The organism is Burkholderia sp. PU8-34 (assembly GCF_053427725.1).
Genome location: NZ_JBSAXC010000011.1, coordinates 1 through 111,501, shown reverse-complemented (window position 1 = coordinate 111,501; position 111,501 = coordinate 1). Strand labels below are relative to the sequence as shown.

The following is a 111,501-nucleotide window of genomic DNA, read 5'->3' as shown; positions in this document are numbered from 1 at the left end:
CGACCTCTCATTGGCTGCGCTGGAGCGCGTACTCGGCAATCCGGACGACTATGCGAGCCTCGTCGTCGCAACCATCCGTCACCGAATGGCGCTGCTCGCCGAAGGATCGGTGCTGGCGATCCGTGTCTCGGCGGCCGACTTCCCCGACGCCAGCGCACTGGAGAAGATCGAGACAGGATCGCATGTCGAACTCGTTGCCGATCCTGCGTTGCAGGAAGGCGCCTGCCTCATCGATCTGCAGCTCGGCAGGATCGACGCAAGCATATCGCGCCAGCACGAGCGGATCGCGCGCCTGTTGAACGAGGGGCATCACCATGACTGACGCCCGAACCGATCACGCGATCCTCAACACCCTGCGCCATTTCGATCCCGTTACGCAGCTCGGCCGAGTCACGCGCATCATGCCGACGTTTCTCGAAGCCGACGGCCCCGGCGTGCCGATCGGCTCGCTGTGTGCAATCGGATCGAATGCGTCAAGACCGCTGTTCGCGGAAGTCACGCGCGCGGAACGCGGCCGGGTCACCCTTGCGCCCTACCAGCACACCACGTCGATCCGCGTTGGCGATGTCGTTCATGCCGTCCACGCCGATGCCACATTCACTGTCGGTGACAACTACCTCGGCCGCGTGATCGATCCGCTCGGGCGCCCGCTTGATGGCGGTCAGGGCATCGCAGCATTCGAGCGCTGGCCGCTCGCCGGGCGGGAAACACCACCGCTCGACCGCATGTCGCCTACCGTTCCGCTGAGAACGGGTATCCGCGCCATCGACACGCTGTTGACACTTGGTATCGGCCAACGCGTTGGAGTATTTGCCGGAAGCGGCGTGGGTAAAACGACGCTGCTTTCAGCACTTGCCCGACACGTCGAAGCCGACGTTTGCATATTGTGTCTCGTCGGTGAACGCGGTCGCGAAGCAGAGGAGTTCTGGCAGCGTTCCCTGTCGGACACCACACGCGCGCGCTCGTTGATGGTCGTGGCCACGTCGGACCAGCCGGCCATTCTGCGCGTGCGCAGCGTGCTCGCGGCACTGGCCCATGCCGAATACTTCCGGGCGCAGGGACGGCATGTCCTGCTCTTGCTCGACTCCATCACCCGCTACGGGCTCGCGCTTCGCGAAATCGGCCTCGCCGCCGGCGAGCCGCCGACCGTGCGCGCCTATACGCCGAGTGTGTTCGCTGCATTACCCAAGGTCGTCGAACGTTGCGGCGCGCTTCGCGGCAGCGGGGCAATCACCGCATTGATGACCGTACTCGCGGAAACCGACGAAATCGACGATCCGATGGCGGAAACCATGCGGGCCTTGCTCGACGGCCACATCGTGCTGACACGCGCGCTCGCCGAGCAAGGCCACTTTCCGGCGATCGAAGTCACGCGCAGTGTCAGCCGCGTGATGCAGCATGTCGCGTCGGACTCGGAGCGTGCGCTTGCGTCAAGGGCGCTCGCCGGTCTGTCGCTGTACGAAACGTCTCGCACGCTGATCGAAGCGGGCCTGTACGTATCCGGAAGCAACCTGGCGCTTGACGACGCGCTGCGCGTTCGGAACAACCTCATTACATTTCTTCGACAGGATGTCGCCGACGCCGTCGAGCGTGACGAAGCGCTTGCATCGCTGGCTCATCTGCTGGGGGATGCCGCATGACGACACGTTGCCGTCTCGGCAATGCTCGTGCTATCGCCGGACTTCGTGTGCTGCTGCGTCAACGCGCATTGGCGGACGTCGCACGCGCGCAGGCTTTGCTCGATGCCGAACGCGAACGCGCATCACATGCCGTTGCCGCACGCGACGCGCATTTCGCGGAGTGGCGCGACGCCGCCAGTTCAGCGGGCCAGCTATCGCCGGCGCTGCTTGCGAACTTTGCGGGCGCGCTCGCTGCACTCACTTCCGAATGCGAGAAAGCACGCATTCAGTTGCTTCGGCAGCAAACGGAGTTCGACGCATGCCGGACACGGTTCAAGCAAGGCGACCGGCTCGCGGAGCTCGCAAGCAAGCATGTCGCCGACGCCAAAGGCCGGCACCGCCGGGCGCTTGACGAGCGCCGCATGGCCGAACTCGACATCCGATCCGCATGCTCGACGGAGGATCGATGAAAGTCGACATACAAACGATTTCGGCTGCCAATCCGTTCGGCGATGCGCTCGCGTTCGCCAGGCCGGAATCGGCCAATGCGTTCGGACAGCTTTTGCGCTCGATGGAACGGGAAATGTGGAACGGCGCATCGCAAGCCGAACGGGACAGCCGCGAACCCGGGTTACCTGGCAGTCGCCCACACCATTCATCGGTGCAACGAATGCGGCCGATTAATGACGATGCGCTCCCCGCGCCCGCCAATCAGCCCGAGTTCCGCGCATGCATCGATCCGTCCGCCGACAGCGGCCGCGTTCGTGCCGCCGCCGAGACGTCGCATGCACCAATCACCGGACTACATTCGCGCGTGCCGCTCGGGACGTCGCCTGCCTCGCCAGCGACTGCGATCGCGATGCAGCCGTGCGAACGGAGAAGCCATCAGGCTCCGCCCCCCCGGCTTGTTTTCGGTGAATCCGGGGCTGAGCCGTCCGCCTGTCTCGCCGATCGATCGGCATCTTATCGGCAACCGACTGCCGACGCACCGTTTCGTCTCACCGTCTCCGACGGAGAGAGCGGAATCGCGATCGCACTCCGTACCCGGCTCGCCAGCCACGAAGACCTCGATGCACTCGATCTGCACGCCCGACAGGCACTACGTCGATACGGCATTCGTTCCGCAACGCTTCTGGTCAACGGCGTCAACCGCAACCTGACGATTTCTGGAGAACATTCCCATGGCGATTAACCCGGTAGGCGCTTCATCCGATCTCGGCAACCGGATCGATTCGATCGGTCTCGATATGCAGTCGCTGCTTCAGATCATCCTGACGCAGCTCACCTATCAGGATCCGCTGAAGCCCGTCGACAATTTCGAGTTCGTGTCGCAGCTCGCACAGTTCACGTCGCTGGAGCAAACACGCCAGATGACCGACAAGATCGACAACCTGCTCTCCGTGCAATCCGCCACGCAAACACTTGGGCTGCTCGGACGCAACGTGGATGTGCAAACCGATACGGCTCTGCTGAGCGGCGTCGTGAAGAGCGTGTCGTTCAAGGACGCACAACCGCAACTCACGATCGAAACGGCCAATGGTCAATTCCTGACCAAGGCGACCGTGCCCCAGATCGTGTCCGTCCGATAACCCCCCGGTTCAGGAGAACGTCTTGCTTGAAAGCATCTATATCGGGATGAGCGGTCTGACGGCCTACTCGAAGGGATTGCAGACCATCAGCAACAACGTCGCGAATCTGAACACAGCCGGGTTCAAGACGTCGACCCCGCAGTTCGCCGACCTCTATTACGGGCGGCAATTCGCCCAGAACGCCCCCGGCAAATCGAACACGATGTATTTCGGCAGTGGCGTCGAATATGGCTACGCATCACTGAACTTCACGCAGGGCGACCTGCGTTCGAGCGGCGGTCAGCTCGATCTGGCCATCCAGGGCGAAGGCTTCCTCACGTTGCTCGATGGCCAGAACGTTCGCTATGCCCGAACCGGACAATTCGCCGTGCAGGACGATGGCACCATCCGCGACAAGGCCACGGGCCTGCAACTTGCGGCGCTCACGTCATCGGGTAGCCTGGCCGGCCTGTCCGTCTCAGGAAAGCAATTCAGCCCGCCCCAGCCGACGACCGCTGTACAGTTTTCCGACAACCTGTCGACCGGCTCGACCAGCTTCTCGATTCCGAATGTCGACGTCTACGATGCCAATGGCGGCCTGCATAGCCTCAAGATCGATTTCTCGCCAGATTCGAGCGTCATCCCCGGCCGCTGGAAGGTCGCTGTCACCGACGAAAACGGCATTCCCGTTCAGGAAAGCGCGTTGCAGTTCATCGGCGGAATCGTCGAGCCGGGTCGCGACAAGATCGACGTGACGCTGCGCCCTGCCCATGCGCCGGCCCTCACCGTCACGCTCGATTTCTCGAGCGGTGTGACGAGTTTCTCCGCAGGCAGTACATCGACGTTGCGCGCGGCCTCCAAGGACGGCTACCCGGCCGGCACGTTGGCGTCGCTAAGCATCGGTCAGAACGGTTCGCTGGCGATCGGATATTCGAACGGCCAGACCGACACGCTCGGCGCCGTCACGCTGGCCAGTTTCGCAAATCCGCAGCAGTTGGTCCAGATGGGTAATGGCCTGTTCGATGGCGCGCACGCGGCCGCACCCAGTTATCGGGCAAGCAACGGCCCCGGAGTCGGCACCCTCCTTTCAGGCGCGACCGAGGCTTCCAACGTCGATCTCTCATCCGAGTTCGGACAGCTCATCCTGATCCAGCGAGGCTATCAGGCGTCGTCTCAGGTGATCAGCGCCGCCAATGAAATGATCATGCAGCTTTTCCAGATGCGAGGACAGGGATGAGCGCACAGCCCGTCGCATGGCGCCCCGAAAGCGATCGGGATCTGATCGAGGCGCGCGCCTGGCTCAATGGCGCGCTGACCCAATGGCAAACGCGTTGGTTCGCCACGGCGGTATTCGCTATCGACAGCATCGTTCGCATACCGATCGGAACGCCTCTTCCGGACCATGACGGATACGTCCACCATACGCAGGCCGACGGCATTCGATTTACGCTGTCGCCCGACGCTGATCGGCTGCTGATCGAAGCAGCCTATGTGATCGACCATCGAACATTCCGTTCGCCGGGTTGCCACGACGCGCTGACGTCCATCGCTGCAAGGATGATCGACGAACTGGTCGACCTGCTTCGGTCGGCATCCGATGCGTTGTCGCATCCCACGGTCGACCGTTCGATCCACGCACCGGGCGAATCGGCTTCGCCGTCGTTCAGGTATGGCTCCGTCGAAATGCACATCGTATCGACGAACGGTTCGCGTCTGGCCAACGTCGTCTGCGACATCAGCCGGATTTGGGCGTTTGCCGATGCCGCCGGCAAGCTGGACAAAACGTCGGCGCTCGACAAAACGTCCGCGCCGCTGCGTGTCGCACTCGACGACAGTCCGATTGCGCTATCAGTCCTGCTTGGCCGGTGCCGCCTGTCTGCGTCCGACCTCGCATCGATCGCCGTCGGGGACGTCATCCCGCTCGATCAAGCGCTGGACGCGCCCGTCACCCTGGCGATCGACGGCATCTCGACGCCCGTCGGCGCCGGCACGCCAGGTCGTACCGGCGCTTCCCTGTCCTTCCAATTGACATCGTTCTCGCTGCCTTCCACTTCATGACGACACATACGCTCCCCCAACATTCGACGGTCACGCGTGTAACGCTGCCCGAACACCATCCCGAGCCCCTCGAAAACGAGGCTGGCCGTCCGGCGCTCGACCTGCTTGACAACGTCAAGGTCGACATCGACGTTCGCCTGGGCCGCGCCAGCATGACCGTCAAGGACATGCTGGCGCTTCAGGCCGGCGCCGTAATCGAACTCGATCGATCAGTCGGCGAATCCGTCGAGGTCTTGTTGAATGGCAAGCTGATCGCACAAGGAGAAATCGTCGCTGTTGATGGGCGTTTCGGCGTTCGAATCCTCAACATCGCGCCGCCCCAGTGATGAACCAATCCTCTTCATCCTGGTTGACGCCCGCGTCCAGCGTCGTTGCCGCACGCTATCCCGATATCGATTGGGGCCATGTCGCGACCGCGACGCTGTTTTGCATCGGGCTGAGCATCGTGGCAATCCTCATGCTGCGCAAACGCCTGTCGCGCGGATCGACATCCGGCTCCACGTCGACGCCGCGCATACGTGTCGTCGAACATGCACGCCTTGCGCCGCGGGCAACCCTGCATCTCGTCGAGTACGACCAGCGTGTCGTCATGCTGGTCACGGATGCCGCCGGCGTACGCGTGCTGGATGCGCACGATCGCCACGATCCGGATCGTTGACATGCAGCGACGCACTCTTCCCTATTGGGGATGCGCCGGACTGGCCTTGCTTTCCTGTTTCAGCGCCGGCATTGCGCATGCCGCTACCGACGCAAGCATCGTCGTTCCTCTCTCGCTGTCGACCGCTTCGGATCTGGCACGAGCCGGGCAAGGAACGTCCGAAGCCGTACGCATCGCAACGTTGCTCACTGTGCTGAGCGTCGGGCCCGCGCTCGTGGTGTCGATGACGGCGTTTATCCGGATTGCCATCGTGCTTTCCATGATTCGCCATGCGTTCGGCATGCCCGAAACACCGCCCACCCCGGTATTGATCAGCCTCGCCCTGTTCCTGACGATATTCGCGATGCTGCCGACGCTTCAGACCATCAATCACGACGCTCTGCAACCGTTCATGAACGGCCAGATCGATCTGAAATCGGCCATCGACCACAGCAGCGGACCGATTCGCGACTTCATGCTACGACAGGTTCGCGAGGACGAACTGCGCTTGATGTACGAGTTGTCGCATCAACCGCTACCGGAAACGCCGGTCGACGTGAGTCTGTTGCAGTTGACGCCCGCATTCATCCTCAATGAATTGCGCGTGGCATTCCAGATCGGCTTCGTGATTCTGCTGCCTTTCCTTTTGATCGATCTCGTCGTATCGAGTGTCTTGCTGTCGCTCGGGATGCTGATGGTGCCGCCGGCGACGATTTCTCTGCCGCTCAAGGTGCTGATGTTCGTGCTGGTGGACGGATGGGGTTTGATCCTGCGTGGCGTTCTGGGCAGCTTCAAATGACCTTTCCCGATCCGGCCGGCATGCCGACGACGAATCATCCGCGCGCATCTGGCACACAACAGCTATGGGACACGTTTCTGCAGGACCGAAGCCCCGTGTCCCGAGAACGACTGTTTGACTGCTACTTGCCGTATGCGACGGCATTGGCGGGCCAGCTGTATCGAAACCGTCGCTATGGCGATGTCGAGTTCAAGGACTACGTTCAGTTCGCGTGTATCGGACTCCTTGAATCAATCGATCGTTTCGACGTAGCCAGAGGCGTCGAGTTCGAAACGTTTTCGACTCGACGGATTACGGGCAGCGTGCTGGATGGCGTTGTTCGGTTAAGCGACGGACAGGAGCAGGTTGCGCTGCGCACGAAAATCCGACGTGAGCGACTTGAGTCGCTGAATGAAGCAACCGGTACGCAAGCCATCGACATATTCCACGCACTCGCGTCGTTGACGATGGGGCTCGCTATTGGCTTCATCCTGGATGAGACCGGGATGGTCGACCGTTCGTCAGGCAAGACGCCAGTCCATTCCGATCACGCTTATCAGGCGCTCGCGTGGCGCCAGACCAAGGCACGATTGAGCGACGCCATTGCGCGGTTGCCGGACAGAGAACGCAAGATCGTGCAACACCACTATTTTCACGGTCTGACCTTCGATCAGATCGGTAGGATCCTCGACCTAACCAAGGGACGCGTGTCGCAGATGCATCGCGCAGCGCTGGCAAAACTGCGCGGCGACATTGGAGCGATTGGCGACCTCTATCTCGTTACATGACTCAAATGACCCAGGAACAGAACGCGGCATATCAGTGCTCGGACAGCGAAATGGTCAACATCTTGCAGACCGTTCAGAATTCCGACCTCAATGCGTTGCGAGCATTGGACGCATGGCCGGCCGACCCACGTCTACGCCTGCTGCGAGGTGCGACATACGCCGGCCGACAAGACTATGTCCATGCGAAGGCCGATTTTGTCGCGGCACTCGATCTTGCCCCCGACTATTCAGTCGCCCGCTTCATGCTTGGTTTTTTGGAACTGACGAACGGAGAGCCCGAACTCGCGTTGCAAGTCTGGGCCCCTCTCCATACGCTGCCGGCCGGCGACACGTTGCGAGCCTTTGCCTCCGGTCTGAGCAGTTTGACTCTCGATCACTTCGACGATGCCATTCTGGAGCTGCGACAAGGACTCGCGTCAAACAAGCAGTATCCGCTAATCAATCGATACATCGCCGCCGTGGTCGAGAAGCTCGACAACGATTTCCCGAATGCAGAAGACTCGACTGTTCTTGCATTCGCGCAGACCGTTCAGAACCCCGCTACGTCGTCTCGATCATAAGCTCCGTGAACACCATGGTTACTGGCCCCATACTTGATCAAATCAATCAAATCCTTCATCAGGAGCTTGCGAAGAAATCGAGGCGACCTGCTGCGGGAGGATTGGCCGGGTTGACGATTACCGGCCAATCAAAGCAACAAAATCATCGATCCGCCGATCCCCACGCCGTTCTTCGAAGTCGAATCGGCAGATTGATCGCGTCCGGCACGAACGATACACCGGTCCTGATACGGGCCGCCGTCGAGTTCCTGCTGCAGCGAGAGTTTGGTGACCAACTCGCCAGCACGGCGTCGTTTCAGGAGATGACTGATTTCGTAACGCGAGCTCTCCTTGAAGATTCGCAATCCAAAGCTGCCGCGATCGAAATGGTGGGGAGGTAACAATCGCGACCTGGCTGCCATCGCGGTGGAACGAACCGGATCTGACGCGCTACTGGCCGACGGGCGATGGTCAGGCTAGCGCGAGACGGCGGCTTTGACTTGAACGACAGGACATTTTTGCGGCCCACACTTCCAGACAAGTCTTATTTACCGCCACGAAGATTGCTGTTCAAATGGCTGCCCTCACGTCGATCGGCGCCATGCCGTCGCATCGGCATTACCGATCGGGAGTACAACCGGCGTACACACGCCCAAATCATCAATGAAACACCCGCAAAATTGCTCATGAAGAAGATTCTGATTGCCGCCACCATTCCGTTCGTCCTGCTCACCAGTTCCCACGCGATCGCGGGCAAGCGCAATTGCGCGGCACGGATCGCGGCGATCCAGGCACAGATCGACAATGCGAAGCGATATGGCAATACGCATAAGGCGATCGGCAAGCAGGCTGCGCTCGCGCATGTCGAAGCGAATTGCTCGGGAACAGGCCAATATGCCAGCACCGAACGCAAGCTGCGGGACAAGCAGCGCAGCGTGCGCAGCGCACAGGATGACGTGCGTCAGGCAGAGGAACGCCTGCGTGAAGCCCAGGCGTCGGGCGATGCGAAGGAGATCGCGAAGGCGCAGCGGAAACTCGCCAAGAAGCAGAACGAGCTGCGTGACAAGACGAGCGACCTGCGCGAAGTGGAAGCCGATCTCGGCACGCTGAAGCGCTGACACCGTCCGCTCCCGCTGGCCAGACGTGCAGCAGCCACACCAGCAGCACCGATAGCGGCACGACCGGCCCGAGCGTCAACAGCAGCATCGCGCGCGACGTCACGTGCCGCGCGATCACGATTGACCGCCCGCGGCCGCGCTCCTAAACTGACCTCCCTTTCACGCCACACCGGCGAAAAGGGTTCCCATGATCGACTTCACCACCCTCGCGCTGTTCTCGGGCGCGTGCGTCGCGCTGACCGCCACGCCGGGCCCCGACATGCTGCTGATCGCGTCGCGCAGCGTGAGCCAGGGCCGCCGCGCCGGGTTCGCGACGCTGGCCGGCATTCAGGCCGGCACCTACTGTCATGCACTCGCCGCCGCGCTCGGCCTGTCGCAGCTGTTCGTCGCCGTGCCGACCGCGTACGACATCGTGCGCTTCGCCGGCGCCGCCTACCTGCTCTATCTCGCGTGGAAGACGTTCCGGTCGAATCCGACAGGGCTGTCGCCGGTCGCGTCGATCCGGCGCCACTCCACCGCGGCAATCTTTCGCCAGGGACTGACGACGAACCTCCTCAATCCGAAAATGGCGCTGTTCGTGCTCGCGCTGTTCCCGCAGTTCATCCGGCCGCAAAACGGTTCGATCACCGTGCAGATGCTCGTGCTTGCGACGGTGCTCAACGCGATCGGCCTCGTGGTCAACGATGCAGTGATCCTGTCCGCGAGCAAGCTGAGCCGCAAGTTCAGCGAACGCAAGCGAGCGTCGAAACTGCCACAATACCTGCTCGGTTCGGTGTTCGTCGGGCTCGCCGCGCGGCTCGCGGCCGCCGGCCGGAACTGAGCGCATGTACCCGCCCGTCGCCGTCGTTCACCCGCCATCTTGCGGCGCGCGCGCCGGCGCCGTTCACCGATCCGCGCCCAGCGACACGCGCAGCCGCTCCATCAACCGCGTGTAGAGCCGTCGCACGTCGGCGGCGTCCACGATGCCCGCGCCGGAGAACCGTTCGTTCCAGGCCGGGTTCCACGCATAGGCGCCATGCTGCATCCGGTCACCATCCGGCGCCTGGATCAGCGAGCGGATCCGCGCATCCCGGCCGGCGCCCGTATGCATCTCGAACAGCGCATGGATGTACGCGTGGTACGCGTCGTACACGTCGTCTTCGAACAGGTAGCGGTAGATGTGGAAAGTCCGGTCGAGGTCGCGCTTCGCGCGGATCACGTCGTCCGGCGAAATGTCCTTCCAGTGCCCGATCCACGTGTAGAAACACAGCAGCTCGTTGAGCAGCGGCGCGACGGTGTCATAGAGCGCGAGCCGCTTTTCGATCAGCTTCTGGTTGGTCCACTGCACGAGTTCGAGCTGCTTCAACCGGCGGCTGATGAACCAGCCGAAGCCGGCCACCGACAGCGGCATCAGGATGTCGATGGCGAGCTTGAAGACCTCCAGCGAATTCCACGGACTGTTGATGGCTTGCATGGGTGCCCAACACGGAAAACATCATGGGATCGAGATGCGCGACTCAACGGTGTGCCGGCCGGCCGCCTCGCGCGAACGCGCGGGCCGGCGCGATTCGGCCGTTAGTTGCAGGACAGGTGGCCGAGTCATCACGCATGCAGTCAGCATACCGGTTGATTGTCTCCAGTCTGTGACCGTTCGTCCAATGTCCGTCTGCGGCGCGTGGCCAATGCCGCAGGCCGGCGAACATGATTCCTGGCATCGCGTTGCGCGGGGGCAGGCATCGGCGGCATCACCAACCCACTGCGCGGTCAAGCGCGCGCGCGACACACGCCGCCGACGCGCGCTACGTCGGTAGCGCCGACGTCAGCTTGACCTTCTGCATCGGGATGTCGGTCTTCACGCTCTGCACACCCGGGATGCGCGTCAGGTATTCCATCTGGAAGCGTCGGTAGTCGTCAATGTCGGCCGCGACGACGCGCAGCAGGAAATCGCAGTCGCCTGCCATCAGGTGGCATTCGACGACTTCCGGCATCTGCTGGACGGCCTCCGCGAAGCGGTTCACCGATTCCGCATCCTGCCCCTTCAGCCACACGCGCGTGAAGATCGTCAGCCCCTTGCCGACCTTCGCGGGATTCAGCACGGCCACGTATTTCTCGATCACGCCGGCCTCCTCGAGGAGCCGCACGCGCCGCAGGCACGGCGACGGCGACAGCCCGACCTCGTGCGCGAGCTCCACATTCTGCATGCGACCGTCGCGCTGGAGCGCGCTCAGGATCCGGCGATCGATGGCGTCAAGTTTCATTTGGCATCCGATTCCAAGAAATTCTCAAATCATGAGTTCGATGCCAAATTCTCTGAAATTCATAGCCACAACGCAACCCGATTCGAGTCAAAAAAGCAGACAATCCTCCTCCCCCGAAGGAGGAGTAATGAGCAGTAGCGTTTCAACATCGACCGGGCTGCGCGAGCGGCCTGCCTTTATCGCCGAGATGGGCCGCGGGATGCGCGCGGCGCTGCCCGTCATGCTGGGTTTCATTCCATTCGCGCTGGTGCTGGGTGCGCAAGCGACCCAGAAGGGACTGAGCGTCCTCGAAGTGCCGCTGATGACGGGCCTCAATTTCGGCGGCGGCTCCGAATTCGCGGCGATCCATCTGTGGACGTCGCCGCCGCACATCGCGCTGATCGTCGCGATGTCGTTCCTCGTGAATTCGCGCCACATCCTGATGGGCGCCGCGTTCGCGCCGTACGTCCGGCGCCTGCCGCGCCGGCGCGCGTTCGCGGCGCTGTTCTTCATGTGCGACGAGAGCTGGGCGATGTCGCTCGCCGACGCGCGGCAGCGGTCGGCCGATCACATCAGCGTCGCGTACTACGCAGGCGTGGCCGCCGGCCTTTATTCGACATGGGTGTCGATGACCACGCTCGGCGCGGCGCTCGGGCCGACGATCGGCAACGTCGAGCAGTACGGCTTCGACATGGCGTTCACGGCGGTCTTCCTCGTGCTGCTGCGGGGGATGTGGAAAGGCGTGCGCGCGAGCCGGCCGTGGTTCGTGAGCCTCGTCGTCGCGGCCGCCACGCATCTGGCCGTGCCCGGCGCGTGGTACGTCGCGGCGGGCGCCTGCGCGGGGCTGATCTCCGCGTTGCTGCTGGAGCCGCGCGATGATGCCTGATCTCCAGACCGTCGCCACGATCGTGCTGATGGCGTCGACCACATATCTGTCGCGAATCCTCGGCTACGTGATGCTGCGCAATCGCACGCTGAGCCCGCGGATGACGGCCGTGATGGAAAACGTGCCCGGCTGCGTGCTGATCTCGGTGATCGCGCCGGCGTTCGTATCGAGCCGCCCCGCCGATCTGCTCGCGCTCGCGATCACGCTGCTCGCGGCCACCCGGCTATCGATCCTGCCGACCGTGACGATCGGTGTCGTCGCGGCAGGGGTGTTGCGGCATCTGATCGGCTGAAGGCTGCCGCCTGGGGTCTGTCTACATGCGGAACGTCATTCTTCTTCCGCATCGGGCAGATCCACCAGCGCCTCGCGTTTCCCGGCCACGTACAGGCGCTTGCCGATGCGCGGGTAATCGCACACGTCGTGTTCGAGCCGCTGCCCGGCAACGAGGAGCACGAGCGGCACGTCGCCCGTGTTCACCAGCGTGTGCGCATCGCCGCCGCGCGGGAACCCGAGGAAATCGCCCGGCCCGACTGCGTAGTCGCACTCGCCGATCGTCGCGGTGCCGTTTCCCGACAGCACATACACGCACTCCTCTTCGTAATGGTGCCGGTGGTATTCGGCCGACCCGTGCCCCGGCATCAGCGTGACCTGCAACACGCCCAACTGCGTGAGCCCGGTCAGGTCGCCCAGGTGTTTCTTGAGACGGACCGCATCGCCGTTCAGCCCATGGACCGAGCGATCGGGCTCCATGTTCGCGATATCGGCGGCTTTCAACAGTTCACGACGGGTGTTCGACATGGTTGTGCTCGCAACGATGACTGCGTGGATTGAAGAACATGCCTGCTCGGGATGCCGCGGCGGGCGCGAAGGCCGTTAGTTGCAATGCGGTGCGGCAGGCAGGCGCTCGCTCACGAACGCCGCCCCGCCGCCGGGCTTCAGCCCGCGTACCGCTGGCGCAACTCGACCAGCAATGCGACGAGCCGCTCGACATGCTCGTCGCCGGTTCGCCATGACGACACGCTGATCCGGAATGCCGGCCGCCCCTGCCACAAAGTTGCGCCAAACCACACGTCGCCGGATGCCTGTGCGGCCTCGCGAATCGCGACAGTATGCGCGTCGGTGTCGGCGCGCACCAGTACCTGATTGAGCACGACGCGGTTCAGCACGTCGTAGCCGGCAATCGCGTCGCGCAATGTGGCGCCGCCCTCGGCGGTCTGTAGCCGAGCAGCGCGGGCCCGGCGGCTCGCCACACGCGCCGCCCGGCATGCGGATCACATCTGCACGACGTCGAGCAGCACCTTCTTGCCGCTCTTGTACGTGAACACCGAGATCGCGCCGTGCTTCAGGTCGCCCTGCGGCGTGAAGCTCGTCTCGCCGATCACGCCGCGATAGTCGGTGGCCGGCATCGCGGCCAGCACCTTCGCGGCGGACGTCGAGTTCGCGCGCTTCATCGCGTCGACGATGATGTAGACGGCGTCGTACGAGAACGGCGCATAGACCTGCAGCGGTTGATGGAAGCGCGCCTCGTAGCGTTTCGCGAACGCCGCCCCGCCCGGCATCTTCTCGAGCGCGATGCCCGCTTCGGAGCACACGATGTTGTCGGATGCCGCGCCCGCGAGCTTCGGCAGGTCGGTCGAGCACACGCCGTCGCCGCCGAGGATCTTCGCGCGCAGGCCGAGCTGCCGCGCCTGCTTCGCGAGCGGCCCGCCCGTCGCATCCATGCCGCCGTACATGATCGCATCCGGATTCTCGCCCTTGATCTTCGTGAGGATCGCGCGGAAATCGATCGCCTTGTCGTTCGTCGCGTCGCGCGACACGACCTTCACGCCGGCGGCCTTCGCCGCCTTCTCGAACTCGGTCGCGAGCCCCTGCCCGTAGGCGGTCGCGTCGTCGATCACGGCGACCGTCCTGATCCCCATGCTCTTCGCGGCATAGGCGGCGAGCGCCGGCCCCTGCTGCGCATCGGTCGCGACGACCCGGTACGTCGTCTTGAAGCCCTGCTGCGTGTACATCGGGTTGGTTGCCGCCTGCGAGATCTGCACGATGCCCCCATCACGGTACACGCGCGACGCCGGGATCGACGTGCCCGAGTTGTGATGGCCGACGACGCCCACCACCTTGTCGTCGACGAGCCGCTGCGCGACCTGCGTCGCGGTGCGCGGATCGCCGGCGTCGTCTTGCGGATCGAGCTGCAGCATCACTTTCTTGCCATCGATCACGAGGCCTTTCGCGTTGATTTCCTCGACGGCCAGCCGCGCGCCGTTCTCGCTGTCCTTGCCGAGGTGCGCGATTGCGCCGGTCAGCGGCGCGACGTGGCCGATGCGCACGATTTCGTCCGCGTGCGCGGACAGCGCGCAGGCCATCGCGACGGCTGCGGCCAGTGCTGTCTTGTGAAGTCGGGTCATGTCTGTCTCCTGATGGGTTATGTCGTTCGTGCGGGGTTCGTGTGGGGCGAGCCGTCAATGCCGAAGTGCCGCGAGCATCGCGCGGCCTGCGGCGTCAGGCGCCGTGCCCGCCTCGCTGCCCGTCGCGACGCCGAACAGGTTCTTCGGATCGCGCGGCGTCGGGATCAGGTCGAGTTCGATGCCGATGTCGCGTTCGCGCGCGGCCGCATTCAGATAGCGCAGCGCCGAAAAATCCTCGAGGGCGAAGCCGACCGAGTCGAACACCGTCACCTGTGCATCGGATTCGCGGCCGCACTGCGCGCCGGACACGATCTGCGCGAACTCGACCACCGGAAAATCCGCGGGCATCTGCTGGAGATCGCCTTCGATGCGCGTCTGCGGCTCGAATTCCACGACCACGCGCGCGCGCCGCAGCACGTCCGCGTGCAGCTCGGTCTTGCCCGGGCAGTCGCCGCCCACCGCATTCACGTGCATGCCGTCCTCGATCATGTCGGGCGTCAGGATCGTTGCGTTCGTCTTGTCGGCGGTGACGGTCGTCACGATGTCCGCGCCGCGCACCGCGTCGGCCGCCGACGCGCAGCGGATCACGCGCAGGCCCGCGAACGGCGCGAGGTTGCGCACGAGCTTGTCGGTCGCCGCCGGATCGATGTCGAACACGCGCAGCTCGTCGATGCCGAGCATCTCGTGAAACGCGACCGCCTGGAACTCGCTCTGCGCGCCGTTGCCGATCAGCGCCATCGAACGCGCGTCGCTGCGCGCGAGAAAGCGCGCGACCAGCGCGGACGTCGCGGCCGTGCGGATCGCCGTCGTCAGCGTCATTTCGCTCAGCAGCAGCGGATAGCCGGTGTCGACGTCCGCGAGCACGCCGAACGCCATCACCGTCAGCAGGTCGGCCTTCGTGTTCTTCGGATGCCCGTTCACATACTTGAACGCATACAGCCGGGCGTCGGACGTCGGCATCAGCTCGATCACGCCGTCGGTCGAATGGCTGGCGACGCGCGCGGTCTTCTCGAACGTCTCCCAGCGGCGGTAATCCTGCTCGATGTACGAAGCCATCGTCGTCAGGATCTGCGTGATCCCGATTTCGTCGACGAGCTTCGACACGCTCGTCACATCCAGATATCGCGTCATGCTAGTTGCTCCATGAGTGGCGGCGGGCCGCCATTGAAACGTTCAGCGTGGCACGCTCATGCGCGGCCTTCGAAGCCCAGCAGCACGTTGACCGCATTGATGCCGATCTCGTCGACCATGTAGCCGCCTTCCATCACGAACAGTGTCGGCAGGTTCAGGCGCGCGAGCGCCTCGCCGATCCGCAGGTAGTCCTGCGAGCGCAGGCGGAAGTGGCTGATCGGGTCGTGCTCGAACGTGTCGACGCCGAGCGACACGACGAGCACGTCGGGCGCATGTGCGGCGATCGCCGCTGCAGCACGGCCGAGCGCTTCGTCATACGTGTTCCACAGCGTGCCCTTCGGCAGCGGCAGGTTCAGGTTGTAGCCTTCTCCCGCGCCCGTGCCGCGCTCGTCCGCGTGACCCGAGAAGTACGGATACGACACCGACGGCTCGCCGTGTATCGACACGAACAGCACGTCCGAGCGGTCGTAGAAGATGTCCTGCGTGCCGTTGCCGTGGTGGAAGTCGACGTCGAGCACGGCCACGCGTGCCGCGCCGCGTGTGATCGCATGCTGCGCCGCGATCGCCGCGTTGTTCAGGTAGCAGTAGCCGCCCATGTATTCACGGCCCGCATGGTGGCCGGGCGGACGGCACAGCGCGAACGCCGCGCGCGTGCCGTGCGTACCGAGCGTACCGTTGGCCAGCAGGTCGGCGCCCGTCAGCGCCGAGTTCGCGCTCGCGCTCACCGCGTCCCACGTGCCGGCGTTGATCGGCGCGCCCGCGTCCATCGCGAAGAAGCCGAGCTTGCCGTCGATGAATGCGGGCGGCGTCGCGGCGGCCGGCATCGCGCGCACCGGCCACACGAGCGGCAGCGCCTGGCAGGTGCGGCCAGTCGCGGCCCACTCGTCCCACGCACCCGCGAGGAAATCGACGTAGCGCCGGCTGTGCGCGCCCGCATAGCACGCGCGGTCGAAAGTTTGCGGCGCGATCACGTCGCCGAGGCCGGTGGCCCTGACTTGCGCGAGCACCGTTTCGGCACGCTGGGGATTCTCGAACGAATCGGTGATGGCGCCGTCCTTCAGTTCGACGCCGCGATGCAGGCGATGATCGCTGCTGTAGATCGTGAGCATGGTTGACCGTTGCGAAGAGGGTGAGCAACAGTTTATTGGCGAGGAGCGGCAATAGCTTTGCTTTCCGCGCGTGGGTTCCGTACACTTTTGTACAAACTGTCTACAGGACGTCGGAAATGAGCAAAAATCGCCCGGCAATTGACATGGACGGCGTCGATCGCGCGATGCTGCGCCTGCTGCAGGAAGACGGCGCGCTGTCGAACGCGACGCTCGGCGAGAAGCTGTCGCTGAGCGTGACGCCCTGCTGGCGGCGCCGCAAGCGCCTCGAGGACGAAGGCGTGATCACCGGCTATCAGGCGAACCTCGACCGGCGCGCGCTCGGCATGAACGTGTTCGCGTTCGTGCTCGTCACGTTCAACATGCATTCGGACAAGGCGTGCGACCAGTTCGAAACGGTGATCCGGCGTCACGACGAAGTGCTGTCGTGCCACAAGATCACCGGCGCCGCCGATTACATGCTGCAGGTCGTCGCGGCCGATCTCGACGCGTATGCCGAGTTCGTCGAGCGCGTGCTCAGGAAGCAGGCCGGCATCTCGTCGATTCAGTCGAGCCTCGCGCTGCGCGAGGTGAAGTTCTCGTCGCGCGTGCCGGTGCCGGATGAGTGAGCGGGTCGCGGCGCAATGCCGCGACGTTCTGACTTCTGCATGCGGAGTGTCGCGCGTTGCCGATCCACCCGCGCACCGGCACGTCTGCAACCCGCCGAAATCCCCCCGTTGTCCGGCGCCGACCGAGCCCATTCCGGAAACCCGGACACCCGAAAAACCCCACAAAAACAACGGAAAAATTCGCGCGCAACACGACGATTGAATTCGGGTATATTACGCGCCCCTTGCCACCCGCCCCCCGACGAACGCGTCGCGCACCGCATGCCGGTGCGCCGCCGCCAGCCTCGTCCGCACACGCTTGCCGCAAGGGCCCGCGCGCGTTTTGCGCGGCCCGGCAAGCACATCACGGGGCGCGCATCCGAAACCGATCGGAAGGTGTCCTTCGGATCGGTTTCGCATCGGCACGAACGCGTTTCGCGACCGTATTTCCGGAATCCCGGAAATGCGATCCGGATTCCCGGATGCCGATCCGGCATCGTCCGGAACGGGCGCGCGCCGGCCGACGAAGCCGTGCGTCGGGCGGTGTGGCAGACCTGATGTGACCAAGCTGAAAAGGGTAGTGCTTTGATAAAAACGTTACGGGTAATGCTGTCCGGGCTCGCGCTGTGCGTAGCCGCGTCTTCCGCGCACGCGGACGACACGAAGAAGGTCGACGTCCTGCTGGTGGGCGGCGGCATCATGAGTTCGACGCTCGGCGTCTGGCTGCACGAGCTGCAGCCGGACTGGTCGATGACGATGGTCGAGCGCCTCGACGGCGTCGCGCAGGAAAGCTCGAACGGCTGGAACAACGCCGGCACCGGCCACTCGGCACTCGCCGAGCTCAACTACACGCCCGAGAAGCCCGACGGCACGGTCAGCATCTCGAAGGCGATCGAGATCAACGAGTCGTTCCAGATCTCGCGCCAGTTCTGGGCGTGGCAGGTCAAGCAGGGCGTGCTGAAGAACCCGCACTCGTTCATCAACTCGACGCCGCACATGAGCTTCGTGTGGGGCGACGACAACGTCCGCTTCCTCAAGAAGCGCTACGACGCGTTGCAGGCGAGCCCGCTGTTCCGCGGCATGCAGTATTCGGAAGACTACGACCAGATCAAGCAGTGGGTGCCACTGATGATGGAAGGCCGCGACCGCAAGCAGAAGGTCGCCGCCACCTGGACGCCGATCGGCACCGACGTGAACTTCGGCGAGATCACGCGCCAGTTCGTCGGCTACCTGCAGCACCAGCCGGGCTTCACGCTGTCGCTGTCGAGCGAGGTGCGCGGCATCACGCGCAACGCCGACGGTACGTGGCACGTGTCGTGGGTCAAGCTGCACTCGAATGAAGCGCCGCAGTCCGTCGACGCGAAGTTCGTGTTCATCGGCGCGGGCGGTGGTGCGCTGCACCTGCTGCAGGCGTCGGGCATCCCCGAGGCGAAGGACTACGGCGCGTTCCCGGTCGGCGGCTCGTTCCTCGTGACCGACAACCCGGAAATCGTCAAGCAGCATCTGGCGAAGGCGTACGGCAAGGCGTCGGTCGGCTCGCCGCCGATGTCGGTGCCGCACCTCGACACGCGGATCATCGACGGCAAGAAGATCATCCTGTTCGGACCGTTCGCGACGTTCTCGACCAAGTTCCTGAAGAACGGCTCGTACGTCGACCTGCTGACCAGCACGAACACGCATAACGTGATGCCGATGATGCGCGTGGGCGTGGACGAGTTTCCGCTCGTCGAGTACCTCGCCGGCCAGCTGATGCTGTCCGACGACGACCGCTTCAACGCGCTGAAGGAATACTTCCCGAACGCGAAGAAGGAAGACTGGCGCCTGTGGCAGGCCGGCCAGCGCGTGCAGATCATCAAGCGCGACCCCGTGAAGGGCGGCGTGCTGAAGCTCGGCACCGAGATCGTCAGCGCGAAGGACGGCAGCATCGCGGGCCTGCTCGGCGCGTCGCCGGGCGCGTCGACGGCCGCGCCGATCATGCTGAGCCTGCTGCAGAAGGTGTTCAAGGACAAGGTCGCGACGCCCGAATGGCAGCAGAAGATCCGCCAGATCGTGCCGAGCTACGGCACGAAGCTGAACGACAGCCCGGCGAAGGTCTATGAAGAGTGGACTTATACGAGCGACGTGCTGCAGCTCTCTGCGCCGCCGAAGATCGACATGACCGCGCCCGCACAGCCGGGCGCCGCCGCTGCATCGGCCAAATCGGTCAACCCGGCCCAGCCGGCCAAGGCGGCAGCCGACATGGCGCTGTGATGCGCTGAAAGGCGCCGTATCTGACGATACGGATGAAACGGCCGTCCTGACGTGGATCGTCCCCCCAGTCAGCGGGCAGTCCGCATCGGGCGGCCGTGTTTCGTTTCGCGCCGCGATGCAGCCGTGCCGGCCGGGACCACCAGGCAAGTCGGGGGCAGTCAGGGCCGGGCGGCCGTTTATCGTTTTGCCGCGCCCGCCGCGAGACCTCGGTAACGCCACCGCGATGCCGGCGTAATGCCGCCGTAACGCCGCTGCAATACCGCTGCAACATCACCCGCAATACCACCCGCATTACCGCCGCAACACTCCCTCAATACCTCCTCAACACCTCCTCAATACCGCCGACACAACCGCCGTATCCGCTAGAATTGCGCCACGCGCGTTTCTGCGATCGCGCCCCGATCCATCCGCCACCCCGACGAACCATCACGCGAACGGCCGCACCGCGCCCCGCCCTTTCACGCGGACGCCGCGCGCGAAGGCCACGCAACACCAGCGCCCGCGCCCGATGCGCCGGCGCGCACAACCGAATTCAGCTGGAGAAAGACCGTGTTTACCTGCCGAAACCAGAGCTGCGGCACGCAGTGGGAAGAATCCGACGTCGTCATCAAGGACGAAGGCCAGGGGCTGCTGTTCCGCTGCCCGCTGTGCGGCGCGCGCAATTATCTCGAACGCTTCGAAGGCGACGACGGCACGGTCGTCTACGAACAGATGGAAGGCCGGCCCTACCTCGGAGACCTGTCCTGACATGACTCAACCGACCGCCACGCCGTTCAGCGCGCTGCCGCTGACGCCCGCCACGCTCGCGAATCTCGCGCAGCTCGGCTATACCGACATGACGCCGATCCAGGCCGCGAGCCTGCCGATCGCGCTGGCCGGCCAGGACCTGATCGCGCAAGCGAAGACCGGCAGCGGCAAGACGGCCGCGTTCTCGCTCGCGCTGCTCGCGCGCCTCGACGCGCGCCGCTTCGACGTGCAGGCGATGGTGCTGTGCCCGACGCGCGAACTGGCCGACCAGGTCGCGCAGGAAGTCCGCCGCCTCGCGCGCGCCGAGGAAAACGTCAAGGTGCTGACGCTGTGCGGCGGCACGCCGATGCGCCCGCAGACGCAGAGCCTCGAGCACGGCGCGCATATCGTCGTCGGCACGCCGGGCCGCATCATGGATCACCTCGACCGCGGCACGCTCCAGCTCGACGCGCTGAACACGCTCGTGCTCGACGAAGCGGACCGGATGCTCGACATGGGCTTCTTCGACGATATCGCGAAGGTCGCGCGGCAATGCCCGCCGACGCGCCAGACGCTGCTGTTCTCCGCGACCTACCCGGACGGCATCGCGAAGCTAAGCCAGCAGTTCCTGCGCAACCCGAAGGAAGTGAAGCTCGAGGAGCGCCACGACGACAGCAAGATCCGCCAGCGCTTCTACGAAGTGACCGAAGACGAGCGGCTGCACGCGGTCGGCCTGCTGCTGAACCACTATCGCCCGGTCAGCACGATCGCGTTCTGCAACACGAAGCAGCAATGCCGCGACCTGCTCGACGTGCTGCACGCGCAGGGCTTCCACGCGCTCGCGCTGCACGGCGAGCTCGAACAGCGCGAACGCGACCAGGTGCTGATCCAGTTCGCGAACCGCAGCTGCTCGGTGCTCGTTGCGACCGACGTCGCCGCGCGCGGCCTCGACATCGCGCAGCTCGAAGCGGTGATCAACGTCGACGTGACGCCCGACCCCGAAGTGCACGTGCACCGCATCGGCCGCACGGGCCGCGCGGATCAGGAAGGCTGGGCGCTGAGCCTCGCGAGCATGGACGAGATGGGGCGCGTCGGCGGCATCGAGCAGGCGCAGAAGCGCGATGTCGAATGGCATCCGCTCGCCGAGCTGAAGGCCGACAGCAACGAGCCGCTGCTGCCGCCGATGGAAACGCTGCAGATTCTCGGCGGCCGCAAGGACAAGATCCGTCCCGGCGACGTGCTCGGCGCGCTGACCGGCGACGCGGGCTTCAGCGGCGCGCAGATCGGCAAGATCAACGTGACCGAGTTCTCGACGTATGTCGCGATCGAGCGCGGGGTCGCGCGCGATGCGCTGCGCAAGCTCAATGCCGGCAAGATCAAGGGCAAGCGCGTGAAGGTTCGCTTGATGGACGAGTGATGCTGTGGCGCGCCGCGTGGTGACGCTCAAGCATCACTCACGCGGCGCGCTCGCCGAGCATCTCCAGATACCGCCCGATCGCCCCCCACTCCCCGCCGATCCGGCTGATCGCGACCAGTTCCGATTTCGGGCCGCGTCCCGCCAGCTTCCGATAGACCACGTTCGGCGCCGCGATCCGGCTCAGCGGCGCCGGCGCGAGCGCCAGCCCGAGGCCCGCGGCCGTCAGCGCCAGCACGGACAGCGTGCTGCTCACCTTGTGCGCGATGCGCGGCTCCTTTCCCAGTACCTGACGCAGGATCGTCAGCTGGCCCACGTCGTCGCCGTCGGCCGCATAGAGGATGAACGGCTCGTCGGCGAGCACGGCCGCCGACAGCGAGCGCCGGCTCGCGAGCGGATGCCGGCTGTTCATCACCACCTCCCAGGTCCAGCTGCCGACCGGCCGCACCGCGAGCTTCGCATCGAATTCGACGCCGAACGCCGGACAATAGCCGATGTCGAGACGGTCCGCGAGAATCGCGTCCTGCTGCGCGGCCGGCGCCATCTCGCGCAGCTCCAGCGCGACGTTCGGCCACGCGGCATGGAACGCGAGCAGATCGTCGGACAGGCGCCCCGCCGCGACCGCATTGCCGACGAAGCCGATCCGCACGACGCCGGTCTCGCCGCGCGCCGCGCGCTGGACCACGCGCTTCGTCCGCTCCGCCTGCTCGATCGTGCGCCGTGCCTCGACCAGCAGCAGCCGGCCGGCGTCCGTCAGCGCGACCTTGCGCGTGCTGCGCACGAACAGCGCGGTGCCCAGCTCCTCTTCGAGCGCCCGAATCTGCACGCTCAATGCCGGCTGCACGATGTGCAGCCGCTCGGCCGCGCGGCCGAAGTGCCCCTCTTCGGCGACCGCGACGAAGTAGCGCAAATGACGAAGGTCCATACGGATCGATTGATCACTCAAAACAATCAATCTTGAAATTTAATCTATTGGATCGAAAATTCAAGCCCGCGCATGCTGGTGGTCAAACGCAGCCCCGCGTCACTTCACAGGAGTCCGACCATGACCGCCCGCAATCGAATCGATGTTCATCAACATGTCGTGCCCCCGTTCTGGGCCGACGCGCTGCCGGCGCACGGCGGCGATCCGTCCGGATGGGGCATGCCCGTGTGGAACCCCGAACTTGCGCGCGACTTCATGGATTCGCTGCAGATCCAGACCGGCGTGCTGTCGCTGACGGCGCCGGGCGTGCAGGGCTGGAACGGCCAGGCGAAGCTCGACATGGCGCGGAAGGTGAATGAATATGCGGCCGGCCTCGTCGCGAAATGGCCGACCCGCTTCGGCCATTTCGCAACGCTGCCGCTGCCGGACGCCGATGGCGCGCTGGCCGAGATCGGCCACGCGTTCGACGTGCTGAACGCGGACGGAGTCGTGCTGCTCAGCAACTACGGCGGCGTCTATCTCGGCGATCCGGCCTTCGAACCTGTGTGGGCGGAGCTCGATCGCCGCCACGCGGTGGTCTTCATCCACCCCGCGAAGCCTGCGATCGACGGATTGCCGGGGATGCCCGGCCCGCTCCTCGACTATCCGTTCGACACGACGCGCGCGGCGCTCCAGCTCGTGCTCAACGGCGTGATCGCGCGGCACCCGAACGTGCGCATCATCCTGTCGCACGCGGGCGGCTTCCTGCCGTATGCGGCATACCGGTTCGCGGAAATCGCGCCTGGCGTGCGCGACGACGTTCCGCCTCGTGACGGGCTGCTCGACCTGATGCGGACGTTCTACTTCGATACCGCGTTGTCGTCTCCGTCGGCGCTGCCGAGCCTCACTGCATTCGCGAAACCCGGCCACGTGCTGTACGGAAGCGATTTCCCGTACGCGCCAACGGCCGTCAGCACGTCGTTCACCGCCGCACAGGATGCCTATGACGCGCTGGGCGCGGACCAGCATGCGTCGATCAACCACGGCAACGCGCTTGCTCTGTTCCCGCGACTTTCGGGTCAGGCGCGATAACGCATCGTGTCACGCCCCCGCCGGATCGGCGGGGCGGTCTCATTCCACCGCTCCGCCGCCGCTCCCCCGTCGACTCACCGCCGTCAGAACGGTATGACGGCCTTCGCCCACACGGCCTCTCCGGCCGGCCGGTTGCGCACGAAGAACTCCTTCACGACACGCGCTTCCAGGCTGATCTTGCTGAACTGATAGCGGAACCCCGGCCCGATCGCGAGCACCTGTCCGCGAAAACCATCACCCGCGACGGGCTGCCCGTTCTGCATGTCGTCCGTCGTCTGCTTGACGAAGTAGCCCGACAACCCGACGCGCACCTTCGGCGTGACCGCATAGCTCGCCGAATAATCGAAGTGGAACAGGTTCCCCGAGTGATAGTGCGTGTCGTTGTTCGGCGAATTGAAGCTGTACGTGATCTTCGCGGACACCTCGACCTTGTCGTTCGGCAGCCACGACACACCGAGCACCGGCCGCGCGGTGTAGAAATTCTTGCCGGTGTTCATCGACGCATGCGCGTCGTACTGGCCGGTCGGAAACACGAACTCGACCGCGGCGACGGTGCGCAGCGCGCCCGAGCCCCACGCGATCAGCGCCGGGCTGACGATCAGGTCGCCAAGATTGGTGCGGTCGAACGACGCGCCGCCCGCGTCGAGCGTCAGGTGCTCCATCGGCAGCACCGCATACGCACCGTAGCGCCCGCCGAGCAGCGACAGGTTCGACATCCAGACCACGCGCGGAATGAACACGTCCGCATCGAGCTTGAAGCCCGGCACCGAGCCGTTGCCGTGCGAATCGTTGAACCGCGACGCATGGTAGTGCGTGTAGTACAGGAGGCCATACAGGCCGGCCGGCGGCAGCGCGCCCGCGAAGAACGCCTCGGCACCCTCGCCGATCGTGTCGCCGCCGCCCTCCGTCGCCCACGCGCCGGTGCTCAGCGTGATGCCCGCGCATGCGGCGAGCGAGACCAACCCGAATGCAGCATTCCGTTTCATCGACGTCTCCAATATTCGTTCTACTGAATTGATTTTTTATGTTTCTGCTTTGTCCATCGCCTGCACGGTCGTCACGCACGCGGCTGACCGGTGCGTGACGACTACGCGCGCTACTCGCTGAAGTGATCGATCACGAGCCGGTTGAAGCGCGCCGCGTGCTCGATCTGCGTCCAGTGCCCGCACCGGCCGAACACGTGCAGTTGCGCGTTCGGCAGCAGTTCGAGCAGCTTCAGCGAGCTCGCGAGCGGAATCACGCGATCCTCACGCCCGTGGACGATCAGCGTGTCGTGCGGCAACGCGCACAGCTTCGCGTCGTCGCTCGCGAGCGCATCGACCCAGCGCTGCCGCGGCGCGGGAAACATGTCCGCGAATGCTTCCTGGTAGCCGGGCCGCACGCTCGCGTCGTAGCGCAGCTTCGCGAGTTCGTCGTTCACGAGCGTGCGGTCGAACGCGAAGATGTCGAGCAGCGCGCGCATGTTCGCGATCGACGGCGTATAGCCCCACACCGCGTCGAGCCCTTCGGTCAGCTCAAAGCGCGTGCCCGCCGCGCCCATCAGCACGAGCCGGCCGACGCGCTCGGGCGCCCGGATCGCGAGCGCAAGCGCCAGTGCGCCGCCGAACGAATTGCCGACCACGTGCGCGCGCTGGACGCCAAGCGCGTCGAGCAGGCCGAGCGCGTGGTCGACCCAGTGTTCCATCGAATACCGGTACCCGGCCGGCCGTTCGGTCTCGCCGAAGCCGGCCATGTCGGGCGCGATCACGCGGAACTGCCGCGCGAGCGCGGGCATCGTGAGCCGCCAGTTCGCATAGGCCGTCACGCCCGGCCCCGAGCCGTGGATCAGCAGCACGGGCGGCCCGTCGCCGAGGTCGTGATAGTTCGTTTCGATACCGCCGGCCGCGATCCGGCGGCCGATTTCAGGGTTGGTCGACATGACGCTCTCCAATCGATTCCTGTCGTGTGCGGTGCGCATCAGCGCCCGCGCTTCTTCGCGCTCTGCCCGCCGATGCCGAAGTGCGCCTTCGGCATCTCGGTGATGATCACGCGCACCGATTCGACGGGTGCGTCGAGCGAGCGGTGGATGGCGTCCGTCACTTCCGCGATCAGGCGTTCCTTTTTCTCGTCGTCGCGGCCTTCCAGGATGTACAGATGAGCTACCGGCACGTTTCGCCTCCTTGTCAGATGAAACGCAGGCCGACCGACCCGATGTCCTGCACGCGCAGCGTCACGCTGTCGCCGGCCTCGACGGCCACCGCCTCCGTGATGCCGCCCGACAGGATCACGCTGCCTGCGGGAATCGATTCGCCGCGCGCGCCGAGATGGTTCGCGAGCATCGCGATCGCGGCGGCCGGATGCCCGAGCACGGCCGCACCCGCGCCGACCGCAACCGGCTGCCCGTTCTTCTCGAGCACGACGCCGAGCGTGCGCAGGTCGACGCCGTCCACCGCGAGCGGCCGGCCGCCGACGACGAAGCGCGCGGCCGACGTGTTGTCGGCCACCACGCTCTTCAGGTCGAACTTGAAATCGCGGTAGCGGCTGTCGATCACCTCGATGCCGGCGACGACAAAATCCGTCGCGGCGAGCACCGCGCCGATATGACAGCCGGGGCCCTTCAGCTCGGCCTTCGTGACGAACGCGATCTCCGGCTCGACCTTCGGATGGATCAGCGCGGCCGTGTCGCATTCGCCGCCGTCGGGCAGCGCGTAGGTATCCGTCAGGAAGCCGAACACGGGCGTATCGACGCCCATCTGGCGCATCTTCGCGTGCGACGTCAGGCCGGCCTTGTAGCCGACGATCCGCGCACCGCGAGTCAGTTGCCGGCGGCGGATCGCGTCCTGGATCGCGTACGCGTCGTCCCAGTCCATCTCCGGATGCGCGTCGGTGATCTTCGGCGTGTCGCGCGCGTCGCGCACGCAGTCGTCGAGATGCGTCGCCAGCGTGTCGACGATGTCGGTCGTGAGATTCATGCGGCCTCCTGCTTCGCGTGCGCCGCGCGCGCCTTCGCGAGCGTCAGCGCGGTGTCTTCGATCATGTCTTCCTGCCCGCCCACCATCCCGCGCCGGCCGAGCTCGACGAGGATGTCGCGCGCGGGTATGCCGTACTTCTCGCCGGCGCGCTTCGCGAACAGCAGGAACGAGCCATACACGCCCGCATAGCCGAGCGTCAGCGCGTCGCGGTCGATGCGGATCGGGAAGTCCATCATCGGCACGACGAGATCCTCGGCGACGTCCTGGATCTTCCACACGTCGACACCGGTCTCGATTCCCATCCGCTCGCACACCGCGACGAACACCTCGAGCGGCGTGTTGCCCGCGCCGGCACCGAGGCCCGCCGCCGCGCCGTCGATCCGGTTCGCGCCGGCCTCGATCGCCGCGATCGAGTTCGCGACGCCCATCGCGAGATTGTGGTGGCCGTGGAAGCCCAGTTCGGTGTCGGGCTGCAGCGCGTCGCGCACGGCGCGCAGACGCGCCGTCACGTCGTCGGGCAGCATGTAGCCGGCCGAATCGGTGATGTAGATGCAGTTCGCGCCGTACGACTCCATCAGCTTCGCCTGCTTGACGAGCCCTTCGGGGCTGTTCATGTGGCTCATCATCAGGAAGCCGACGGTATCCATGTCGAGCTTTCGCGCCATCGCGATGTGCTGCTCCGACACGTCGGCCTCGGTGCAGTGCGTCGCGACGCGGATCGTGTGCACGCCGAGCGCATGCGCCTCCTTCAGGTGATCGACGGTGCCGATCCCCGGCAGCAGCAGCGCGGACACCTTCGCGCGCTTCAGCAGCGGGATCACCGCGCCGAGGTATTCGGCGTCGGTGTGCGCCGGAAAGCCGTAGTTGACCGACGAGCCGCCGAGGCCGTCGCCGTGCGTGACCTCGATCAGCGGCACGCCGGCCGCGTCGAGTCCGCTCGCGATCGCGCGCATCTGGTCGAGCGTCATCTGATGACGCTTCGGGTGCATGCCGTCACGCAGCGTCATGTCGTGGACGGTGATTCGTTTGCCTTTGAGATTCATTGCCGTTTCCTTGTTCGTCCGATCGTGGGATATGCGCGCCAGCGTCAGGCCACGGCCTGCGCGGCCGGCGTCGGCACGAGGCGGCCTGCCAGCATTTCCTCGGCGAACATCTCGGCCGTGCGCGCGGCGGCGGCCGTCATGATGTCGAGGTTGCCCGCGTATTTCGGCAGGTAGTCGCCGAGCCCTTCGACCTCGAGGTACACCGACACGCGGCGGCCGTCGAACACCGGGCCGTTGACGAGCCGGTAGCCGGGCACGTAGCGCTGCACGTCGGCGATCATCGCGTGCACCGATTCGACGATGCGCGCCTGGTCGGGCTCGTCTTCGGTCAGGCAGTGCACGGTGTCGCGCATGATCAGCGGCGGCTCGGCCGGGTTGATCACGATGATCGCCTTGCCTTGCTTCGCGCCGCCGACCTGCGCGACGGCCGCGGCCGTGGTGCGCGTGAACTCGTCGATGTTCTTGCGCGTGCCGGGGCCGACCGAGCGCGACGACACGGTCGCGACGATCTCGCCGTACGCGACCGGCTGCACGCGCGAGATCGCGCGCACCATCGGGATCGTCGCCTGGCCGCCGCAGGTGACCATGTTCACGTTCATCTCGCCGCTGCCGATGTGGTCAAGCAGGTTGACCGGCGGCACGCAGTACGGGCCGATCGCGGCCGGCGTCAGGTCGATCATCAGCACGCCGAGCGCGTTGAGCTTGCGGCTGTTCTCCGCATGAACGTATGCGCTCGTCGCATCGAACGCGATCTGCACGTTGTCGGCCTGCACATGCGGCACGAGACCGTCGACCCCGTCCGCGGTGGTCTTCAGCCCGAGTTCGCGCGCGCGCTTCAGGCCGTCGGAATCGGGATCGATGCCGACCATCCAGACAGGTTCGAGCACGGGGCTGCGCATGAGTTTGGCGAGCAGGTCGGTGCCGATATTGCCGGGGCCGATCAGCGCACAACGGATTTTCCGGGTCATGGGGATGTCCTTGTCTGCCAGTGAATGAATGGGGGCGCTCACGCGAACCGCACCGAACATGCGCCGATCCCGCCGATCGACACGCGGAAGTTGTCGCCGGGCCCGACCGGCGCCATCGCGGCCAGCGCGCCGGACAGGATCACCTCGCCGGCCTTCAGCGGAATGCCGAGCCGGCCGAGCGTATTGGCGAGCCACGCGACGGCGTTGACCGGCGAGCCGAGCGCGGCCGCGCCGGCGCCCGTGCCGATCACGTCGCCGTTCTTCTCGAGCACCATCCCGCAGGTCGCGAGATCGACGCTGCGCGTGCTCACCGCCTTGTCGCCGAGCACGAACACGCCGCACGACGCGTTGTCCGCGACGGTGTCGCCAATCTTGATCTTCCAGTCGCGGATCCGCGAATCGACGATCTCGAAGCACGGCATCACGCATTCGGTCGCGGCAAGCACCATCGCGTTCGTCACACCCGGGCCGATCAGGTCGCGCTTCAGCACGAATGCGATCTCGCCCTCCGCCTTCGGCTGGATCAGCGTGTCGAGCGGGATGCACTCGCCTTCGCCGAACACCATGCCCGACAGCAGGTAGCCGAAGTCGGGCTGGTACACGCCGAGCATGTCCATCACGGCCTTCGACGTGACGCCGATCTTCTTTCCGATCACGGTTTCCCCGGCGTCCAGGCGGCGCTGCACGAAACGCTGCTGGATCCGGTACGCGTCGTCGACCGACAAGTCCTCGTGCTGCGACGTCAGCGGCGCAATAGGCGTACGCGACGTCATCGCGTCGTATAGCTTGTCGCCGAGCGTGGTAATCAATGTGGAGTCCATATGTGTCATCCGGTCAGTAACGTGGTGTCAGAGCTTGATGCAGACGTTGCGGAGTTCCGTGTAGAACTCGAGCGAATGCACGCCGCCTTCGCGGCCGATGCCCGATTGCTTCGCGCCGCCGAATGCCGTGCGCAGGTCGCGCAGGAACCACGAGTTGACCCACGCGAGGCCGACGTCGATCGACGCGGCGACGCGATGCGCGCGCGACAGGTTGCTCGTCCAGATCGCGGTCGCGAGGCCATACGCGTTCGCGTTCGCGCGGCCGATCACCTCGGCTTCGGAGTCGAACGGCATCACGAGCGTGCACGGCCCGAAGATCTCCTCGCGGGCGATCGGCGAATCGTCGCCGAGGCCCGTCCAGATCGTCGGCTGCACCCATGCGCCGTCGCGCAGGTCGGCCGGCATGTCGGGCACGCCGCCGCCGGTCACGACGGTCGCGCCGAGTTCGGCCGCCTGGCGGTAGTACGACAGCACCTTGTTGCGATGTTCCTGGCTGATCAGCGGCCCGATGCTGGTCGTGCCGGCTTCCGGGCGGCCCGGCTGCAGCCGCTCCGCGCCGGCCTTCAGCGCGGCGACGAAGCGCTCGAACAGCGGACGCTCGACGTACACGCGCTCGGTGCCGAGACACACCTGCCCCGCATTCGCGAAGCACGAGCGCAGCGTGCCTTCGACGGCCGCGTCGAAATCGCAGTCGGCGAACACGATCGCCGCGTTCTTGCCGCCCATCTCGAGGCTGACGGGCCGCGCGCCATCGGCGGCCGCCTTCATGATCGCCGCGCCGGTGCGCGTCTCGCCGGTGAACGTGATCGCGTTCACGCCCGGGTGCGTCGTCAGGAATTCGCCGGCCGAACCGGGCCCAAAGCCGTGCACGACGTTGTAGACGCCGCGCGGCACGCCGGCCGCGTTCATCACGTCGCCGAGCAGCGCGGCCGTTTGCGGCGTCTCTTCCGACGGCTTTACGACCACCGTGTTGCCGCACGCGAGCGCGGGCCCGACCTTCCACGTCATCAGCAGCAGCGGCAGGTTCCACGGGCACACCACGCCGACGACGCCGACCGGCCGGCGGATCGCGTAGTTGAGCGCGCCCGCGCCGTCCGGCGTCGCCATCTCGAAGGTTTCGCCGGGCACGTTCTTCACGACGTCGGCGAACACCTTGAAGTTCGCGGCGCCGCGCGGGATGTCGAGATGGCGCGCGAGGCTCATCGGCTTGCCGGTGTCGGCCACTTCCGCTTCGAGGAAATCGTCGAAGCGGCGCTCGATGCCGTCGGCCACTGCGTAAAGCAGGTCGACGCGCTGCGCGACCGTCAGGCCGCCCCACGGGCCCGACAGCGCGGCGCGCGCCGCGTGCACGGCCGCGTCGACGTCGGCGCGGCCGGCTTCGGCGACGCGCGCGATCAGCGCGTTGTCGAGCGGCGAGCGCTTGTCGAACCAGCGCTCGCCGGCGCGGTATTCGCCGTCGATGAAATGGCGGACGAGCCGCACGTCCGGCTGCCCGCCGGCGGGGCCGCGAGTCGCGGCGGTCGTTTCTGTGTCGTACATGTTGAGGTCTGCCGATAGTCGTGATTCAGTTCAGTCGTAAAGAAGGCGCGCGTCGCCGTGCGCCGCCCGTCACGGCGCAGCGAAGCCGGCCGCATCGAGGCCCGCTCGCGCGCAGCTTTCGTCCTGCGCCTCGCTGCCGCCCGACACGCCGATCCCGCCGATCAGCCGGCCGTCCTCGACGATCGGCAAGCCGCCGCCGAACGCGACGAAGCGCGCACGCAATACGAGCCCCTGCTGCACGGCGGCCGAATGTTCGGCGAGCGCGTCGTGCCAGCGGCCGGTCGGCAAGCCGAAGCTCGCCGCCGTGTACGCCTTGTCGATCGCGATATCGATCGAATGCAGCGGCGCGCCGGGCATCCGTACGAACGCGGCGAGCAGCCCGGCCGCGTCGACGATCGCGACGTTCACGCGCACGCCGAGGCGCTCGGCGGCCTCGGCCGCTGCTTGCGCGGCGCGTGACGCCGCGGGCCAGTCGATCACGCGCGTGTCGACGCTCTGCATGGTCGGGTTCCGGGCCATGACGCTTCGCTCCTTGTCGATCAGGTGTAGACGGTCGTGAACGCTTCGTTCAGCTCGCCGGAGTGGAAGAAGATCGCGCGGCCGAGCTCGTCCTCGGTCCACGTCGTGACCGGACGATCGGGCTGCGCGAGATAGCCGAGGCCCGCGAACGTCTCGTTGCGGTTGCCGCTCGGATCGAAGAAGTAGATGGTCGTGCCGCGCGTGATGCCGTGCCGCGTCGGCGCGACGTCGATCTTCACCTTGTTCTTCGCCATCACGTCGGCCGACTTCAGCACGTCGGCCCAGTCGTCGAGGAAGAACGCGATGTGATGAAGCCCGTTGCGCGGGCCGCCGACGAACGCGATGTCGTGCGGCGTCGTGCTGCGGAACATCCACGTCGCGGCCTGGATCGTATTGCCGGGGCCGACCATCACCTGCTCTGCCAGATGGAAATCGAGGCACGCGGCCATGAAGCGCGTGTTCTCCTCGACTCGGTTTACGCCCGTCTCCGGGTTCAGCTCGCACATCAGCAGGCAATGGTCGAGCCAGTGCACGGCCGAGCCCGGGACGTCGTCGGGCCACGGGTCGGGGTTCAGCGAGCCGACCGCGGTGCCGACCTGCTCCTTCTGCGCGTACAGGCGCAGCTCATGCCCGCTCGGCAGCAGGAAGCGCAACTGACGGCCGACCGACGGCAGCGCGCCTTCCGGCAGCATCTCGGTCGCGATCCCGTACGCTTCGATGCGCTGCTGCAGCGTGTCGAGATCGTCATCGTGCTCGACCTTGTACGCGGCATGCTTGAGCCCCGCCTGATCGGACGGGCTGAGGATCAGCGAATACTTGTCCCATTCGTCCCAGCACTTCAGGTACACGTTGCCGGCCGCGTCGCGCATCGTCTCCTGCAGCCCGAGCACGCGTATGTAGTGACGCAGCGCCGCGTCCATGTCCATCACCTTCAGGTTGACATGGCCAATACGCATCACACCCATGATGTGTCTCCTCCAGATTCACTTGTTGAAATTCGTTGCCGCCGCGCAAGCCGATCCGCAGAAGAACGGCTTCTTCAGGCGGCCAGCCACTTCCAGCTCGACGTCGCCGTCCGCCGCCACGCGGCAGGCGAGCGTGTAGCCGTCTCCCTCCTCGTCGGCGCTCACATGTGCGCGGCTGACCGGCCCGAGCCTGCGCACCGTGCCGCGCAGCACGCGCACCTTGCAGACGCCGCAGCCGCCGTTCAGGCAGCCGACCGGAATGCCGCGCCGGCCGAGCTTCGCCATTCCGGCGAGCAGCGATTCGCCGGCCGCGCACGCATAGCGCTCGTCGGTCTGCACGATCGTCACCATCGCCTTCGCGCTGCCCGCGTCCATGTCACACCCGGCGGAACAGCGGGCTGCGGGTCTGCTGCGCATCCGCGGCCGAGATGAACTTCTCGTGGTAGATGTCGCGCTCGAACAGGCGCCCCTGCATCAGCGCGGTGATGCACGCGTCGATCATCGCGGGCGGTCCGCACAGGTACGCCTGATGCCCGGAGAAGTCGCCATCGAAATGCGCTTTCGCGACGTCGTGCACGAAGCCCTGCGCGATGGCGCCGCCCGAGTCCGCCGCGCCGTCGGACAGCGCGGGCACGTACGTGAAGTTCGGATGGCGTTCGGCAAGCGCGCGGAATTCGTCGTGGTAATAGAGTTCGCTCGCATTGCGCTGGCCGTAGACCAGCGTGATCGGCGCGGTGACGCCGCTCGCGAGCAGGTCGACGATCATCGAGCGCGGGCTCGACAACCCCGAGCCGCCGGCCATGAAGATCATCGGCAGCGCGGCCGAGCGGCGCACGAAGAAGCGGCCGTATGGACCCGCCAGGCGCACGCGGTCGCCGACCGCGAGCTGCTCGTGCAAGTAGCACGTGCCGAGCCCGCCCGGCACCTGGCGCACGTTGAGTTCGATCTCGCCGGTGGCCGCGACGTCGGCCGGCGCGTTCGCGATCGAGAACGCGCGGCTCTGCCCGAGCCCGGGAATCTCGAACTGCACGTACTGGCCCGCCTGGAAATGCATCGGCTGCGACAGCTTCAGGCGGATCACCTTGATGGTCGGCGTGAGTTGCTCGATGCGCGTGACGTCGGCCGCGAAATCCTTGACCGGGATGATCTCCGCATCGGGATCCTCGTCGACGTCCGCCTCGATCACGGTGTCGGCCTGCAGCGTCGCGCAGCACGCGAGCGCCTTGCCCTCCTCGCGCTCGAAATCCATCAGCGCGAACGGGTTCGCGTCGCCGACATCGGTCTCGCCGTCGAGCACCGCGACCTTGCAGGTGCCGCACAGGCCGTGACAGCACGCGTGCGGAATGTAGATGCCCTGGCGCAGCGCCGCGTCGAGCATCGTCTGCCCTTCCTCGACCTCGATCGTGACGCCCAGCGGCTCAATGGTAAGTTGGTGGCTCATGATGATGTGCCCATGTTCCGGAATGCCGGCCGCGCGAAGGCGGCCGCCATTCGTGCTGTGACGGTCAGAAGCTCGCGCCGCCGAGGCCGTCGAGGCCCGGCGTGCGGAAACTGATCAGGTCCTTGTGGCCGAGGCCGTTGCCGGCCAGGCTCTTCGACGCGTCCGGCGTCCACGGCTCGCCGGAGCGGAACCACTCGACGCGATCCCAGTCGATCTTCGCGAAGTCCGGGTGGTAGCCGTAGACGGGCGGCAGCACGTCCTTCGCGAGCGCGCCGAACGGCAGGTCGGGCGGCAGCGGCAGGCAGAACGGCGCCGGGAACATCAGGTGGTCTTCCCAGCACACGTAAAGGAGCGGCGCGGGGACCTTGTCCACCGTGTCCTTCACCGGGAAGTCGTAGGGTTTGAGCGCAACGATCGCCATGGTTGTCTCCTGCGGGTCAGTTGCTCGTGGCCTGGCCACGCCATGCCGCGAAGTTCTTCTGGTCTTCCGAGCCTTCGAAATCGAGGTTGTCGCGGCCCATGCCCACCTCGTAGTAGTCGAGCACCGCGGCGAGCGGGTCGAAACCATCGGCAGTCGGATCCGTATCGGGCGGGAAGCAGTTGCCCTGGTAGATCTGGTGCACCGGCAGCCACGCCTGCACGTACTTCTGCGGCTCGTGATCGAAGATCTCCTTGCAGTGGTCGCTGCAGAAGTGGAACTTGTCGCCGAGGTACGTCGATTCGCGCGCGCCGATCTTTCGCGGGTTGCCGGGCTCGGTGAACAGCATCGGGATCTGGCAGGTCTGGCACAGCATCGGCAGCGTCTTCATGTAGAAGCGGTTGCCGGCCTTTGCCTGCTCGCCCCAGTGCTCGAAGCGCGGCCGGTAGTAACGGTCGAACGAGTCCGGATACTTCGCGGCGAGCCACGCCATCTCGTCTTCGGTCGGCACCCACGTATGGAACGCCGACGCCGCGTTGAAGCCGTAGAACGTCGACCACGCCTGGTGGCTGATGTGGTCCTTGCCTTCGCATGCGTCCTGCCAGCCCTTCGGCTCGCGAATCCCGTAGCGCGCGAGATCCCTGAACAGCGCGCCGCCGTTCTGCTCCGCGTACATTTCCCACGATTCGCGCCAGCTCATCACGCGCTTCGGCTGCATGTAGTCCATCATCATCGCGACGAGCGTCAGCAGCCGGTAGCCGCGCCAGAACCACTTGTCGATCCAGCGCTGCACGATCGGCACGTTGCCGGGGTCCTGCTCGAGCAGGAACTTGATGCACTCGATGCCGAGCGTCATGTGGCGCGACTCGTCCGACTGCGCGGAGAAACCGAACGTGACGGTCGACATGTCGCCGTTGTACGCGGCGCCCGACATGAACGGCACGAACAGCAGGTTCGTCAGCACGTATTCGAACGAGAAGCTCACCGCGGTCAGAAACTCGAACGGCCCCGACGAATACGCATCCTCGAAGAACGACTTCGGCACCGACAGGTACCACACGCGATCGAACCAGTGGTTCGAGTGATGAAACCCGTTGAAGAACTTGTTGTACGTCGACATCGCGTGCGTTTCGGTCTGGTAGTGCCGCAACTCGTCGATCGACTGCATCTGGCACGCGACGCGTGCGCCTTCGCCGGTGAAGTGACGGCCCACGTGCGCGAAGCCGCGGTGCGCGAGGTATTCGAGCGGCGTCACGCCCTGGACGAACAGCTTCAGCGCGTTGATGTAGCGCGCGTCGGTCACGCCGAGGAACGCGTTGTTCTGCGTGAACGCGTCGATCACCGCGTACAGCTTCTTTTCCTTTTCGCCCTGGTATTTCCAGTACGCGTCCATCGTCAGGCGGAACGGGTCGACCCACTTGTCCCAGTCGTGGATCTTGATGCCCTCGTAGCGGTCGTACGGGAAGACCTTGTCCATCGGCTGGTAGGTCGTCTCCCAGCCGAGGCCGCGCGTCATCGCCGCGTAGCGGTCCTTCAGGCCGAGCTTTTTCTTGAGCGTTGGCGTGTCCATTCGTGTCTCCGGTATTGTCGGGTGCGCGTTGCGCGGCGTTCAGTGCGCCCAGCTCAGCGTGAACTGGTCGTCGTCTTCGTCGATGTGGCCGGACAGCGTGATCAGGTTCACCTGAAGCTGCTGCAGGTCGAAGCGCGCGCCGGTCAGTTCCTCGATCGTTTCGCGACGGATCGTCAGTTGGTCCGGCGCATCGATCTTGACCATGCCGGGCGATTCGACGACGACTGCGCGCGGGTTGTCCGCGACGATCGCCTCGACGATCGGTCTGGACTCCTCATTGGCCTGAAAGGCGATGAATACATTGGACATGCGTGTTTCCTCAGTGAGAGATGATCGTCCGGCGTCGGGTCAGAGCGCGATGCCGAGCTTCGCGACGCGTGCGTGGAACTGCTCGCGCACTTCGTCGAGCGCCGCGCGCCCGGCGTCCTGCAGCGCGCGTTCCGCAACCGGCGCGAGCGCGTCGTTCGCCCGCGCCGACCAGTCGCGCGTCCAGCGTGCGAGCAGCGCGCGGTTGTCGTCCGATTCGGCGGCCATCGTCTTCGCGACCGCGTCGATCCAGCGGTTCGACTCCGCGTGCCATTCGGGCATGAACGCGGTCAGCATCGCGACGGCCGAGCCGCCTGCCAGCGCGATCCGTTCGTCGACGAAGCGGTCGTAGACGAGCGGATACAGCAGGCCGTCGAGCGCGAGGTTCTGCGCGACGAACAGCTCGACCGGATCGGCGACGACCAGCGTGTCCTCGATATAGCGGCGCAGCGGCTGCCAGGCGGCGTCGGCGAGCCACGCGGCCTTCGCCGCGTCGAGCACGTCGGGCTCGGCCATCGCGAGCGCGAGACGCGTCAGGTATTGCGCGACGCCGAGGTTGTCCATCGCATGAAACATCGCCGGCGCGGTGAACGCGGTGCCGTAGCCGAGCGCGCAGATCTGCGCATTGTTCATGTTTGCGCCCCACGCGGCGTGGCGCAGCGGCACCAGCACGTCGAGCGCGTGGCGCGCGACGTCGTCCGGCATCAGGCCGATCATCCGGCGCGACTCGACGAACTCGAAGTTCGATTCCATCGTGTCCTGCTGGCGCGCGCGGGCCGTCACCCACGACGCGTAGTAGAACTGGCGCGGATCCTTCAGCGCATACCAGCTCGCCAACCGGATCGCCGTGCGCGACGCGTCGAAGATCTCGTGATCGGGGTCCCAGGTCGGCCGGTAATGGAAGTTCGCCTGGGGCTGCGCGCCCATCATTCCTTCCTGGTACCGCGTCGCCGTCCTGTCGCCGCCGATGTGCTGCGCGACGTGCGCGAAGGTGTGCCGGAGCGGCTTGATGTCGACTGTCTTCAGCTCGATGGTCACTTCATGCTCCTTGAGTTCTTGGGTTTGCTTCGTCGTCCAGCCGCGTCACGCGCTGTTCCGCACAGAACGCATCGAACGCGGCAGCGGGCAACGTCAGCTCGACGAACATGTCAGGCGCGCCGCCGACCGACAGCTCGAATTCGACGAATCCGCGCCCGTTGGTGCCGGTCACCCGGACGCACTTGCGGCCCGGGTCGAGCGGGGGGTGATCGTTTGTGATTGGGTCCATGATCGGTGTCGCCTCCATGCCCGTACTTCAATGCACCAACCGTGCCACATCAGGCCTGGCTCTCGAAAAATCTCGATAATTCAGGGAAAGCCCTGAGACATAATTCGAAATCGGCACGCACAATACCGCGCACAATACCGGTTAACCAGAATGGAAACCGCCGCCGGAATCTCGCGCCAAGCTGTTGATCTGACGGGCGTTTTCATCATTTCATCAACTCGGCGAAGCGGCTTTGATGAAATGGTGAAACCCTCGGACGCGTCCGACCGGCGGTCACGCATATTTGGAAATCACGAAAAATCTCGACGGAGGAGACATGACGCGGCCCAGCCTGCCCCCGCTACCGACGGACGCCGACCTGCGGCGGCTGATTCACTTTTCGGCCAGCGACGGCCGCATCTGGCTCGCCGGACAGCGGATGGTGCTGCTCCACGCGGGCGCGCTCGCGACGCTGCGCCAGGAGCTGATGGAAAGCGTCGGGCCCGCGCAGACGCGCCGCTTCTTCACGCGCGTCGGCTTCGCGGCCGGCGAGCGCGATGCGGCGCTCGCGCGCGAGATCCGCGCGAACGCATCGTTCTTCGACATGTTCCATGTCGGGCCGCAGCTCCATATGCTCGAAGGCGCGGTGCAGGTCACGCCGCTGCGCTTCGACGCCGATCCGGAAACCGGCGCGTTCTATTGCGAATACCGCTGGGAACATTCGTGGGAAGCCGACGTGCACCGGCGCACGTTCGGCCCGCAGCCGGAACCCGTGTGCTGGATGCTGATCGGCTATGCGACCGGCTATACGAGCGCGTTCATCGGCCGCACGATCCTGTTCAAGGAAACGACCTGCGTCGGCATGAACGACGCGCATTGCACGATCGTCGGCAAGCCTGCCGACGAATGGCCGGACGCGGAAGAGATCTCGTCGTGGTTCAAGGCCGACTCGTTGATCAACACGATCCGCGATCTGCAGACCGAGGTCGAATCGCTGCGCCTCGAGATCGCGCCCGACGCCGACCGCACGCAGCTCGTCGGCCGGTCCGACGCGTTCATGGCGGCCTATGCGCTGCTGGAAACGGCCGCGCCGACCAAGGTCGCCGTGCTGCTGACGGGCGAAACCGGCGTCGGCAAGGAGCGCTTCGCGCGGGCGCTGCACAACCTGAGCCCGCGCGCCGCGAAGCCGTTCGTCGCGATCAACTGCGCGGCGATTCCGCACGCGCTGATCGAATCCGAGCTGTTCGGCGCCGAGAAAGGCGCATTTACGGGTTCGCAGGCCGCGCGCGCCGGGCGCTTCGAGCGCGCGAACGGCGGCACGCTGTTCCTCGACGAGATCGGCGAGCTGCCGCTCGACGTGCAGGCGAAGCTGCTGCGCGTGCTGCAGGAAGGCGAAGTCGAGCGGCTCGGCGCCACCGAGAGCCGCAAGGTCGACGTGCGGATCGTCGCCGCGACCAACCGCGATCTCGAGCAGGCGGTGCGCGACGGCAGCTTCCGCGCGGATCTCTATTACCGGATCAACGTCTACCCGGTGCTGATCCCGCCGCTGCGCGAGCGCCAGGACGACATCCCGCTGCTCGCCGACACGATGCTCGAGCGCTTCGCGTCGCTGCACGGCAAACCGGCGCCGACGCTGACCGACTACGCGTACGACGCGCTGCGCGGCTACCGGTGGCCCGGCAACGTGCGCGAGCTCGAGAACCTGATCGAGCGCGCGGTGATCCTCGCGCGGCCGAACCGCGCGGTCGACGCGAAGGACCTGTTTCCCGGGCTTGGCCTGCCGGGCGGCGCGACCGTCGATCGCGCCGGCCAGATCCGGCCTGCGTCCACCGTGCAGATCGACTGCCGGGCGATTCTCGACCAGCTGCAGGGGTGTGGCGGCGGGCTCGACGGGCTCGAACGGGCGCTGCTGCAGGAGGCCGTCGATCGCTCGAACGGCAACCTGTCGGCCGCCGCGCGGCTGCTCGGCCTGACGCGCGCGCAGCTCAGCTATCGCCTCACCCGCAATCAGGATCAGGAGGATGCCTGATGAACACCATCCTGCCCGCCCATTCACCAGGCAATGCGCTGCCTGACGACACACCGGCCGCGTCCATCGACATGCCTGCCGACGCACCTTCCGACACGGTTGCCGACGACATGGCCGGCCCGCACGCGCGCACGCTCGGCGAGCATGCGTACCACCAGCTCCGGCAGCACATCATCGAAGGGCACTACCCGCCGGGCGCGAAGCTGCGCGTCGAGCACCTGAAGGACGTGTATGGCGTCGGCGCGGGCACGCTGCGCGAGGCGCTCACGCGGCTCGTCAGCGACGCGCTGGTTGTCGCCGAAGGCCAGCGCGGGTTTCGCGTCACGCCGATGTCGGTCGCCGACCTCGAGGCGATCACGCGGCTGCGGCTGCATATCGAGGTCGATGCGCTGCGCGAATCGGTGCGGCACGGCGATGCGGGATGGGAGCAGCGCGTGCGGCACAGCTTCGAGATGCTGTCCGCGTGGGAGCAACCGGTGTCGATCGAGCACCGCGCCGCATGGGAAGCGTGCAATCGCCGCTTCCACGAGGCGCTGATTTCGGCGGCCGCGTCGCCGTGGACCTATCTGGTGCTGCGCATGCTGTCGCAACAGAGCGAACGCTACCGGCGCGTGTGCATCGGCCTCGACGATTCGAAGCGCGACGTGCATGCGGAACACACGTGCATCTTCGACGCGGCGATGCGCCGCGCCGATGCGCGCGCGGCGCTCGCGCTCGAGGATCACATCAGCACGACGCTGGCGGTCGTCAGGAACGCGCCACCGGGGACGTTGCCGTTCGCATGAAGCGGCTGGCCGCGCCGCCCCTATACCAACTCCGCGACCCAATCGATGAACACCCTGAGCCGCGGCGACAGGTGCCCGCGATGCGGATACAGCACCGACAGCGGCAGCGCGGGCGGACGATGCCGCGTGAGGATCTCGGCCAGCGTGCCGCTGCGCAGTTGCGCTGCCACGTGATACCGCGGCACCTGGATGATCCCGAGCCCCGCCTCGCAGGCAGCCACGTATGCATCGCCGTTGTTGACCGACACGGCCGCCGGCAGCTCGCGCGCTTCCGTGCGGCCGTCGGCGCTGAACTCGAGCGGCACGCGCTTGCCGCTCGACGCCGACACGTACGCGACTTCGCGGTGCCGCGCGAGGTCGGCGAGGTTGCGCGGCTTGCCGTGTTCTGCCAGATAGGCGGTGCTTGCGCAGGTCACCTGCGCAAGCACGCCGACCCGCCGCGCAACCAGCGACGAATCGGTCAGCTCGCCGATCCTCACCACGCAATCGATGCTCTCGCGTGCGAGATCGGCGCGCCGGTCGCCGATGCTGAGGTCGAGCGCGACCTGCGGATAGCGCGCGAAGAACCCGGGCAGCGCCGGAATCACGACGAGCCGCGCGAACGAGCTCGACAGGTCGACCTTCAGCGTGCCCTGCGGATGCCGCGCCGCATGCGAGAACGACGCCTCGGCCTCGTCGATCCCGTCGAGGATGTCGATGCAGCGCTGGTAATAGGCGGCACCGTCGAGGGTCGGGCTCACGTGCCGCGTCGTGCGCGCGAGGAGCCGCGCGCCGAGATGCGCCTCGAGCTGCTTCATGATCTGCGTCGCCGACGCGCGCTGCATCCCGAGCTGCTGCGCAGCGCGCGTGAAGCTGCCCGAATCGACGATGCACGTGAACAGCCGCATGGCCAGCAGTCGGTCCATTTCGTCACCCGGACTGTTTATGAAAAATAAACAGTGTTGATATCGATGGACGAATTGTCAATTCAGGCGTCTGCCCCGAGAATGTCGGCACGCTCCACTGCCCGCGACACCCGGTTCGAAACCGGAACGAAACCTGCGCAACACCGGCACGCCAGCCGGCCGCGGCCCGTGTGTCCCAGGCGCCGGATCCGGCCCCGCGCGTTGCACCTCGCATTGTGTCCCGCGTTGCACCCCGCATTGCATCCGTTTTCCCGACGATGACTGAACTGACTCCCCAGGCGAGCGCGCCGCGCGCGCTCCTCAGCGACTGGTCCGTATCGACCGTCACCGCCGGCTTCCTCGCCGTGCTGATCTCGTACGCGGGCCCGCTCGCGATCTTCTTCCAGGCCGCGCAGGCCGCGCATGCATCGAACGCGATGGTCACGTCGTGGGTGTGGGCGATTTCGATCGGCGCGGCGGTATCGGGGTTCTACGCGAGCTGGAAGCTGAAGGTGCCCGTCGTGACCGCATGGTCGGCGCCCGGCACCGCGCTGCTCGTCGGACTTTTTCCGCAGTTGACGCTCAACCAGGCGGTCGGCGCGTACATCACCGCGGCGCTGATCATCCTGCTGATTGGCGTGAGCGGCTACTTCGACAAGCTCGTGCGCCACATTCCGCGCGGCATCGCGTGCGGGATGATGGCCGGCATCCTGCTGCCGTTCGGCACGCACGCATTCACCGCGGCGACGACGAAGCCCGCGCTGGCGTTCGGGATGATCGCCGCATACGTGCTGTTCAAGCGTCTGGTGCCGCGCTACAGCATCGTGCTCGTGCTGCTGACGGGTGCGGCGCTCGCCGGCCTGCTCGGGATGACGCATCTCGGCGACGTGGCCGTGCACGTCGCGCAGCCGGTGTTCATCCGGCCCGAATGGACGCTTGGCACCACGCTGAGCCTCGCGCTGCCGCTCGTCGTCGTCAGCCTGACCGGGCAGTTCCTGCCCGGGATGACGATCCTGCGCGTGTCCGGCTATCACACGCCGGCGCGCCCGATCATCACGGCGACGAGCGTGATGTCGCTCGTCGTCGCGTGCTTCGGCGGGATCACGATCGTGATCGCGGCGATCACCGCGGCGATCTGCACCGGCAAGGATTCGCACGAGGATCCCGACAAGCGCTACATCGCCGGGCTCGCGAACGGCGCGTTCTACCTGATCGGCGGGATCTTCGCGAGCACGATCGTCGCGGTGTTCCTCGCGCTGCCGAAGGAATTCGTTGCCGTCCTCGCGGGGCTCGCGCTGATCGGCGCGATCAGCTCGAACGTGCTCGGCATCTTCGAGGACGAACAGCATCGCGAAGCGTCGGTCATCACGTTTCTCGCGACGGCATCGGGCATGACGTGGCTCGGGCTCGGCTCCGCGTTCTGGGGGATCGTGATCGGGTCGCTGTCGTATGCGGCGCTGAGCAGGTTCAAGCGGTAGCCGTGCGGCCCGGGCGACCGGGCGGCACCGCTATCGACACCCGCGCCGTCGAGGACTAGAACATCTGCCGCAGGCCAACCGCCACGCCGACGTTGTTGGTGCGGCCGATCTTGTCCACGTTGCCGGTAGCGCGGTTGGTCACGCCCGGGTAGTCGGCGGCAAATGCGCCGTTGCCGCGCGCGAAATCCGCCGTGCCATACACTTCCGTGTGCTTCGAAAGCGAATACTCGGCAAGCACCGTCGCGGAGTAGTTGATGCCCGAGCCGAGCGTGCCGTCGAGGCGTTCCGCATTGCGCGCATGACCGTAATAGCCGGCCACCGTGATCAGCAGCGGGGCCGTGGCCTGCCAGTTCGCGCCCACATAGAGCGTGTCGTCGATGCGGTTCGGGCTGCTGCCGCCGAGCGTCGGCGCACCGGCCTGCTGCATGTTGAAATCCGTCGTGCCCGTCTTGTCCTGGCCGTGCAGCCAGCCGGCGAGCAGACGGACGGACTGCGTGACCTGATATGCGCCGCTCACGTGCAGGAAGTTGATCTTCGCGCCGTTGACCGCGCTGCCGTTCAGCGACGACACCGAGGTCTGCGTGAAGCCCGCGTTGATCGATGCGGGGCCGTGCGCATACGTCACTTCCACGCCATACGTGCTGTCGAGGCCCATCGCGCCGGCATGGTTGCCGAAACCGTAGATCGCGTCGATGCTCAGGCCGTTGTACGAGAACTGGTACTTGACCGAGTTCGGCACGGTCAGGAAATTGCCGATGCCGTTGTACATCCAGCTGTCCTGCCAGTAGTCGCCGACCGTCATCGGGTCGAAGATGTCGCCCATCGTGTCGTACAGCGGTGCGTACTGGTTGCCGAACGTCAGCGTGCCGTACTGGTTGCTCGACAGGCCGACATACGACTGCCGGCTGAACAGCGTGTTCGCCACATGCAGTTTCCCGTCGCCGAGCTCGAAGCCGTTCTCGAGGCGGAAGATCGCCGACAGGCCGCCGCCCAGATCTTCGCTGCCGCGCAGGCCCCAGCGGCTGTGGGTTTCCGGACCGACCGTCATGCCGATCAAGTCCTTGCCGTCCGGGCCGGCGTTTGTCTGATAGCGGATCGCCGTATCGACGAGCCCGTACAGCGTCACGGAACTCTGTGCGAATGCGGACGATGCCGCGATGGCGAACAACGCGCCGATGCCACTGGAAATGACGACCTTCTTCATATGACTTGCCTCCCCGAACGATTGATTTGTCGCGCAGCTCGACGGCCTTTCGGCCGGACGATCGAGACTGCGGTCGGGAGCATAGTCGGTCATTTTTCTGGCACATATTGCCCGATCTGGATTGGTCCATTCCAGATTCAGCAAGAGTGGCGCGGCGGTGCAGGACCTGGTCGTGTCGTGTCGTGTCGTGTCGTGTCGTGTCGTGTCGTGTCGTGTCGTGTCGTGCCGTGTCGTGTCGTGTCGTGTCGTGTCGTGCGTGCCGTGCGTGCCGTGCGTGCCGTGCCGTGTCGTGTCCGCATCGGTCGACGACGCCTGCGAAGCGGCGCGCACCGACGCGTCACGGTTCTCGCCGCATCGCCCGCTGCACCTTCTCCACCAGCGCCGCCAGCGCGTCCGCCGGCTCGGTCGTGCCGAAACGCCGCTCGGTCGCTCCCGCATCGACGTCAATATGGCCGGCGTTGTGCGCGTCGTAGAGATCGGTGATCAGGCGCGCGTGCAGCTCGCTGAGACCGGCGCGCAGCAGAGTCGGGGTCCATGCGTCGCGCGGCAGTTCGCGCGCGACGATCGTGCGGCCGGCCGCTTCGCCGAGCGCGGCGGCGATGTCGGCCACGCTGACGCGACGCGGCCCTTCGACGCTGACGACACGCTGCCCGCCTGCGTGCGCGTCATCGAGCAGCAGTTCCGCAGCCACGCCGCCGACGTCCGGCGCCGAGACCGCCGGAAACAGCTTGCCGACCGGATGATGGAGGCTCGGCAACATGCCGGTTGCGAGCGCGGCCGGCAGCATCCTCGCCCAGTTCTGCAGGTGCTCGGCCGAGCGCAGCAGCGTGAGCCGCGTGGCGATCGGCTTGAACCGTTCTTCGAGATCGTGAAAGAGGCGCGTGATCCCTGTGTTCGACGCTAGCTCCGCGCCGTAATCCGACAGAGCCAGCAGCACGGGCGGCGGATTCTCCGCCAGCGCCGTGGCCGCTGCGTCGATCATGCGCCGCATCGTCGTCGCGGGATCCGCATCGGCGACGGGCACCGGGCACAGCATCTGCACGGCGTGCGCGCCGTCGATCGCCGCCGCGACCGAACGCGCGTCGGTCAGGTCGGCGAGCACGACGTCGCAGCCGAGGTGTTCGAGCCGTTCGCGATGACGCGCGTCGCGCAAGACCGCGCGCACGGGATGGCCTGCGTTGCGCAACGCGGCGGCGGTGGCCTGGCCGACGTTGCCGGATGCACCGAAGATCACGAACACGATGGGCTCCCGTTGGATCGATGTGAGGGTGATTATCGGCACACGACAGCGGCGTGGCGCGCACGCCCGGATGAAACGAGCAGGCGAGGATGACGCGATCAACAGCATCGCTGCGGGACGGATGCGGTGCGCATGCATGTCGCGTGACGCCCCGCGCGAGATCCTGCGTGATACAGGTGACGCGTCGCGATCGGCCGTTCCGGCAGGCCGCCTCAAAAACGCGCTATTCAGGCAACCGGAACGCGCCGGTCATCGTCAGCCATAATCGACGCCGCATGCGCCGCATGAGCGGCCGACTGCGCGGCCGACCGCGCGATTTCGCCCGGCGTCGCGCCGAGCATGCGGTTCATCCAGTTCGCCATGTGGCTCGCGTGCGCGAACCCCGCTTCCAGCGCGACCTGGCTGATGCTGAGCCGGCCCTCGAGCAGCAGCGCCTTCGCGCGCTCGACGCGGCGCTGCACGATGTACTGATGCACGGGCATGCCGAGCGTTTCGCGAAACAGCACCTTGAAATGCGGCACGCTGATCGCCGCGAGCGCGGCGAGTTCCGACAGCGTCAGACGCTGGTCGAGATGGTTCTCGATGTAGTCGATCACGCGGGCTGCCGTCTTCGGCGCGAGCGCGTGCCGCCGGCCGCGGAATGACGGCGCGGCGTCGACGAGCCGCACGATCAGCGCGGTGCACAGGCTTTCCGCGTACAGCGGATCCGATGCGTCGTCCGCTTCCAGTTCGGCGGCCAGTGCCCACGCGATGTGCTGCAGGCGCGGGTCGCGAACCTGCATGCGCCGGTGGATCTGCGCCTGCGACGGCTTCAGTTCGAGCTGGTCGAACGTCGCGCGCGCGAACGCGTCGCTGAACGTAATGCGCAGGATCCGGCAGTCGGATTCGTCGGTCCATCGGCCCGGCATGCCAGCCGGGATCACATCGGCGTCGCCGTGCGCCTGGATGCGCGTGTAGCGCTGGCCGTCGCACACGCAGTCCGCGCGGGTCGGCGCGCCGACATGCACGCCGACCCGGTGATCGTCGGCCGCCGGGATCCGGTAGGTGCCCGCCCGAATGCCGAGCAGCGCCGCGCTGAAGCCTTGCCAGCCGAGCTTTGCGCTGGAGCGCAGGCTGACCGGAACGGCAATCTCCGGGCGCGCGGCCAGAGTCGCATCGTTCATCGCATCCTCTCTCAAGTCGCGAATCGAATGCGCATTGTGCCGCCATTCCGGCGCGCACGCTCGTCGCCGGACGGGCCGCGGCCGGCCATGCGAAAAGGATCATCCGTTTCTGTTCGCGGCGATCCTTGCGTGCGCGCAGGCACGCGCACCGGCCGTTAGGATCGGCGCATCCCGCCTCCATCGGAGATTGCCATGCTCCATTGCTGTTCGCGGCGCACGGTGTTCGATACGCCGCCGCCATCCGTGTCGTCGCGCTCTCGAACGAAAGCCGGTTCCCGCAGCGCCGGCACCCTCTTTGCCGCGCTCGTCACGCTAATGCTCGACCTCTTCGGCTGGCATCGCGTCGAGCGGTTGCTCGCGTCGATTCCCGACAGCAATGACGACTTCGGGATCGTCTGACCGACGGAAGCCGAGCGACGCGCCAGCCGCTGCCCGCCGTCACAACCCGTTCACGCCAACGACGGTCTGGCGCCCGGCCTCGTGCAGCGAACGGTTAGAGGCCGCCCGCCGATTTCTTGCGTCCCGCAAACTCATGCGCCGGCGCCACGCGCCGCGCGCGGCGCTGCGTCACGGCCGCCGCAGCCGGCGCGTCGAACCGCTCCATCTTGAGGCACCGCCCCGCCGCCCATTCGGCTTCGAGCGTCGCGCGGATCCCCTGCAGTTCCGCGCGCTGTGCGTCGAGCTTCGCGCGCAGTTCGTCGATCTCGCGCAGCCGCTCGTCGAGACGCGCCAGCAGGCCCTCCTTCGAGAAGGCGCTCATTTCCTCGGCAACGGCGCGCATCTCGTCGAGCGAAAACCCGAGCCGCTGCGCGAGCAGGATCATCTGCAGCCGCTCGACCGCCTCCTCGTCATAGATCCGGTAGCCGTTCTGCCCCCGGCCGGCCGGCGGCAACAGCCCGCTTTGTTCGTAAAAGCGGATCGCGGACGTGGTCATGCCGGTCCGGGCGGCCAGTTCTCCGATTTTCATGGTGCTTGACCTTCAAGTCGACTTGAAACTTAGTATAGGCCCATCCCGTGCACCGAACAGGTCTTGCGATGACAACGCCGCTATTCACCCCGCTCAAGCTGCCCAACGGCGGCACCCTGCCCAACCGCATCGCGAAGGCCGCGATGGAAGAAAACCTGGCCGCCCCCGGCCAATTGCCCGGCGAAGCGTTGCGGCGCCTGTATGCCGCTTGGGGCGCGGGCGGCGCCGGCCTGCTGATCACCGGGAACGTGATGATCGACGGCCGCGCGCTGACGGGCCCGGGCGGCGTCGTGCTGGAGCGGAATACGCCGCTCGAGCCGTTCCGTGCGTGGGCGGACACCGCGCGCCGCCACGGCGCGCGCGTCTGGATGCAGATCAACCATCCCGGACGGCAGGTGATGGCCGCGATGGGCCGCGACGGCTGGGCGCCCTCCGCCGTGCCGCTCGATCTCGGCAAGCACAGCAAGCTGTTCGCGGCGCCGCGCGAGATGACGGAAGCCGAAATCCGCGAGGTGATCAGGCGCTTTGCCGACACGGCTGCGGCGGCGAAGGCGGCCGGTTTCGACGGCGTGCAGATTCACGCGGCGCACGGCTACCTGCTCTCGCAGTTCCTGTCGCCGCTGACCAACCGCCGTCAGGACGCGTGGGGTGGCTCGCTGGAGAACCGGTCGCGGCTGCTGCTGTCGGTCGTGCGCGCGGTACGCGAGCGCGTCGGCGCCAAATTCAGCGTCGGCGTCAAGCTCAATTCCGCGGACTTCCAGCGTGGCGGGTTTTCCGAGGACGACGCGAAGCAGATCGTGCTGTGGCTCAACGATGAAGCCGTCGATCTCGTCGAACTGTCCGGCGGCAGCTACGAGAGCCCGGCGATGCAGGGCCGCACCGCGGACGGCCGCACGCTCGCGCGCGAAGCGTATTTCCTGACGTTCGCGCGGGACATCGCCGCGATCGCCACGATGCCGGTGATGACGACAGGCGGCATCCGGCGGCAGTCGGTCGCCGAAAAAGTGGTCGCCGAAGGCGTCGCGGTGGTCGGCATGGCGACCGCGCTCGCATGCATCCCGGACCTGCCGAATCGCTGGCGCGACGGCCAGGCGGTCGATGCACCCGGCGTCCACGTCCAGTGGCGCGACAAGGGGATGGCCGGACTGGCGACGATGGCGCTCATCAAGCGCCGCCTGCGCGCGATCGCGGCGGGCCGCCGCCCCGCGCGCCACTACTCGCCGGTGCTGACGCTGGTGCTCGACCAGCTTCGCATGCGCAAGCTGACGCGGCGGTATCGGCAGTGGAGCCCGGCGAGCGCGTGACGCGGAGCCGGTTCCATCAAGCTGACGCAGACGGCGCTCGATGTCGGAAGCGGTCGAAACGCGACTGCCTGGCAGCCCCGCCGACCGCACGACGCGGAACCGGATCCGACCTGCTCGCAGACTGCCTCGACGCGATCGGGCGGACGCGCTGACCGGCGCGCGTCATCAGCGCCCGTGTCGCGGCCGCGCGAAGCGCGGTACTCACGGTGCAGGACACCCGCGGTTTCCGGCGATCTCGCTATGCAGGCCACGCCGGCCAACGAGACCGCACGCTCACGCGGATCTCGCAGGCCGACCTGCCAGTGGCTCGTGCTGACGCCGATCCGGATCGGCGCCGGGCCGCCGCATCACTTGCGCCGCCGCTCATGCGCCGCAGCGCTCGCGCCGTCGATCACCGGGGCGCCCTGCTTGATGAGGAAATCGCGGAACAGCGCGGTTACTTGCGAGATCCGCCGGTCGGCGAGCGTCACCACGTACCACTCCCGTTCGATCGGGTTGCCGGGAAACGGCACCTGTTCCAGCAGCCCCATCCGCAGTTCGAGCGCACACGCATGCAGCGACAGGAACGCGACGCCGAGGCCGGCCTCGGCCATCTGCTTGATCGCCTCGTTGCTCGACAGTTCGGAACCCACATGAAACCGGTATCCCGATGACTTGAACAGGCTCTCGACGGTCGAGCGCGTGCCGGCGCCGCGCTCGCGCACCAGCAGGTGCGCGGATTCGAGATCCTTCAGCGCGACGCGCTTGCGCTGCGTCAGCGGATGGCCAGGTGCCGCGACGAACACCATCGGATGCTTCGCGAACTCGACCGCATGCGTGCGCAGCTCCTTCGGCGCGCTGCCCATCACCGCGAGATCGATTTCATGCGTCGCGAGCATCCGGATGATGTCGTCGCGGTTGCCAACCTTGAAGTACGTCTTCACATGCGGGCGCGTCGCCGTGAATTTGACGAGCAGCGGCGGAATCAGATACTCGGCCGTCGTGATCGCGCCGATCCGCAACGTGCCGCCGAGATCGCCCGTCAGCGCCGCCACTTCGTCGCCCGCCTCGCTCCACAGATGCAGGATCTCGCGCGCATAGCGGGCGACGATCTCGCCGCCCGCCGTGAGCTGCACGCCGCGCCCCACCCGCTGCAGCAACGCGGCGCCGACGGCCTCCTCGAGCAGGCGGATCTGCAGCGACACGGCCGGCTGCGTCAGGTTCAGCTCCTCCGCCGCCCGCGACACGCTGCCGAGCCGCGCGATCATGTCCAGCGCCTTCAGCTGCCGGAACGTCGCCGTCTTACCTATTAGTGAATACATATGAGTCGCCTATAAACATTAAATTGTTTTAGCGGAATCGAAACTATATCGTCGTATCTCGAAATCTGTCATCTGCCGCAAACAGCCTGGAGAACAAGCATGATCGATAACCAGCTCACCCCTGCCACGGATCGCGCGACGCGCGTGCCGTGCATCGTGATCGTCGGCGGTGGCGCCGGCGGCCTGCAACTGGCGACGCGCCTCGGCGACACCGTCGGGCGACGCGGCCTGGCGGAGATCGTGCTGGTCGATCGTTCGCCGACGCACTTCTGGAAGCCGTTGCTGCACGAAGCCGCGTCCGGCCATCGCGACCCGGCATCGCACACGATCGAATACGCGGCGCAGGCCAAGCGCCACGGCTTCCGGTTCGTGCAGGGCGAGCTGCAGCGCGTCGACCGCACGCGGCACACCGCGACGATCGCTGCCGTACTCGACGCGGACGGCGCGGAAATCCTGCCGCAGCGCGACGTGCACTACGACGACCTCGTGCTGGCGGTCGGCAGCGTGACGAACTTCTTCAATGTGCCGGGCGCGGCGCGCCACGCGCTGCCGCTCGAAAACGTCGAGCAGGCCGAAGATTTCCGTCGCAAGTTCCTCGCCGCGTGCACGAAGGCCAACCACTTCGCAGAACAGCATCCCGCGCAGCGCCGGCAGCCGGTCTGCATCAACGTGATCGGCGCCGGCGCGACCGGCGTGGAGCTCGCGGCGGCGCTCAGGCACGCGAGCAACCAGCTGACGACGTACCGGTTCAAGGCGCTGGCGCCGGACCGCGACGTGCGCATCCGGCTGATCGAGGGCGGCCCGCGCGTGCTGCCGGTGCTCGACGAGCGTCTGTCCGCGCGCATGCAGGACCAGCTTGGGGAACTGCACGTCGACGTGCTGACCGGCACGCGCGTCGCGGAAGTCGCGCATGACGCGGTCGTGACCGCAACCGGCGAGCGTCTCGCGAGCGACATCACGATCTGGGCCGCGGGCGTCGCGGGGCCCGCGTTCCTGCGGCAGATCGGCGACATCGCGCTGAATGCGTCGAACCAGGTGATCGTCACCGGCACGCTGCAGACGCCGGACGATCCGCACGTGTTCGCCTTCGGCGATTGCGCGGCATGCCCGTCGGCCGGCGCGCGCGGTGTGCTGCCGCCGCGGGCGCAGGTTGCGTACCAGCAGGCCGTGTATCTCGGCCACGCGTTCGCGCGGCGCCTCGCCGGCAAGCCGGTCGACAGCTTCACGTTCCGCGATGCGGGCACCGTCGTGTCGCTCGGCCAGGCGGGCGCGGTGTTCCAGGCGGAACTCGGCGTGCGCTCGCGTTCGCTGATCGTCGACGGGCTCGCCGCGATCGGGCTGTACAAGTTCCTGTACCGCAAGCACCTGTTCAGCGTGTACGGCGCGAAGCGCACGCTGCTGCAGTCGCTGAGCCACTGGCTGCAAAGCCGCAACCAGCCTTCGATCAAGCTGCATTGACGATCGGGAGACGACGGAACGCGTATCGGGCACCGGGTGTCCGATACGCGTTTCGAGCGTTTCGAGCGTTTCGAGCGTTTCGAGCGTTTCGAGCGTTTCGAGCGTTTCGAGCGTTTCGAGCGTTTCGTGAACACGGTCGACGCGATCGTTGCACTCGACGAAACACCATTTTGGTGCGCATCCTTGCCCGGCGTTCCAATCACGCACAGCAATCGTGCGCTCGCGCCGCTGCACGAACGGATGCGAACGAACGTATTAGCGCAAACTTATGTGTCGGATAAAAAGATTAATTGGTTCTGTATTCCATTTAAAAGATAAGGTGTGGCATTCCCGTCAGCGAACGGATCGTCACGTTTCTGCAGAGGAGCACCATCGTGGTCATCGAAGCCATCGTTACACGATTCGACGCAGCGTTTGAACAGATCGAAGCGACACCGGACTCGCGGGAATCGCGGCATCAGCGCGACGCGATCATCGAGTGGCTCGACAGTGCGTCGGCCGAAGGCTACCGCCTCGGCCTCGTGACGACCTTGCCCGCGTCGCGCCTCAGCGCGATGTTCGAAGGCCAGTTCGGGCTCGCGAACCTCGACCGCTTCTCGGTTGTCGTCACCGACGCGCATCAGCCGTCCATCGCCGCGAGCCAGCACCCGTTCGACGTTGCGCTGCATGCGCTCGGCGTGCCGCGCGAATGCGCGGCGGCCGTCGCGAGCAGCGAGCCCGAGCGCCGCGAGGCCGAAGACTACGGGATGTCGCGCTGCGTGCGGATCGCCGACGTCGCGCGTTCCGCAGCGCCGCTGGGCCACTGCTGACGCAGCGCGCGTCACTTCACGCCGGCGCGGGGAAGCGCACCGGCGTGCGCGATCGGCCACCGTTCGGCCCGCCCATCGACCTGTACCGACCATCGACAACGCAGCGCTCATCCTGCGATGCGCGCATCCCCGCGGGCACGTCACGCCGCGCGCGCGGCGTCCGTCGTCAGCACGATCTTGCCGATGTGCGCGCCTGAATCCATCAGCGCATGCGCTTCGCGCGCGTCGTCGAGCGCGAAGGTCCGGAAGATCAGCGGCTTCACCGCGCCGCTGCGGATGTGCGGCCACACCGACCGTTCGAGATCCTCGATCAGCTGCGCCTTCTCCTCGTGCGTGCGCGAGCGCAGCGTCGAGCCGATGTGCATCAGGCGCTTCGCCAGCATCGGAAACAGGTCGAGGTCCTTCGCCGGCCCATTGATTACGCCGATCTGAACGATGCGGCCGTTCATCGCTGCGGCCGCGTAATTGCGCGCGACGTAATCGCCGGCGACGATATCGACGATCACGTCGACGCCGCGCCCGTCCGTCGCGCGCGTCACCGCGTCGACGAAATCCTCGCCCCGGTAATTGACCGCCACGTCCGCGCCGAGCGCGATGCTCGCGTCGCGCTGTGCGTCGGAGCTGATCGTCGTGATGATCTTCGCTGCGCCGAACGCCTTCGCGAGCATCGTCGCCGTGGTGCCGATCCCGGACGCGCCGCCGTGGATCAGCACGCTGTCGCCCGCTGCAAATCTGCCGCGCTGGAACAGGTTCAGCCACACCGTCAGGAACGTCTCGGGCATCGCGGCTGCTTCGATCATCGATAATCCTTCAGGAATCGCAAGCGTATTGCTTTCGTGCGCGGCCGCATATTCCGCGTAGCCGCCGCCCGGGATCAGCGCGCAAACGCGATCGCCGATCGCGAACCGCGTGACGTCGCGCCCGAGTGCGACGACTTCGCCCGCGACCTCGAGGCCCGGAATGTCCGATGCGCCGGGGGGCGGATCGTAGACACCCTTGCGTTGCAGCACATCGGGGCCGTTCACGCCGGCCGCGTGCACGCGGATCAGCACCTCGTCGGCGGCCGGCACGGGAACCGGCCGCGTCGCCGGCACGAGCACGTCGGGGCCGCCTGGCCGTGCGATCTCGATTGCGGCCATCGCCGCGGGAAGGGTTTGCGTGAGCTTTGACACGGCTTGATCCTTTTCAACAGGCCGGATGCGCTGCGACTCCAGGCAACTCGCCGGAGCGCCGCATCGGTTACGGAAAAGTGTAGGGATGCCACCCGCGCTTGACACGCAGCGATTTGCCGAACGTATGATGCAAATTTGCATCATGCTGCAGGCCCCCTGACTCACGGTCTTGCCAGCGGAATGCATCTGTCAGGCACTGTCGAAACAGCACTTGCAAAGGTAGGGCCACATGAACTGGGACGACGCGCGCATCTTCGTCGCGCTCCATCGGGAAAAGACCCTGCGTGCCGCCGCACGCGCGCTCGACATCGACCAGGCGACGGTCGGCCGCCGCCTAGCCGCGCTCGAGCATGCACTCGGCGCGACGCTGTTCCTGCGCACGTCGAAGGGCTACGAGCTGACGCCCGTCGGCCGGATCGCGATCCGCGCGGCCGAGGCGATGGAGCTGTCCGCGCACGATCTCGTGCGCCATACGCAAGGCGTCGACAAGCGGCTCGCCGGTGAAGTGAAGGTCACGACGACGGACGCGCTCGCGCTCGAATTCGTGATGCCCGCGATCGAGCACCTGCACGCGAAGCATCCGGACGTGTCGGTGATGCTCGACACATCAACGCAGATCCTCAATCTCGCGAAGCGCGACGCCGACATCGCGATCCGCACCGTGAAGCCCGCGAACCCCGATCTGCTCGCGCGCCGTCTCGCGCAATGGGAAGTCGGGCTGTTCGCGTCGCCCGACTATCTGCGGCGGCGTGGCGAGCCGGTGCCGGGCGAGCAATTCGCCGGCCACGATCTCGCCGTCTACCAGCCGCACATCGCCGCGGCCCGCGCCCCCGCGTTTGTCGGCGAACCGCTGACGCACGGCCGCATCGTCGCGCGCCTGAACGCGAACCTGACGCTGCGCGCGGCGCTCAAGGCGGGGCTCGGCATCGGCCAGTTGCCGGTACCGATGGGCGAACGCGACGGGCTCGTGCGGATCTGGCCCGATCGCTCGGGCGACGTTTCGTATGACATATGGCTCGTCACGCACCAGGACCTGCGCCACACCGCGCGCATCCGCGTGACGATCGACGCAATCGTGTCCGCGTTCGGCGGCTGAGCGCCGCGCGGCGCCGCGGCCGAAACCCGGGTCGGAAACCGTCGAAAGATAGATTGACTATGATTGTCCATACATCTATCGCCCTTTTCGAGGGGATCCAAATGGCTGCCATGGAACCCGGGGCAACGCCCCTCTCCGACGAGGAGGCGCGGCGCCAGTTGCGGCGCGCCGTCATCGCCAGCACGGTCGGCACGACGATCGAGTGGTACGACTTCTTTCTCTACAGCACCGTGACCGGCCTGGTCTTTGCGAAGCTGTACTTCCCTCAATCTCACCCGCTGGTCGGAACGCTGCAGGCGTTCCTGATCTATGCGGTCGGCTTCGTCGCGCGGCCGGTCGGTGCCGCGATCTTCGGCCACTACGGCGATCGCATCGGACGCAAGGCGACGCTGATCGTCACGCTGCTGCTGATGGGGCTCGCGACGTTCGCCGTCGCGTTCGTGCCGACCTATGCGGTGATCGGCATCTGGGGCGCGGTCGCGCTCACGGTGCTGCGCTTCATCCAGGGTGTCGGCGTCGGCGGCGAATGGGGCGGCTCGGTGCTGATGTCGATGGAGTGGGCGCGCACCAACGCGCATCGCGGCTTCGTCGCGTCGTGGCCGCAGTTCGGCGTGCCGGCCGGGCTGTTCCTCGCGAACCTCGTCGTGCTGGCCGTCAGCTGGCTGGCCGGCAGCAGTTTCCTCACGTGGGGCTGGCGCGTGCCGTTCCTCCTCAGCATCGTGCTGGTCGCGATCGGCCTGTACATCCGGCTGAACATCCTCGAGACGCCGATCTTCGCGAAGCTCCTCGCCGAGAACCGAATCGAGCGGACGCCAATGCTCGAAGTGCTGCGCCGCCAGCCGAAGGACATCCTGCTGTCGGCGTTCGCGCGCATGGCCGAACAGGCGCCGTTCTACATCTACACCGCGTTCGTGTTCACCTACGGCGTCACGGCACTCGGCGCGTCGCGCAACCTGCTGCTCGCCGCGGTGCTTGCTGCATCGGTCGTGGAATTCTTCACGATCCCGCTGTTCGGCCACATGTCCGACCTGATCGGGCGACGGCGGATGTATGTCACCGGTGCCATCGCCGCCGGCCTGTTCGGCTTCGTCTACTTCGCGATGGTCGATACGAAGATCACGGCGTGGATCTTCGTGGCGATCGTGCTGTCGCTGGTGCCGCATTCGATGATGTACGGGCCGCAGGCCGCGCTGATCGCGGAATCCTTCACGGGGCGCCTGCGCTACAGCGGCGCGTCGCTCGGCTACCAGCTCGCGTCGGTGATCGCCGGCGGCCCTGCGCCGCTGATCGCGACCGCGCTGTTCGCCTACTACCGCACGGGCTACGCGATCGCGATCTACGTGGCGGTGTGCGCAGTGTTCAGCGTGGTCTCGGCAGCCATGCTCGGCGATTACACGAACAAGGACATTTCGCGGGAATACGACGACATGCGGGGGATCGGCGACCACGGGCATGCGCCGCCGGTGACCTGATACGGTTGCCGGGCGAGATGCGGCGCGCGTCGGCACTGACATCGGCATCGGCACCGGCATCGGCATCGGCATCGGCATCGGCATCGGCATCGGCACGGGCACGGGCATCGGCTTCGGCTTCGGCTTCGGCTTCGGCTTCGGCTTCGGCTTCGGCTTCGGCTTCGGCTTCGGCTTCGGCACCGGCTTCGGCACCGGCACCGGCACCGGCACCGGCATCGCGGCGGGCCGGGCTAGGCTGCGCTGGGCCGCGCGATCGTGCCACCCTACGCGAGCCGGCAGGCGATCGGGTGCGGCCCGCGTTGTGTCCGCGCTTTCGGCGAGGTACATTCGCCGCAGCGCCGCAGCGCCGCAGCGCCGCAGCGCCGCAGCGCGGCTGCGCGGTGCGTGACGCAGCGCAGATCTGCATCCTGCCCCGATTGCATCGCATCGCGCGGCGCAACCGCGAAATTCGCCGAGGTACGTCCGCATGTCGCCCCGCCCTGCCCCCGCTTCGAGCCTGCACGACGCATCCGCGACATTGCGTTTCGAGCGGGCCACGTCGGAGCACGCGACCCGCGATGCCAGGGAATGGTCGGACCTGCTCCAGGCCGCCTATTTCCCGCTCGACGTCAGGGTCGCGCCGGACTTCCGCACGGGCCAGATCGAGCGCGTCGACGTCGGCGGCATCCGGGCGTGCTCGCTGCGTTGCGACCCGATGATCGCCGAGCGGCGTCAGTCGCTGCGCGCCGCCGACGCGCAGGAGTTCTACGTCATCGAAATTCCGCGCCAGGAGCCCGTTCACGTGCGGCAACGGGGCCGCGAGAATCCGGTGCTGCCCGGCGACTTCTCGATCGTCAACGGCGCGGAGCCCTACCTGTTCGCCACCTACCGGCCGAACGTCGTCCAGACGCTGCGCATTCCTTGCCGCCCGTTGCGCCAGCGGCTGCCTGGCCTCGACGACTGGCTCGCGCGAACCTGCTCCGGCACGCAGCCGTGTACGCCGCTGTTCCTCGACTTCGCGGCCTCGTACGTCAGGCACGCGCATGCACTGTCGCCCGATGCACAGGGCCGGATCGAGCAGCATCTGCTCGACCTGCTGGTGATGGCGCTGACGGGGGCCGGCGCGGACGGCAGCGAATCGTCGGTACGCGGCGCACATCGCCAGCGGGCGTTGCGCTACATCGAGGAGGCGTTCAGCCACGCGGCGCTGCAGCCGGCCGATGTCGCACAGGCGATCGGCGTATCGGAGCGCTATCTTCAGAAGATTCTGTCCGACAAGCAGGAAACCGTCACCGCCCTGATCCGGAAACGCCGGATCCTCGAAGCGAAGCGCCTGCTCGCGAGCCGGCGGCAGAACGGCCTGACCGTTACCCAGATCGCGCTCATGGTCGGCTTTTCCGATTCCGCGCACTTCAGCCGCGTGTTCCGGCGCGAAACGGGCTGCCCGCCGGTTCAATACCGCGACGCCATCACGTCCTAGCGCCGGCGCACAGGCCGCCGCCATCCAACATTTTGGGCGCGGGCGGTCAAGATCGTTTTTTTTCCGCTTTGTAGAGTCACGTCATGGAGCACGCCCGCGGTGCGCGAGCGGCGGGTGCGCGCGATCCCTCCTCCCGCATGACGATCCGGGCCCGCCGATGCGCCCCGCGATCGCGCGCCCCGCACGACTGAAAGGAATGCCTCATGTTCGCCCTGCCTCACGACGCGACGCGATCGCTGACCCAACGCATCGTCGATCATTTCCACACGCTGATTGCAGATGGCAAGCTTCAGTCCGGCATGAAGGTGCCGTCGATCCGCGGCTTCGCGGAATCGCATGGCGTCAGCATCTCGACGGTCGTCGATGCGTACGACCGCCTGGTCGCCGAAGGCTGCCTCGTGCCGCGGCAGAACGCGGGCTTTTTCGTCCGCAGCTTCCAGCACGCCGCCTATCTGGCGCCGGACGCCTCGGCGCGCGACGGCAATTCGTTCGACTCGCTGTGGATGCTGAACCGGATCTGGCAAAGCCACGGCGCCGAAATCAATCCCGGTTGCGGATGGATGCCGCCGCACTGGCTGGACGAAGAGGGCTTGCGGCGCACGATGCGCAACATGGCCGGTCAGGCGACCCGTTCGCTTGGCGGATACGGCATGCCGAAAGGCTATCTGCCGTTGCGGTGGAAAATCTCCGACTGGCTCAACCAGCAGGAAATCTATTGCCGGCCGGACCAGCTGCTGATGACGCACGGCGCAGCCCACGCGCTGAGCCTGCTGATCCAGCACCTGATCAAGCCGGGCGACACGGTGTTCGTCGATTCGCCCGGCTACAGCCTGCTGTTCGCTCACCTGAAGCGGCTCGGCGTGCACATCGTCGGCATCCCGCTCACGCCCGCCGGCCCCGATCTCGCCGCCTTTGCCCGCCTGCTCGTGGAGCACGCGCCGAAAGCCTATTTCACGAATCCGCGCCTGCACAATCCGACCGGCATCTCCTGCTCGGCCGCGACCGCGCACAAGATCCTGCAGCTGGCGTCGCGGCATGACTTCCTGATCGTCGAGGATGACGTCTGCGCGGATCTCGACGCCACGTCGCGGCGCCCGATCGCCAGCATGGATCAGCTCGAGCGAGTGATCTACGTCGGCAGCTTCTCGAAGACCGTCTCGCCAAGCCTGCGCGTCGGCTACATCGCAGCGCATCCCGACCTGATCGAGGATCTCACCCAGCTGAAAATGGCAACCGGGCTGACGAGTTCCGAGATCGGCGAGCGCTTCGTCTACCAGGTGCTGACCGACGGGCGCCATCGCAAGCACCTGAAAGCGCTGCGCGACCACCTGTCCGCCGCGCAGGCCCACGCGCGGCGCCGCCTCGTGCAGGCCGGGATGGTGCTGTTCAGCGACGCGCCGGAAGGGATGTTCATCTGGGCTCGCCATCCGCGGCACGACGACGCGCGAACGCTGTCGAGCCGAGCGCTCGACAGCGACATCTATCTCGCACCGGGTCACCTGTTCACGCATGACGAGGAAACGACGCCATGGCTGCGCTTCAACGTCGGATTCTGCGCGCGCGACGCACTGTTTGATTTCCTCGCCGCCGCCTGACCTGCCGGCCGCGCGGGCGGCCGTTCGCCAGGCGTGCATGCATCAGAACTGATGCGTGATGCCGACGCGGCTCACCACCTGACGCGTCGTGCCGGACGGATTGAAGCCGGCGATCTGCGCCACCGGCGCATCGCCGGACGCATGCTGGGCTGCCGCCATCGCGTAAACCGACGTGCGCTTCGACAGCGCGTATTGCGCGATCACGTTCAGCTGCTGATACCTCGGCGACTTGCCGCTTGCATCGTCGTGCCCCGCCGTGAACGTGAAGCCCCCGCCCAGCAGCAGCGCACTGGTCGCGCGGTACGTCGCCGATACCTCGTAGTTCTGGAAGCTCAGGTTGCCGCCGCCGGCCTTCGGCCGGAACACCGTATTCGAGAAGTCCGCCGACAGCTTGAACGCGCCGGCCGTATAGGCCGCGCCCGCTGCGATGACGCTCTGGCTGCGCGCAGCCGCGAGCGCGTCGCCGTACACGGCGTTCGCAAAGCCGCCGCCGGACGCGTAGCCGGCCACCGCGGTCGCCGGATCGTTGACGCGCAGATAGCCGACACCCGCACTGAACGCACCGCCGCCGTAAGCGAGCGCCGCGCTGAACGTCGAGTCGGTCGAGAACTGGCCGGCCTGTCCACCCGGCGAATAGTGCCCCTCGAACGTAAAACCGGCGACCGTCGGGCTCACGTACTTGATCGCGTTCGGCACCGAGAACCCGTTGTCGAGATTGTCCATGTCGTTCGGATGCGCGAAGTACCAGCCGCCGTACTGGCCGTTCAGCGTAAACGGCTCGAGCAGGTCGACGTTCGCGTCCCACTGGCGCCCGAAGGTCAGCGTGCCGAGCCGGTCGGACGCCACGCCGACATATGCGTTGCGCGAGAACGCGAGGCCGCCTGCCGTTCCGGTCGCCGCATCGAAGCCGCTCTCCAGCCGGAACACGGCGCGCACACCGCCGCCGAGATCCTCCGTGCCAAGCAGGCCCCACCGGCTGCCGAGCGGCACGCCGCTCTGCATCTGGACCAGCTTGCCGCTGCGCCCCGGGATTGCACGGCCGTTCGCGGCGTCCGCAACATTGTTTGCGTAGTCGACCCCCAGGTCGACGATGCCGTAAAGCGTGACGACGCTCTGCGCGCACGCGGCGCCGGCCGACATCAATGCGAGCGACATGCCCGCTGCTGCGAGTTTCTTCATGGTTTTCCTCCTGGTCGTTGAATCGATGGCGCGCGGTGCGCCGAATGCTCAGCACGCGATGTCGCGGACGAACGCGCGCCGGCCCGCGACCGACAGCGCGACGCGGTAGATCAGCGCGGCACTGATGGCGGCAACTGGCGACGAGAACGTGGCGACCGTCCCGCCCGCCTCGAGCAGCGCGATGCCGAGCGCAGAAGCGGCGAACCAGGCGGTCAGGCCGCAGGGATTGAATGCGACGACGCGGTCGGCACGGTACTCGACGGCAGTGCCGAACAGCGCGCCGTAGTGCGGGGAGACGACATGCGTGACCGCAATGGCCACCCAGGCGACGACGAAGATGCCCTGATACGACAGCGCCTGAAGGACGAAGCCGAACACGTTGGTCAGCATCAGGCCGTACACGATCGCCCCTGCAACGATCGACCAGACGAACTTCGGCCAGCGCAGCCCGAATGCCGCCGCGAAGAACGCATGCATGTTCGTCGACGCGAGATAGAAGTTCGCGGTGTTGATGCGCGTCTGGCTGACCCATACGAACAGCAGGCCCGCAAAACCCATCAGCTTCAGCAGTGCGAGCACGACCGATACTTCGCTGAGCGCGCCCGATGCTGCGACCGTGCTCGCGAGAAAGATGCCCGCCACTCCGTTGACGATGAACGTGAACGCGTAGAACACCCAGCCGAAATTGACGTTCGCGTGGTAGCGCGTGTCGGCAGGGCGGCCGAAACGCGCGTAGTCCCACGTGTACATCATCAGGATCCATACGCCCATGAATGCGGTGAAGCAGTTCCACCAGCCGTGGGCGGGCGCTCCGCCGGCCGGCCCGAGGTGCAGCCACGCCGACAGGCCGGCGCCGCCCGACAGCGCGGCGACGATCGCCGCCACGAGACCGACCAGGTAGAACGGCAGCAGCACGCCGTTGAACTTGTCGAGCCAGTTCTGCACGCTGCCGAACACCAGCAGCACGCTGTAGGTCACGACGACCAGGTAGGCCATGTGCAGCGACACCGCGGGGAAATAGGCGTTGATCGCGATCGCGATCACCGAGCCTTCGAACAGCGCGTAGTAGATCGCCGTCGCGAAGAAGATCAGCGTCGCGAGGCTCGCGCCGGCGCTGCCGAATACGATCCGCGAGAACAGTGCCACCGACAGCCCGCTGGAAATCGCATAGCGCACGATCACCCGGTTGACGACGCTGTAGACCGACACCGACAGCACGAGCCCGATCAACGCATTCACCGTGCCGAAGTTGATGGCCAGCGTCGCCGACACGACCAGCCAGAACATCGCACTGCAGATGGCCCACCACGCCATCGTCAACGCCCCCTTCGGCATGCGCGCGTCGACGGGCACGGCGGTCGCCGCATAGCCGGGGTCCGGCGCATCTTCATGAGCTTTCAGTTCCATACGTTATCCGAATCAAATTGGATAAAAAAAGATCCGTGTGTATCGAATGCCTCGCGACGGCCGGATCTCCTTCCGCTCCGCTGCGGGCCGGATCGGCATGCCGGCCCGGCCCGCGCGGAATCACGTCAGTGCGCCCCCGCCATGTCGGTCAGCACGTACACGCCGGTTTCGTCGAGACGGGCGTGCCACTGCGGCGGCAGGACGATCGACGTCGTCACTTCCTCGATCACGGCCGGCCCCTCGACGACGTCGTCCGCACCGAGGCGCGTGCCGTCGTAGACCGGCGACGAGAAGGTCTCGATGTCCTGCCCGTTGCCGAAGATCATGTCGCGGCGCGATTTCAGCGCGGTTTCGATCGCGCCGTTGCCGCGCGGGACCGTCTGCGGCGGCGGCTGATCGAGCAGCCCGTACACGGTGCTTTCGATGTTCACGATTTCGACCGGGCTGTCCGGCTCGGCATACGTGTACAGCGCCTTGTGACGATCGTCGAACATTTTCCGGATCGCGCCGATCGTGCCGGCGTCGACGGGCATCGAGCCGATCGTCACCGAGCATTCATGCACCTGGCCGCAGTAGCGCATGTCGAGCTGCCGCTCGATGCGAATCCGCTCGCGCGCGAACCCCTCCTTTTCCAGCGCCGCGATGGCCTCCGCTTCGAGCCGGTCGAATTGCTGCTGGACGCGGCCGAGCGGCGCATGTTCGTCGATCCGCATCGGGCATGCGGCCATGTAGTTGTACTTGACGTCCGACAGCAGTTGCCCGAACGCGCACAATCCCGACGCGAGCTTCGGCACGAGCACCGTCCGCACGCCGATCTCGCGCGCCAGCGCGGCGATGTGCAGCGACGTCGCGCCGCCGGCCGCGATCAGCACGAAATCGCGCGGATCGTAGCCGCGCTCGATCGACACGCGCCGGATCCCGTTGATCATGTTGACGTTGACGATGTTGTAGATGCCGTACGCCGCCTTGCCGACGCACAACCCGAGCGGCGCGGCGATGTCCGTCTCGATGGCCCGGCGCGACGCGTCGCCGTCGATCCTGACCCGCCCGCCCAGCAGCGACACAGGGTTCAGGTAGCCGAGCGTGACGTTTGCATCCGTGACGGTCGGCGCCGTTCCACCCCGCATGTAGCACGCGGGCCCGGGCGACGCGCCCGCGCTCTGCGGCCCGACCTTCAGCAGTCCCATCGGGTCGATCCACGCGATCGACCCGCCGCCGGCGCCGAGCGTCTCCACCTGGATCATCGGCGTGCCGATGCGGTAACGCAGGAAATCGATGTCCTTGTTGACGTTCGTCACGCCGTCCTTGGTCAGCGTGATATCGAACGACGTGCCGCCCATGTCGACCGTGATCAGGTTCCGGTAGCCGAACGGCTTCGCGACGAAGCGCGCCGCCTGCGGTGCGGACGCCGGGCCCGAGTTGATCGCGTTCACGGCACGGGACGCCATCGCCTTCGGCGACGCCATCCCGCCGTTCGACTGGTAAAAGCGCACCGGCGAAGTCACGCCGTTATCGACGTAGAAATGCTCGATGCGGTTCACGTACCGTGCGAGCACGGGCCCGAGGTAGGCGTTCACGACGGTCGTCGACGTACGCGTGTACTCGCGCATCTGCGGGAACACTTCGAGGCCGACCGATACATAGACGTCCGGCAGCATCTCGCGGACGATCTCCGCCGCGCGCCGCTCGTGCACGCCGTTCGCCACCGACCAGAGGAACGAGACCGCGACGGCCTCCACGCGTTGCGCGCGGAACAGCTCGCACGCGTCGCGCACGTCCTCCTCGTTCAGCGGCGTATGGACGGTGCCGTCCGCGAGCACGCGTTCGCGCACGGGCCGGCGCAGATGCCGCTCGACCAGCATCGTCGCGGACGGGTAGCGGGCATCGTAGCGATGCCCTTCTTCCTTGTGCCCGAGACGGATCTCGAGCGAGTCCTCGTGCCCGGCCGTGCAGATCAGCCCGGTCTTCACGCCCTTGTGCTGGATCAGCGCGTTCAGCGCAACGGTCGTGCCGTTCACGCACAGGTCGAGGTTCGACAGCACCTCGTGCACCGGCTTGCCGAGCGCTTCGGCAATCTGCCCGAGGCCGTCGGCGATCGCGCGCGTGCCGTCCTCCGGCGTCGAGGTCGCCTTGAAAAGCCGCATCTGGCCGTCGCCGTCTGCCAGCACGAAGTCGGTGAAGGTGCCGCCCGCGTCCACGCCGAGCCGATATTGCTTGCTGTTCATTGTCTTTCCTCAGTGGTGGTTCGATGACGGACGGGCCGCGCGCAGCGCGTCGGTCGCGGCGCGATTCACGCGCAGGGTTTCGGGATCGAGCACGACGCCGTATTCCGCGCGGGCGGCATCGATCGACACGATGCCGTTCAGCACGTCGGCGCGCACGCGCTCCGGATCGCGCCGCAGCGGCTCGCCCCAGCCGCCTCCGCCGGGGTTGTAGGTCGCGAGCGAATAGCCGTCGCGCACCGTCATGACCGCGTTGTCGCGATGCGTTTCGATCACCTTGCCGTGCCGCTTCAGTTCGACGCGCCCGAGCTTGCGTTCGGGCTGCGCGCTCACCGCGCCGTTCGCGCCGATCGCGGGCAGCTTGCGTCCTTCCCCGAAGCTGACGACGGTCATCTCGTGCCCGATCGGCTCGACCTCCCACACCGTGCCGCTGCCGCCGCGGAATTCGCCCGCGCCCGCGCTGTCGGTCACGAGGCCGTAGCGATGGATCAGGATCGGATACGAGTACTCGAGCGTCTCGATATCGCCCGAGTAGAGCGCGCCGAAGCAGCACTGCGGGCCGCATGCATGCCAGCCGTCCATGTATGCCGTCGCGCCCGCTCCCGAAACGAGCGACGCGAGCACCATCGTCACGTACTCGTCGCCGGTGCGCTGGTCGTGCCCCGCGATGTTGACGCCGCTCGAATGGCCCCACGAGCCGACTGCGCGTTCGCCTTGTGCCTGCTCCAGTGCCAGACGCACCGCGTCGGCGAGGGTTTCCATCGGCGTCGTCGTGCAGTTCACGTGCGGCGCCGGCTCGCTGGCGTTGCACAATGTGCCCTTCGGCCCGAGATCGACGCTGACGCAGCGATAAAGCCCTTCGTTGTACGGCGGATCGAGCTGCGCGAACATCATGAGGCCGAGATACACCCCCGAAATCGAGTTGCCTTCGTACGAATTGATGAAGTACGGAATCTGCGGCGGGCTGTCGATCGCGATGTGGCAATGGTCGGCATCGATCCGCACCGTCGCCTTGATCTCGATCTCGCCGAAGCCGTGGCCCGAATCTTCCAGCGTCGCGCTCGCTTCGTACGTGCCGTCCGGCACCGCACGAATGATCTGCCGCATGTGCCGGTCGGCCATGTCCATCAGCTCGTCGATGCAAGCGCACACGGTGTCGCGGCCGTACTTGTCCAGCAGCGCGATCAGGTTGCGGGCGCCGACGTTGACTGCACCGAGCTGCGCCTTCAGATCGCCCTCCTGGTCCCGCCGCGACCGCATGTTGCTCAGCATGAAGTTCACGACGTCGTAGCGCTCGATGCCTTTGTCCCACAGCTTGACGGGCGGAATGCGCAGGCCTTCCGCATAGATCTCGCGCGCATCGGGGTTGTAGCCCGCGGGAACGGGGCCGCCGATGTCCGTGACGTGTCCCTTGCAGACGGTCCAGAACACCAGCTCGCCGTCATGAAACACGGGCTTGTACATGCAGCAGTCGACGATATGGCTGCCCTTGTAGACGGGGTCGTTGTGATAGATCACGTCGCCGTCGTGAATATCGTCGCCGAAGAAGCGCGCGACTTCCTTCATCGCGGGAATCAGCCCGCCGAGATGGATCGGAATGTCCTGGCCTTGCAGGATCATCTCGGGACGGCCGTTGAATATCGCGTTGCTGTAATCGTGCGCGACGTTGAACACGCTCGATCGCGCGGTCTTCTCCAGCGTCATCGTCATCTCGCGCTGCGTCGTCTCCAGCACGCCGCGCACGACCGCCAATGTAATCGGATCGACATCTCGTGACATTTCGTTCTCCAGTGGTTCCGCTTGAAGCGTCAGGGTCGAACGGCCTCTGGCCGGATTCGATGTCACGCAGGTTAAGAACGCCAAAATAGGCCAACAATGCACAGCCGGCGACGAGCGCGGTGCGTGCTGTGCTGCCCGCGCGCACCGTACACGCGGCTCGCCGGTCCGGCGCGTCCCCTGTACGGGGCGCGCGAGCAATACAGTGCAATACGCATGGAGCGTCATGCGAGGCACCGGTATCATCAAGCGCAGCATGTCGCGCGCCGCCGGCAGGCAGCCCCTGCGCCGCGCGCGTTCACTCCGAACCGGCCACCGATCCTTCGCCATGGACCTGAAGCAACTTCGCTACTTCGTCACGCTCGCGGAGCAACTGCACTTCGGCGCCGCAGCCGAGACGCTGGGCATCGCACCGTCCGCGCTGAGCATGCAGATCCAGGCGCTCGAACGCGAACTGGGCGTCCGGCTGCTCAACCGCACGAAGCGCTCGGTGTCGCTGTGCGCGGCCGGGATGCTGTTTCTCGAGGAGGCGAAGCGAACGCTTTCCGCGGCGGAAAATGCGCGGCGCGTCGCGATGATGGCCGGGCGCGGGCAGATCGGCGCACTGGAGATCGGCTACGTGGCGTCCGCAGCCTTTGCAGGCATCGTCCAGCGCCTGCTGTCGCGGCACGGCGAGCGCTATCCCGAGGTCAGCGCGCGGCTGCATCTGCTCGACAGCCCGGCGCAGATCCAGTCCCTGCAGCAGCGCGAACTCGATGCGTGCATCGTGCGCACCGCCGCCGGACACCCTGACGAAACCGACCGGATACGCCTGCTGAGCGAAAAACTGGTGGTCGCGCTGCCGGCCGGCCATCCGCTCGCGGCAAGGCAGGCGCTACGGGCGGCGGATCTCGCGCACGAGAAGTTCACCGCGCCGCAATTCGGCAAGGACGTGGGTTTTGCCCGCCATCTGCTCGCGATCGGCCGCGTGGCGGGCTTCGTCCCGAACATCGAGTATCCGACCCGGGACTTCATCACGGCACTCGTGCATGTCGGCGCGGGGCATGGCGTCGCCGTCGTGCCGGCGAGCATCGGCGGCATGCAGTTGCCCGGCGTCGCGTTCCGGGCACTGACGGACATCGAGGACGACGCAGCCCTGTATCTGGTGTTCAGGCGCAACGATTCGTCGCCGTTCGTGTCTTCCCTGCGCGAAATCGCGCTGGAGCTTGGCGGAGCGCGCGTCGACTGAACGCGAGGGTCGACAGGGAGGTTCGTGGCATCGACCGCGTTCGCGATATGCCGGCCGATTTCGATCGATACGATCGCGGCCGGCGACAGGGCATCGCGCGCCGCGCGTCACACCGGCGAAAATTCGCCGCGAATGCGCATCAGCTCGCGATGCAGGTTCACGTTTTTCTCGAACGGTGCGCGGCCGTGCAGCCAGAACAGGTTGTTCAGCATCACGAGATCGCCGGCGGGCAGCGGGATCGCGGCCGTCCCGCGCGACGTCTCCATCGCGTCCGACAGCGCCTGCAGGTATTGCGCGTGCTCGATCGACTCCGGGCACGCGAACTGGTCGATGAAACAGATGCCCGGCTTGCCGTCGACCGGGAAGAAGGTCCTGCGCTGGACCTCCTGCGCGACGTTCTTGCTCGGCGGCGCCTTGTACGTGAACTTGTACGACGCAAGCGGGTGCGTGCTGAATTCGTGCAGGCGCTCCCAGTCGTCCAGATGCAGCAGCCGGGATTCGCCGCCGATCGCGTCGCGTTCGCTGAATTTCATCATCTGCAGCCAGTCGGTCGGTTCGTCGACGAAGGTTCCGTCGGTATGCAGCGTGAACAGGCGATACGCCTGACGCAGGTACGAATCGCTGTCGTCCGTATGCTTGACGACGAAGCGCGCGTAGTAGGTGCCGGACATCGCGTCGTGATTCGCCGGACCGGCGAGATGCGCGATCGCCGTGCCGAACTTCACGTAGTCTTCCTCGCTGTCGGTCGTGCGTTGCACGCCGACGGTAAAGCTGCCCGACGTGCGGTCGCGAAGAATGCCACGCACCGTTTCCCGAAAACCGGCACCGACGAGCGACTCCAGCTTGCCCGCGAGCACGAATCGCATGTAGGGCACATACGCGAGATTCTGGCTGTCGACGTGCCGGGTTTCGTCGAAGAATCGTTCAAGGACATCCCGGTCGATATCGATCTGTCGGATGCGTGCGTGATGCGGATTGCGCCCGACCGAAAAACGCGCCGGCGCGCGATCATCCGTCGCAGTCCGAACCGATTGGATGTGGGTGGCATGCATGTCGTTCTCCTTTGACCATCGAATGAGAACGATTGTATTAAGCCGCCCGATCGCGCCTCAACAACGGATCCGCGCGATTTAATTCAGAAAATCTGAATTGTCCGGGCGGCACACCGCCATGCCGGTGCCTGTCACTCGCTCGCCGGCACGCGCGACACGACGCGCTTGAGCACCCAGCGGATCGACGAACCGTCTGCCGGCGGCTGCGCGGCCTTGTATTCGTCGATCTCGAGCACGTAGAGGAAGCCCGGCTGGAAATCGAACCCTTCGATGCCCGCGTACCAGAAGCTCCAGTCCGCGTCCGGCCGATCCTTCACCCGCAGGCATTCCATCGGCGCGACGCCGACGCAGCGCGCCTTCTGCGGCGCGACGTAGATCGTTTTCGCGACCGGCTGGCCGCCGGCCTGCTGCGCGCTCGACGCCGGCAGGTTACCCCCATTCGTTTCGCACGCAGCGAGCACGGCCAAGCTCGCGAACCCCGCCGTCAGCATCCATGCCCGAACCGTTCGCTTCATCCAGAGACTCCCTTGCATTTTGAAAGAGACGTGTGACCGCCTGCGTGCTCGCAGGTTCCGTGCGCCGGAGGCGGCACGTTCGCAAGCGCCCCATGCTACGGCAGCCGGCGCTTGCGTGTCGCGTGAATCAGCAACCCGGCCTCCTTTGTCCCGAACGGAACGGGACGACCGGATTCGCCCCCGTCTCCGCGACGCCGGCCGCAAACAAAAAGAGCCTGGAAACTCGCGCTTCCAGGCCGGAGACCATCAACGATGATGATGGAGGAGACAACGTCCTCTCGATGCGCTGCCGCGGCCCTGTCCGCGGCAGCGCGCAACGGGTTTCGTCAGATCGCCCAGCCGCCGAGGTAGAACACGACGAGCACGGCCGCAATGGCCACCGTGCCGACGTTGAGCTTGCGGAATTCGCCGCTGGCGATGCGCCCGATCACGAGCGTCGAGAAGCCGAGCATGATGCCCGTCACGATGTTCGCGGTCAGCACGATGAACACGGCGCACACGAGGCCCGACATCGCGTCGACCATGTCGTCCATGTGCAGCTTGCTCACGCTGCTCAGCATCAGCAGGCCGACGTACATCAGCGCGGGCGCGGTCGCATAAGACGGCACGAGCGCCGCGAGCGGCGACAGGAACATCACGACGAGGAACAGCAGGCCGACCACCGCGGCGGCAAGGCCCGTCTTCGCGCCCGCGGCCACGCCGACGCTCGATTCGATGTAGGCCGCCGCCGGCGCGCCGCCGAGGAAGCCGGAGAAGATCGAGCTGACCGAATCCGCGGTCAGCGCGCGGCCGCCGTTGATGATGCGGCCGTTCTCGTCGAGCAGGCCCGCCTGCCCCGCGACGGCGCGAATCGTGCCGGTCGCGTCGAACACGGCGGTCATCACGAGCGCGAGCACGCTCGGCAGCACGGCCACCGACAGTGCGCCCTTGATGTCCATCGCACCGATCAGCGATGCATGCCCCGGCGCACTCAGCGACGGCAGCGCGAACACGCCGTGGTACTTCACGTCCGGGTCGAACGCGAGGCCGAACACGGAGATCGCGATCACGACGAGCAGGATCCCGCCCGGCACGCGGCGCCGTTCGAGCCCGAAGATCGCCGCGAGGCCGATCACCGACATGATCACCGGCAGCGCGGTGATGTGGCCGAGCGACACCGGCAGGCCGGCGCCCGGGTTCTTGACCACGAGGCCGACGTCGTTCGACGCGATCAGCAGCAGGAACAGGCCGATGCCGATCCCCGTGCCGTGCGCGACGCCCGTCGGCAGGTTGCGCAGGATCCACGAGCGCACGCCGGTGACGGAGATGCCGGTGAACACGAGCCCCATCAGGAACACCGCGCCGAGCGCGACCGCCGGAGGCAGGCCCTTGCCGAGCACGAGGCCGAAGGCGGTGAACGCGGTCAGCGAGATCGCGCAGCCGATCGCGATCGGCAGCTTCGCCCACAGGCCCATCAGCAGCGAGCCGAACGCCGTCGTCAGGCAGACGGCGACGAATACCGCGCTCGTGTCGAACCCGGCTTTGCCGAACATGCCGGGCACGACGAACACCGAATAGACCATCGCCAGGAATGTGGTGATACCCGCGACGACTTCCCTGCGCTGCGTGCTGCCGCGCAGGGAAATCCCGAAATATCGATCGATGGCGCCCTTGGCACCGAAGTCCGCCTCCGCGCCGACGCCGGCGACCGGCTGCACCGGGGTATCACTCATGAGCTTGCTCCTTTATCAGCATGCTGAAACAGCCGCGTCGGGCCGTCGTCAGGTTTGTCTCGTCTCTAGATAGGTTTGGCAACGTCGTGGTGACGGGCGAGCCGCGATGCGTCTCGTCGGTCCAGAATCGTGGGCTGCCTTGTCTTGTGCGAAGGTCTGTGCGATTCAACGTGCTTGGTAGCGGCCGCTGCGTATCGGCCCCGCCATCTGAACTTTGCCGAAGCGAAGGGTAGGCGAACAGAACATCACGTCCTATCGGGCGACGAGCATGCAGCGCATGTCATAGCGCTTATATCGGCTTGAAACGGGGGTTTTCGCGTCGTGAACCGCGTGTATACGCCTAGTTCGGTTTCGTTAAGACGACTATTCGAGTGCCGGATCGGGCGACGCGAATTCGGCCGTGACGGCGGCGGCGGTTTGCAACGTCCTTGCGATTTCCGTGCTATTGCGCGCGGCGCCGCGCGATCGGGCGCGCCGGGCCGGACCTGGCCACTTCGGCCGATTTTGCCAAAGGTAGGAGGTTAACGCCCGGGGCGGCGAAATCAAAACGGCCAGGCGTCGTCGGTGCGGCTGCGACTGCGGCGACTGCGGCGACTGCGGTGGCGCCTGCTGCTGCGGCAGCAGCGGCGGCGGCGGCGGCGGCGGCGGCGACTGCGACTGCGACTGCGACTGCGACCGCGGCTGCGGCCGCTGCCAGGCGGGGCCGGCACGGCGCGGCCCCGTCCGTCGCCATTTAACGCTTCCTAGTAGACGTCCGGAACGTACATGTCTTCCGGCACCGGATGGCGGATGTAGTCTTCGTGGTGCACGCGATCGGGCAGCACGACCGCCGAATGGTCGACGTCGTGATACGGCACCTGCCCCAGCAGATGCCGGATGCAGTTGAGGCGGGCCGTCTTCTTGTCGTCGGCCCGCACGACCCACCAGCGCGATTCCGGGATGTGCGACCGCTCGAGCATCACTTCCTTCGCCTGCGTGTACGCTTCCCAGCGCCGGCGGCTCTCGAGATCCATCGGGCTCAGCTTCCACTGTTTCAGCGGATCGTCGATGCGGCTCTGGAAACGCAGCTCCTGTTCGTCGTCCGACACCGAGAACCAGTACTTGACGATCTGGATGCCGCTTCTCACGAGCATTTTTTCGAACTCGGGCACCGACCGGAAGAACTCCTCGTATTCGTCGTCGGTGCAGAATCCCATCACGCGCTCGACGCCGGCGCGGTTATACCAGCTCCGGTCGAACAGCACGATTTCGCCGGCGGCCGGAAGATGGGCCACATAGCGTTGGAAATACCATTGCGTGCGTTCGCGCGTCGTCGGGGCGGGCAGCGCCGCCACGCGGCACACGCGAGGGTTCAGCCGCTGCGTGATGCGCTTGATGACCCCGCCCTTGCCCGCCGCATCCCGGCCCTCGAAAATCACGACCAGCCGGTGGCCGGAATTCACCACCCAGTCCTGCAGCTTCACCAGCTCCCCCTGCAAGCGCAGCAGCTCGCGGAAGTAGCGCTGGCGTTCCGCGCGCCGGTCGCCGTCGGCTGCGGTGCCGGTTTCGAATCGCCGGTCGTCGAGTTCCAGCTCGAATTCCTCGTCCAGACTGTCGATCAGCTCCGCTTGCATGCGCTGATAGCGATCCAGGTCGGGATCGGCGTCGTGGGTCGGAAGCGCTTCTTTCATGGGAGTCCCCGTATTGCCATTGGATAAGCGTGCGCCGGAAACCGGCACACGCGAGATCGGTGCACCGCCGGTGCGATCCGGCAGTGCGAGCTGATCGATCGGCGCGCGTTGCGCAACGGCGGGCGTCGCTCGGGCGAAGGCCCGCATCGCCGGTCGAACAGGCCACAGACATGCGGCAATGATGCAACGAAACAGCGCTCGAAACATCCCGTCGCGCAAGCGCGGCCGCCGGCTGCGGCCAGCCCTTTCGAGCCGGCGCATCCGCGCAATGCGGGCCAATCGTCCGACCACCTGCGCTTTTCCCGTGCGATTCCTGCGTGTTCGGCGAATGAAACGATCAGGCTTCGACATCGGCAAGACTGAAGATCTCGGTCTTGTCGTTGTACGAGAAGACCTCGCCGTAACGGCCCCAGTCGATCACCGCATCGAGCGTTTCCTCGGCAACGTCGTCGGACAGGAAATCCTCCAGCTCCTGCTCGAAACGCACGCGCGGCGCGCGATGGCCCGGCCGCTCGTCGAGCACCTTCCTGATCCGCGCGGCGAGCGGCACGTGCTTCAGCAGATGGTCCGCGAACATCAGCTTGCGCTCCTGCGTGCCGAACTCGGCGAACACGCGCCCCGGCGGCGTCAGGAATACATCGCCTTCCCGCACGTCCGCGAAGCCGAGATACTGCAGCACTTCGGCGATCGGGAACAGGTCGTCGACCTCGAGATGCAGCGTGCGCGCGATTTCCGGCATGTCCGCGCGGCCGTGGTACGGCGCCATCACAAGCGTCTCGATCAGGCCGGCCATCAGGTTGGTCGACACCCGCGGCAGCCAGCTGCCGAGCTCGAGCCCCTTCTTCGTCGCCTCGCCGGTCTGGCGCGTGGTCATCTTTGCGTAGATATCGTCGACCAGCTTGCGGAATGCCGGGTCGAGACGGTTGCGCGGGTGCTTGAACGGCACCTTGATCTCGGCGATCACGCGCCCCGGGTTCGACGACAGCACGAGGATCCGGTCGCACATGAACACCGCTTCCTCGATGTTGTGCGTGACGATCAGCACCGACTTGATCGGCATGCGGCCCTGCGTCCACAGGTCGAGCAGGTCGGTACGCAGCGTCTCGGCGGTCAGCACGTCGAGCGCCGAGAACGGCTCGTCCATCAGCAGGATCGTCGGATCGACGACGAGCGCGCGCGCGAAGCCGACGCGCTGGCGCATGCCGCCCGACAGCTCGCGCGGATACGCGTTCTCGAAGCCGTCGAGACCGATCAGGTCGATTGCCGCGAGCGCACGTTCGCGCCGCCGGTTTGCGTCGACGCCGAGCGCCTCGAGGCCGGCTTCCACGTTCTGCAGCACGGTGAGCCACGGGAACAGCGCGAAGGTCTGGAACACCATCGCGACGCCTTCGGCCGGGCCGCGCAGCGGCTTGCCGAGATAGCTCACCTCGCCGCCCGTCGGCTCGATCAGGCCGGCGATGATCCGCAGCAGCGTCGACTTGCCCGAGCCGGAACGGCCGAGCAGCCCGACGATCTCGCCTTCGCGCAGCGACAGGTTCGCGCCGTCGAGCACGAGCAGTTCGCCCTGCGTCTTGTTGAAGCCGCGGCTGACGTCGTCGACGCGCAGGATCTCGTCGCCGAGCTTCGGGGGAGCCGGCTGCGTCTGGGTGGGGGCGCTGACAGTATTCGGGTTTTGCATCGCGTTTTGCTCTTGATAAGGCTCTCGATCGCGCACTCGATCGAGCGTTGAATCAGGGTCAGTCGACTCGCAGCTTCGACTCGGCATACGCATACAGCGGGCGCCACAGCACGCGGTTGAACAAGGTCACGAACAGGGACATCACGGCGATGCCGAGGATGATCTTCGGGAAGTCGCCGGCGGCCGTCGTCTGCGCGATATACGCGCCGAGGCCGTGCGCGGTGACCTTGGTATCGCCCCACTGCACGGCTTCGGACACGATGCTCGCGTTCCACGCGCCGCCCGACGCGGTGATCGCACCCGTCACGTAATACGGGAAGATGCCCGGCAGCATCGCCTGGCGCCACCATTGCCGGCCGCGGATGCGGAAGTTGGCGGTCACTTCCTTGTAGTCGTTCGGATACGCGGTTGCGCCGGCGATCACGTTGAACAGGATGTACCACTGCGTGCCGAGCACGATCAGCGGCGACAGCCAGAAGTCCGCGTTCAGGTGGAATTTCACGATCACGATGACGAACACCGGGAACAGCAGGTTCGCCGGGAACGCGGCCAGGAACTGTGCAAGCGGTTGCACCTTCTCCGCCAGCGCGGGGCGCAGCCCGATCAGCACGCCGATCGGCACCCAGATCACCGACGCGACCGCAATCAGCACCGTAACGCGGACCAGCGTGATCAGCCCGAGCACGAACACGTGCCCGACTTCGTCGAGCGTGACGCCGGTGCGCACGTAGGCGACCACGCGCCAGACGACGTACACGGTCAGCAGGATCACCGCGATGCCCCAGACGATATCGCCGACACGCGACGCCTTCTCGCGTTGCGCGCCCGCCCATCCGCCGCCCCCGAGCGCCGGCATGCGCATCGGTGCGCGCGCGGCCCGCGACAGCATCCATCCCATCGGCACGAGCGCGCGGTGGATCAGTTGCGTGCGGCGCAACACGTCGAGCAGCCACGACTCGGGCGCGTCGCCCGAGCTCGTGTTTTCCATCCGGAACTTGTCGGCCCACGCGACGAGCGGGCGGAACAGCAGCTGGTCGTAAGCGAGGATCACGACCGTCATCGCGAGGATCACCCAGCCGACCGCGCCGAGGTTCTTGTCGGAGATCGCCTGCGCGAGATACGCGCCGATGCCCGGCAGCGTGATCGTGTTGTTGCCGACCGTGATCGCCTCGGACGCGACGACGAAGAACCAGCCGCCCGACATCGACATCATCATGTTCCAGATCAGGCCCGGCATCGAGAACGGCACCTCGAGCTTCCAGAAACGCTGCCAGCCGGTCAGGTGGAAACCGCGCGACACCTCGCCGAGGTCGCGCGGCACCGTGCGCAGCGACTGGTAGAAGCTGAACGTCATGTTCCACGCCTGACTCGTGAAGATCGCGAAGATCGCGGCCAGCTCGGCGCCGAGCACGCGGCCCGGGAACAGCGCGAGGAAGAACGTGACCGTAAACGAGATGTAGCCGAGCACCGGCACCGACTGCAGGATGTCGAGAATCGGCACGAGCACCATGCCGGCCCGGCGGCTCTTCGCGGCGAGCGTGCCGTACACGAGCGTGAAGACAAGCGACGCGATCATCGCGGCGAGCATCCGCAGCGTCGTGCGCAGCGCATATTCGGGCAGGTTCGACGGATCGAGCGAGATCGCCTGGGTCTTCAGCGTCGAAATCGGGGCCAGCGTTTGATGGAAGCCGATCGCCGCCATCGCGATCAGGCAGACGATCAGCGGAAAGGCGATGAAGTCCCAGCGGTTGGGCAGGACGCGCCACGCCGACGCATTCGCGGTGCGACTCGGGTCAAAGCTGAAATCCATCAGGGACGTTCTCCGTCGAGAGAGTTTGAGCAGGCCGGCCGCATGCGGCGACAACCGGCCGCGCCCGGCCTTGCCCGGTATTCATGCACCGCTTCATTGTCCGTGTCGGCGACGCGGAACCCGCGCGGCGCGGTGCCGGCGGCGGCGTTCCGGCCGGCGCTGCGCGTCACGGCGTCCGGTGCTGTGACCGGCGGACGGCAGCCCGGGCCTGCGTCGTCAGAACACCCGGTGCAGCAGCCAGTACAGGCACGCCGACAACGCGATCGACGCCGGCAGCGTCAGCACCCACGCGAGCACCAGATTGCGCACCGTGCTCCAGCGCAGGCCCGAGCCGTTGGCCGTCATCGTGCCGGCCACGCCGGACGTCAGCACGTGGGTCGTCGACACCGGCAGCCCATAGGCGTCCGCCATGCCGATCGTCAGCATCGCGACCGCCTCGGCCGACGCGCCCTGGCCGTAGGTCAGGTGCGACTTGCCGATTTTCTCGCCGACGGTCACGACGATGCGCTTCCAGCCGACCATCGTGCCGAGGCCCAGCGCGATGGCCACCGCAACCTTCACCCAGGTCGGGATGAACTTGGTCGCATGGTCCAGTTGCTTCCTGAATGCGTCGATGACGCCCGCGTCCTCGGCGGAGAACGCCGGCGCCTTCGCCTTCTCCATCAGCCGGATTGCCTCGGAGGCCACGTACATGTCGTTGCGCACGTTGCCGACCTGGTTTTGCGGCACCGCGGAAATCGAGCCCGATACGCCCACCTGTCCGGCGATCCCGTCGACCAGCTCGCGCAGCGCGGGCAGCGTCGCCGGCGTCATCTGGCGGGTGCGCACATACGTCTCGACTTCGCCGCGCGCGTCGGCGGGGCGGGCCTGCGAGTCGTCGTATTTCGCGAGCGTCGCCGACGCATGGCGCGCCACAGCGACGAACGTGCCGGTCTGCTCGGTCGTGACGGCCTTGTTGAGCGCGTAGGCGGTCGGCATCACGCCGATCAGGATCAGCATGATGAGACCCATGCCCTTTTGCCCGTCGTTCGAGCCGTGGGCAAACGACACGCCGGTGCAGGTCAGGATCAGCAGCGCGCGAATCCAGAACGGCGGCGGCGTGTTCTTCTTGGGTTCCTCGTAGAGCGCCGGCACGCGCACGACCGCCTTCAGGATCAGCAACAGCAGCGCGGACAGCAGGAAACCGATGATCGGCGAGAACAGCAGCGCCTTGCCGACGCCCATCGCCTGGTTCCAGTCGACGCCGCTCGTGCCGGACGGGCCGCTGAGGAACTGGTTCATCAGTCCGACCCCGATGATCGAGCCGACGAGCGTGTGCGAGCTCGACGACGGCAGGCCGAAATACCAGGTCGCGAGGTTCCACACGACCGCCGCGATCAGCAGCGCGAACACCATCGCGAAGCCGGCGCCGCTGCCGACCTGCAGGATCAGCTCGACGGGCAGCAGCTGCAGGATGCCGAACGCCACGGCGCCGCTCGACGTCAGCACGCCGAGGAAATTCCATGCGCCCGACCAGATGACCGCCAGGTGCGGCGCGAGCGAGCGCGTATAGATCACGGTTGCGACCGCGTTGGCCGTGTCGTGGAACCCGTTCACGAACTCGAAACCGAGCGCGATCACGAGTGCGATGCCGAGCAGGAAGTAAGGAAACGCAGAACGCTCGACAACCGTGTCGAGATCCGATGCGAGCTGGGTAATGACGAAGATTGCGCCTGCGACGAGGAGGATCAGGAAGACGGCAAAGCCAAGGTTGCGTATACGGCTGCCGGACACGCTGACTTGCGCGGCGAACGGATCGGACATGGTCGAATTGACAAGGAATCTGGCACGGAACGAAGACTATACGACTCGCCTGTGACCGTCACGTTAATTCGCATCAAAAAAAAATGATGGAGTATTTCGCCATTATTAATACCCGACGTTTCATTCCGCAGGATCTGCGCAAAATACTTTCATTAACCTTTCGCGCGTTGCGTTTCGCGCATGACCCATGCCGATTCATGCATACGGCCTGCCGACATCAACTTGCACTGCAGCATGAAAACCTGAGCATTCTCACGTGTTCAGACGATAAGTCGCTGTCAGCGGCCAAAGCCCGCCTGCGTAATACGAAGCAATAAAAACAATCGCTTGAATTCGGTCATTCATTTCATCCGAATACCCGGTCAAATCGAATATACCGCGCACATGTTTCGGCAATGGCAATTGCCGTCATTGACGGATATGAAACACCGCCGCCCGCGCATCGCGGCCATGGCGACACGACACCCATTTACGCCCTGAATGACCCGGCGCTGCCCGGCAGGACAACGCCACGGTCCCGAACCGATGACGCGTCCCGCGCGACCACCCCGGGCTGGCGTTAAAATCCGCCGCCTGGGCACCCACGGCGAGCGCGCGTTTTGACGGAATTCGAGCAGGGCTTCATCCTCACCCGCCACTGGCGGGACACCGCGGCCGGCGTCGAAATCGAGTTCTGGCTGGCAACCGAACACGGTCCGCGCCGGGTGCGGCTGCGTCCGCAGGAAGCGGTCGCGTTCGTCCCGGCCGAGCAGCGCGAAGCGGCCGCGCGCGAGCTGGCCGGCGAGACCGGCACCGAACTGCGCCCGCTCGCGCTGCACGACTTCCGGCAGCGCCCGGTCGCCGGCCTCTATTGCCGGCGCTACCGCCATCTGTCCGCGCTGCACAAGCGCCTGGCTCGCGCCGGCGTCGACGTCTACGAAGCCGACGTGCAGCCGCCCGACCGCTACACGATGGAACGCTTCATTACCGCGCCGGTGCGGTTTCGCGGCGTGCCGGCCGGCGACGGCGCGCTGGCCGACGGCGAGCTGAAGGCGGAGGCCGACTACCGCCCCGCGCTGCGCTGCGTGTCGCTCGACATCGAGACCAGCGCGCGCGGCGAGCTGTACTCGATCGCACTGGAAGGCTGCGGGCAGCGGCAGGTATTCATGCTCGGCCCGGCCAACGGCGACGCCCGCGACATCGATTTCCGGTTCGACTACTGCGACGACCGGCCCGCGCTGCTCGCGCGGCTGAACGACTGGTTCGCGCAGCACGACCCGGACGTGATCATCGGCTGGAACCTGATCCAGTTCGACCTGCGCGTGCTGCACGCGCACGCCGAGCAGTATCGCGTGCCGCTGCGGCTCGGCCGCGGCGGCAGCGTGCTCGACTGGCGCGCGCACGGCCAGCAGCCCGACCATTTCTTCGCGGCCGCGGCCGGACGGCTCGTGATCGACGGCATCGACGCGCTGAAGTCCGCGACCTGGACCTTTCCGTCGTTCAGCCTCGAATATGTCGCGCAGGCGCTGCTCGGCGAAGGGAAGTCGATCGACAACCCGTATCAGCGGATGGACGAGATCCAGCGCCGCTTCGACCACGACAAGCCCGCGCTCGCGCGCTACAACCTGAAGGACTGCGAACTCGTCACGCGCATCTTCGAGAAGGCGGACCTGCTGTCGTTCATGCTCGAACGCGCCACCGTGACCGGGCTCGCGGCGGACCGCACCGGCGGATCGGTCGCGGCGTTCACGCACCTGTACCTGCCGCGCATGCACCGGCTCGGCTACGTCGCTCCGAACATCGGCGACGTGACGGGGCAGACGAGCCCCGGCGGCTTCGTGATGGATTCCCGGCCCGGTCTGTACGACTCGGTGCTCGTGTTCGACTACAAGAGCCTGTACCCGTCGATCATCCGCACGTTCCTGATCGATCCCGTCGGGCTGATCGAGGGCCTCGCCGATCCCGGCGACGATGCGTCGGTGCCGGGCTTTCTCGGCGCGCGCTTCTCGCGCACGCGGCATTGCCTGCCGGACATCGTGCGGCGCGTGTGGGACGAGCGCGACCTCGCGAAACGCCAGCGCAACGCGCCGCTGTCGCAGGCGCTGAAGATCATCATGAACGCGTTCTACGGCGTGCTCGGCTCCACCGGCTGCCGGTTCTTCGATCCGCGGCTCGCGTCGTCGATCACGATGCGCGGCCACGAGATCATGCACCGCACGCGCGAGCTGATCGAATCCCACGGCTACGAAGTGATCTACGGCGACACGGATTCGACGTTCGTGTGGCTGGGGCAGCCGCACACCGACGACGAAGCGGCGCGCAAGGGCCGCGCGCTTGTCGAGCACGTGAACCGCTGGTGGACGACGCACTTGCGCGAGCGCTTCGGGCTCGACAGCGCGCTCGAACTGCAATACGAACGGCACTACCGCCGCTTCCTGATGCCGACCGTGCGCGGCGCGGACGAAGGCAGCAAGAAGCGCTATGCAGGCCTCGCGGTCGCGCCGGACGGCGGCGAAGACGTCGTGTTCAAGGGGCTCGAGACGGTGCGCACGGACTGGACGCCGCTCGCGCAGCAGTTCCAGCGCGAGCTGTATCGGCGCGTATTCAAGCGGGAACCGTATCAGGACTTCATCCGCGACTACGTGCGCCGCACGCTCGCGGGCGAACTCGACGCACTGCTCGTCTACCGCAAGCGCGTGCGCCGGCCGCTCAGCGAATATCAGCGCAACGTGCCGCCGCACGTGCGCGCCGCGCGCACCGCCGATGCGTTCAACGAAGCGCACGGCCGGCCGCTGCAGTACCAGCGCGGCGGATGGATCAGCTACATGATGACGACGGCCGGCCCGGAACCGCTCGAGACGATGCGCTCGCCGATCGACTATGCGTTCTACGTGAGCCGACAGCTTCAGCCGGTTGCCGACGCGATCCTGCCGTTCCTGCGCGACGATTTCGAGTCGGTGGTGTCGGGGCAGGGGCGGTTGTTTCAGGGGTAGGCCGCCGATCCTTCGTTGCGCCGCTGCTGCCCGCCTTCACTATCCGCCTCCACTAGACTTTGCACGCGCAAAGTCCACGCCGCCGCTCACCGCCCTGCGACGCAAGCCACCGGTTCCGCGCGCTCGGGCGCCCGCCGCACGGCCCGCCCGGCTGCGCCCCGTGCGTCGCACGGCGCGCCCGGCCGCTCGACGTAGTCGCGCGGCGTGAGCCCGAGCACACGCCGGAAATGCCGGCCCAGATGGCTCTGGTCGAAGAAGCCGACCTCGGTCGCAACGACCGACGGCGGCAATCCTGCGCGCAGCAGGTCCTGCGCATGACGAATGCGAACGAGGCACAGATAGCGGTGCGGCGACACGCCGACTTCGCTGCGAAAGCGCGTCGCGAAGCGCGACACGCTCAACCCGGCGACCGACGCGAGCGTGTCGAGACTCAGCGGCTGCGCGAACGACGTTTCGATGATCTGCAGCGCGCCGCCGACGGCGCGCGACACGGGCCGAGCGGCACCGAACGCACGCGTCGTCGCGGCGTCGTCCGTGCCGTCCGTGTCGTGGAAAGCGTTGGCCATGGCCGGGCTCCTCAGGTCGTCGCGTGCGCGGCCTCGGCCGACGCAGCAAAGCGGCCGATCGAGAACGGCTCGATCGGCGTGCTCGTCGCCCCCGTATCGATCAGCTCCGCCATCGTGTCGCCGACGCCGGGGCCGAGCTGGAAGCCGTGCCCGCAGAAACCGAACGCGTAATACAGGCCGTCGACCTTCGCGCTGCGGCCCATGATCGGCCGGTCGTCCGGCATGTAGCCTTCGACGCCGCTCCACACACGAATGATGTTCAGCCGCGTGAGCGCCGGCACGACGCGCGCGAGCTGCGTGAACTGCAGCAGCGTGCTTTCGGGCAGCACTTTCGCACGCCGCTCGTCGAGATAGGCCGGCGCGCGCGCGCAGCCGCCGATCACGATGTTGCCGCGCTCGACTTGCCGGAAATACACGACCTCCTCGATATGCGGCGACGACACGCCGACGGCCGGCCGGATCGCGTACGGCACGGGCTCGGTCACGCACATCTGCGGCCCGTTCACCGCGATCGGCACCGGCTCGCCGAATTGCGCGCTGAGCTGGTTGCCCCATGCGCCCGCCGTGACGAGCAGGTTCGGCGCGCAGAACACACGTCCATCGGTACTCGTCGCTCGGAACGTGTCGCCGTCTTTCTCGACCGTGGCGATCGCGGTGTTCTCCTCGATCCGCGCGCCCGCGCGCGCCGCCGCGCGGCCGAACGCCGGCGCGGCGAGCCGCGGGTTCGCGTGGCCGTCCAGCTCCGAGTGCGACGCGCTCAGCACCTCGGGGCCGAGAAACGGGAACTTCGCACGCATCGCGGCGCCGCGGTACAGGTCGAGCTTCAGCCCGTAGTGGGCCGCTTCGCGCGCATACACTTCGAACGAATCGTCCTGCTCCTGCCGATAGCACACGCGTACGTGCCCGCTCTGCAAGAACTCCGCACTGTGCCCGATCAGCTCGGGCAGCTTGCCCCAGATCTCGCGCGAGCGGTTCGCGAGCGGCAACTGCGGCAGGAAGCGGCCCTGGCGCCGCACGTTGCCGAAATTGGTGCCGCTCGCCTGCTGGCCGATCAGGCCGCGTTCGAGCAGGATCACCGAGCGGCCCCGCTGGCGCAGGAAGAACGCCGCCGCGGCGCCCATGAAGCCGCCGCCCACGATCACGACATCCGCATCGGCCCGCATCATTCATCCCCCATCGTCGTTGCGGCCTCCGGCCTCGGCGCCTCCGGCGCGGCGTCGGTGCGCGTCGCGATCGGAAACGGCTTGACCGGCGCCTGGCCGCGCAGCCGCCCGACCGCTTCGAGCGGCACGCCGGCTGCCGCCGCGATCACTTCGGCGCCTGCGTGCCCGCAGTAACGGCCCTGGCAGCGCCCCATCCCGACCCGGCTGAACGCCTTCGCGCGGTTCGCTTCGCACGCGCCCTCTTCGCGGATCACACGGCGCAGTTCGCCGACGCTCACGCCCTCGCAGCGGCACAGGATCGTGTCGTCCGACAGGTGCGCCGCCTGCTGCGCGGGCCACGGAAACGCCTGCGCGAGCCCGGAGCGGAAGCGATCCCTCTTCGCGCGCTCGCGCTGCAGCTCCGCAACCCGAGCGTCGTCGACCGGCCGCCCGAGATCCTTCAGCACCGCAAGCGCCGCAAGGCTGCCCGCTGCTTCCGCGCCGTCCGCGCCGAGCACGCGCACGCCGTCGCCGGCGAGGTACACGCGCTCCACCGAACTACGCCCCATGTCGTCGAGCTGCGGCAGCCATTGCCGCGTGTCGGCATCGAAACGGAACGCGCAGCCGGCCAGATCCGCGAGCTGCGTCTCGGGACGCAGGTGGTAGCCGAGCGCGACCGCATCGCATGCGACGCGCTCGATCGTGCCGCGCGCGTCGCGGAAACTGACGGCTGACACACCCTGCGCCGGATCGCCGTGAATCTCGATCGGCTCGATCCCGTGCTCGATCCGCACGCCCGCACGCTTCAGCGCCCGCACCAGCGCGATCCCCTTCTTCAGCACGTCGGGCCGCGCAAGCAGATTCGGCAGCGCACGCAGCCGGTTGCCGGCCGTCGACGTGTCGAGCACCGCCGCGACCTTCGCGCCGGCCTGCACGTACTGGCTCGCGACCAGGTACAGCAGCGGCCCCGAACCCATGAATACGACATTCGCGCCGATCGAACAGGCCTGCGCCTTCAGCGCAATCTGCGCGGCGCCAAGACTGTACGCGCCCGCGTACTGCCAGCCCTTGACCGGCATCAGCCGGTCCGTCGCGCCCGGACACAGCACGAGCGCATCGTACGGATACCGAACCGACAGGCCGTCATGCACCGTGTACAGCGCGCCGCCCGACACATTCCACGCGAGCGTGTCGGGTGCGTAGTGGACCGATGCGCGCACGCGCTCGAACGTCTCGTGCAGGTTGCGCGCGCGCGCTGCTTCCGTGCCATAGAGCTTGTCGTATGGGCGCGAAAACTGTTCGGGCTGGCGACGGTAGATCTGGCCGCCGTCGCGCCGCCCCTCGTCGATGACGAGCGGACGCACGCCTGCTTCGACGAGCGCCTGCGCGCAGCGCACGCCGGCCGGCCCGGCGCCGACGACGATTACGCGAGGTTCGGCCATTGCGCCTCCGGTTGTCGGGTGACGATATCGAGGCCCGGCTGCACGACGGTCGTGCAGGCACGCAGACGCTCGCCGCCGGCGGTCCAGACCCAGCAGTCCTGGCACGCGCCCATCAGGCAGAAGCCGGCGCGCACCTCGGGCCCGAACTCGGACTGCCGCACATGGCCGGTCTGCGTCAGCATCGCGACCAGGAGCGTGTCGCCCTCGAGCCCGCTCACGGTCTGCCCGTCGATCCGGAACGCGACCGGGCGGCGCCCGGTTTCGGCAAGACGAACGAATCGCGCTGTCATATGCATCTCTCCTGCGCGTCGCTGGCGCGGCACGCGTCGTCATTGGGAACGGTCCGGCCGGTCGCGCGCATCGTCCGCCTCAGTGCAGGATGTCCTGCAGACGGTAGTACGCACCGACGAACGGCAGGAACCACGCGTGTCCGAAATGGCCGGGCATCGCCGGCCAGTCGAGTTCGCGCCACGGATTGGACGCCGCCGCGCCATACAGCACGTCGGCCATCACGCGGCCCATGTGCACCGACATCTGCACGCCGTGGCCGCTGTAGCCCATCGAGTAGTACAGCCCGTCGTGCTGGCCCGCGCGCGGCAGGCGGTCCGCGGTGATGTCGACGAGCCCGCCCCAGCAGTAATCGAGCCGCACGTTCGCCAGTTCCGGAAAATAGCCGGCCATCCCGGCGCGCAGGATCTCCCCGCTTTTCGCGTCGGAGCGCGGGTCCGACATCGCGAAGCGCGCACGGCCGCCGAACAGCAGCCGGTTGTCGGGCGTCACGCGGAAGTAGTTGCCGATGTGGCGCGTCGTCACGTACGCGCGGCGGTGCGGGAGCAGCCGGTCCAGCTGCGCGTCGGGCAGCGGCTCGGTGACGACGATGAAACTGCCGACCGGCGCGATGCGCCGCCGGAACCACGCGAAGGGGCCGTGCTGCGACGCGCCGGTTGCGACCAGCACGCGATCGGCGACGATCGTGCCGCGCGCGCAGGTGACAACGTGGCGTTCGCCCTCGAGCCGCTCGAGCCGCGTGACGGCCGCGTTCTCGTAGATGCGGGCGCCGCGCCGCGCCGCGGCCTCCGCCAGCCCGACCCCGAACTTGCCCATGTGCATCTGCGCGCCATTTCGCTGCAACAGGCCGCCATGGAAACCGTCCGAGCCGACCTCGTCGCGGATCCGCGACGGCTCGATCAGTTCGACGTCCGGATCGACGTCGCGCCGCAACGCGTCGAAGGTCTTCGCGAGTCCCGCGAAATGCTGCGGCTTCGCGGCGAGCTTCAGCTTGCCGCCGCGCCGGAAATCGCAGTCGATCGCATGCTCGGCGACGATCGCCTCGACGCTCTTCACCGCGCTCTCGTACGCGCGATAGAACTGTTTCGCCTGCGGTGCGCCGATCCGCGCGGCGAGCGATGCGTAGTCCTGCGCGAGACCGGTGTTGCACTGGCCGCCGTTGCGGCCCGACGCCTCGCTCGCGACCTGCCCCGCTTCGAGCACGACGACCGACACCCCGCGCTGCGCGAGCGCCAGCGCCGCCGACAGTCCGGTGAAGCCGCCGCCGATCACGACCACGTCGGCACGTCCGTCGACCGGCCCTTCGCAGCCTGCGCGAAAGGCGGGGCGGGTTTCCAGCCAGTACGATTCGAATTTCATCGGAGCCTTTGTAAGCATTCGGGCGACGGGAACGACCTGCATGCGACTTCAGCGCGCTCGTCCGTCGCAAGCCGCCGGCGCACGCACCGGCACGCATTCGCCATCGCGCAACGCCCGCCGGTTGAAAACCATTTAATCACCGTCAAAAAGCGCAGTTGCCGTGTATTGACGGACGCCGCACGCACATTCCACCGTTTTGCGCGGCCGCCGCAGCACGCTGTGCGGCGCACGCATCACGCCCCCACCGACATGTCGATCAGCACGCTCTTGAACCGCAGGTTCGCCTCGTACGCCTGCCGGCCGAGATCCTTGCCGATCCCCGATTGCTTGTAGCCGCCGGTCGGAATCACGAAATCCGATGTGCGGCCGTAGCGGTTGATCCACACGGTGCCGGCCTCGATGCCACGCATCATGCGCAGCGCGCGGCCGAGGTCGGCCGTATGCACGCCGGCCGCGAGCCCGTACTTGTCGTGCGCGGCGAGCGCGAGCGCCTCGTCCTCGCCGTCGAACGGCTGCACGGTCAGCACGGGCCCGAAGATCTCTTCGTTCACGGCCGGCGACTGCGTGCTCACGCCAGTCAGGATCGTCGGCGCATAGAACGCGCCGTCGCCGGCGAGCGCGAGGCGGCCGCCGCCCGCGACCGCCTGCGCGCCGCCTTCGAGCGTGCGCTGCACGATCGCGTCGATCCGCTGCAGCTGCGGCTGCGACACGATCGGCGCGAGCGTTGTGCCGGCCGCCCAGGTCATGCCCGGCCGCAACTCGGCGAACGCCGCGGCGACCCGCTCGGCGAAGCGCGCTTCGATGCCGCGCTCGACGAGCAGCCGCGAACCGGCAACGCACACCTGCCCCGCGTTGCCGGTGATCGCCGCGGCGACGCGGCGCGCGACCGTGTCGAGATCCGGCGCGTCGGCGAACACGATCTGCGGGCTCTTGCCGCCCAGTTCGAGCGTGACCGGCTTCGTGCCCGACTGCGCGCACGCGGCCATGATCGCCGCGCCGGTCTGCGTCGAACCCGTGAACGTCACCTTCGAGACTTTCGGATGCCGGCACAGTGCGTCGCCGGTCGTGCGGCCGTCGCCTTGCACGATGTTGAAGATACCCGGCGGAATCCCTGCCTCGATCGCCAGCTCCGCGAGCCGCAACGCCGAGAACGGCGTCATCTCGGACGGCTTCAGCACGACCGCGTTGCCGGCCGCCATCGCCGGCGCGATCTTCCACGACGCCATCACCAGCGGGAAATTCCACGGCGCGATCGCCGCGATCACGCCGTACGGCTCCGCGATCGTCATCCCGAGATGGTCGGTGCGCGTCGCCGCGACCTCGCCGCCGATCCGGTCCGCCCATTCGCCGTAGAAGCGGATCCCTTCGGCCGTGAACGGCACGTCCCAGCGTGCCGCGTCGGCGATCGGGCGGGTCGAGCCGACCGCCTCGAGCGGTGCGAGCGTCGCGACGTCCGCGTCGATCAGCTCGGCCCAGCGGCGCATCGCGCGTGCGCGTTCGCGCGGCGCACGGCGCGCCCAGTCGGTCGTCCGGAACGCGTGCCATGCGTTTTCGACCGCACGGTCGACGAGCGCCGCGTCGGCGATCGGCAGCGCCGCGTACACGCGTCCGTCGGACGGCCGGCGCACGTCGATCGCGCCCACGCCGTCGATGTATGTGCCGCCGATGAAGTGCGCACTGCGCACCGCGACGGCGGCCGGGTCGAAACTGTTCATCAGGTACTCCGAGTGGTGTCGTTCTTTTCCCGGCGAGATTTCGTCCGGGATACTCCCTGCGACGCGCGAAAAACCTGCCCTCCCGCTACGGCCGCACCGTCTGCCGCGGCGCCACGACGACCGGCAGCTCCTGGAACCGCTTCAGGTCGTCCTCGCTGCGATGGCACAGCACCTGCGCGCCGTTGTCGAGCGTGCGCAGCGCGGGCGCGGCCTGGTTGCACACGCCGTCCACGCGCATCGCGCAGCGCGACAGGAACGGGCACAGCTCGGGGTTGTCCGCCCGCGCGCCGATCGGCACCAGCGGCCGGTGGCAGCGCTCGCTCGCGTCGTCGAGCCAGCCGGCGCGCAGCTCCGGCGCCGACGACACCAGCAGGTGCGAGTACGGGTGGTACGGCGGCGCGCACAGCGCGTCGCGGCTGCCCGTCTCGACACGGCGGCCCGCATACAGCACGACGATGTCGTCGCTGATCGCGCGCACCTTCGCGATGTCGTGCGTGATGAACACGTACGACACGCCGAGCTTTGCCTGCAGGTCGCGCAGCAGGTCCATGATCGCCGCGCCGACGACCGTGTCGAGCGCCGACGTCACTTCGTCGCACAGGATCAGGTCCGGCTCGGCCGCGAGCGCGCGCGCGAGGTTCACGCGCTGCTTCTGGCCGCCCGACAGCTCCCCCGTGCGCCGCCCGGCGACCGCCTGCGGCAGCCGCACGAGATCGAGCAGCTCGGTCACGCGCCGCCGCGCGCGTTCGCCCTTCATCCCGTGATAGAACGCGAGCGGCCGTGCGAGCGTGCGCTCGACGCTATGCACCGGGTTCAGTGCGGTATCCGCGTTCTGGAACACGATCTGCACGCGCCGGTGCTGTTCCTTCGTGCGCTTTCCGATGTCGAGCGCGAGCGGCTCGCCGTCGAGCAGGATCTGGCCGCCTGTGGCCGGCACGAGGCCCGCGATCACCTTCGCGAGCGTCGTCTTGCCTGAGCCCGATTCGCCGATCACGCCGACCGTCTGCCCGCGCCCGATGCGCAGGTCCACTTCGTGCAGGATCACCTTCGACGGCCAGCCTTTCGCGGTGCGCCCGCCATACCCGGCAATCGCGCCGCGCACTTCGAGCAGCGGCGCGGGAGGCGCGGGCTTCGCGTCGCGTTCGGCGTCGTTCGGCGTGACCGCCGCGATCAGGCTCTGCGTGTACGGATGCGCGGGCGCATGCAGGATCTGCTCGGTATCGCCGACCTCGCGGATCACGCCGTCGCTCAGCACGACGATCCGGTCGGCCATCTGCGCGACGACGGCCAGGTCATGCGACACGTACACCGCACTCATGCCGCAGCGCCGGATCACGCTCTTGAACGCCTGCAGCACGTCGATCTGCGTGGTCACGTCGAGCGCCGTGGTCGGCTCGTCGAGGATCACGAGCTCAGGATCGGTGATCAGCGCCATCGCAGCCATCAGCCGCTGCAGTTGCCCGCCCGACACCTGGTGCGGATAGCGCTTGCCGATCGTCTCCGGCTCCGGCAGCGCGAGCGCGCGGAACAGCTCGACCGCCTTCGCTTCGGCCGCGCGCTTCGTCAGCGTCTTGTGGATCAGCGCGCTCTCGATCACCTGGTCGAGAATCGTGCGCGACGGGTTGAATGCCGCCGCGGCGCTCTGCGCGATGTAGGCGACCTTGCGGCCGCGCAGCGCGGTCAGCGCCTGCGCGGACAGCCCGCGCACGTCCACGCCGCCGAGACTGATCGTGCCGCCCGAAATCCGGCAGCCCGCGCGCGCGTGGCCCATCAGCGACAGCGCGATCGTCGTCTTTCCGGAGCCCGATTCGCCGATCAGCGCGAGCACCTCGCCGCGCCGGACGTCGAAGTCGATGCCGTGGACGATCGTCGTTTCCTCCTCGCCCGAGCGGCCGCCGACGACGCGCAGTCCGCGCACCTCGACCAGATTGTTCGACTCGTGTTGCATCAGTGTCCTCCCGCGGCGCCGGCCGTGCCTTTGCGGCGGCCGCGATGCGGCAAGCCGTCGATCAACAGGTTGACGCCCACCGTCAGGATCGCGATCGCGACCGCGGGCATGATCGCGACCGCCGAGCCGTCGCCAAGGCTTGCGATGTTCTCGCGCACGAGCGAGCCGAGGTCCGCATACGGCGGCTGCACGCCGAGCCCGAGGAAGCTCAGGCCGCTCAGCAGCAGCACGACGAACGTGAAGCGCAGCCCCGTATCCGCGAGCATCGGATGGATCATGTTCGGCAGCATCTCGACGCACGCGATGTACAGCGCGCTCTCGCCGCGCGCCCGTGCGACCTGCACGAATTCGAGCGTGCTGATGTTCACGGCCAGCGCGCGGGCGATCCGGTACGAGCCCGGCATGTAGCTGATCGCCGCGGTCAGGATCAACAGCGGCAGCGACGAGCCGAACGCGGCGACGATCATCAGCGCGAACATCTTCGACGGGATCGACGTCAGCGCGTCGAGCAGGCGGCTCATCGTCTCGTCGATCGCGCGGCCCGAAACCGTCGCGAGCAGCCCGAGCGTCGTGCCGATCAGTGCGGCGAGCAGCACCGCCGCGAGCGCGAGCAGCACGGTCAGGCGCGTGCCGTAGAGGATCCGGCTCAGCATGTCGCGGCCGAGGAAGTCGGAACCGAACGGCAGCTTCGCGCTGAACGGCGCGAACACGTCGGGCGTGACGATCGAGCCGACCTCGTGCGGCGCGAGGAGCGGCGCGAACACTGCGATGAACAGCATCAGGCCGGCCATCGACAGGCCGACCCAGCCGCCGGTCGTCAGTGTCGGGCGCACGGCGCGGCGCTTGCGCGGCCGCTCGGGGGAAGGTGCGGCAGGCGGCGTGTCAGGCCACGGCGGGAGCGGATCGCCGGGCGGCGGCAGCGCGCTGCTGCGTTGTACAGGTTCGGTCGGGTGCATGTGCGGCATCTCGGGAGAAGGATGGGACGGTCAGGTCCGCAGTCTCGGGTTCGACACGATCGAGCACAGGTCGGCGAACAGCACGAGCGTCAGATAGGCCACGCAGAAGATCAGCGTGCACGCCTGCACCAGCGGGAAGTCGCGGTTGCCGACCGCATCGACCATCAGGCTGGCGAGGCCCGGATAGTTGAAGATCGTCTCGACGACGATCACACCGCCGAGCAGATACGACAGGCTCAGTGCGATCGCATTGGCGATCGGCCCGATCGCGTTCGGCAGTGCATGGCGCAGCACGACGCGCGCGGGGCTCGCGCCCTTGAGCACGGCCATCTCGACATACGACGCGCTCAGTTGCTCGATCACCGCGGCGCGCGTCATCCGTGCCATCTGCGCGATCACGACCGCACAGAGCGTCAGCACCGGCATGGCATACGCGCGCAGGAAATCGTGGACGCTTTCGATCGGCCCGCTGTACGACAGCGCCGAGAGCCAGTGCAGCTTCACGGCAAGCACGAGCACGGCGACCGTCGCGATCAGGAATTCCGGCGTCGCGACGAGCGACAGCGTGCCGAGGCTGATCGCGCGGTCGAGCGCCGACTCGCGCTTGACCGCGGCGAGAATGCCGAGCGCCAGTGCGATCGGCACCGATACGCAGGTCGTGATCGCCGCGAGCGTCAGCGACTTCGGCAGGCGCCCGCCGATCATGTCGGACACCGGCATGTCGCTCGACAGCGACCGGCCGAAGTCGCCGTGCAGCAGGCCCGCGAGCCAGTGCGCGTAGCGCACGTGGGCCGGCATGTCGAGGCCGAACTGCTGGCGCAGCGCGGCCACCGTCTCCGGCGTCGCGGACTGGCCGAGCGCGGCCTGCGCGGCGTCGCCCGGCAGCAGGTTCGTGATTGTGAAGATGATCACGGACACGATCAGCAGCGTCAGCACGGTGACCGCGATGCGGCGAACGATCAATCCGAGCAGAATTCGGTTCATTGCGCGGCACTCCGGGAAAGTGTCACCGTTGCCGGCGCGGGAACCCGCACCGGCAACGCGGCTGTGGCGGGTAACGGCGTCACGCGTTCCACCACACGTGCTCGGCGAACATGAAGCCCATCATCCCGCCGGTCGGGATCGAGCCGAGGCCCGCGAGGCGCTTGTCGTATCCGTCGAGAAAACTGATGAACGCGGGGATGCCGATCCTGCCCTGCTGTGCGACGATCACCTGCATCTCGCCATACATCTGCTTGCGTTTCGCGTCGTCGGTCTCGGAACGCGCGGCGAGCAGCAACTGATCGAACTTCGCGTTCTTCCAGCCCGACTCGTTCCACGGCGCATCCGACTTGAAGAATTGCGTGAACAGCACGTCGGCGCTCGAGCGCGGATTGATGTTGCCGAAGCCGAGCGGGTGCTTCATCCAGTGGTTCGACCAGTAGCCGTCGGCCGACACGCGGTTCACCTGCAGGTTCAGCCCGATTTTCTGGCCGGCCTGCTGCAGCAGCACGGCCATCTCGACCGAGCCGTTCGCGTCCGACGTCGCGTAGATCGGCGGCAGCGCGACACCCAGCGCGCCGGCCTTCTGGAACAGGAATTTCGCCTTGTCCGGATCGTGCGGCCGTTGCGGCAGCGACGCGTTGAAGTAGCGATGGCCCGGCGGAATCGGCTGATCGTTGCCGATCACCGCATAGCCGCGGAACACCGCCGAGCGGATCTGCTCGCGGTCGAACAGGTACTTGATGCCTTCGACGAAATCCGGGTTGGCGGTCAGCGGGTTTTCGCCGCGCATGATGAGGTCGGTATAAAGACCCGACTTGGTCTCCTTGAGCGCGTAACCGGGCGTCGACGCGACGCGCTGGGTCGAGCGCGGGTCGACCGCGTTCACGAGGTGCACGTCGCCCGACAGCAGCGCGTTCAGGCGCGCGGCGCTGTCGCTGATGCCGATCAGTTCGATCTCGTCGAGATACGGCATCCCCGGCTTGAAATAGCTGTCGTTGCGCACGCCGACCGTCGACACGCCGGGCTTGAACGCCTTCAGCTTGTACGGACCGCAGCCGATGCCGGACGTGAAGTCGGTCGTGCCGTCCTTGACGATCACGAGCTGCGGCGTCGCGAGGATCACCGGCAAGTCCGCGTTTGCGCTGGCGAGCGTGAGCGTGACTTCGTCGGGGCCGGTCGCCTTCGCGTCGGTGAACTGATCGGCGATCGTCTTGACCTTCGATGCGGTGGCCGCGTTCTTGTGGCGCATCAGTGAAAACACCACGTCGGCCGGCCCGACCGGTTTCCCGTCGTGGAACGTGACGCCCTTGCGCAGCTTGATGATCCACGTCTTCGCGTCGGTCGTGTGCAGCGACTCGGCGAGATTCATCTGCGGCGTCAGGCTCTGATCGAGCTGCGTGAGGCCGCTGTAGAACATGAAGAAGCGAATGTAGTCGGCGCCCGTCGAGCCTTTGGCCGGGTCGAGCGTATCGGCCGTCGAGCTGGACTCGTTCGCCACGCGGATCTTGCCGCCGCGCTTCGGCGCGGGCGCGGCGAATGCGGGCTGCGTCTCCATCAGCAGTCCGCCGGCCCCGGCGGCCATCATGCCGCCCGCCGCCATGATCCGCATCATGTCGCGGCGCGTGAAGCCGCGTTGGTCGCCGCCCTTGTCGATATCGTCGCTCATCCGAACTGCTCCTGACTGTGGAAAGTGGGTCCTGGGGTCCAGCCTGGTTCGAGATTCCCGCCGCGCCCGCCTGCTGGTAGCGAGCGCGACGTCGTACGCATTGAGTTCATTTAAGCACCGCCAAAATGCCGGTTGTCGCGATTCGGGGCGCCTGCACGATACGATTCGACCGTTTTGGGCCGTCCGCGCAGCATGATTTGCTGCGCGCCCGTGCGTGCTGCCGCCCCTTCCTGATCTGCCTGCGACAAATGCGTGACGAAAGGAATCGTAAAGCGGCGGCCGCCGCAGATTGCATCGACAAAATTGCCCGTTCGGCATCCGAAACGCGTTCGGCGGCCCCAAACGGCCTGTTTTGCATCGATTGCGCGGCCGCGGGCCGGCCGCGGTCGAAACGAGCGAAATGTCCTAGTCGTCGGTTGCGCGCGCGTGCGACAGTGAGCCGCCCTCGCAGCCGTTGCGCCGGGGCGATTCCCCACTACCGCGAGGACACCCACGCATGAAAGTTCAGAAGATTTCCCGCTCCGTCGACGCCGACTTGCCCGAAGACTGGGGCACGGCCGGATTGCCCGGCACCGAGCCCGCCCGCGTATCGGGCCGCCAGGTCGTGATCCCTGGCAGCGAGGCGTTCGACACCGGCGTGTTCGAATGCACGCCGGGCACTTACCGGCGCGGGGTGAAGGAAGCGGAGGTGATGCATTTCCTCGCGGGCGCCGGCACGTTTGCGCCGGATGGCGAGGACGCGATCGAGTTCGGCGCAGGCGACACGCTGTTCTTTGCCGCGAACACCGAAGGGCTGTGGCAGGTGCGCGAGACGATGCGCAAGGTGTACGTGATCTTCTGACGCCGGGGGCCCGCTGCGTGCCGCGGGTTTTCCCGGGCAGGCAGCTGGCCGGCAGCGCGCCGCGCGACAGGCCGCCGCGCAGCCGACGCGTCGCTTACAGGCCGAGCTGCGTCGCGAGATGGCCGATGTCGGACACCTCGTAGTAGTTGTAGAACGGCGTGCCCGGCTCATGGCCGCGATTGACGAACGCCTTGTGCCTGATCCCGAGATCCTCGGCCGTCATCAGGTCGTAGCGCAGGCTCGACGACACGTGCAGCACGTCCTGCGGCTCGCAGCCGAGCTTGTCGAACATGTATTCGAAGCCCTGCATCCGCGGCTTGTATGACTGCGCCTGCTGCGCGGTGAATACGGCGTGGAACGGCGCGCCGAGCTTGTCGACGTTGCTCATGATCTGGTCGTCCGACGCGTTCGACAGGATCACCAGCTTGTACTTCTTCGCGAGCCGCGACAGGCCCGCCGGCACGTCCGGATGCGGGCCCCACGTCGGGACCGCGAGATAGAAGCGCTCGGCTTCGGCTTCGTCGAACTTCACGCCGAGCTTGTTGCAGGTGCGCCGGATCGCATTGACGACGACGTCGCGATACGGCTTCCACGCGCCGAGCACCTCGTCGAGGCGATAGCCGGCGAACACGCGCACGAACTCCTCGAGAGCGACCGGCGACAGGCGGTCCGCGTAGATTTCACGCGCCATGTCGCCCATCCGGAAGCGGGTCAGCGTGCCATAGCAGTCGAACGTGATGAATTTCGGTTCAAATTGGATCATGGTGACGTCCTGTCGGTGTGAAGCCCCGGCAGGGCCGGGGACGGGCTGGGTTTAACGCAATTGAATCAGGGCAATAAATCCTTCGCGCATCGTTCGGCGCCGCTCGAAACGCACAATCGCCGCGTGTTGCCGGGGCTGCACGGCACGATCTGCGGCGCGATCCCGGCGGGCGGCAGGCGCGCGCCGCGCTGCTTCAATCGTACTGGCGTTCGCGCAGCAGAAGCTGCCGGAATGACCGCCCGCATCGGCACGGAACGCGCGTTGCGTCACGCCGTTCGAGCCGGTTTGCGTCGATCTCGCGCAACGGGCCGCGCGCGCCGGAAAACAGGCGAATCGTCCTATCCGCGCCACGCCGCCGCTGGCAGAGTGAACGCGTCATTCCCTACCCGTCCGGAGCCCAGCGTGGCCGATACCAACACTTCCCGCACGCTCACCTATCGCCCGTTCACCGAGGACGATCTCGCCGCCGCGCACCGGCTGTCGAGCGCATTCAACTGGCCGCACCGCGTCGAGGACTGGCGTTTCGTCATGCATCTCGGCAGCGGCTTCGTCGCCGAGGATGACAGCGGCATCGTCGGCACCGCGCTCGGCTGGCGCTTCGGCGATTCGCACGCGTCGCTCGGCATGGTGATCGTGTCGCCCGAGCGGCAGGGCCAGGGCATCGGCCGCGAACTGCTCGCGCGCATCGTCGAGAGCCTCGGCCCGCGCACGACGTTCCTGCATGCGACACCCGCCGGCGAGCCGCTGTATGCGAAATTCGGCTTCAAGCCGATCGGCACGATCGACCAGCATCAGGGCGCCGCATTCCAGCCGCCGCTGATCTCGCTGCCGCCGGGCGAGCGCCTGCGCCCGATCGGCGCGAACGACGGCCCGCGGCTCGCCGCGCTCGCGTCGCGCGCATGCGGCTACGAGCGCGGCGCGGTGATCGGCGCGCTGCTGGACGTCGCGAACGGCATCGCGCTCGACCGCGACGGCGAGCTGCTCGGCTTCGCGCTGTTCCGCCGCTTCGGCCGCGGCCACGTGATCGGCCCGGTCGTCGCACCGGACGTGCTGCGCGCGCAGGCGCTGATCAGCCACTGGCTCGCGCTGCACGAGGGAATGTTCGTCCGCCTCGACGTGCCCGGCGACAGCGGGCTGACGGACTGGCTGATGGGGCTCGGGCTGCCGCGCGTCGATACGGTCGTCGCGATGGTGCGCGGCAACGCGCCCGTGCGCGACCCGGCGGCACGCCCGTTCGCGATCGTCAACCAGGCGCTCGGCTAAACGGGCGCACGCGATGAGCTTCGTCTACAAGGCCGACCCCGTGCGCGGCGAGCAGTGGGCGCGCCGGTTCGCGGAAAAGGCGCCCGACATCGACTTCCGTCTGTGGCCCGACATCGGCGCCCCGGCCGAAGTCCGCTACCTCGCCGCGTGGCAGCCGCCGGACGATCCGGTCGCGCTGCTGCCGAACCTCGAGATCGTGTTCTCGGTCGGCGCCGGCATCGACCAGTTCGATCTGTCCCGCGTACCCGCACATATTCCGGTCGTGCGGATGATCGAGCCCGGCATCGTCGAGGGGATGGTCGAGTACGTGACGCAGGCGGTGCTGACGATCCACCGCGACCTGTTCGACTATGCAGCGCAGCAGCGCGCGCAGCAGTGGCACGAGAAACCGGTGCGCGCGGCCGCGTCGCGCCGCGTCGGCGTGCTCGGTCTCGGCATGCTCGGCCAGGCCGTGCTCGACACGCTGCGGCGCTTCGGCTTTCCGTGCGCCGGCTGGAGCCGTACGCCGCGCACGCTCGACGGCGTCGACTGCTACGCGGGAGACGCCGCACTCGACGCATTTCTCGCGCGCACCGACATCCTGATCTGTCTGCTGCCGCTGACGGCCGACACGCGCGGGCTGCTCGGCGCGCGCGTGTTCGACGCGCTGCCGGCCGGCGCGTCGCTCGTGCAGGTCGGGCGTGGCCCGCAGCTCGATCCGGCCGCGCTGCTCGCGGCGCTCGATGGCGGCCGGCTCGACAGCGCGATCCTCGACGTCACCGATCCCGAGCCGCTGCCGGCCGGCCATCCGTTCTGGACGCATCCGCGCATCCGCATCACGCCGCACATCGCGAGCGCGACGCGGCCCGATACCGCGGTCGACGCGGTGCTTGCGAATCTCGCACGGCATCGCGCGGGCGAGCCGATGATCGGCGTCGTCGATCGCGCGCGCGGCTACTGACCCTGATTGAGCGTGTCGTCGCGTGTCGTCGCACGCCTGCGCGCGCGATGCGCGTCGGCCCCGCGAGAACGGGTCGCAGCACAAAATGCCGAAGCGCCCCGCACAAACGCCGCATCCATGTGTTTCGCGCCGCCATTTGACGACGCGCCTGCATTTCTCGCTCGCTAGGATGAACGCACCGCTGACACCTGACGAGAGTCCCGCCCTGCCATGACCCAATCCACGCTGATCGAAGCCGATCGTCAACACCTGATCCACCCCGTCGTGAACTACCGTGCGCACGAGGCGCGCGGCGTCACCGTGCTCGACTCCGCAGACGGCGTGTACCTGCGCGACGCGAATGGCAACACGCTGCTCGACGCGTTCTCCGGCCTGTGGTGCGTGAACGTCGGCTACGGCCACGACAGCATCGTGAAGGCGGCCGCCGAGCAGATGGCGAAGCTGCCTTACGCGACCGGGTATTTCCATTTCGGGTCGCAGCCCGCGATCGAGCTCGCCGAACGCCTCGCCGCGCTCGCGCCCGCGTCGCTCACGCGCGTGTACTTCACGCTCGGCGGCTCTGACGCGGTCGATTCCGCGGTGCGCTTCATCACGCATTACTTCAACGCGACCGGGCGGCCGTCGAAGAAGCACATGATCGCGCTCGAGCGCGGCTATCACGGCTCGTCGTCGATCGGCTCGGGCCTCACCGCGCTGCCGGCGTTCCATCGCCATTTCGACATGCCGCGCGCCGACCAGCATCACATTCCGTCGCCGTACCCGTACCGCCATCCGCTCGGCAACGATCCGCAGGCGCTGATCGCCGCGTCCGTAGCGGCACTCGAAGCGAAGGTCGCGGAACTCGGCGCGGACAACGTCGCCGCATTCTTCTGCGAACCCGTGCAGGGCTCCGGCGGCGTGATCGTGCCGCCCGCCGGCTGGCTGAGGGCGATGCGCGACGCGTGCCGGCGCCTCGGCATCCTGTTCGTCGCGGACGAGGTGATCACCGGCTTCGGCCGCACGGGCCCGCTGTTCGCGTGCGAGACCGAGCGCGTCGAACCGGACCTGATGACCGTCGCGAAGGGCCTGACCGCCGGCTATGCGCCGATGGGCGCCGTGCTGATGTCCGACGAAATCTACGAAGGGATTGCGGGAAGCCCTGCCGACACGGCCGTCGTCGGCCACGGCCATACCTATTCCGCGCACCCGGTCAGCGCCGCGGTCGGTCTCGAAGTGCTGCGCCTCTATCACGAAGGCGGGCTGCTCGCGAATGGCCAGGCGATGGCGCCCCGCTTCGCGGCCGGCCTCGACGCGCTGCGCGACCATCCGCTCGTCGGCGACGCGCGCGCCGCCGGCCTGCTCGGCGCGCTCGAACTCGTGGCCGACAAGGCGCACAAGACGCGCTTCGATCCGGCACTGAACCTGCCGGACCGGATCGCGGCCGCCGCGTACCGCAACGGCGTCGTGTTCCGCGCGTTCGGCGACGGCATCCTCGGTTTCGCGCCGGCGCTGAGCTTCACGGCCGGCGACTTCGACCTGCTGTTCGCGCGCGTGCGCAAGACGCTCGACGACGTGCTCGCGGACGCCGGCGTGCAGCGCGCGCTCGACGCTGCACACGCGCAGCCGGTGTGACGCGCATCGGGAAAGCCGGGCTTGTGGCGCGATTGTTTCGACTCTAAAGTAACCGAACATTTAACCCAGCCGCCTTCACACGAACCATGACGGACAGCAAGCTCGACCGGATCGACCTGCGCATACTCTCGCAGCTGCAGAAACGCGGCCGCATGACCAACGTCGAGCTCGCCGATGCGGTCGGGCTGTCGCCGAGTCCGTGCCTGATCCGCGTGAAGCGGCTCGAGAGAGCGGGTTACATCGCCGGTTACGGCGCGCACATCCAGCTCGAAAAGCTCGGCGACGTGCAGGTGGTGTTCACCGAGGTCACGCTCGCCGACCACCGGCGCGAGGATTTCGACCGCTTCGTCGCGGCGATCCGCAACGTCGACGAGATCGTCGAATGCCACCTCGCGAGCGGTGGCTACGACTATCTGCTGAAGTTCGTCACGCGCAGCGTGAGCCACTACCAGACGATCATCGAAGGGCTGCTCGAGCAGAACATCGGCATCGAGAAATATTTCAGCTACGTGATCATCAAGTCGCCGTTCGTGAAGCGCCACTACCCGCTCGAATCGCTGTTCGGCGAACGGCACTGACAGAGGCCGCGCGGCGCGACGAGCGCGCGGCACGCAACGAGGAGCACATCGACATGCACGACACGATCGCGGCGCGCGTGAGCAGCGTCGCAGACCGTGCCCGCTTCACCCGCCGCGCGACATGCAACGTGCGCGTGCGCGCGACCTGACGCGCCCCGTCCGCGTGCCGTCCTGCGGTGCGCACCGAACATCCGACCATCCGACCGAATCGAAGGACCTCCGATGCCGCTTACCTTGTCCCGCCCCGAACTCATTCGACCCGCGAACCTGATCGACGGCGCGTGGCGCGATGCCGCCGACGGCCACCGCTACGCGGTGATCGATCCGGCGACGCTCGATCGCGTCGCGGACGCGCCCGACAGCGGCGCCGCCGACGCGCGCGCGGCGACCGACGCGGCGGCCCGCGCGCTGCCCGCGTGGCGCGCGACGACAGCCCGCGAACGCGCGACGATCCTGCGCAACTGGCATGCGGCGATCGTCGCGCACACCGAGGATCTCGCGCGGCTGATGTCGCGCGAGCAGGGCAAGCCGCTGGCGGAAGCGCGCGGCGAAGTCGCATACGGCGCGTCCTATGTGCTGTGGTTCGCCGAGGAAGCGACGCGCGCGTACGGCGACCTGATTCCGCAGCAGCAGCGCGGCAAGCGGATGAGCGCGGTGAAGGAGCCGATCGGCATCGTCGCGGCGATCACGCCGTGGAATTTCCCGCTCGCGATGATTGCGCGCAAGATCGCGCCGGCGCTCGCGGCCGGCTGCACGGTCGTTGCGAAGCCGGCCGAGGACACGCCGCTCACCGCGCTCGCGCTCGCATTCCTCGCGCAGGAGGCGGGCGTGCCGCCCGGCGTGCTGAACATGATCGCTGCGTCGCGCGAGCGCGGCGTCGAAGCGGTGGGTGACTGGCTCGCCGACGGCCGCGTGCGCAAGATCACGTTCACGGGCTCGACACCGGTCGGCAAGCTGCTCGCACGCGAATCGGCGGCCACGCTGAAGAAGCTGTCGCTCGAGCTCGGCGGCAACGCGCCGTTCATCGTGTTCGACGACGCCGATCTCGACGCGGCCGCCGACGGGCTGATGGCCGCCAAGTTCCGCAACGGCGGCCAGACCTGCGTGTGCCCGAACCGCGTATACGTGCAGCAGCGCGTGTACGACGCGTTCGCCGCGCGCGTGGCCGCGCGGGTCGGCGCATTGAAGGTCGCGCCGGCCACCGATCCCGCCGCGCAGATCGGCCCGATGATCAATGCGCGTGCGGTCGACAAGATCGCGCGGCACGTGGACGACGCGGTATCGCGCGGCGCACGCGTGCTGACGGGCGGCACGCGCCTGTCCGAACTCGGCCCGCACTACTACGCGCCGACCGTGCTTGCCAATGCCGCGCCCGGGATGGCGCTGTGCGGCGAAGAGACCTTCGGGCCCGTCGTCGCGCTGTTCCCGTTCGACACCGAGGACGAAGTGATCGACGCCGCGAACGACACGCCGTTCGGGCTCGCCGCGTACTTCTATACGCAGGACATCCGGCGGATCGCACGCGTGTCCGCGCGGCTCGAGACGGGCATCATCGGCATCAACGAAGGTGCGCTCGCGAGCGAGGCTGCGCCGTTCGGCGGCGTGAAGGAATCGGGCTACGGCCGCGAAGGCTCGCGCTACGGCCTCGACGACTACCTGTCGATCAAGTACCTGTGCCAGGGCGGGCTCGACTGAGCCCGCGCGCCCCTTCATCGTCCGACACCCTTTCGATCCGCACCGTCATGACCGAATCCGCTTCCGCCTTCACCCCGTATCCGATCGAAGTCGCGTTTCCCGACCTGAGCGCGCACCGCGCGGGCAATACGGGCGTCGACTACGTGTACCGTTTCGACTCCGGCGTGCCGGGCCCGAACGTGATGGTCAACGCGCTCACGCACGGCAACGAGGTGTGCGGCGCGATCGTCGTCGATGCGCTGCTCGCGCTCGGCGCGCGGCCGCGGCGCGGCACGCTGACGCTGTCGTTCGCGAACGTCGCGGCGTATGCCCGCTTCGATCCCGCACAGCCGGACGCGGCGCGCTTCGTCGACCAGGATTTCAACCGCGTGTGGACGCCCGCGGTGCTCGACGACCTGTCGGTCCGCTCGGCCGAGCTCGATCGCGCCCGCGCGCTGCGGCCGTTCGTCGACGCCGCCGACTGGCTGCTCGACCTGCACTCGATGCATGAACGCAGCGCGCCGCTGATCGTCGCGGGGCCGCTCGACAAGGGCGTCGCGCTCGCGCGCCACGTTGGCGCGCCGGCGACGGTGATCCGCGACGCCGGCCATCCGGAAGGCACGCGGATGCGCGACTATGCGGGCTTCGGCGATCCGGCGAGCCCGAAGTGCGCGCTCCTCGTCGAATGCGGACAGCACTGGGAAGCGCGCGCGGTCGACGTCGCGCGCGATTGCACTGCGCGGTTCCTGGTCGCGTCGGGTGTGCTCGATGCCGCGGATCTGCCGGCCGGCTGGTTGCTGCCACTGCCGGACATGATGCGCATCGTGCAGGTGACCCAGCCTGTCGTCGCGACGAGCGTCGATTTCCGCTTCGCGGGCAACTACACGGGCCTCGAACATTTCGCGGAGGAAGGCACCGTGATCGGCTGGTCGAACGGCGAGCCGGTCGTGACGCCGTATCCGGACTGCGTGCTCGTGATGCCTTCGCTGCGGCAGTTGCGGCCCGGCGTCACCGTCGTGCGGCTCGGACGGCTCGAGACGCAGGTCGCACCGCTCGCGCTCGAATGACGTTTCAAGCGGCCGGCGCACCGCGCCTGCCGACCAGGAACCACGTGCGGAACTCGCCCAACCCTTTCGCCGCGATCATGCCGCGCTCCTCGACGACGAACGATTCGCCGAGCCTTGCGCGCGTGGCTTCCGTCATCTGCACGCGCCCGGCCACACCTTGCGATTCCATCCGGCTCGCGAGGTTCACGGCCATCCCCCACAGGTCGTAGATGAACTTGCGCTTGCCGATCACGCCGGCCACGACCTCGCCGCTGTTGATGCCGATCCGCAACTGCAGCCTGCAGTGCCGCAGCGCGTTGAAGCGAGCCAGCGCGTCGATCATGTCGAGCGCCATGTGCGCCGCGCGCGTCGCGTGGTCCTCGGCCGGAACCGGCAAGCCCGCAGCCGCCATGTAAGCGTCGCCGATCGTCTTGATCTTTTCGAGGCCGCGGTGGTCGGCAATGATGTCGAAGCCCGTGAAGATCTCGTTGAGCATTTCGACGAGCTGCTCGGGGCGCATGCCGGCCGAAAAGCCGGTGAAGTCCACGATATCCGCGAACAGTACCGACACCTCCGGGAAGCGGTCCGCAATCACGTCCGGGAAACTCCCGGCGATGTCGTCGAGGTGCGCCTTCAGCCGCTCGGCGATCGGATAGGGCAGCATGTTGAGCAGCAGCCGCTCCGACACCTTCTGCTCGGCGAGCACCTTCGCATAGAGGCTCTGCAATTCGTCGCTCTGCCGGCGGATCAGCTCGCGGCTCGCCTCCACTTCGCGCACTTTCTGCTCGAGCGCCTGGCCGTAGCTGCGCAGCTCCCGATGCAGCAGGCGCACCTCCAGCATGTTGTGAACCCGCATCAGCACTTCGGCCAGATCGAACGGCTTGCTGATGAAATCCTTCGCGCCGGCCTGCAGCGCACGCAGTTCGTGCGCCGGCTGCGCGGTGATCACGATGACCGGAAGATAGCTGTCCGCTTCGAGCGCCTTCAGGCCTTCCATCACCTGAAAGCCGTCGGTGCCGGGCATCTGCAGGTCGAGCAGGATCAGGTCGTAGCGGTTCCGGCGGTGCAGCTCGACCACCGCGGACGCATCCGTCGTCGACGCGACCCGCGCGTAGCCGGCCCGGCGCAGCAGCTGCTCGAGCAGCAGGACATTGGCTTCGAGATCGTCGACGACGAGGATGCTGGCGTCGAGGATCGCGCTGGAATCGATCATGGTTCGCCACCCGGCTGCCCGACGCGCGCTAGTGTTTTCCTTCCGCGAACGCGATCGCGTCGGCAAGCGCATCCATGAACGCGTCGATCCTGATCGGTTTCGTCAGATAGCGAAAGAAGCCTGCCTTCAGCCCCTTCTCGATGTCGCGCGGCATCGCGTTCGCGCTGAGCGCGACGACGGGAATGCCCGACGTCGACGGATTCCTGCGCAGGATGTCCAGCGCTTCGATGCCGCTGATGTCGGGCAGGTTGATGTCCATCACGATCACCCGCGGCAGCGCGCTGCGCGCCAGCTCAACACCGCCTTGCCCCGTCGCGGCGCTGAGCATGCGCAAGTCTGCGCGCCTGGCAACGAGCTGCTCGACCAGTTTCAGGTTGGCCGGATTGTCCTCGACATAGAGCACGGTATGCACGGGCGCTTCGGCGGCACCGCTTTGCGGCACGTGCTCGTCTGGCGTTGCGGGGTGTGCGCCCGCCGTCGTCGCGACGTCCGGGGCGGGCGCCGAATCGAGCTCGATCCAGAACATGCTGCCCTTCCCGACCGTGCTCTCGACGCCGATCGCGCCGCCCATCAGCTCCGTCAGCCGCTTGGCGACCACGAGGCCGATGCCCGTGCCTTCTTCCGCGCCGGCTTCCTGTCCGAGGCGGTTGAACGGCTGGAAAAGCTGGTCGAGCTGGCCCGGCGACAGGCCCGCGCCGGTGTCGCGGACGCTGACGCGAACCCGCTTGGCGACGCCTGTGTCGTAATCGACGTCGACCTCGCCCGACGCCCGGTTGTACTTGATTGCGTTCGACAGCAGGTTGATCAGCACCTGCTTGATGCGCGTGCGATCGGCGCGGACATGGCAGAGCGGATCGACGCGCGGGAAGGTCACGCGAATCCCGCGTTGCTGCGCCTGCGGCCCGATCATCGCCGCGCATTCCTGCAGGATGTCGTGCAGCGATACCGGTTCGGGCGACATCGATACGTGTCCGGATTCGATCTTCGCCAGATCGAGCACTTCGTTGATCAGCGCGAGCAGGTGCCATCCCGCGCGCAGGATCTGATCGAGGCTCGCCAGTTGCGACGGCGTCGGCGGCGGCGACTCCGACGCCATCAGTTGCGCGAAACCGAGGATCGCATTGAGCGGGCTGCGCAACTCGTGGCTCATCCCGGAAAGGAACTCGGACTTCGCGCGATTCGCGCGCTCCGCGGCTGCCTGGGCCTGCTTCTGGTCTTCGATGTCGGTCTCGGTGCCGAACCACTTGACGAGCTTGCCGGCGCGATCGCGGTACGGCAGGCCGCGACAGAGGAACCATCGATACGCGCCGTCCGACGTGCGCCTCAAGCGGTATTCGAGCTCGAACTCGTCGCCGCTCTCGATCGAATGTGCCCAGATTTCGACCGCGCGCTGGCGATCGTCCGGATGAAGAAAGCGCTCCCAGCTCTCGCCCCGGGCCTGCTCGAGCGTGATCCCGCCATACTCGAGCCCGCGGCGGTTTACATAGTCGACCGAGCCGTCCGGATCGGCCGTCCACGTGATATGGGGGATCGCATCCGCGAGCAACCTGAAGCGCCGTTCCCCCTCGATCGCTTCGGCCTTGCGACGACGCAATCTCGCAGGTGGACGGACATGACGCATTCGCATGATGTTTTCCCCGGAACGGGCACGGACGCCTTTTCAGTTTAGTCGTGCGCAAACCGATCGGGAGAGGCGGGGTTCGGCGCCGCCACCGGGATTCATCCCCTTTTTTGTCAGATTCAGGCTTGCCCGGCCGGCACGGCCAGCGTCATGTGCGATTTCACCCGCCCGCCGTCACCCGGGTCACTCGGGTCACTCGGGTCACTCAGGTCACTCGGCCGTGTCGCGCATCAGCTTCATCAGCTGCTCGCGCAGCCACTGATTGGCCTGGTCCCGATCGGCGCTGCGATGCCAGAAGCAGCAGTACTCGAGGTCGGGCACGTCGAACGGCAGCTCGAGAATGCGTGCCGGATAGCGCCTGAGCAGCCGCAGCGGTGCCGTCAGCGCGAGATCACCGCGCATCGCGATCAGCGGCGCGACCATGTAGTGCTGCACGCGCATCTGGATGTTGCGCCGATACCCGATGCGCGCCAGTTCCGTGTCGACATGGCCGCTGCCCTTGCGGCGGCTCGACACGTGGATGTGTCCCATCGCGAGATAGTCGTCCATCGACAGCACATCGCCGTTGAACGGATGGTCGTGACGGATCATGCACGCGTAGCGATCTCGGACCACCGGCGCCTGGAGCAGCGACGGATCGCCGATCGGCGGCGAGTCGATCGCGATGTCGACGGACCCGTTCGCGAGCGCGGTCGGGACTTCGCCGCGATCCAGGTAGTAGCTGCGCACGTGCATGCCGGGCGCATGCCGCTGCAGCAGCTCGCCGAGCGCCGGCAGCACCAGCGCCTCGGTCAGGTCGCTCATGCTCAGCCGGAACACGCGCTCGGACGTCGCGGGATCGAACACGTCCCCTTCGTGCGCGCTCGCATCGAGCAGCTGCAGCGCCTCGCGCACGCGGCCGATGATGTTCTGCGCCATCGGCGTCGGCATCATGCCGGCCGGCGTGCTGACGAACAGCGGATCGTTCAGCGTCTTGCGCAGGCGTGCGAGCGCGTTGCTGACGGCCGGCTGCGTGATGCTCAGCACCTCGGCCGCGCGCGTCAGGTTGCGCTTCACATAGATCGCCTCGAATACGACGAACAGGTTCAGATCAATCTTCGACAAGCGCATCGCCGGCCTCCTTGCCGGCATCTTAAGGGGCGCGACGCTCATCCGTCCATGCCGCGGCCGGGCCGCGCGTGCGTGCGCCGTTTTGCGCCCGTGCCGTGATCACGACCGTGCCGGCACCGTCAGGTACGGCGCGGTCGAGCCGGGCGTGCCGTCCTTGATTTCCATCCGCGCGATCGCCTGCAGGTGCACCTCGTCCGGGCCGTCCGCGTAGCGCAGCGCGCGGCCCCAGCTCCAGTGATCGGCGAGCGGCGTGTCGGGGCTGACGCCCATCGCGCCAAACACCTGCATCGCGCGGTCGCACACGTTCGTGTGCACGGTCGGCACCAGCGCCTTGATCATCGAGATCTCCTTGCGGGCCGCCTTCGCGCCCACCTTGTCGATCATCCACGCCGCCTTCAGCACGAGCAGGCGCGCCTGGTCGATTTCGATCCGCGAGCGCGCGATCCACTCGCCGATCGTCCCATGCCGGTTCAGCGGCTTGCCGAACGCCGTGCGCGACTGCGCGCGATCGATCATCAGCTCCAGCGCCAGTTCCGCCGCGCCGATCGAACGCATGCAGTGATGGATGCGGCCCGGCCCGAGGCGCGCCTGCGCGAGCGCGAAGCCGCTGCCCTCAACGCCCAGCAGGTTGCTCGCCGGCACGCGCACGTTGTCGAACGTGATCTCGCAATGCCCTTCGGGCGCGACGTGGTTGAGCACCGTGATGTTGCGCACGATCGTCACGCCCGGCGTGTCGCGCGGCACGAGGATCATGCTCTGCTGCTGGTGCGACTCCGCGTCCGGGTCGGTCTTGCCCATCACGATGAAGATCCGGCAGTTGGGGTGCGCGGCATTCGTGATGAACCACTTGCGGCCGTTGATCACGTAGTCGCCGCCGTCGCGCGTGATGCGCGTCGTGATGTTCGTCGCATCCGACGACGCGACGTCGGGCTCCGTCATCGCGAACGCCGAGCGGATCTCGCCGCGCAGCAGCGGCTGCAGCCACTGCTCGCGCTGCGCGGGCGTCGCGAACATGTGCAGCAGCTCCATGTTGCCCGTGTCCGGCGCGTTGCAGTTGAACACTTCCGACGCCCACGCGACGCGCCCCATGATTTCGGCGAGCGGCGCGTACTCGAGGTTCGTGAGGCGCGTGCCGGGCTCGTCGTCCTTCAGGTGCGGCAGGAACAGGTTCCACAGCCCCTCCTCCTTCGCCTGCGCCTTCAGCTCCTCCATGAACGACACCGGATAGCGGCCCGCATGGACTTCGTCGTGCCATTGGCGGATGCGCGGCACGATCCGCTCGTCCATGAATGCGCGCACGCGGCCGCGGAGTTCTTCCACCTTCGGGGTATAGCCAAAATCCATGATCGTGTCCTCAATTCCGTTCGATCGGAGAACCGGGACGCCGCCGTCGACGACGACAGCCTGCCCGGTCAGATAAGCGTTTTCCATCGCGCATGACATCGACATCGTCGCGACGGCTTCCTCCGGCCCGCCGCGACGCTTCATCGGCGAGTCTTGCGCGACGCACTTGTGACGGCCCGGCCTGCGCAACCGTCGATCTTCATCGCGAACTCAGATCGTCAGGCCGCCGTCGACGACGATGCACTCGCCGTTCGTATAGCTCGACGCATCCGACACGAGGTACAGCACGGTGCCGGCCATCTCGCGCGGCTCCGCGTGACGGCGCAGCGGGATCTTCGCCATCCAGGCTTCGTAGATCGCCTCGTCCGCGAACAGCGCGCCCGCGAACTTCGTCTTCGTGAGGCCCGGCAGCAGCGCGTTCACGCGGATGCCGAGCGGCCCGCACTCCTTCGCGAAGGCCTTCGTCATGTTGACGACCGCGGCCTTCGTGATCGAGTAGATGCCCTGCCGGTCGCCCGGCTGCAGCGCGTTCACCGACGCGGTGTTGACGATCACGCCGCCGCCCTGCGTGCGCATCATCCTGCCGGCTTCGACCGACATGAAGAAGTAGCCGCGGATGTTCACTTCGACGGTCTTGTCGTACGCCGCGAGATCGGTGTCCAGGATGTGGCCGAAATACGGATTCGCGGCCGCGTTGTTGACGAGGATGTCGAGACGCCCGTGCTTGCCGCGGATCTGCTCGAACGCGGCGGCGATGTCCTCCATCCGCCCGACGTGGCATGCCAGCGCCTCGGCCCGGCCGCCCGCGGTGACGATCTCGTCGGCCACCGCCTGGCAGTCGGCGAGCTTGCGGCTCGACACGATCACGTGCGCGCCCTGCTCGGCGAGCAGCTTCGCGATCTCCTCGCCGATGCCGCGGCTCGCGCCGGTCACGAGTGCAATCTTCCCGGTCAGGTCGAACAGATTCGTTGCCATGTGTCGCTCCTCCATGTGTGTGTATGCGGTGCGTGCCGCTTCAGTTTGTTCAGCGATGCGCGTCGATCACGCGCACGGCCTCTTCGGCGAGGCGTCCTGCCATTTCGCCGACGCGCAGCGCCGCCGCGCTCGATGCATTGCCCTGCAGCGCGCGCGCCTTCACGCCCTGCGCGATCGCGGCGAGCCGGAAGAAGCTGAACGCGAGATAGAAATGCCAGTCGCGGATCGGTTCGATGCCGCGCAGCTCGCAATAGCGCGCGACGATCTGCGCTTCGTCCGGCACGCCAAGCGCGGCGCGATCCATGCCCGCAAGGCCCGGGATATGGCCGTCCGACGGGAGCCGCAGGCACATGCAGAAGTACGCGAGATCGGCGAGCGGATTGCCGAGCGTCGACAGTTCCCAGTCGAGCACCGCCTTCACGCGGTAGCCGTCGCGCTCGAACATCACGTTGTCGAGCCGGAAGTCGCCATGCACGAGCGCAGGCCGCGCGGCATCGGGCGGGCATGCCTTCGGCAGCCAGTCGATCAGCGTTTCCATCGCATCGAGCCGCCCGGTTTCCGCCGCGCGGTACTGCTTCGTCCACACGCCGATCTGCCGCTCGAAATAGTTGCCGGGGCGGCCGTAGTCGGCAAGGCCGACCGCCTCGACGTCGACGTCGTGCAGCGCGGCCATCGTCTGCAGCACCGCGTCGTAGCAGGTCGCGCGGTCCTCCTTCGGCAGTTCCGGCAGCGCGGGATTCCAGAAGATCCGCCCGTCCTCGAAGCTCATCACGTAGAACAGGCTGCCGATCACGCCGCGGTCTTCGCACAGGTGGTACGGCCGTGCGACCGGCACCGCGCTCCCCGCCAGCGCACTCAGCACGCGGAACTCGCGGTCGACCGCGTGCGCGGATTTCAACAGCTCGCCCGGCGGCTGCCGCCTCAGCACGTAGCGGCCGCTGCGCGCGTGCAGCAGAAAAGTCGGGTTCGACTGGCCGCCGGCAAACTTCTCCGCGTCGACCGGCCCTTCGAAACCGGGCACGTGGTCTTCCAGATAGCGCGTGAGCCTGTCGACATCGAGTTGCTGTGGTGTGTTCGTCATCGTCCGGATCGTTTCGTGTCGTGGGTCAGCCGTAGGTCCTGAATGCGCGCCGTTCCGGATCCTCGAGATGCGGGATCCCGTTGAACGACGCCAGATGGAACGCGTCGGCGTTGAAGAAATACTGCGAGATGCTGCTGTTGCGGATCTGCAGATTCAGCGCGATCGCGCTCGACGCGGGCGCCGCCAGCACCTGCTGCACGGTGACCGCGATCGGGCCGCCCGAGCTCACCGCGAGCACGCGCTGCGCGCCGCTTTGCCGGATCGCGGCACGCGCGTCGGCGACGCGCTGCTGGAACTGCGCCCAGGTCTCGGGAACGGCGCCGCTCAGCCGGTCTTCCGACCAGAGATGCAGCACCTGCCTGAGTGCGCGGAAGTGCTCCTTCATCGTGCCGGCCGCGAGCCTTGCGAGCTCCGGATAGTCGCCGGCGGCCGCGGCGAACAGCGCCTCGAAGTCGTATTCGTTCAGGCCCGGATGCCGGTCGTAACGGACGTCCGTCCGGCCCATCCCGCGCAGGATCGCATCGACCGTCTGCGCATGCCGGTTCAGCGTGCCGCAGATCACGCGGTCGAACGTGATGTCCTGCCGCGCGAAGTATTCGCCAAGCCAGACGGCTTGCTGTTCGCCGGGCGCGGAGAGCCGGTCGTAGTTCTCCGTGCCGAACGACGCCTGTCCGTGCCGTACCAGAAAGAGTTCAGCCATCGCGTGCTCACCAGATCAGATGGCCCAGCATAGCGAGCACGCGCTCATTTTTGAAATTTATTTGCTGAATCGATCGGCATTCAAGTGATGAATCATGACCGGGTTGCGGGCGGCCACCTCGGCACAAGACAGCCGCGGCGCGCGCTTGCCGGCCCGACCGGATTCAACCGGCCGCCGGCAAGCGTTACGATGCGGGCGGCTCCTCCGCAGCCGGGCTTGCGCTCGTCCCGGTCGCGAGCGCGTCCGGCGGCGCCGACGCCGCCGTCGGCGCAACGTCCGTCTCCGTCAGCCCACCGCCCAGCGCCTTGTAGAGCGCGACTGCGTTGCCGAACTCGGCACGCCGCAGGTCCAGCAGCGCCTGTCGCGCGGCATACAGCTGCCGCTGCGAATCCAGCAATTCCAGCCGGCCTTCGACGCCCGCGCGGTAGCGCAGATTCGAAAGACTGGTACGGCGTTCGGCGCTGTCGACGACCCGGCTCTGCGCTTCGATCTGCCGGCCGAAGTCGCGGAGTACGCAGTCGGTTACTTGGCGGTTTCCGTGATGCATGCAAGGCGGATGAACACATGCTGATCCATGTGGGTCAGGCGCACGCTTGTCGCAGGCCTGATCGGTCGGTCACGGGTTGCGGCGGCGCGAACCGGACGGCGCCCCACGCCGCCATGCCCTTTTCCGCTAAAGTAAGACTGCAGGCCTCGAATACGGCCAATACATGTCCAACCATGCAGCCATACTTTTCAACGCACATGGGGTCACATTGAAAGCTCCGCAAGCCTACACCGCCGACGCGCCCACCCGCGCGGAAGTCGACGCACTCGCCGGTGCGACCGTCATCGAGTTCGGCACCAACTGGTGCGGTATCTGCTCAGGCGCGCAGCCCGCGATTCGCGATGCGTTCTCCGCCCACCCCGCCGTTCGCCACCTGAAAGTCGAAGACGGTCCCGGCCGGCCGCTCGGCCGCTCGTTCAAGGTCAAACTCTGGCCGACCCTGGTGTTCCTGCGCGACGGCGTCGAAGTCGCGCGCGTCGTTCGCCCCGCCAACGCCACGCAGATCGAAACAGAAGGCTTCGCCGCGCTCGCATGAGCGCGGCGACCCGCAATGATCATGAAACAGGCTATTCAACACATCGCCGTCGAAGCGCGCAGTTGCGGCCTCGTCGAGTTCACGTCGCAAGTGCGCGCGTTCGTCGAACAGCAAGCCATCCGCACCGGCCTGCTCACCGTGTTCTGCCGCCACACATCCGCTTCGCTGCTGATCCAGGAGAACGCGGATCCGTCGGTGCAGCGCGACCTCGAGCGCTACTTTGCGGAACTCGCGCCCGAGGACGCATCGCGCTACGAGCACGACACCGAGGGCCCCGACGACATGCCCGCGCATCTGCGCACGGCGCTCACGCAGGTACAGTTGTCGATTCCCGTCGAGCACGGGCGCATGGTGCTCGGTACGTGGCAAGGCATTTATCTGTTCGAGCATCGCCGCGCTGCGCATCGACGCGATATCGTGCTGCATCTGATCGGCGAGTAAGCGCGCGGGGCAAGCGGATTCGCTGACGTGCAACGCCGCGACGCCGACGGCGCGTGACGGAAAACCCTCGATGCAGGAGCAATCGATGTCTGAAGCAGCAGCAATGAACGATACGAGCAGCGAGCATCCCCTCGACAAAGTCGTATGGAACGCGCTCACCAGCAAGCAGCGCCGCTTTGCGCTCGGGGATGAGCGCGCGCTGCGGTTTCCGGCGGCCATCGCGCCTTTTGCGGCGATCGCCGATGCCAGTCCGGCATCCTTCGAAGCGCTGCGCGGATTGATCGACGCGCAGGGTCCGGTTGCCTTGGTCACGCCGACCGAACTGATGCCACCGGCCGGGTTCTCCGTCATCAGGCGTGCGACGCTGCTTCAGATGACCTGGCAAGGCCAACTCGACCCTGCGAGCGCATGGGAGCACGTCAGGCTCGCCGAGGGCGACGTGCCGGAAATGGTCGCCCTGACGGCCGCAGCGCAGCCGGGCCCCTTTGGCCCGCGCACCATCGAACTCGGCGACTATCTCGGCGTGCGCAGCCAGGGCAGGCTGGCGGCAATGGCGGGCGAGCGCATGAGGCTGGACGGATATACCGAAATCAGTGCGGTCTGCGTGGATGCCGCGTTTCGGGGGCAAGGTCACGCGGCCGGCCTGATGCGGCTGCTGATCGCAGCCATCCGCGCGCGGGCCGAGACACCCTTCCTGCACGTTCTCACGTCGAACCACGGGGCCATCGCGCTCTACCGGACGCTGGGCTTTGTCGAACGGCGCGAAATGCATCTCGCGGTGCTCGAAGGGGCGAAGGCGTGACCGACCGACGTGGCGAGTGGCGGTCCACCGGCAACGTGAGGACCGGGAACCGGTGTCGCCCTCGGTGACTGGCGGAGACAGTACGCGAGCAATAGACGCTTCTTCAACTGCAGCGGCTGACTTTCCCCCGCCGCACGCAAGACCGGTGCGCCTTCTCACGTGTCTGCGGCTAGCCTCGGCATCCGCCATTGGCGACGGTTGCGCCATTTCATGCATCGCGTCATTGGACGCCGCGCCCGTTCATCCGTCCAGACATTTCAGCCATTCGCTCGCCGCACATCCGCCGCCTATTCTGAAATTC

The 111,501-nt window shown here is 67.0% G+C and carries 106 protein-coding genes and 2 pseudogenes (1 of these 108 only partly in view); 46 read left to right on the top strand and 62 right to left on the bottom strand.

Annotation, left to right across the window (positions count from 1 at the left end; genetic code table 11):
- The 15 genes from ACV22Z_RS24425 to ACV22Z_RS24355 form a co-directional block, all read left to right on the top strand.
- Nucleotides 1-322, top strand: the final stretch of a protein-coding gene (locus ACV22Z_RS24425; RefSeq protein WP_448078850.1) for a FliH/SctL family protein. The gene continues 386 nt to the left of window position 1, outside the view; only the last 322 of its 708 coding nucleotides appear in the window; its start codon lies beyond the left edge, outside the window; the stop codon is at nucleotides 320-322.
- Nucleotides 315-1,640: a FliI/YscN family ATPase gene (locus ACV22Z_RS24420; RefSeq protein ID WP_448078849.1), complete on the top strand. Its 1,326-nt coding sequence runs from the start codon at nucleotides 315-317 to the stop codon at nucleotides 1,638-1,640. Before ACV22Z_RS24425 ends, ACV22Z_RS24420 begins: the two co-directional genes overlap by 8 nt.
- 95 nt (nucleotides 1,641-1,735) lie before the next feature.
- The gene (locus ACV22Z_RS24415; protein ID WP_448078848.1) at nucleotides 1,736-2,089 is read left to right on the top strand and encodes a hypothetical protein; all 354 of its coding nucleotides are present in this window, start codon (nucleotides 1,736-1,738) and stop codon (nucleotides 2,087-2,089) included.
- Nucleotides 2,086-2,811 (top strand): hypothetical protein, encoded by a 726-nt coding sequence (locus ACV22Z_RS24410; protein WP_448078847.1) that lies wholly within the window; start codon nucleotides 2,086-2,088, stop codon nucleotides 2,809-2,811. The genes ACV22Z_RS24415 and ACV22Z_RS24410 overlap by 4 nt, the downstream gene beginning before the upstream one ends.
- Nucleotides 2,801-3,208 carry a flagellar hook assembly protein FlgD gene (locus ACV22Z_RS24405; RefSeq protein WP_448078846.1) on the top strand — a complete coding sequence of 136 codons (408 nt, stop codon included), beginning with the start codon at nucleotides 2,801-2,803 and terminating at the stop codon, nucleotides 3,206-3,208. Before ACV22Z_RS24410 ends, ACV22Z_RS24405 begins: the two co-directional genes overlap by 11 nt.
- A gap of 22 nt (nucleotides 3,209-3,230) precedes the next feature.
- Nucleotides 3,231-4,424, top strand: a complete 1,194-nt coding sequence (locus tag ACV22Z_RS24400) for a flagellar hook protein FlgE (protein WP_448078845.1) — start codon at nucleotides 3,231-3,233, stop codon at nucleotides 4,422-4,424.
- Nucleotides 4,421-5,245, top strand: a complete 825-nt coding sequence (locus ACV22Z_RS24395; protein WP_448078844.1) for a FliM/FliN family flagellar motor C-terminal domain-containing protein — start codon at nucleotides 4,421-4,423, stop codon at nucleotides 5,243-5,245. The genes ACV22Z_RS24400 and ACV22Z_RS24395 overlap by 4 nt, the downstream gene beginning before the upstream one ends.
- Complete coding sequence (gene fliN, locus ACV22Z_RS24390) at nucleotides 5,242-5,571, top strand: flagellar motor switch protein FliN (RefSeq protein ID WP_448078843.1); 330 nt, start codon at nucleotides 5,242-5,244, stop codon at nucleotides 5,569-5,571. Before ACV22Z_RS24395 ends, fliN begins: the two co-directional genes overlap by 4 nt.
- Nucleotides 5,571-5,903 (top strand): flagellar biosynthetic protein FliO, encoded by a 333-nt coding sequence (locus tag ACV22Z_RS24385; RefSeq protein WP_448078842.1) that lies wholly within the window; start codon nucleotides 5,571-5,573, stop codon nucleotides 5,901-5,903. The genes fliN and ACV22Z_RS24385 overlap by 1 nt, the downstream gene beginning before the upstream one ends.
- Nucleotides 5,872-6,681: a flagellar type III secretion system pore protein FliP gene (fliP, locus tag ACV22Z_RS24380; RefSeq protein ID WP_448078841.1), complete on the top strand. Its 810-nt coding sequence runs from the start codon at nucleotides 5,872-5,874 to the stop codon at nucleotides 6,679-6,681. Before ACV22Z_RS24385 ends, fliP begins: the two co-directional genes overlap by 32 nt.
- Complete coding sequence (locus ACV22Z_RS24375) at nucleotides 6,678-7,448, top strand: sigma-70 family RNA polymerase sigma factor (RefSeq protein ID WP_448078840.1); 771 nt, start codon at nucleotides 6,678-6,680, stop codon at nucleotides 7,446-7,448. The genes fliP and ACV22Z_RS24375 overlap by 4 nt, the downstream gene beginning before the upstream one ends.
- Nucleotides 7,449-7,453: 5 nt before the next feature.
- Nucleotides 7,454-8,008, top strand: a complete 555-nt coding sequence (locus ACV22Z_RS24370) for a hypothetical protein (protein WP_448078839.1) — start codon at nucleotides 7,454-7,456, stop codon at nucleotides 8,006-8,008.
- 5 nt (nucleotides 8,009-8,013) lie between these two features.
- The gene (locus tag ACV22Z_RS24365) at nucleotides 8,014-8,388 is read left to right on the top strand and encodes a hypothetical protein (protein WP_448078838.1); all 375 of its coding nucleotides are present in this window, start codon (nucleotides 8,014-8,016) and stop codon (nucleotides 8,386-8,388) included.
- Nucleotides 8,389-8,550: 162 nt separating this feature from the next.
- On the top strand, nucleotides 8,551-9,105 hold the full coding sequence (locus ACV22Z_RS24360; protein WP_448078837.1) for a DUF1090 family protein: 555 nt from the start codon (nucleotides 8,551-8,553) through the stop codon (nucleotides 9,103-9,105).
- Between the two features lie 187 nt (nucleotides 9,106-9,292).
- Nucleotides 9,293-9,925, top strand: a complete 633-nt coding sequence (locus ACV22Z_RS24355; RefSeq protein ID WP_448078836.1) for a LysE family translocator — start codon at nucleotides 9,293-9,295, stop codon at nucleotides 9,923-9,925.
- Nucleotides 9,926-9,988: 63 nt separating this feature from the next.
- Here the strand turns inward: ACV22Z_RS24355 and ACV22Z_RS24350 are convergent, their stop codons facing one another.
- Together ACV22Z_RS24350 and ACV22Z_RS24345 are read right to left on the bottom strand one after the other, a co-directional pair.
- Nucleotides 9,989-10,558, bottom strand: coding sequence for a hypothetical protein (locus tag ACV22Z_RS24350; protein ID WP_448078835.1), 570 nt, complete (start codon nucleotides 10,556-10,558; stop codon nucleotides 9,989-9,991).
- A gap of 325 nt (nucleotides 10,559-10,883) precedes the next feature.
- Complete coding sequence (locus ACV22Z_RS24345) at nucleotides 10,884-11,342, bottom strand: Lrp/AsnC family transcriptional regulator (protein WP_448078834.1); 459 nt, start codon at nucleotides 11,340-11,342, stop codon at nucleotides 10,884-10,886.
- 127 nt (nucleotides 11,343-11,469) lie between these two features.
- On the opposite strand from ACV22Z_RS24345, the gene ACV22Z_RS24340 reads away from it, so the two are divergent.
- Together ACV22Z_RS24340 and ACV22Z_RS24335 are read left to right on the top strand one after the other, a co-directional pair.
- The gene (locus tag ACV22Z_RS24340; protein ID WP_448078833.1) at nucleotides 11,470-12,207 is read left to right on the top strand and encodes an AzlC family ABC transporter permease; all 738 of its coding nucleotides are present in this window, start codon (nucleotides 11,470-11,472) and stop codon (nucleotides 12,205-12,207) included.
- Nucleotides 12,200-12,499 carry an AzlD family protein gene (locus tag ACV22Z_RS24335; RefSeq protein WP_448078931.1) on the top strand — a complete coding sequence of 100 codons (300 nt, stop codon included), beginning with the start codon at nucleotides 12,200-12,202 and terminating at the stop codon, nucleotides 12,497-12,499. Before ACV22Z_RS24340 ends, ACV22Z_RS24335 begins: the two co-directional genes overlap by 8 nt.
- Nucleotides 12,500-12,534: 35 nt before the next feature.
- Here the strand turns inward: ACV22Z_RS24335 and ACV22Z_RS24330 are convergent, their stop codons facing one another.
- The 5 genes and pseudogenes from ACV22Z_RS24330 to ACV22Z_RS24310 all read right to left on the bottom strand — a co-directional run bounded on the left by ACV22Z_RS24330 (nucleotide 12,535) and on the right by ACV22Z_RS24310 (nucleotide 16,852).
- The gene (locus tag ACV22Z_RS24330) at nucleotides 12,535-13,005 is read right to left on the bottom strand and encodes a cupin domain-containing protein (RefSeq protein ID WP_448078832.1); all 471 of its coding nucleotides are present in this window, start codon (nucleotides 13,003-13,005) and stop codon (nucleotides 12,535-12,537) included.
- Between the two features lie 137 nt (nucleotides 13,006-13,142).
- Nucleotides 13,143-13,466, bottom strand: a pseudogene (locus ACV22Z_RS24325) (aspartate aminotransferase family protein); the annotation flags it as partial.
- 12 nt (nucleotides 13,467-13,478) lie between these two features.
- The gene (locus tag ACV22Z_RS24320) at nucleotides 13,479-14,612 is read right to left on the bottom strand and encodes a branched-chain amino acid ABC transporter substrate-binding protein (protein WP_448078831.1); all 1,134 of its coding nucleotides are present in this window, start codon (nucleotides 14,610-14,612) and stop codon (nucleotides 13,479-13,481) included.
- Between the two features lie 54 nt (nucleotides 14,613-14,666).
- Nucleotides 14,667-15,743: an ornithine cyclodeaminase gene (locus ACV22Z_RS24315; RefSeq protein WP_448078830.1), complete on the bottom strand. Its 1,077-nt coding sequence runs from the start codon at nucleotides 15,741-15,743 to the stop codon at nucleotides 14,667-14,669.
- 56 nt (nucleotides 15,744-15,799) lie between these two features.
- Complete coding sequence (locus tag ACV22Z_RS24310; RefSeq protein WP_448078829.1) at nucleotides 15,800-16,852, bottom strand: histone deacetylase family protein; 1,053 nt, start codon at nucleotides 16,850-16,852, stop codon at nucleotides 15,800-15,802.
- A 116-nt stretch (nucleotides 16,853-16,968) separates the two neighbouring features.
- On the opposite strand from ACV22Z_RS24310, the gene ACV22Z_RS24305 reads away from it, so the two are divergent.
- The 4 genes from ACV22Z_RS24305 (at nucleotide 16,969) to dbpA (ending at nucleotide 21,829) form a co-directional block, all read left to right on the top strand.
- A complete protein-coding gene (locus ACV22Z_RS24305; RefSeq protein WP_448078828.1) occupies nucleotides 16,969-17,457 on the top strand; it encodes an Lrp/AsnC family transcriptional regulator in 489 nt (162 codons plus the stop codon).
- Nucleotides 17,458-18,042: 585 nt separating this feature from the next.
- A complete protein-coding gene (gene mqo, locus ACV22Z_RS24300) occupies nucleotides 18,043-19,686 on the top strand; it encodes a malate dehydrogenase (quinone) (RefSeq protein WP_448078827.1) in 1,644 nt (547 codons plus the stop codon).
- A 549-nt stretch (nucleotides 19,687-20,235) separates the two neighbouring features.
- A complete protein-coding gene (locus ACV22Z_RS24295) occupies nucleotides 20,236-20,433 on the top strand; it encodes a hypothetical protein (RefSeq protein WP_448078826.1) in 198 nt (65 codons plus the stop codon).
- 1 nt (nucleotide 20,434) lies between these two features.
- A complete protein-coding gene (gene dbpA, locus ACV22Z_RS24290) occupies nucleotides 20,435-21,829 on the top strand; it encodes an ATP-dependent RNA helicase DbpA (protein WP_448078825.1) in 1,395 nt (464 codons plus the stop codon).
- 37 nt (nucleotides 21,830-21,866) lie between these two features.
- Here dbpA and ACV22Z_RS24285 read toward each other — a convergent pair whose 3' ends face one another.
- Nucleotides 21,867-22,751 (bottom strand): LysR substrate-binding domain-containing protein, encoded by an 885-nt coding sequence (locus tag ACV22Z_RS24285; protein WP_448078824.1) that lies wholly within the window; start codon nucleotides 22,749-22,751, stop codon nucleotides 21,867-21,869.
- 120 nt (nucleotides 22,752-22,871) lie between these two features.
- On the opposite strand from ACV22Z_RS24285, the gene hndA reads away from it, so the two are divergent.
- On the top strand, nucleotides 22,872-23,822 hold the full coding sequence (gene hndA / locus ACV22Z_RS24280; RefSeq protein WP_448078823.1) for a 2-hydroxy-1-naphthoic acid nonoxidative decarboxylase: 951 nt from the start codon (nucleotides 22,872-22,874) through the stop codon (nucleotides 23,820-23,822).
- 83 nt (nucleotides 23,823-23,905) lie between these two features.
- Here the strand turns inward: hndA and ACV22Z_RS24275 are convergent, their stop codons facing one another.
- The 17 genes from ACV22Z_RS24275 to ACV22Z_RS24195 form a co-directional block, all read right to left on the bottom strand.
- Nucleotides 23,906-24,808: a SphA family protein gene (locus ACV22Z_RS24275; RefSeq protein ID WP_448078822.1), complete on the bottom strand. Its 903-nt coding sequence runs from the start codon at nucleotides 24,806-24,808 to the stop codon at nucleotides 23,906-23,908.
- 110 nt (nucleotides 24,809-24,918) lie between these two features.
- Nucleotides 24,919-25,740, bottom strand: a complete 822-nt coding sequence (locus ACV22Z_RS24270) for an alpha/beta fold hydrolase (RefSeq protein WP_448078821.1) — start codon at nucleotides 25,738-25,740, stop codon at nucleotides 24,919-24,921.
- Between the two features lie 38 nt (nucleotides 25,741-25,778).
- Nucleotides 25,779-25,970 carry a 2-hydroxymuconate tautomerase gene (locus ACV22Z_RS24265; protein WP_448078820.1) on the bottom strand — a complete coding sequence of 64 codons (192 nt, stop codon included), beginning with the start codon at nucleotides 25,968-25,970 and terminating at the stop codon, nucleotides 25,779-25,781.
- 14 nt (nucleotides 25,971-25,984) lie between these two features.
- Nucleotides 25,985-26,773: a 2-oxo-3-hexenedioate decarboxylase gene (dmpH, locus tag ACV22Z_RS24260; protein ID WP_448078819.1), complete on the bottom strand. Its 789-nt coding sequence runs from the start codon at nucleotides 26,771-26,773 to the stop codon at nucleotides 25,985-25,987.
- Nucleotides 26,770-27,816, bottom strand: a complete 1,047-nt coding sequence (gene dmpG / locus ACV22Z_RS24255; protein WP_448078818.1) for a 4-hydroxy-2-oxovalerate aldolase — start codon at nucleotides 27,814-27,816, stop codon at nucleotides 26,770-26,772. Before dmpG ends, dmpH begins: the two co-directional genes overlap by 4 nt.
- A 44-nt stretch (nucleotides 27,817-27,860) precedes the next feature.
- Nucleotides 27,861-28,784: an acetaldehyde dehydrogenase (acetylating) gene (locus ACV22Z_RS24250; protein WP_448078817.1), complete on the bottom strand. Its 924-nt coding sequence runs from the start codon at nucleotides 28,782-28,784 to the stop codon at nucleotides 27,861-27,863.
- Nucleotides 28,785-28,822: 38 nt separating this feature from the next.
- The gene (gene dmpE, locus ACV22Z_RS24245) at nucleotides 28,823-29,605 is read right to left on the bottom strand and encodes a 2-oxopent-4-enoate hydratase (RefSeq protein ID WP_448078816.1); all 783 of its coding nucleotides are present in this window, start codon (nucleotides 29,603-29,605) and stop codon (nucleotides 28,823-28,825) included.
- A 27-nt stretch (nucleotides 29,606-29,632) separates the two neighbouring features.
- The gene (locus ACV22Z_RS24240) at nucleotides 29,633-31,144 is read right to left on the bottom strand and encodes a 2-hydroxymuconic semialdehyde dehydrogenase (protein ID WP_448078815.1); all 1,512 of its coding nucleotides are present in this window, start codon (nucleotides 31,142-31,144) and stop codon (nucleotides 29,633-29,635) included.
- 69 nt (nucleotides 31,145-31,213) lie between these two features.
- Nucleotides 31,214-31,663 carry a GlcG/HbpS family heme-binding protein gene (locus ACV22Z_RS24235; protein ID WP_448078814.1) on the bottom strand — a complete coding sequence of 150 codons (450 nt, stop codon included), beginning with the start codon at nucleotides 31,661-31,663 and terminating at the stop codon, nucleotides 31,214-31,216.
- A 20-nt stretch (nucleotides 31,664-31,683) separates the two neighbouring features.
- A complete protein-coding gene (locus ACV22Z_RS24230; RefSeq protein WP_448078813.1) occupies nucleotides 31,684-32,628 on the bottom strand; it encodes a catechol 2,3-dioxygenase in 945 nt (314 codons plus the stop codon).
- An 18-nt stretch (nucleotides 32,629-32,646) separates the two neighbouring features.
- Nucleotides 32,647-33,003 carry a 2Fe-2S iron-sulfur cluster-binding protein gene (locus tag ACV22Z_RS24225; RefSeq protein ID WP_448078812.1) on the bottom strand — a complete coding sequence of 119 codons (357 nt, stop codon included), beginning with the start codon at nucleotides 33,001-33,003 and terminating at the stop codon, nucleotides 32,647-32,649.
- Between the two features lies 1 nt (nucleotide 33,004).
- Nucleotides 33,005-34,069 (bottom strand): 2Fe-2S iron-sulfur cluster-binding protein, encoded by a 1,065-nt coding sequence (locus tag ACV22Z_RS24220; protein ID WP_448078811.1) that lies wholly within the window; start codon nucleotides 34,067-34,069, stop codon nucleotides 33,005-33,007.
- Nucleotides 34,070-34,133: 64 nt separating this feature from the next.
- Nucleotides 34,134-34,490, bottom strand: coding sequence for a phenol hydroxylase subunit P4 (locus tag ACV22Z_RS24215; protein ID WP_448078810.1), 357 nt, complete (start codon nucleotides 34,488-34,490; stop codon nucleotides 34,134-34,136).
- A gap of 16 nt (nucleotides 34,491-34,506) precedes the next feature.
- Nucleotides 34,507-36,057, bottom strand: a complete 1,551-nt coding sequence (locus ACV22Z_RS24210; RefSeq protein WP_448078809.1) for an aromatic/alkene/methane monooxygenase hydroxylase/oxygenase subunit alpha — start codon at nucleotides 36,055-36,057, stop codon at nucleotides 34,507-34,509.
- 39 nt (nucleotides 36,058-36,096) lie between these two features.
- Nucleotides 36,097-36,366, bottom strand: coding sequence for an MmoB/DmpM family protein (locus ACV22Z_RS24205; protein WP_448078808.1), 270 nt, complete (start codon nucleotides 36,364-36,366; stop codon nucleotides 36,097-36,099).
- Nucleotides 36,367-36,405: 39 nt separating this feature from the next.
- A complete protein-coding gene (locus ACV22Z_RS24200; protein ID WP_448078807.1) occupies nucleotides 36,406-37,401 on the bottom strand; it encodes a phenol hydroxylase in 996 nt (331 codons plus the stop codon).
- A gap of 1 nt (nucleotide 37,402) precedes the next feature.
- Nucleotides 37,403-37,630, bottom strand: a complete 228-nt coding sequence (locus ACV22Z_RS24195) for a phenol hydroxylase subunit (protein ID WP_448078806.1) — start codon at nucleotides 37,628-37,630, stop codon at nucleotides 37,403-37,405.
- 316 nt (nucleotides 37,631-37,946) lie between these two features.
- Here ACV22Z_RS24195 and ACV22Z_RS24190 point away from each other — a divergent pair, with 316 nt between their 5' ends.
- Both ACV22Z_RS24190 and ACV22Z_RS24185 read left to right on the top strand, forming a co-directional pair.
- Nucleotides 37,947-39,638 carry a sigma 54-interacting transcriptional regulator gene (locus ACV22Z_RS24190; RefSeq protein WP_448078805.1) on the top strand — a complete coding sequence of 564 codons (1,692 nt, stop codon included), beginning with the start codon at nucleotides 37,947-37,949 and terminating at the stop codon, nucleotides 39,636-39,638.
- Nucleotides 39,638-40,423, top strand: a complete 786-nt coding sequence (locus ACV22Z_RS24185) for a GntR family transcriptional regulator (protein WP_448078804.1) — start codon at nucleotides 39,638-39,640, stop codon at nucleotides 40,421-40,423. The genes ACV22Z_RS24190 and ACV22Z_RS24185 overlap by 1 nt, the downstream gene beginning before the upstream one ends.
- 20 nt (nucleotides 40,424-40,443) lie before the next feature.
- Here the strand turns inward: ACV22Z_RS24185 and ACV22Z_RS24180 are convergent, their stop codons facing one another.
- Nucleotides 40,444-41,328 carry a LysR family transcriptional regulator gene (locus ACV22Z_RS24180; protein ID WP_448078803.1) on the bottom strand — a complete coding sequence of 295 codons (885 nt, stop codon included), beginning with the start codon at nucleotides 41,326-41,328 and terminating at the stop codon, nucleotides 40,444-40,446.
- A 257-nt stretch (nucleotides 41,329-41,585) separates the two neighbouring features.
- Here ACV22Z_RS24180 and ACV22Z_RS24175 point away from each other — a divergent pair, with 257 nt between their 5' ends.
- Nucleotides 41,586-42,785, top strand: coding sequence for a benzoate/H(+) symporter BenE family transporter (locus ACV22Z_RS24175; RefSeq protein ID WP_448078802.1), 1,200 nt, complete (start codon nucleotides 41,586-41,588; stop codon nucleotides 42,783-42,785).
- Between the two features lie 55 nt (nucleotides 42,786-42,840).
- On the opposite strand, the gene ACV22Z_RS24170 is transcribed toward ACV22Z_RS24175, so the two are convergent.
- The 3 genes from ACV22Z_RS24170 to ACV22Z_RS24160 all read right to left on the bottom strand — a co-directional run bounded on the left by ACV22Z_RS24170 (nucleotide 42,841) and on the right by ACV22Z_RS24160 (nucleotide 46,392).
- Nucleotides 42,841-43,989: a porin gene (locus ACV22Z_RS24170; protein ID WP_448078801.1), complete on the bottom strand. Its 1,149-nt coding sequence runs from the start codon at nucleotides 43,987-43,989 to the stop codon at nucleotides 42,841-42,843.
- Nucleotides 43,990-44,326: 337 nt separating this feature from the next.
- Nucleotides 44,327-45,229 carry an NmrA family NAD(P)-binding protein gene (locus ACV22Z_RS24165; protein ID WP_448078800.1) on the bottom strand — a complete coding sequence of 301 codons (903 nt, stop codon included), beginning with the start codon at nucleotides 45,227-45,229 and terminating at the stop codon, nucleotides 44,327-44,329.
- A gap of 227 nt (nucleotides 45,230-45,456) precedes the next feature.
- On the bottom strand, nucleotides 45,457-46,392 hold the full coding sequence (locus ACV22Z_RS24160; RefSeq protein ID WP_448078799.1) for a helix-turn-helix domain-containing protein: 936 nt from the start codon (nucleotides 46,390-46,392) through the stop codon (nucleotides 45,457-45,459).
- 192 nt (nucleotides 46,393-46,584) lie between these two features.
- Here ACV22Z_RS24160 and ACV22Z_RS24155 point away from each other — a divergent pair, with 192 nt between their 5' ends.
- Complete coding sequence (locus tag ACV22Z_RS24155) at nucleotides 46,585-46,791, top strand: hypothetical protein (protein ID WP_448078798.1); 207 nt, start codon at nucleotides 46,585-46,587, stop codon at nucleotides 46,789-46,791.
- A 94-nt stretch (nucleotides 46,792-46,885) separates the two neighbouring features.
- On the opposite strand, the gene ACV22Z_RS24150 is transcribed toward ACV22Z_RS24155, so the two are convergent.
- Complete coding sequence (locus ACV22Z_RS24150) at nucleotides 46,886-47,359, bottom strand: MerR family transcriptional regulator (protein WP_448078797.1); 474 nt, start codon at nucleotides 47,357-47,359, stop codon at nucleotides 46,886-46,888.
- Nucleotides 47,360-47,427: 68 nt separating this feature from the next.
- Between ACV22Z_RS24150 and ACV22Z_RS24145 the strand changes: the two genes are divergently transcribed.
- On the top strand, nucleotides 47,428-48,663 hold the full coding sequence (locus ACV22Z_RS24145) for an NADH:flavin oxidoreductase/NADH oxidase family protein (RefSeq protein WP_448078796.1): 1,236 nt from the start codon (nucleotides 47,428-47,430) through the stop codon (nucleotides 48,661-48,663).
- Between the two features lie 347 nt (nucleotides 48,664-49,010).
- Here ACV22Z_RS24145 and ACV22Z_RS24140 read toward each other — a convergent pair whose 3' ends face one another.
- On the bottom strand, nucleotides 49,011-49,964 hold the full coding sequence (locus ACV22Z_RS24140) for a LysR family transcriptional regulator (RefSeq protein ID WP_448078795.1): 954 nt from the start codon (nucleotides 49,962-49,964) through the stop codon (nucleotides 49,011-49,013).
- Nucleotides 49,965-50,063: 99 nt separating this feature from the next.
- On the opposite strand from ACV22Z_RS24140, the gene ACV22Z_RS24135 reads away from it, so the two are divergent.
- From ACV22Z_RS24135 to ACV22Z_RS24125, 3 genes are read left to right on the top strand one after another with little or no spacing between them, the layout of a single operon-like run.
- Nucleotides 50,064-51,422 (top strand): NAD(P)/FAD-dependent oxidoreductase, encoded by a 1,359-nt coding sequence (locus tag ACV22Z_RS24135; RefSeq protein ID WP_448078794.1) that lies wholly within the window; start codon nucleotides 50,064-50,066, stop codon nucleotides 51,420-51,422.
- Nucleotides 51,423-51,458: 36 nt separating this feature from the next.
- Nucleotides 51,459-51,740, top strand: a complete 282-nt coding sequence (locus tag ACV22Z_RS24130; protein ID WP_448078793.1) for a hypothetical protein — start codon at nucleotides 51,459-51,461, stop codon at nucleotides 51,738-51,740.
- Between the two features lie 56 nt (nucleotides 51,741-51,796).
- The gene (locus ACV22Z_RS24125; protein ID WP_448078792.1) at nucleotides 51,797-52,231 is read left to right on the top strand and encodes a phosphatase; all 435 of its coding nucleotides are present in this window, start codon (nucleotides 51,797-51,799) and stop codon (nucleotides 52,229-52,231) included.
- A 140-nt stretch (nucleotides 52,232-52,371) separates the two neighbouring features.
- Here the strand turns inward: ACV22Z_RS24125 and ACV22Z_RS24120 are convergent, their stop codons facing one another.
- Nucleotides 52,372-53,370, bottom strand: a complete 999-nt coding sequence (locus tag ACV22Z_RS24120; RefSeq protein ID WP_448078930.1) for an NAD(P)H-quinone oxidoreductase — start codon at nucleotides 53,368-53,370, stop codon at nucleotides 52,372-52,374.
- Between the two features lie 262 nt (nucleotides 53,371-53,632).
- On the opposite strand from ACV22Z_RS24120, the gene ACV22Z_RS24115 reads away from it, so the two are divergent.
- The 4 genes from ACV22Z_RS24115 to ACV22Z_RS24100 all read left to right on the top strand — a co-directional run bounded on the left by ACV22Z_RS24115 (nucleotide 53,633) and on the right by ACV22Z_RS24100 (nucleotide 59,025).
- Nucleotides 53,633-54,499: a LysR family transcriptional regulator gene (locus ACV22Z_RS24115; RefSeq protein WP_448078791.1), complete on the top strand. Its 867-nt coding sequence runs from the start codon at nucleotides 53,633-53,635 to the stop codon at nucleotides 54,497-54,499.
- A 101-nt stretch (nucleotides 54,500-54,600) separates the two neighbouring features.
- Nucleotides 54,601-55,971: an MFS transporter gene (locus tag ACV22Z_RS24110; protein ID WP_448078790.1), complete on the top strand. Its 1,371-nt coding sequence runs from the start codon at nucleotides 54,601-54,603 to the stop codon at nucleotides 55,969-55,971.
- A 466-nt stretch (nucleotides 55,972-56,437) separates the two neighbouring features.
- Nucleotides 56,438-57,430, top strand: a complete 993-nt coding sequence (locus ACV22Z_RS24105) for an AraC family transcriptional regulator (RefSeq protein WP_448078789.1) — start codon at nucleotides 56,438-56,440, stop codon at nucleotides 57,428-57,430.
- 203 nt (nucleotides 57,431-57,633) lie between these two features.
- On the top strand, nucleotides 57,634-59,025 hold the full coding sequence (locus tag ACV22Z_RS24100) for an aminotransferase-like domain-containing protein (protein WP_448078788.1): 1,392 nt from the start codon (nucleotides 57,634-57,636) through the stop codon (nucleotides 59,023-59,025).
- Nucleotides 59,026-59,067: 42 nt separating this feature from the next.
- Here ACV22Z_RS24100 and ACV22Z_RS24095 read toward each other — a convergent pair whose 3' ends face one another.
- From ACV22Z_RS24095 to capB, 4 genes are all read right to left on the bottom strand, one after another.
- The gene (locus tag ACV22Z_RS24095; protein WP_448078787.1) at nucleotides 59,068-60,204 is read right to left on the bottom strand and encodes a porin; all 1,137 of its coding nucleotides are present in this window, start codon (nucleotides 60,202-60,204) and stop codon (nucleotides 59,068-59,070) included.
- A 48-nt stretch (nucleotides 60,205-60,252) separates the two neighbouring features.
- On the bottom strand, nucleotides 60,253-61,611 hold the full coding sequence (locus tag ACV22Z_RS24090; RefSeq protein WP_448078786.1) for a purine-cytosine permease family protein: 1,359 nt from the start codon (nucleotides 61,609-61,611) through the stop codon (nucleotides 60,253-60,255).
- Nucleotides 61,612-61,736: 125 nt separating this feature from the next.
- A complete protein-coding gene (gene capA, locus ACV22Z_RS24085) occupies nucleotides 61,737-63,836 on the bottom strand; it encodes a caprolactamase subunit alpha (protein ID WP_448078785.1) in 2,100 nt (699 codons plus the stop codon).
- Between the two features lie 9 nt (nucleotides 63,837-63,845).
- Complete coding sequence (gene capB / locus ACV22Z_RS24080; protein WP_448078784.1) at nucleotides 63,846-65,612, bottom strand: caprolactamase subunit beta; 1,767 nt, start codon at nucleotides 65,610-65,612, stop codon at nucleotides 63,846-63,848.
- Nucleotides 65,613-65,937: 325 nt separating this feature from the next.
- Here capB and ACV22Z_RS24075 point away from each other — a divergent pair, with 325 nt between their 5' ends.
- Entirely contained in the window at nucleotides 65,938-66,837 is a 900-nt protein-coding gene (locus ACV22Z_RS24075; RefSeq protein WP_448078783.1) for a LysR substrate-binding domain-containing protein, read from the top strand.
- 107 nt (nucleotides 66,838-66,944) lie between these two features.
- Here ACV22Z_RS24075 and glaH read toward each other — a convergent pair whose 3' ends face one another.
- The 7 genes from glaH to ACV22Z_RS24040 all read right to left on the bottom strand — a co-directional run bounded on the left by glaH (nucleotide 66,945) and on the right by ACV22Z_RS24040 (nucleotide 77,077).
- Nucleotides 66,945-67,889 carry a glutarate dioxygenase GlaH gene (glaH, locus tag ACV22Z_RS24070; protein WP_448078782.1) on the bottom strand — a complete coding sequence of 315 codons (945 nt, stop codon included), beginning with the start codon at nucleotides 67,887-67,889 and terminating at the stop codon, nucleotides 66,945-66,947.
- Nucleotides 67,890-68,020: 131 nt separating this feature from the next.
- Nucleotides 68,021-68,404, bottom strand: coding sequence for a DUF4377 domain-containing protein (locus tag ACV22Z_RS24065; RefSeq protein ID WP_448078781.1), 384 nt, complete (start codon nucleotides 68,402-68,404; stop codon nucleotides 68,021-68,023).
- Between the two features lie 326 nt (nucleotides 68,405-68,730).
- Entirely contained in the window at nucleotides 68,731-70,116 is a 1,386-nt protein-coding gene (locus ACV22Z_RS24060; protein ID WP_448078780.1) for an NCS2 family permease, read from the bottom strand.
- A 743-nt stretch (nucleotides 70,117-70,859) separates the two neighbouring features.
- A complete protein-coding gene (ppk2, locus tag ACV22Z_RS24055) occupies nucleotides 70,860-71,729 on the bottom strand; it encodes a polyphosphate kinase 2 (RefSeq protein ID WP_448078929.1) in 870 nt (289 codons plus the stop codon).
- Between the two features lie 394 nt (nucleotides 71,730-72,123).
- On the bottom strand, nucleotides 72,124-73,464 hold the full coding sequence (locus ACV22Z_RS24050) for an ABC transporter ATP-binding protein (protein WP_448078779.1): 1,341 nt from the start codon (nucleotides 73,462-73,464) through the stop codon (nucleotides 72,124-72,126).
- Nucleotides 73,465-73,522: 58 nt separating this feature from the next.
- The gene (locus tag ACV22Z_RS24045) at nucleotides 73,523-75,274 is read right to left on the bottom strand and encodes an ABC transporter permease (RefSeq protein ID WP_448078778.1); all 1,752 of its coding nucleotides are present in this window, start codon (nucleotides 75,272-75,274) and stop codon (nucleotides 73,523-73,525) included.
- Between the two features lie 216 nt (nucleotides 75,275-75,490).
- A complete protein-coding gene (locus tag ACV22Z_RS24040; protein WP_448078777.1) occupies nucleotides 75,491-77,077 on the bottom strand; it encodes an inorganic phosphate transporter in 1,587 nt (528 codons plus the stop codon).
- Nucleotides 77,078-77,676: 599 nt separating this feature from the next.
- Between ACV22Z_RS24040 and ACV22Z_RS24035 the strand changes: the two genes are divergently transcribed.
- Nucleotides 77,677-80,049 carry a DNA polymerase II gene (locus ACV22Z_RS24035; protein WP_448078776.1) on the top strand — a complete coding sequence of 791 codons (2,373 nt, stop codon included), beginning with the start codon at nucleotides 77,677-77,679 and terminating at the stop codon, nucleotides 80,047-80,049.
- Nucleotides 80,050-80,135: 86 nt separating this feature from the next.
- On the opposite strand, the gene ACV22Z_RS24030 is transcribed toward ACV22Z_RS24035, so the two are convergent.
- The 10 genes from ACV22Z_RS24030 to ACV22Z_RS23985 form a co-directional block, all read right to left on the bottom strand.
- Nucleotides 80,136-80,615 carry a helix-turn-helix domain-containing protein gene (locus ACV22Z_RS24030; RefSeq protein ID WP_448078775.1) on the bottom strand — a complete coding sequence of 160 codons (480 nt, stop codon included), beginning with the start codon at nucleotides 80,613-80,615 and terminating at the stop codon, nucleotides 80,136-80,138.
- A gap of 11 nt (nucleotides 80,616-80,626) precedes the next feature.
- Nucleotides 80,627-81,781: an NAD(P)/FAD-dependent oxidoreductase gene (locus ACV22Z_RS24025; protein ID WP_448078774.1), complete on the bottom strand. Its 1,155-nt coding sequence runs from the start codon at nucleotides 81,779-81,781 to the stop codon at nucleotides 80,627-80,629.
- The gene (locus ACV22Z_RS24020; RefSeq protein WP_448078773.1) at nucleotides 81,778-83,199 is read right to left on the bottom strand and encodes an FAD-dependent oxidoreductase; all 1,422 of its coding nucleotides are present in this window, start codon (nucleotides 83,197-83,199) and stop codon (nucleotides 81,778-81,780) included. Before ACV22Z_RS24020 ends, ACV22Z_RS24025 begins: the two co-directional genes overlap by 4 nt.
- Nucleotides 83,181-83,489 (bottom strand): (2Fe-2S)-binding protein, encoded by a 309-nt coding sequence (locus ACV22Z_RS24015; RefSeq protein ID WP_448078772.1) that lies wholly within the window; start codon nucleotides 83,487-83,489, stop codon nucleotides 83,181-83,183. Before ACV22Z_RS24015 ends, ACV22Z_RS24020 begins: the two co-directional genes overlap by 19 nt.
- A gap of 79 nt (nucleotides 83,490-83,568) precedes the next feature.
- Nucleotides 83,569-84,846, bottom strand: a complete 1,278-nt coding sequence (locus ACV22Z_RS24010; RefSeq protein ID WP_448078771.1) for an NAD(P)/FAD-dependent oxidoreductase — start codon at nucleotides 84,844-84,846, stop codon at nucleotides 83,569-83,571.
- Nucleotides 84,847-85,079: 233 nt separating this feature from the next.
- Nucleotides 85,080-86,561 carry an aldehyde dehydrogenase family protein gene (locus ACV22Z_RS24005; RefSeq protein WP_448078770.1) on the bottom strand — a complete coding sequence of 494 codons (1,482 nt, stop codon included), beginning with the start codon at nucleotides 86,559-86,561 and terminating at the stop codon, nucleotides 85,080-85,082.
- Nucleotides 86,562-86,646: 85 nt separating this feature from the next.
- Nucleotides 86,647-88,509 carry an ABC transporter ATP-binding protein gene (locus ACV22Z_RS24000; protein ID WP_448078769.1) on the bottom strand — a complete coding sequence of 621 codons (1,863 nt, stop codon included), beginning with the start codon at nucleotides 88,507-88,509 and terminating at the stop codon, nucleotides 86,647-86,649.
- A complete protein-coding gene (locus ACV22Z_RS23995; RefSeq protein ID WP_448078768.1) occupies nucleotides 88,509-89,465 on the bottom strand; it encodes an ABC transporter permease in 957 nt (318 codons plus the stop codon). Before ACV22Z_RS23995 ends, ACV22Z_RS24000 begins: the two co-directional genes overlap by 1 nt.
- Nucleotides 89,466-89,495: 30 nt before the next feature.
- Nucleotides 89,496-90,449 (bottom strand): ABC transporter permease, encoded by a 954-nt coding sequence (locus ACV22Z_RS23990; RefSeq protein WP_448078767.1) that lies wholly within the window; start codon nucleotides 90,447-90,449, stop codon nucleotides 89,496-89,498.
- 79 nt (nucleotides 90,450-90,528) lie between these two features.
- On the bottom strand, nucleotides 90,529-92,115 hold the full coding sequence (locus ACV22Z_RS23985; RefSeq protein WP_448078766.1) for an ABC transporter substrate-binding protein: 1,587 nt from the start codon (nucleotides 92,113-92,115) through the stop codon (nucleotides 90,529-90,531).
- 496 nt (nucleotides 92,116-92,611) lie between these two features.
- Between ACV22Z_RS23985 and ACV22Z_RS23980 the strand changes: the two genes are divergently transcribed.
- Nucleotides 92,612-92,956 carry a cupin domain-containing protein gene (locus ACV22Z_RS23980; RefSeq protein WP_448078765.1) on the top strand — a complete coding sequence of 115 codons (345 nt, stop codon included), beginning with the start codon at nucleotides 92,612-92,614 and terminating at the stop codon, nucleotides 92,954-92,956.
- Nucleotides 92,957-93,050: 94 nt separating this feature from the next.
- Here the strand turns inward: ACV22Z_RS23980 and ACV22Z_RS23975 are convergent, their stop codons facing one another.
- Nucleotides 93,051-93,719 carry a haloacid dehalogenase type II gene (locus ACV22Z_RS23975; RefSeq protein ID WP_448078764.1) on the bottom strand — a complete coding sequence of 223 codons (669 nt, stop codon included), beginning with the start codon at nucleotides 93,717-93,719 and terminating at the stop codon, nucleotides 93,051-93,053.
- A 402-nt stretch (nucleotides 93,720-94,121) separates the two neighbouring features.
- On the opposite strand from ACV22Z_RS23975, the gene ACV22Z_RS23970 reads away from it, so the two are divergent.
- From ACV22Z_RS23970 to ACV22Z_RS23945, 6 genes are all read left to right on the top strand, one after another.
- Nucleotides 94,122-94,982 carry a GNAT family N-acetyltransferase gene (locus tag ACV22Z_RS23970; RefSeq protein WP_448078763.1) on the top strand — a complete coding sequence of 287 codons (861 nt, stop codon included), beginning with the start codon at nucleotides 94,122-94,124 and terminating at the stop codon, nucleotides 94,980-94,982.
- Nucleotides 94,983-94,995: 13 nt separating this feature from the next.
- Nucleotides 94,996-95,922 (top strand): 2-hydroxyacid dehydrogenase, encoded by a 927-nt coding sequence (locus tag ACV22Z_RS23965; RefSeq protein WP_448078762.1) that lies wholly within the window; start codon nucleotides 94,996-94,998, stop codon nucleotides 95,920-95,922.
- A gap of 210 nt (nucleotides 95,923-96,132) precedes the next feature.
- Nucleotides 96,133-97,533 carry an aminotransferase class III-fold pyridoxal phosphate-dependent enzyme gene (locus tag ACV22Z_RS23960; protein WP_448078761.1) on the top strand — a complete coding sequence of 467 codons (1,401 nt, stop codon included), beginning with the start codon at nucleotides 96,133-96,135 and terminating at the stop codon, nucleotides 97,531-97,533.
- 86 nt (nucleotides 97,534-97,619) lie between these two features.
- Nucleotides 97,620-98,111, top strand: a complete 492-nt coding sequence (locus ACV22Z_RS23955) for an Lrp/AsnC family transcriptional regulator (protein WP_448078760.1) — start codon at nucleotides 97,620-97,622, stop codon at nucleotides 98,109-98,111.
- Nucleotides 98,112-98,333: 222 nt separating this feature from the next.
- Complete coding sequence (locus ACV22Z_RS23950; RefSeq protein ID WP_448078759.1) at nucleotides 98,334-99,806, top strand: NAD-dependent succinate-semialdehyde dehydrogenase; 1,473 nt, start codon at nucleotides 98,334-98,336, stop codon at nucleotides 99,804-99,806.
- Nucleotides 99,807-99,853: 47 nt separating this feature from the next.
- Complete coding sequence (locus tag ACV22Z_RS23945; protein ID WP_448078758.1) at nucleotides 99,854-100,852, top strand: M14 family metallopeptidase; 999 nt, start codon at nucleotides 99,854-99,856, stop codon at nucleotides 100,850-100,852.
- A 4-nt stretch (nucleotides 100,853-100,856) separates the two neighbouring features.
- Here ACV22Z_RS23945 and ACV22Z_RS23940 read toward each other — a convergent pair whose 3' ends face one another.
- From ACV22Z_RS23940 to ACV22Z_RS23905, 8 genes and pseudogenes are all read right to left on the bottom strand, one after another.
- Nucleotides 100,857-102,044 (bottom strand): adenylate/guanylate cyclase domain-containing protein, encoded by a 1,188-nt coding sequence (locus ACV22Z_RS23940; protein WP_448078757.1) that lies wholly within the window; start codon nucleotides 102,042-102,044, stop codon nucleotides 100,857-100,859.
- A gap of 28 nt (nucleotides 102,045-102,072) precedes the next feature.
- Nucleotides 102,073-103,671: a hybrid sensor histidine kinase/response regulator gene (locus ACV22Z_RS23935; protein ID WP_448078756.1), complete on the bottom strand. Its 1,599-nt coding sequence runs from the start codon at nucleotides 103,669-103,671 to the stop codon at nucleotides 102,073-102,075.
- Nucleotides 103,672-103,875: 204 nt separating this feature from the next.
- The gene (locus tag ACV22Z_RS23930) at nucleotides 103,876-104,775 is read right to left on the bottom strand and encodes a LysR substrate-binding domain-containing protein (RefSeq protein ID WP_448078755.1); all 900 of its coding nucleotides are present in this window, start codon (nucleotides 104,773-104,775) and stop codon (nucleotides 103,876-103,878) included.
- Nucleotides 104,776-104,874: 99 nt separating this feature from the next.
- A complete protein-coding gene (locus ACV22Z_RS23925) occupies nucleotides 104,875-106,119 on the bottom strand; it encodes an acyl-CoA dehydrogenase family protein (protein WP_448078754.1) in 1,245 nt (414 codons plus the stop codon).
- Between the two features lie 210 nt (nucleotides 106,120-106,329).
- A complete protein-coding gene (locus ACV22Z_RS23920) occupies nucleotides 106,330-107,094 on the bottom strand; it encodes an SDR family oxidoreductase (RefSeq protein ID WP_448078753.1) in 765 nt (254 codons plus the stop codon).
- A gap of 49 nt (nucleotides 107,095-107,143) precedes the next feature.
- Nucleotides 107,144-108,175: a phosphotransferase gene (locus ACV22Z_RS23915; RefSeq protein WP_448078752.1), complete on the bottom strand. Its 1,032-nt coding sequence runs from the start codon at nucleotides 108,173-108,175 to the stop codon at nucleotides 107,144-107,146.
- Between the two features lie 25 nt (nucleotides 108,176-108,200).
- Nucleotides 108,201-108,875: a histidine phosphatase family protein gene (locus ACV22Z_RS23910; RefSeq protein WP_448078751.1), complete on the bottom strand. Its 675-nt coding sequence runs from the start codon at nucleotides 108,873-108,875 to the stop codon at nucleotides 108,201-108,203.
- 184 nt (nucleotides 108,876-109,059) lie between these two features.
- Nucleotides 109,060-109,380 (bottom strand): annotated as a pseudogene (locus tag ACV22Z_RS23905) (hypothetical protein); the annotation flags it as partial.
- Nucleotides 109,381-109,630: 250 nt separating this feature from the next.
- Here ACV22Z_RS23905 and ACV22Z_RS23900 point away from each other — a divergent pair.
- The 3 genes from ACV22Z_RS23900 (at nucleotide 109,631) to ACV22Z_RS23890 (ending at nucleotide 111,200) form a co-directional block, all read left to right on the top strand.
- The gene (locus ACV22Z_RS23900; protein WP_448078928.1) at nucleotides 109,631-109,957 is read left to right on the top strand and encodes a thioredoxin family protein; all 327 of its coding nucleotides are present in this window, start codon (nucleotides 109,631-109,633) and stop codon (nucleotides 109,955-109,957) included.
- A gap of 21 nt (nucleotides 109,958-109,978) precedes the next feature.
- Entirely contained in the window at nucleotides 109,979-110,398 is a 420-nt protein-coding gene (locus tag ACV22Z_RS23895) for a secondary thiamine-phosphate synthase enzyme YjbQ (protein ID WP_448078750.1), read from the top strand.
- 85 nt (nucleotides 110,399-110,483) lie between these two features.
- Nucleotides 110,484-111,200, top strand: a complete 717-nt coding sequence (locus ACV22Z_RS23890; RefSeq protein ID WP_448078749.1) for a GNAT family N-acetyltransferase — start codon at nucleotides 110,484-110,486, stop codon at nucleotides 111,198-111,200.
- The last annotated feature ends 301 nt before the right edge of the window (nucleotides 111,201-111,501 follow it).

Excerpts from the sequence above, each read along its gene's own strand:
- ACV22Z_RS24105 (WP_448078789.1), top strand. The coding sequence starts at position 56,438 with ATGTCGCCCCGCCCTGCCCCCGCTTCGAGCCTGCACGACGCATCCGCG.
- ACV22Z_RS24075 (WP_448078783.1), top strand. The coding sequence starts at position 65,938 with ATGGACCTGAAGCAACTTCGCTACTTCGTCACGCTCGCGGAGCAACTG.
- ACV22Z_RS24010 (WP_448078771.1), bottom strand. The coding sequence starts at position 84,846 with ATGAAATTCGAATCGTACTGGCTGGAAACCCGCCCCGCCTTTCGCGCA.
- ACV22Z_RS24190 (WP_448078805.1), top strand. The coding sequence starts at position 37,947 with ATGACGCGGCCCAGCCTGCCCCCGCTACCGACGGACGCCGACCTGCGG.
- ACV22Z_RS24305 (WP_448078828.1), top strand. The coding sequence starts at position 16,969 with ATGAGCAAAAATCGCCCGGCAATTGACATGGACGGCGTCGATCGCGCG.
- ACV22Z_RS23945 (WP_448078758.1), top strand. The coding sequence starts at position 99,854 with ATGACCGAATCCGCTTCCGCCTTCACCCCGTATCCGATCGAAGTCGCG.
- ACV22Z_RS23990 (WP_448078767.1), bottom strand. The coding sequence starts at position 90,449 with ATGAACCGAATTCTGCTCGGATTGATCGTTCGCCGCATCGCGGTCACC.
- ACV22Z_RS23980 (WP_448078765.1), top strand. The coding sequence starts at position 92,612 with ATGAAAGTTCAGAAGATTTCCCGCTCCGTCGACGCCGACTTGCCCGAA.
- ACV22Z_RS24025 (WP_448078774.1), bottom strand. The coding sequence starts at position 81,781 with ATGATGCGGGCCGATGCGGATGTCGTGATCGTGGGCGGCGGCTTCATG.
- ACV22Z_RS24315 (WP_448078830.1), bottom strand. The coding sequence starts at position 15,743 with ATGACGCGATATCTGGATGTGACGAGCGTGTCGAAGCTCGTCGACGAA.
- ACV22Z_RS24045 (WP_448078778.1), bottom strand. The coding sequence starts at position 75,274 with ATGGATTTCAGCTTTGACCCGAGTCGCACCGCGAATGCGTCGGCGTGG.
- ACV22Z_RS23890 (WP_448078749.1), top strand. The coding sequence starts at position 110,484 with ATGTCTGAAGCAGCAGCAATGAACGATACGAGCAGCGAGCATCCCCTC.
- dmpE (WP_448078816.1), bottom strand. The coding sequence starts at position 29,605 with ATGGACTCCACATTGATTACCACGCTCGGCGACAAGCTATACGACGCG.
- hndA (WP_448078823.1), top strand. The coding sequence starts at position 22,872 with ATGACCGCCCGCAATCGAATCGATGTTCATCAACATGTCGTGCCCCCG.
- ACV22Z_RS24230 (WP_448078813.1), bottom strand. The coding sequence starts at position 32,628 with ATGGGTGTGATGCGTATTGGCCATGTCAACCTGAAGGTGATGGACATG.
- ACV22Z_RS24205 (WP_448078808.1), bottom strand. The coding sequence starts at position 36,366 with ATGTCCAATGTATTCATCGCCTTTCAGGCCAATGAGGAGTCCAGACCG.
- fliP (WP_448078841.1), top strand. The coding sequence starts at position 5,872 with ATGCGCACGATCGCCACGATCCGGATCGTTGACATGCAGCGACGCACT.
- ACV22Z_RS23915 (WP_448078752.1), bottom strand. The coding sequence starts at position 108,175 with ATGACGAACACACCACAGCAACTCGATGTCGACAGGCTCACGCGCTAT.
- ACV22Z_RS23960 (WP_448078761.1), top strand. The coding sequence starts at position 96,133 with ATGACCCAATCCACGCTGATCGAAGCCGATCGTCAACACCTGATCCAC.
- ACV22Z_RS24225 (WP_448078812.1), bottom strand. The coding sequence starts at position 33,003 with ATGGACGCGGGCAGCGCGAAGGCGATGGTGACGATCGTGCAGACCGAC.
- ACV22Z_RS24330 (WP_448078832.1), bottom strand. The coding sequence starts at position 13,005 with ATGTCGAACACCCGTCGTGAACTGTTGAAAGCCGCCGATATCGCGAAC.
- ACV22Z_RS24355 (WP_448078836.1), top strand. The coding sequence starts at position 9,293 with ATGATCGACTTCACCACCCTCGCGCTGTTCTCGGGCGCGTGCGTCGCG.
- ACV22Z_RS24175 (WP_448078802.1), top strand. The coding sequence starts at position 41,586 with ATGACTGAACTGACTCCCCAGGCGAGCGCGCCGCGCGCGCTCCTCAGC.
- ACV22Z_RS24030 (WP_448078775.1), bottom strand. The coding sequence starts at position 80,615 with ATGGCCAACGCTTTCCACGACACGGACGGCACGGACGACGCCGCGACG.
- ACV22Z_RS24350 (WP_448078835.1), bottom strand. The coding sequence starts at position 10,558 with ATGCAAGCCATCAACAGTCCGTGGAATTCGCTGGAGGTCTTCAAGCTC.
- ACV22Z_RS24215 (WP_448078810.1), bottom strand. The coding sequence starts at position 34,490 with ATGGCGATCGTTGCGCTCAAACCCTACGACTTCCCGGTGAAGGACACG.
- ACV22Z_RS23955 (WP_448078760.1), top strand. The coding sequence starts at position 97,620 with ATGACGGACAGCAAGCTCGACCGGATCGACCTGCGCATACTCTCGCAG.
- ACV22Z_RS24060 (WP_448078780.1), bottom strand. The coding sequence starts at position 70,116 with ATGAGTGATACCCCGGTGCAGCCGGTCGCCGGCGTCGGCGCGGAGGCG.
- ACV22Z_RS23985 (WP_448078766.1), bottom strand. The coding sequence starts at position 92,115 with ATGAGCGACGATATCGACAAGGGCGGCGACCAACGCGGCTTCACGCGC.
- ACV22Z_RS24385 (WP_448078842.1), top strand. The coding sequence starts at position 5,571 with ATGAACCAATCCTCTTCATCCTGGTTGACGCCCGCGTCCAGCGTCGTT.
- ACV22Z_RS23935 (WP_448078756.1), bottom strand. The coding sequence starts at position 103,671 with ATGCGAATGCGTCATGTCCGTCCACCTGCGAGATTGCGTCGTCGCAAG.
- glaH (WP_448078782.1), bottom strand. The coding sequence starts at position 67,889 with ATGCATGCCACCCACATCCAATCGGTTCGGACTGCGACGGATGATCGC.
- ACV22Z_RS24145 (WP_448078796.1), top strand. The coding sequence starts at position 47,428 with ATGACAACGCCGCTATTCACCCCGCTCAAGCTGCCCAACGGCGGCACC.
- ACV22Z_RS24180 (WP_448078803.1), bottom strand. The coding sequence starts at position 41,328 with ATGGACCGACTGCTGGCCATGCGGCTGTTCACGTGCATCGTCGATTCG.
- ACV22Z_RS23910 (WP_448078751.1), bottom strand. The coding sequence starts at position 108,875 with ATGGCTGAACTCTTTCTGGTACGGCACGGACAGGCGTCGTTCGGCACG.
- ACV22Z_RS24240 (WP_448078815.1), bottom strand. The coding sequence starts at position 31,144 with ATGTACGACACAGAAACGACCGCCGCGACTCGCGGCCCCGCCGGCGGG.
- ACV22Z_RS24050 (WP_448078779.1), bottom strand. The coding sequence starts at position 73,464 with ATGCAAAACCCGAATACTGTCAGCGCCCCCACCCAGACGCAGCCGGCT.
- ACV22Z_RS24345 (WP_448078834.1), bottom strand. The coding sequence starts at position 11,342 with ATGAAACTTGACGCCATCGATCGCCGGATCCTGAGCGCGCTCCAGCGC.
- ACV22Z_RS23975 (WP_448078764.1), bottom strand. The coding sequence starts at position 93,719 with ATGATCCAATTTGAACCGAAATTCATCACGTTCGACTGCTATGGCACG.
- ACV22Z_RS24140 (WP_448078795.1), bottom strand. The coding sequence starts at position 49,964 with ATGTATTCACTAATAGGTAAGACGGCGACGTTCCGGCAGCTGAAGGCG.
- ACV22Z_RS24115 (WP_448078791.1), top strand. The coding sequence starts at position 53,633 with ATGAACTGGGACGACGCGCGCATCTTCGTCGCGCTCCATCGGGAAAAG.
- ACV22Z_RS24320 (WP_448078831.1), bottom strand. The coding sequence starts at position 14,612 with ATGACCCGACTTCACAAGACAGCACTGGCCGCAGCCGTCGCGATGGCC.
- ACV22Z_RS24270 (WP_448078821.1), bottom strand. The coding sequence starts at position 25,740 with ATGTCGACCAACCCTGAAATCGGCCGCCGGATCGCGGCCGGCGGTATC.
- ACV22Z_RS24420 (WP_448078849.1), top strand. The coding sequence starts at position 315 with ATGACTGACGCCCGAACCGATCACGCGATCCTCAACACCCTGCGCCAT.
- ACV22Z_RS23930 (WP_448078755.1), bottom strand. The coding sequence starts at position 104,775 with ATGCGCTTGTCGAAGATTGATCTGAACCTGTTCGTCGTATTCGAGGCG.
- ACV22Z_RS24095 (WP_448078787.1), bottom strand. The coding sequence starts at position 60,204 with ATGAAGAAACTCGCAGCAGCGGGCATGTCGCTCGCATTGATGTCGGCC.
- ACV22Z_RS24040 (WP_448078777.1), bottom strand. The coding sequence starts at position 77,077 with ATGTCCGATCCGTTCGCCGCGCAAGTCAGCGTGTCCGGCAGCCGTATA.
- ACV22Z_RS24090 (WP_448078786.1), bottom strand. The coding sequence starts at position 61,611 with ATGGAACTGAAAGCTCATGAAGATGCGCCGGACCCCGGCTATGCGGCG.
- ACV22Z_RS24155 (WP_448078798.1), top strand. The coding sequence starts at position 46,585 with ATGCTCCATTGCTGTTCGCGGCGCACGGTGTTCGATACGCCGCCGCCA.
- ACV22Z_RS24110 (WP_448078790.1), top strand. The coding sequence starts at position 54,601 with ATGGCTGCCATGGAACCCGGGGCAACGCCCCTCTCCGACGAGGAGGCG.
- ACV22Z_RS24120 (WP_448078930.1), bottom strand. The coding sequence starts at position 53,370 with ATGGCCGCAATCGAGATCGCACGGCCAGGCGGCCCCGACGTGCTCGTG.
- ACV22Z_RS23940 (WP_448078757.1), bottom strand. The coding sequence starts at position 102,044 with ATGATCGATTCCAGCGCGATCCTCGACGCCAGCATCCTCGTCGTCGAC.
- ACV22Z_RS23920 (WP_448078753.1), bottom strand. The coding sequence starts at position 107,094 with ATGGCAACGAATCTGTTCGACCTGACCGGGAAGATTGCACTCGTGACC.
- ACV22Z_RS24100 (WP_448078788.1), top strand. The coding sequence starts at position 57,634 with ATGTTCGCCCTGCCTCACGACGCGACGCGATCGCTGACCCAACGCATC.
- ACV22Z_RS23925 (WP_448078754.1), bottom strand. The coding sequence starts at position 106,119 with ATGGATTTTGGCTATACCCCGAAGGTGGAAGAACTCCGCGGCCGCGTG.
- ACV22Z_RS24005 (WP_448078770.1), bottom strand. The coding sequence starts at position 86,561 with ATGAACAGTTTCGACCCGGCCGCCGTCGCGGTGCGCAGTGCGCACTTC.
- ACV22Z_RS24310 (WP_448078829.1), bottom strand. The coding sequence starts at position 16,852 with ATGCTCACGATCTACAGCAGCGATCATCGCCTGCATCGCGGCGTCGAA.
- ACV22Z_RS23950 (WP_448078759.1), top strand. The coding sequence starts at position 98,334 with ATGCCGCTTACCTTGTCCCGCCCCGAACTCATTCGACCCGCGAACCTG.
- ACV22Z_RS24220 (WP_448078811.1), bottom strand. The coding sequence starts at position 34,069 with ATGAGCCACCAACTTACCATTGAGCCGCTGGGCGTCACGATCGAGGTC.
- ACV22Z_RS24235 (WP_448078814.1), bottom strand. The coding sequence starts at position 31,663 with ATGGCCCGGAACCCGACCATGCAGAGCGTCGACACGCGCGTGATCGAC.
- ppk2 (WP_448078929.1), bottom strand. The coding sequence starts at position 71,729 with ATGCAAGCGGAGCTGATCGACAGTCTGGACGAGGAATTCGAGCTGGAA.
- ACV22Z_RS24340 (WP_448078833.1), top strand. The coding sequence starts at position 11,470 with ATGAGCAGTAGCGTTTCAACATCGACCGGGCTGCGCGAGCGGCCTGCC.
- ACV22Z_RS24405 (WP_448078846.1), top strand. The coding sequence starts at position 2,801 with ATGGCGATTAACCCGGTAGGCGCTTCATCCGATCTCGGCAACCGGATC.
- ACV22Z_RS24170 (WP_448078801.1), bottom strand. The coding sequence starts at position 43,989 with ATGAAGAAGGTCGTCATTTCCAGTGGCATCGGCGCGTTGTTCGCCATC.
- ACV22Z_RS24015 (WP_448078772.1), bottom strand. The coding sequence starts at position 83,489 with ATGACAGCGCGATTCGTTCGTCTTGCCGAAACCGGGCGCCGCCCGGTC.
- capB (WP_448078784.1), bottom strand. The coding sequence starts at position 65,612 with ATGTCACGAGATGTCGATCCGATTACATTGGCGGTCGTGCGCGGCGTG.
- dbpA (WP_448078825.1), top strand. The coding sequence starts at position 20,435 with ATGACTCAACCGACCGCCACGCCGTTCAGCGCGCTGCCGCTGACGCCC.
- ACV22Z_RS23965 (WP_448078762.1), top strand. The coding sequence starts at position 94,996 with ATGAGCTTCGTCTACAAGGCCGACCCCGTGCGCGGCGAGCAGTGGGCG.
- ACV22Z_RS23995 (WP_448078768.1), bottom strand. The coding sequence starts at position 89,465 with ATGCACCCGACCGAACCTGTACAACGCAGCAGCGCGCTGCCGCCGCCC.
- ACV22Z_RS24065 (WP_448078781.1), bottom strand. The coding sequence starts at position 68,404 with ATGAAGCGAACGGTTCGGGCATGGATGCTGACGGCGGGGTTCGCGAGC.
- ACV22Z_RS24250 (WP_448078817.1), bottom strand. The coding sequence starts at position 28,784 with ATGACCCGGAAAATCCGTTGTGCGCTGATCGGCCCCGGCAATATCGGC.
- ACV22Z_RS23895 (WP_448078750.1), top strand. The coding sequence starts at position 109,979 with ATGAAACAGGCTATTCAACACATCGCCGTCGAAGCGCGCAGTTGCGGC.
- fliN (WP_448078843.1), top strand. The coding sequence starts at position 5,242 with ATGACGACACATACGCTCCCCCAACATTCGACGGTCACGCGTGTAACG.
- ACV22Z_RS24150 (WP_448078797.1), bottom strand. The coding sequence starts at position 47,359 with ATGAAAATCGGAGAACTGGCCGCCCGGACCGGCATGACCACGTCCGCG.
- mqo (WP_448078827.1), top strand. The coding sequence starts at position 18,043 with ATGCTGTCCGGGCTCGCGCTGTGCGTAGCCGCGTCTTCCGCGCACGCG.
- ACV22Z_RS24335 (WP_448078931.1), top strand. The coding sequence starts at position 12,200 with ATGCCTGATCTCCAGACCGTCGCCACGATCGTGCTGATGGCGTCGACC.
- ACV22Z_RS24000 (WP_448078769.1), bottom strand. The coding sequence starts at position 88,509 with ATGCAACACGAGTCGAACAATCTGGTCGAGGTGCGCGGACTGCGCGTC.
- capA (WP_448078785.1), bottom strand. The coding sequence starts at position 63,836 with ATGAACAGCAAGCAATATCGGCTCGGCGTGGACGCGGGCGGCACCTTC.
- ACV22Z_RS24370 (WP_448078839.1), top strand. The coding sequence starts at position 7,454 with ATGACCCAGGAACAGAACGCGGCATATCAGTGCTCGGACAGCGAAATG.
- ACV22Z_RS24135 (WP_448078794.1), top strand. The coding sequence starts at position 50,064 with ATGATCGATAACCAGCTCACCCCTGCCACGGATCGCGCGACGCGCGTG.
- ACV22Z_RS24020 (WP_448078773.1), bottom strand. The coding sequence starts at position 83,199 with ATGGCCGAACCTCGCGTAATCGTCGTCGGCGCCGGGCCGGCCGGCGTG.
- ACV22Z_RS24410 (WP_448078847.1), top strand. The coding sequence starts at position 2,086 with ATGAAAGTCGACATACAAACGATTTCGGCTGCCAATCCGTTCGGCGAT.
- ACV22Z_RS24195 (WP_448078806.1), bottom strand. The coding sequence starts at position 37,630 with ATGGACCCAATCACAAACGATCACCCCCCGCTCGACCCGGGCCGCAAG.
- ACV22Z_RS24160 (WP_448078799.1), bottom strand. The coding sequence starts at position 46,392 with ATGAACGATGCGACTCTGGCCGCGCGCCCGGAGATTGCCGTTCCGGTC.
- dmpH (WP_448078819.1), bottom strand. The coding sequence starts at position 26,773 with ATGAATCTCACGACCGACATCGTCGACACGCTGGCGACGCATCTCGAC.
- dmpG (WP_448078818.1), bottom strand. The coding sequence starts at position 27,816 with ATGAATCTCAAAGGCAAACGAATCACCGTCCACGACATGACGCTGCGT.
- ACV22Z_RS24395 (WP_448078844.1), top strand. The coding sequence starts at position 4,421 with ATGAGCGCACAGCCCGTCGCATGGCGCCCCGAAAGCGATCGGGATCTG.
- ACV22Z_RS24210 (WP_448078809.1), bottom strand. The coding sequence starts at position 36,057 with ATGGACACGCCAACGCTCAAGAAAAAGCTCGGCCTGAAGGACCGCTAC.
- ACV22Z_RS24275 (WP_448078822.1), bottom strand. The coding sequence starts at position 24,808 with ATGAAACGGAATGCTGCATTCGGGTTGGTCTCGCTCGCCGCATGCGCG.
- ACV22Z_RS24285 (WP_448078824.1), bottom strand. The coding sequence starts at position 22,751 with ATGGACCTTCGTCATTTGCGCTACTTCGTCGCGGTCGCCGAAGAGGGG.
- ACV22Z_RS24375 (WP_448078840.1), top strand. The coding sequence starts at position 6,678 with ATGACCTTTCCCGATCCGGCCGGCATGCCGACGACGAATCATCCGCGC.
- ACV22Z_RS24185 (WP_448078804.1), top strand. The coding sequence starts at position 39,638 with ATGAACACCATCCTGCCCGCCCATTCACCAGGCAATGCGCTGCCTGAC.